Annotated in this window: 107 protein-coding genes and 1 tRNA gene (2 of these 108 cut by a window edge); 55 read left to right on the forward strand and 53 right to left on the reverse strand. The window is 58.5% G+C overall.

Annotated features, from left to right (window positions below):
• The 3 genes in view from FDP08_RS15260 to FDP08_RS15270 are tightly spaced (each overlapping or abutting the next) and all read left to right on the forward strand, a layout consistent with a single transcriptional unit that may run on beyond the window.
• Window positions 1–402 carry the 3' end of an Mrp/NBP35 family ATP-binding protein gene (locus tag FDP08_RS15260; protein WP_137436978.1) on the forward strand. 444 nt of this gene lie to the left of the window's left edge, so only the last 402 of its 846 coding nucleotides appear in the window; its start codon lies off the left edge, out of view; its stop codon occupies window positions 400–402.
• Window positions 399–1103: a biotin/lipoate--protein ligase family protein gene (locus FDP08_RS15265; RefSeq protein WP_137436979.1), complete on the forward strand. Its 705-nt coding sequence runs from the start codon at window positions 399–401 to the stop codon at window positions 1101–1103. Before FDP08_RS15260 ends, FDP08_RS15265 begins: the two co-directional genes overlap by 4 nt.
• Window positions 1100–1576 carry a DUF6505 family protein gene (locus FDP08_RS15270; RefSeq protein WP_137436980.1) on the forward strand — a complete coding sequence of 159 codons (477 nt, stop codon included), beginning with the start codon at window positions 1100–1102 and terminating at the stop codon, window positions 1574–1576. Before FDP08_RS15265 ends, FDP08_RS15270 begins: the two co-directional genes overlap by 4 nt.
• On the opposite strand, the gene FDP08_RS15275 is transcribed toward FDP08_RS15270, so the two are convergent.
• The 7 genes from FDP08_RS15275 to FDP08_RS15305 form a co-directional block, all read right to left on the reverse strand.
• Window positions 1577–2854, reverse strand: coding sequence for a molybdopterin-binding protein (locus FDP08_RS15275; protein WP_228263324.1), 1278 nt, complete (start codon window positions 2852–2854; stop codon window positions 1577–1579). It abuts the gene before it with no gap.
• Window positions 2851–3342, reverse strand: a complete 492-nt coding sequence (gene mobB / locus FDP08_RS15280; protein ID WP_137436981.1) for a molybdopterin-guanine dinucleotide biosynthesis protein B — start codon at window positions 3340–3342, stop codon at window positions 2851–2853. The genes FDP08_RS15275 and mobB overlap by 4 nt, the downstream gene beginning before the upstream one ends.
• Window positions 3339–3926 carry a molybdenum cofactor guanylyltransferase MobA gene (gene mobA / locus FDP08_RS15285; protein ID WP_137436982.1) on the reverse strand — a complete coding sequence of 196 codons (588 nt, stop codon included), beginning with the start codon at window positions 3924–3926 and terminating at the stop codon, window positions 3339–3341. Before mobA ends, mobB begins: the two co-directional genes overlap by 4 nt.
• Window positions 3919–4788 (reverse strand): formate dehydrogenase accessory sulfurtransferase FdhD, encoded by an 870-nt coding sequence (locus FDP08_RS15290; RefSeq protein WP_137436983.1) that lies wholly within the window; start codon window positions 4786–4788, stop codon window positions 3919–3921. The genes mobA and FDP08_RS15290 overlap by 8 nt, the downstream gene beginning before the upstream one ends.
• A 65-nt stretch (window positions 4789–4853) precedes the next feature.
• The gene (locus FDP08_RS15295; RefSeq protein WP_137436984.1) at window positions 4854–5660 is read right to left on the reverse strand and encodes an ABC transporter substrate-binding protein; all 807 of its coding nucleotides are present in this window, start codon (window positions 5658–5660) and stop codon (window positions 4854–4856) included.
• A gap of 43 nt (window positions 5661–5703) precedes the next feature.
• Window positions 5704–6411 (reverse strand): ATP-binding cassette domain-containing protein, encoded by a 708-nt coding sequence (locus FDP08_RS15300; protein ID WP_228263325.1) that lies wholly within the window; start codon window positions 6409–6411, stop codon window positions 5704–5706.
• A 32-nt stretch (window positions 6412–6443) separates the two neighbouring features.
• Window positions 6444–7145 (reverse strand): ABC transporter permease, encoded by a 702-nt coding sequence (locus FDP08_RS15305; RefSeq protein ID WP_137436986.1) that lies wholly within the window; start codon window positions 7143–7145, stop codon window positions 6444–6446.
• A 116-nt stretch (window positions 7146–7261) separates the two neighbouring features.
• On the opposite strand from FDP08_RS15305, the gene FDP08_RS15310 reads away from it, so the two are divergent.
• Both FDP08_RS15310 and FDP08_RS15315 read left to right on the forward strand, forming a co-directional pair.
• Window positions 7262–8146: a helix-turn-helix transcriptional regulator gene (locus FDP08_RS15310; RefSeq protein WP_137436987.1), complete on the forward strand. Its 885-nt coding sequence runs from the start codon at window positions 7262–7264 to the stop codon at window positions 8144–8146.
• A gap of 34 nt (window positions 8147–8180) precedes the next feature.
• On the forward strand, window positions 8181–9326 hold the full coding sequence (locus FDP08_RS15315) for a putative sulfate/molybdate transporter (protein WP_137436988.1): 1146 nt from the start codon (window positions 8181–8183) through the stop codon (window positions 9324–9326).
• Window positions 9327–9346: 20 nt separating this feature from the next.
• Here the strand turns inward: FDP08_RS15315 and FDP08_RS15320 are convergent, their stop codons facing one another.
• From FDP08_RS15320 to budC, 10 genes are all read right to left on the reverse strand, one after another.
• A complete protein-coding gene (locus FDP08_RS15320; RefSeq protein ID WP_137436989.1) occupies window positions 9347–10102 on the reverse strand; it encodes an SDR family NAD(P)-dependent oxidoreductase in 756 nt (251 codons plus the stop codon).
• 89 nt (window positions 10103–10191) lie between these two features.
• A complete protein-coding gene (locus tag FDP08_RS15325; RefSeq protein ID WP_137436990.1) occupies window positions 10192–10953 on the reverse strand; it encodes a DeoR/GlpR family DNA-binding transcription regulator in 762 nt (253 codons plus the stop codon).
• Between the two features lie 10 nt (window positions 10954–10963).
• Window positions 10964–11758 (reverse strand): HAD-IIB family hydrolase, encoded by a 795-nt coding sequence (locus FDP08_RS15330; RefSeq protein WP_137436991.1) that lies wholly within the window; start codon window positions 11756–11758, stop codon window positions 10964–10966.
• Window positions 11759–11783: 25 nt separating this feature from the next.
• Complete coding sequence (gene phnE, locus FDP08_RS15335; RefSeq protein ID WP_137436992.1) at window positions 11784–12593, reverse strand: phosphonate ABC transporter, permease protein PhnE; 810 nt, start codon at window positions 12591–12593, stop codon at window positions 11784–11786.
• On the reverse strand, window positions 12587–13405 hold the full coding sequence (gene phnE / locus FDP08_RS15340) for a phosphonate ABC transporter, permease protein PhnE (protein WP_137436993.1): 819 nt from the start codon (window positions 13403–13405) through the stop codon (window positions 12587–12589). Before phnE (FDP08_RS15340) ends, phnE (FDP08_RS15335) begins: the two co-directional genes overlap by 7 nt.
• Window positions 13402–14196 carry a phosphonate ABC transporter ATP-binding protein gene (phnC, locus tag FDP08_RS15345; protein ID WP_137436994.1) on the reverse strand — a complete coding sequence of 265 codons (795 nt, stop codon included), beginning with the start codon at window positions 14194–14196 and terminating at the stop codon, window positions 13402–13404. Before phnC ends, phnE (FDP08_RS15340) begins: the two co-directional genes overlap by 4 nt.
• 78 nt (window positions 14197–14274) lie before the next feature.
• The gene (gene phnD / locus FDP08_RS15350) at window positions 14275–15192 is read right to left on the reverse strand and encodes a phosphate/phosphite/phosphonate ABC transporter substrate-binding protein (RefSeq protein ID WP_228263326.1); all 918 of its coding nucleotides are present in this window, start codon (window positions 15190–15192) and stop codon (window positions 14275–14277) included.
• 317 nt (window positions 15193–15509) lie between these two features.
• Window positions 15510–15944 (reverse strand): OsmC family protein, encoded by a 435-nt coding sequence (locus FDP08_RS15355; protein WP_137436996.1) that lies wholly within the window; start codon window positions 15942–15944, stop codon window positions 15510–15512.
• Between the two features lie 390 nt (window positions 15945–16334).
• Window positions 16335–17324 (reverse strand): NADP-dependent oxidoreductase, encoded by a 990-nt coding sequence (locus FDP08_RS15360; RefSeq protein ID WP_137436997.1) that lies wholly within the window; start codon window positions 17322–17324, stop codon window positions 16335–16337.
• A gap of 34 nt (window positions 17325–17358) precedes the next feature.
• The gene (gene budC / locus FDP08_RS15365) at window positions 17359–18141 is read right to left on the reverse strand and encodes a meso-2,3-butanediol dehydrogenase (protein WP_137436998.1); all 783 of its coding nucleotides are present in this window, start codon (window positions 18139–18141) and stop codon (window positions 17359–17361) included.
• Between the two features lie 283 nt (window positions 18142–18424).
• Between budC and FDP08_RS15370 the strand changes: the two genes are divergently transcribed.
• A complete protein-coding gene (locus FDP08_RS15370; protein ID WP_170979044.1) occupies window positions 18425–20125 on the forward strand; it encodes a carboxypeptidase regulatory-like domain-containing protein in 1701 nt (566 codons plus the stop codon).
• Between the two features lie 269 nt (window positions 20126–20394).
• On the opposite strand, the gene FDP08_RS15375 is transcribed toward FDP08_RS15370, so the two are convergent.
• Window positions 20395–21456: an AraC family transcriptional regulator gene (locus FDP08_RS15375; RefSeq protein WP_137437000.1), complete on the reverse strand. Its 1062-nt coding sequence runs from the start codon at window positions 21454–21456 to the stop codon at window positions 20395–20397.
• Between the two features lie 167 nt (window positions 21457–21623).
• Here FDP08_RS15375 and FDP08_RS15380 point away from each other — a divergent pair, with 167 nt between their 5' ends.
• From FDP08_RS15380 to FDP08_RS15390, 3 genes are all read left to right on the forward strand, one after another.
• Window positions 21624–22154 (forward strand): 2,4'-dihydroxyacetophenone dioxygenase family protein, encoded by a 531-nt coding sequence (locus tag FDP08_RS15380; RefSeq protein ID WP_137437001.1) that lies wholly within the window; start codon window positions 21624–21626, stop codon window positions 22152–22154.
• 95 nt (window positions 22155–22249) lie between these two features.
• Window positions 22250–23875 carry an AMP-binding protein gene (locus FDP08_RS15385; RefSeq protein WP_137437002.1) on the forward strand — a complete coding sequence of 542 codons (1626 nt, stop codon included), beginning with the start codon at window positions 22250–22252 and terminating at the stop codon, window positions 23873–23875.
• Window positions 23876–23887: 12 nt separating this feature from the next.
• Window positions 23888–24859 carry a VOC family protein gene (locus FDP08_RS15390; protein ID WP_137437003.1) on the forward strand — a complete coding sequence of 324 codons (972 nt, stop codon included), beginning with the start codon at window positions 23888–23890 and terminating at the stop codon, window positions 24857–24859.
• 47 nt (window positions 24860–24906) lie between these two features.
• Here the strand turns inward: FDP08_RS15390 and FDP08_RS15395 are convergent, their stop codons facing one another.
• A complete protein-coding gene (locus FDP08_RS15395) occupies window positions 24907–25986 on the reverse strand; it encodes a zinc-binding dehydrogenase (protein WP_137437004.1) in 1080 nt (359 codons plus the stop codon).
• Window positions 25987–26032: 46 nt separating this feature from the next.
• Window positions 26033–27085: an NAD-dependent epimerase/dehydratase family protein gene (locus FDP08_RS15400; RefSeq protein ID WP_137437005.1), complete on the reverse strand. Its 1053-nt coding sequence runs from the start codon at window positions 27083–27085 to the stop codon at window positions 26033–26035.
• A gap of 206 nt (window positions 27086–27291) precedes the next feature.
• Here FDP08_RS15400 and FDP08_RS15405 point away from each other — a divergent pair, with 206 nt between their 5' ends.
• From FDP08_RS15405 to FDP08_RS15435, 7 genes are all read left to right on the forward strand, one after another.
• Window positions 27292–28299, forward strand: coding sequence for an alpha/beta hydrolase (locus FDP08_RS15405; RefSeq protein WP_137437006.1), 1008 nt, complete (start codon window positions 27292–27294; stop codon window positions 28297–28299).
• A complete protein-coding gene (locus FDP08_RS15410; RefSeq protein ID WP_137437007.1) occupies window positions 28296–29687 on the forward strand; it encodes a WS/DGAT/MGAT family O-acyltransferase in 1392 nt (463 codons plus the stop codon). The genes FDP08_RS15405 and FDP08_RS15410 overlap by 4 nt, the downstream gene beginning before the upstream one ends.
• On the forward strand, window positions 29684–31048 hold the full coding sequence (locus FDP08_RS15415) for a WS/DGAT/MGAT family O-acyltransferase (protein WP_137437008.1): 1365 nt from the start codon (window positions 29684–29686) through the stop codon (window positions 31046–31048). The genes FDP08_RS15410 and FDP08_RS15415 overlap by 4 nt, the downstream gene beginning before the upstream one ends.
• A 151-nt stretch (window positions 31049–31199) precedes the next feature.
• The gene (locus FDP08_RS15420) at window positions 31200–33050 is read left to right on the forward strand and encodes a DUF1302 domain-containing protein (RefSeq protein ID WP_137437009.1); all 1851 of its coding nucleotides are present in this window, start codon (window positions 31200–31202) and stop codon (window positions 33048–33050) included.
• A gap of 23 nt (window positions 33051–33073) precedes the next feature.
• A complete protein-coding gene (locus tag FDP08_RS15425; RefSeq protein ID WP_137437010.1) occupies window positions 33074–34429 on the forward strand; it encodes a DUF1329 domain-containing protein in 1356 nt (451 codons plus the stop codon).
• 61 nt (window positions 34430–34490) lie between these two features.
• Window positions 34491–35447: a YCF48-related protein gene (locus tag FDP08_RS15430; RefSeq protein WP_137437011.1), complete on the forward strand. Its 957-nt coding sequence runs from the start codon at window positions 34491–34493 to the stop codon at window positions 35445–35447.
• A gap of 3 nt (window positions 35448–35450) precedes the next feature.
• A complete protein-coding gene (locus tag FDP08_RS15435; protein WP_137437012.1) occupies window positions 35451–37892 on the forward strand; it encodes an efflux RND transporter permease subunit in 2442 nt (813 codons plus the stop codon).
• Window positions 37893–38904: 1012 nt separating this feature from the next.
• On the opposite strand, the gene FDP08_RS15440 is transcribed toward FDP08_RS15435, so the two are convergent.
• Both FDP08_RS15440 and FDP08_RS15445 read right to left on the reverse strand, forming a co-directional pair.
• Window positions 38905–39450, reverse strand: coding sequence for an SDR family NAD(P)-dependent oxidoreductase (locus tag FDP08_RS15440; RefSeq protein ID WP_137437013.1), 546 nt, complete (start codon window positions 39448–39450; stop codon window positions 38905–38907).
• Between the two features lie 34 nt (window positions 39451–39484).
• Complete coding sequence (locus tag FDP08_RS15445; protein ID WP_137437014.1) at window positions 39485–40393, reverse strand: LysR family transcriptional regulator; 909 nt, start codon at window positions 40391–40393, stop codon at window positions 39485–39487.
• A 161-nt stretch (window positions 40394–40554) separates the two neighbouring features.
• On the opposite strand from FDP08_RS15445, the gene FDP08_RS15450 reads away from it, so the two are divergent.
• The 5 genes from FDP08_RS15450 (at window position 40555) to FDP08_RS15470 (ending at window position 44729) form a co-directional block, all read left to right on the forward strand.
• Window positions 40555–40998, forward strand: a complete 444-nt coding sequence (locus FDP08_RS15450; RefSeq protein ID WP_137437015.1) for a DoxX family protein — start codon at window positions 40555–40557, stop codon at window positions 40996–40998.
• A 3-nt stretch (window positions 40999–41001) separates the two neighbouring features.
• The gene (locus tag FDP08_RS15455) at window positions 41002–41949 is read left to right on the forward strand and encodes a glutathione S-transferase family protein (protein ID WP_137437016.1); all 948 of its coding nucleotides are present in this window, start codon (window positions 41002–41004) and stop codon (window positions 41947–41949) included.
• A gap of 17 nt (window positions 41950–41966) precedes the next feature.
• Window positions 41967–42770, forward strand: a complete 804-nt coding sequence (locus tag FDP08_RS15460; protein WP_137437017.1) for a DODA-type extradiol aromatic ring-opening family dioxygenase — start codon at window positions 41967–41969, stop codon at window positions 42768–42770.
• Window positions 42771–42818: 48 nt separating this feature from the next.
• Window positions 42819–44048, forward strand: coding sequence for a cytosine deaminase (gene codA, locus FDP08_RS15465; protein ID WP_137437018.1), 1230 nt, complete (start codon window positions 42819–42821; stop codon window positions 44046–44048).
• A gap of 153 nt (window positions 44049–44201) precedes the next feature.
• Window positions 44202–44729, forward strand: coding sequence for a Crp/Fnr family transcriptional regulator (locus FDP08_RS15470; RefSeq protein WP_137437019.1), 528 nt, complete (start codon window positions 44202–44204; stop codon window positions 44727–44729).
• 366 nt (window positions 44730–45095) lie between these two features.
• On the opposite strand, the gene FDP08_RS15480 is transcribed toward FDP08_RS15470, so the two are convergent.
• Window positions 45096–46064: an integron integrase gene (locus tag FDP08_RS15480; protein ID WP_137437020.1), complete on the reverse strand. Its 969-nt coding sequence runs from the start codon at window positions 46062–46064 to the stop codon at window positions 45096–45098.
• 393 nt (window positions 46065–46457) lie between these two features.
• Here FDP08_RS15480 and FDP08_RS15485 point away from each other — a divergent pair, with 393 nt between their 5' ends.
• The 5 genes from FDP08_RS15485 to FDP08_RS15505 all read left to right on the forward strand — a co-directional run bounded on the left by FDP08_RS15485 (window position 46458) and on the right by FDP08_RS15505 (window position 48704).
• On the forward strand, window positions 46458–46907 hold the full coding sequence (locus FDP08_RS15485; RefSeq protein ID WP_206077299.1) for a DUF695 domain-containing protein: 450 nt from the start codon (window positions 46458–46460) through the stop codon (window positions 46905–46907).
• Window positions 46908–47037: 130 nt separating this feature from the next.
• Entirely contained in the window at window positions 47038–47280 is a 243-nt protein-coding gene (locus FDP08_RS15490; protein ID WP_069184580.1) for a type II toxin-antitoxin system Phd/YefM family antitoxin, read from the forward strand.
• Window positions 47277–47540 (forward strand): Txe/YoeB family addiction module toxin, encoded by a 264-nt coding sequence (locus tag FDP08_RS15495; RefSeq protein ID WP_068440496.1) that lies wholly within the window; start codon window positions 47277–47279, stop codon window positions 47538–47540. The genes FDP08_RS15490 and FDP08_RS15495 overlap by 4 nt, the downstream gene beginning before the upstream one ends.
• An 84-nt stretch (window positions 47541–47624) precedes the next feature.
• Window positions 47625–48014, forward strand: a complete 390-nt coding sequence (locus FDP08_RS15500) for a hypothetical protein (RefSeq protein WP_137437022.1) — start codon at window positions 47625–47627, stop codon at window positions 48012–48014.
• Between the two features lie 78 nt (window positions 48015–48092).
• Entirely contained in the window at window positions 48093–48704 is a 612-nt protein-coding gene (locus FDP08_RS15505) for a DUF1780 domain-containing protein (protein WP_137437023.1), read from the forward strand.
• A gap of 299 nt (window positions 48705–49003) precedes the next feature.
• On the opposite strand, the gene FDP08_RS15510 is transcribed toward FDP08_RS15505, so the two are convergent.
• From FDP08_RS15510 to FDP08_RS15535, 6 genes are all read right to left on the reverse strand, one after another.
• Window positions 49004–49080: transfer RNA gene (locus FDP08_RS15510), tRNA-Arg, on the reverse strand.
• Between the two features lie 103 nt (window positions 49081–49183).
• Window positions 49184–51028, reverse strand: coding sequence for a protein kinase domain-containing protein (locus tag FDP08_RS15515; RefSeq protein WP_137437024.1), 1845 nt, complete (start codon window positions 51026–51028; stop codon window positions 49184–49186).
• 9 nt (window positions 51029–51037) lie between these two features.
• Window positions 51038–52642, reverse strand: coding sequence for a dihydrolipoyllysine-residue acetyltransferase (locus FDP08_RS15520; RefSeq protein ID WP_137437025.1), 1605 nt, complete (start codon window positions 52640–52642; stop codon window positions 51038–51040).
• A gap of 26 nt (window positions 52643–52668) precedes the next feature.
• On the reverse strand, window positions 52669–53646 hold the full coding sequence (locus tag FDP08_RS15525) for an alpha-ketoacid dehydrogenase subunit beta (protein ID WP_137437026.1): 978 nt from the start codon (window positions 53644–53646) through the stop codon (window positions 52669–52671).
• Entirely contained in the window at window positions 53643–54845 is a 1203-nt protein-coding gene (locus FDP08_RS15530; protein ID WP_137437027.1) for a thiamine pyrophosphate-dependent dehydrogenase E1 component subunit alpha, read from the reverse strand. Before FDP08_RS15530 ends, FDP08_RS15525 begins: the two co-directional genes overlap by 4 nt.
• A gap of 172 nt (window positions 54846–55017) precedes the next feature.
• A complete protein-coding gene (locus FDP08_RS15535) occupies window positions 55018–55560 on the reverse strand; it encodes a YaeQ family protein (protein ID WP_137437028.1) in 543 nt (180 codons plus the stop codon).
• 68 nt (window positions 55561–55628) lie between these two features.
• Between FDP08_RS15535 and FDP08_RS15540 the strand changes: the two genes are divergently transcribed.
• From FDP08_RS15540 to FDP08_RS15560, 5 genes are all read left to right on the forward strand, one after another.
• Window positions 55629–55988: a CidA/LrgA family protein gene (locus FDP08_RS15540; protein WP_137437029.1), complete on the forward strand. Its 360-nt coding sequence runs from the start codon at window positions 55629–55631 to the stop codon at window positions 55986–55988.
• Entirely contained in the window at window positions 55981–56712 is a 732-nt protein-coding gene (locus FDP08_RS15545) for an LrgB family protein (protein WP_137437030.1), read from the forward strand. Before FDP08_RS15540 ends, FDP08_RS15545 begins: the two co-directional genes overlap by 8 nt.
• A gap of 108 nt (window positions 56713–56820) precedes the next feature.
• The gene (locus FDP08_RS15550; RefSeq protein ID WP_137437031.1) at window positions 56821–57027 is read left to right on the forward strand and encodes a bacterioferritin-associated ferredoxin; all 207 of its coding nucleotides are present in this window, start codon (window positions 56821–56823) and stop codon (window positions 57025–57027) included.
• 98 nt (window positions 57028–57125) lie between these two features.
• The gene (gene bfr, locus FDP08_RS15555) at window positions 57126–57602 is read left to right on the forward strand and encodes a bacterioferritin (protein WP_137437032.1); all 477 of its coding nucleotides are present in this window, start codon (window positions 57126–57128) and stop codon (window positions 57600–57602) included.
• A 12-nt stretch (window positions 57603–57614) separates the two neighbouring features.
• The gene (locus FDP08_RS15560) at window positions 57615–58973 is read left to right on the forward strand and encodes a phosphohexomutase domain-containing protein (RefSeq protein ID WP_137437356.1); all 1359 of its coding nucleotides are present in this window, start codon (window positions 57615–57617) and stop codon (window positions 58971–58973) included.
• 144 nt (window positions 58974–59117) lie between these two features.
• On the opposite strand, the gene FDP08_RS15565 is transcribed toward FDP08_RS15560, so the two are convergent.
• On the reverse strand, window positions 59118–60290 hold the full coding sequence (locus FDP08_RS15565) for a phospholipase A (RefSeq protein WP_137437033.1): 1173 nt from the start codon (window positions 60288–60290) through the stop codon (window positions 59118–59120).
• Window positions 60291–60300: 10 nt separating this feature from the next.
• Window positions 60301–60639 carry a hypothetical protein gene (locus tag FDP08_RS15570; protein ID WP_137437034.1) on the reverse strand — a complete coding sequence of 113 codons (339 nt, stop codon included), beginning with the start codon at window positions 60637–60639 and terminating at the stop codon, window positions 60301–60303.
• Between the two features lie 194 nt (window positions 60640–60833).
• Between FDP08_RS15570 and FDP08_RS15575 the strand changes: the two genes are divergently transcribed.
• Window positions 60834–61247, forward strand: a complete 414-nt coding sequence (locus FDP08_RS15575; RefSeq protein WP_137437035.1) for a c-type cytochrome — start codon at window positions 60834–60836, stop codon at window positions 61245–61247.
• Window positions 61248–61427: 180 nt separating this feature from the next.
• On the opposite strand, the gene rep is transcribed toward FDP08_RS15575, so the two are convergent.
• Window positions 61428–63446, reverse strand: a complete 2019-nt coding sequence (gene rep / locus FDP08_RS15580; RefSeq protein ID WP_137437036.1) for a DNA helicase Rep — start codon at window positions 63444–63446, stop codon at window positions 61428–61430.
• Window positions 63447–63589: 143 nt separating this feature from the next.
• Between rep and FDP08_RS15585 the strand changes: the two genes are divergently transcribed.
• The 4 genes from FDP08_RS15585 (at window position 63590) to rmf (ending at window position 69678) form a co-directional block, all read left to right on the forward strand.
• Complete coding sequence (locus FDP08_RS15585) at window positions 63590–65326, forward strand: putative bifunctional diguanylate cyclase/phosphodiesterase (protein WP_137437037.1); 1737 nt, start codon at window positions 63590–63592, stop codon at window positions 65324–65326.
• A gap of 47 nt (window positions 65327–65373) precedes the next feature.
• Window positions 65374–67716, forward strand: a complete 2343-nt coding sequence (locus FDP08_RS15590; protein WP_137437038.1) for a Tex family protein — start codon at window positions 65374–65376, stop codon at window positions 67714–67716.
• A gap of 68 nt (window positions 67717–67784) precedes the next feature.
• Window positions 67785–69338 carry a glutamate--cysteine ligase gene (gshA, locus tag FDP08_RS15595; protein ID WP_137437039.1) on the forward strand — a complete coding sequence of 518 codons (1554 nt, stop codon included), beginning with the start codon at window positions 67785–67787 and terminating at the stop codon, window positions 69336–69338.
• 127 nt (window positions 69339–69465) lie between these two features.
• Entirely contained in the window at window positions 69466–69678 is a 213-nt protein-coding gene (gene rmf, locus FDP08_RS15600; protein ID WP_137437040.1) for a ribosome modulation factor, read from the forward strand.
• A gap of 22 nt (window positions 69679–69700) precedes the next feature.
• Here the strand turns inward: rmf and FDP08_RS15605 are convergent, their stop codons facing one another.
• Window positions 69701–70150, reverse strand: coding sequence for a flagellar basal body-associated FliL family protein (locus FDP08_RS15605; RefSeq protein ID WP_137437041.1), 450 nt, complete (start codon window positions 70148–70150; stop codon window positions 69701–69703).
• A gap of 162 nt (window positions 70151–70312) precedes the next feature.
• Here FDP08_RS15605 and FDP08_RS15610 point away from each other — a divergent pair, with 162 nt between their 5' ends.
• Together FDP08_RS15610 and rsd are read left to right on the forward strand one after the other, a co-directional pair.
• On the forward strand, window positions 70313–70819 hold the full coding sequence (locus tag FDP08_RS15610; protein ID WP_228263327.1) for a disulfide bond formation protein B: 507 nt from the start codon (window positions 70313–70315) through the stop codon (window positions 70817–70819).
• A gap of 92 nt (window positions 70820–70911) precedes the next feature.
• Complete coding sequence (gene rsd / locus FDP08_RS15615; protein WP_137437043.1) at window positions 70912–71394, forward strand: sigma D regulator; 483 nt, start codon at window positions 70912–70914, stop codon at window positions 71392–71394.
• A gap of 66 nt (window positions 71395–71460) precedes the next feature.
• Here the strand turns inward: rsd and bamJ are convergent, their stop codons facing one another.
• The 3 genes from bamJ to FDP08_RS15630 form a co-directional block, all read right to left on the reverse strand.
• On the reverse strand, window positions 71461–72171 hold the full coding sequence (gene bamJ / locus FDP08_RS15620) for a BamJ family beta-barrel-assembly machinery protein (protein ID WP_137437044.1): 711 nt from the start codon (window positions 72169–72171) through the stop codon (window positions 71461–71463).
• A gap of 111 nt (window positions 72172–72282) precedes the next feature.
• On the reverse strand, window positions 72283–72669 hold the full coding sequence (locus FDP08_RS15625; protein WP_137437045.1) for a DUF4124 domain-containing protein: 387 nt from the start codon (window positions 72667–72669) through the stop codon (window positions 72283–72285).
• On the reverse strand, window positions 72663–73196 hold the full coding sequence (locus FDP08_RS15630; protein WP_137437046.1) for a TIGR02444 family protein: 534 nt from the start codon (window positions 73194–73196) through the stop codon (window positions 72663–72665). The genes FDP08_RS15625 and FDP08_RS15630 overlap by 7 nt, the downstream gene beginning before the upstream one ends.
• 48 nt (window positions 73197–73244) lie before the next feature.
• Between FDP08_RS15630 and FDP08_RS15635 the strand changes: the two genes are divergently transcribed.
• On the forward strand, window positions 73245–75191 hold the full coding sequence (locus FDP08_RS15635; RefSeq protein WP_137437047.1) for an ATP-binding cassette domain-containing protein: 1947 nt from the start codon (window positions 73245–73247) through the stop codon (window positions 75189–75191).
• On the opposite strand, the gene ppx is transcribed toward FDP08_RS15635, so the two are convergent.
• Window positions 75188–76699: an exopolyphosphatase gene (gene ppx / locus FDP08_RS15640; protein ID WP_137437048.1), complete on the reverse strand. Its 1512-nt coding sequence runs from the start codon at window positions 76697–76699 to the stop codon at window positions 75188–75190. The two genes, FDP08_RS15635 and ppx, sit on opposite strands and share 4 nt — an antisense overlap.
• Window positions 76700–77067: 368 nt before the next feature.
• On the opposite strand from ppx, the gene trxA reads away from it, so the two are divergent.
• Window positions 77068–77394: a thioredoxin TrxA gene (gene trxA, locus FDP08_RS15645; RefSeq protein WP_007153552.1), complete on the forward strand. Its 327-nt coding sequence runs from the start codon at window positions 77068–77070 to the stop codon at window positions 77392–77394.
• Between the two features lie 76 nt (window positions 77395–77470).
• Here trxA and FDP08_RS15650 read toward each other — a convergent pair whose 3' ends face one another.
• From FDP08_RS15650 to moaB, 4 genes are read right to left on the reverse strand one after another with little or no spacing between them, the layout of a single operon-like run.
• Window positions 77471–77917, reverse strand: a complete 447-nt coding sequence (locus FDP08_RS15650; protein ID WP_137437049.1) for a molybdenum cofactor biosynthesis protein MoaE — start codon at window positions 77915–77917, stop codon at window positions 77471–77473.
• A gap of 1 nt (window position 77918) precedes the next feature.
• Window positions 77919–78182 carry a molybdopterin converting factor subunit 1 gene (moaD, locus tag FDP08_RS15655; protein WP_137437050.1) on the reverse strand — a complete coding sequence of 88 codons (264 nt, stop codon included), beginning with the start codon at window positions 78180–78182 and terminating at the stop codon, window positions 77919–77921.
• Window positions 78183–78184: 2 nt separating this feature from the next.
• A complete protein-coding gene (locus tag FDP08_RS15660; RefSeq protein ID WP_137437051.1) occupies window positions 78185–79399 on the reverse strand; it encodes a molybdopterin molybdotransferase MoeA in 1215 nt (404 codons plus the stop codon).
• A 3-nt stretch (window positions 79400–79402) separates the two neighbouring features.
• The gene (gene moaB / locus FDP08_RS15665; protein ID WP_137437052.1) at window positions 79403–79975 is read right to left on the reverse strand and encodes a molybdenum cofactor biosynthesis protein B; all 573 of its coding nucleotides are present in this window, start codon (window positions 79973–79975) and stop codon (window positions 79403–79405) included.
• 350 nt (window positions 79976–80325) lie between these two features.
• On the opposite strand from moaB, the gene rho reads away from it, so the two are divergent.
• From rho to FDP08_RS15680, 3 genes are all read left to right on the forward strand, one after another.
• On the forward strand, window positions 80326–81588 hold the full coding sequence (gene rho, locus FDP08_RS15670; protein WP_137437053.1) for a transcription termination factor Rho: 1263 nt from the start codon (window positions 80326–80328) through the stop codon (window positions 81586–81588).
• A 258-nt stretch (window positions 81589–81846) separates the two neighbouring features.
• Window positions 81847–83334 (forward strand): 4-hydroxy-3-polyprenylbenzoate decarboxylase, encoded by a 1488-nt coding sequence (gene ubiD, locus FDP08_RS15675; RefSeq protein WP_137437054.1) that lies wholly within the window; start codon window positions 81847–81849, stop codon window positions 83332–83334.
• A 1-nt stretch (window position 83335) separates the two neighbouring features.
• Window positions 83336–84340 carry a 2Fe-2S iron-sulfur cluster-binding protein gene (locus FDP08_RS15680; protein ID WP_170979080.1) on the forward strand — a complete coding sequence of 335 codons (1005 nt, stop codon included), beginning with the start codon at window positions 83336–83338 and terminating at the stop codon, window positions 84338–84340.
• 196 nt (window positions 84341–84536) lie between these two features.
• On the opposite strand, the gene FDP08_RS15685 is transcribed toward FDP08_RS15680, so the two are convergent.
• The 6 genes from FDP08_RS15685 to FDP08_RS15710 all read right to left on the reverse strand — a co-directional run bounded on the left by FDP08_RS15685 (window position 84537) and on the right by FDP08_RS15710 (window position 90592).
• Window positions 84537–85775 carry a heme biosynthesis HemY N-terminal domain-containing protein gene (locus FDP08_RS15685; protein WP_137437055.1) on the reverse strand — a complete coding sequence of 413 codons (1239 nt, stop codon included), beginning with the start codon at window positions 85773–85775 and terminating at the stop codon, window positions 84537–84539.
• Window positions 85772–86902 carry a uroporphyrinogen-III C-methyltransferase gene (locus FDP08_RS15690; RefSeq protein ID WP_137437056.1) on the reverse strand — a complete coding sequence of 377 codons (1131 nt, stop codon included), beginning with the start codon at window positions 86900–86902 and terminating at the stop codon, window positions 85772–85774. The genes FDP08_RS15685 and FDP08_RS15690 overlap by 4 nt, the downstream gene beginning before the upstream one ends.
• Before the next feature lie 2 nt (window positions 86903–86904).
• Window positions 86905–87717, reverse strand: a complete 813-nt coding sequence (locus tag FDP08_RS15695) for a uroporphyrinogen-III synthase (protein WP_137437057.1) — start codon at window positions 87715–87717, stop codon at window positions 86905–86907.
• Window positions 87698–88639 carry a hydroxymethylbilane synthase gene (hemC, locus tag FDP08_RS15700; protein ID WP_137437058.1) on the reverse strand — a complete coding sequence of 314 codons (942 nt, stop codon included), beginning with the start codon at window positions 88637–88639 and terminating at the stop codon, window positions 87698–87700. Before hemC ends, FDP08_RS15695 begins: the two co-directional genes overlap by 20 nt.
• A gap of 97 nt (window positions 88640–88736) precedes the next feature.
• Window positions 88737–89492: a LytR/AlgR family response regulator transcription factor gene (locus FDP08_RS15705; RefSeq protein ID WP_137437059.1), complete on the reverse strand. Its 756-nt coding sequence runs from the start codon at window positions 89490–89492 to the stop codon at window positions 88737–88739.
• Window positions 89493–89509: 17 nt separating this feature from the next.
• Window positions 89510–90592 (reverse strand): sensor histidine kinase, encoded by a 1083-nt coding sequence (locus tag FDP08_RS15710; protein ID WP_137437060.1) that lies wholly within the window; start codon window positions 90590–90592, stop codon window positions 89510–89512.
• A 131-nt stretch (window positions 90593–90723) separates the two neighbouring features.
• Here FDP08_RS15710 and argH point away from each other — a divergent pair, with 131 nt between their 5' ends.
• Window positions 90724–92115 carry an argininosuccinate lyase gene (gene argH, locus FDP08_RS15715; RefSeq protein ID WP_137437061.1) on the forward strand — a complete coding sequence of 464 codons (1392 nt, stop codon included), beginning with the start codon at window positions 90724–90726 and terminating at the stop codon, window positions 92113–92115.
• Window positions 92116–92125: 10 nt separating this feature from the next.
• On the opposite strand, the gene FDP08_RS15720 is transcribed toward argH, so the two are convergent.
• Window positions 92126–94570, reverse strand: a complete 2445-nt coding sequence (locus FDP08_RS15720) for an EAL domain-containing protein (protein ID WP_137437062.1) — start codon at window positions 94568–94570, stop codon at window positions 92126–92128.
• A 146-nt stretch (window positions 94571–94716) separates the two neighbouring features.
• Here FDP08_RS15720 and FDP08_RS15725 point away from each other — a divergent pair, with 146 nt between their 5' ends.
• The 7 genes from FDP08_RS15725 (at window position 94717) to FDP08_RS15755 (ending at window position 103511) form a co-directional block, all read left to right on the forward strand.
• Window positions 94717–97569, forward strand: coding sequence for a class I adenylate cyclase (locus FDP08_RS15725; protein ID WP_137437063.1), 2853 nt, complete (start codon window positions 94717–94719; stop codon window positions 97567–97569).
• An 88-nt stretch (window positions 97570–97657) separates the two neighbouring features.
• A complete protein-coding gene (lptM, locus tag FDP08_RS15730; protein ID WP_137437064.1) occupies window positions 97658–97825 on the forward strand; it encodes an LPS translocon maturation chaperone LptM in 168 nt (55 codons plus the stop codon).
• A 38-nt stretch (window positions 97826–97863) separates the two neighbouring features.
• Window positions 97864–99114 (forward strand): diaminopimelate decarboxylase, encoded by a 1251-nt coding sequence (gene lysA, locus FDP08_RS15735; RefSeq protein WP_137437065.1) that lies wholly within the window; start codon window positions 97864–97866, stop codon window positions 99112–99114.
• A gap of 14 nt (window positions 99115–99128) precedes the next feature.
• Complete coding sequence (dapF, locus tag FDP08_RS15740) at window positions 99129–100094, forward strand: diaminopimelate epimerase (protein ID WP_137437066.1); 966 nt, start codon at window positions 99129–99131, stop codon at window positions 100092–100094.
• A gap of 16 nt (window positions 100095–100110) precedes the next feature.
• Complete coding sequence (locus FDP08_RS15745; RefSeq protein ID WP_137437067.1) at window positions 100111–100857, forward strand: DUF484 family protein; 747 nt, start codon at window positions 100111–100113, stop codon at window positions 100855–100857.
• 2 nt (window positions 100858–100859) lie between these two features.
• Window positions 100860–101807 carry a tyrosine recombinase XerC gene (xerC, locus tag FDP08_RS15750; protein WP_137437068.1) on the forward strand — a complete coding sequence of 316 codons (948 nt, stop codon included), beginning with the start codon at window positions 100860–100862 and terminating at the stop codon, window positions 101805–101807.
• Complete coding sequence (locus FDP08_RS15755) at window positions 101808–103511, forward strand: GGDEF domain-containing protein (RefSeq protein ID WP_137437069.1); 1704 nt, start codon at window positions 101808–101810, stop codon at window positions 103509–103511.
• Here the strand turns inward: FDP08_RS15755 and FDP08_RS15760 are convergent.
• Complete coding sequence (locus FDP08_RS15760; RefSeq protein WP_137437070.1) at window positions 103477–103710, reverse strand: DUF2789 domain-containing protein; 234 nt, start codon at window positions 103708–103710, stop codon at window positions 103477–103479. The genes FDP08_RS15755 and FDP08_RS15760 overlap by 35 nt on opposite strands.
• Window positions 103711–103907: 197 nt before the next feature.
• Between FDP08_RS15760 and FDP08_RS15765 the strand changes: the two genes are divergently transcribed.
• Window positions 103908–106652: a transporter substrate-binding domain-containing protein gene (locus FDP08_RS15765; protein WP_137437071.1), complete on the forward strand. Its 2745-nt coding sequence runs from the start codon at window positions 103908–103910 to the stop codon at window positions 106650–106652.
• Between the two features lie 7 nt (window positions 106653–106659).
• Here the strand turns inward: FDP08_RS15765 and FDP08_RS15770 are convergent, their stop codons facing one another.
• Entirely contained in the window at window positions 106660–107022 is a 363-nt protein-coding gene (locus FDP08_RS15770; RefSeq protein ID WP_137437072.1) for a hypothetical protein, read from the reverse strand.
• Window positions 107023–107241: 219 nt separating this feature from the next.
• On the opposite strand from FDP08_RS15770, the gene FDP08_RS15775 reads away from it, so the two are divergent.
• Both FDP08_RS15775 and FDP08_RS15780 read left to right on the forward strand, forming a co-directional pair.
• Entirely contained in the window at window positions 107242–107868 is a 627-nt protein-coding gene (locus tag FDP08_RS15775; protein ID WP_137437073.1) for a hypothetical protein, read from the forward strand.
• 15 nt (window positions 107869–107883) lie between these two features.
• Complete coding sequence (locus tag FDP08_RS15780) at window positions 107884–110085, forward strand: patatin-like phospholipase family protein (protein ID WP_228263328.1); 2202 nt, start codon at window positions 107884–107886, stop codon at window positions 110083–110085.
• Window positions 110086–110106: 21 nt separating this feature from the next.
• Here the strand turns inward: FDP08_RS15780 and FDP08_RS15785 are convergent, their stop codons facing one another.
• The 3 genes from FDP08_RS15785 to FDP08_RS15795 form a co-directional block, all read right to left on the reverse strand.
• A complete protein-coding gene (locus FDP08_RS15785; RefSeq protein ID WP_137437075.1) occupies window positions 110107–110781 on the reverse strand; it encodes a GntR family transcriptional regulator in 675 nt (224 codons plus the stop codon).
• Between the two features lie 108 nt (window positions 110782–110889).
• Window positions 110890–112326, reverse strand: coding sequence for a cardiolipin synthase (gene cls / locus FDP08_RS15790; protein WP_427901845.1), 1437 nt, complete (start codon window positions 112324–112326; stop codon window positions 110890–110892).
• Entirely contained in the window at window positions 112323–113387 is a 1065-nt protein-coding gene (locus FDP08_RS15795) for an AraC family transcriptional regulator (protein ID WP_427901846.1), read from the reverse strand. Before FDP08_RS15795 ends, cls begins: the two co-directional genes overlap by 4 nt.
• 420 nt (window positions 113388–113807) lie before the next feature.
• On the opposite strand from FDP08_RS15795, the gene FDP08_RS15800 reads away from it, so the two are divergent.
• Window positions 113808–114535, forward strand: the 5' portion of a protein-coding gene (locus FDP08_RS15800; protein WP_137437077.1) for an alpha/beta fold hydrolase. Its footprint extends 64 nt past the window's final position; the window shows 728 of its 792 coding nt (coding positions 1–728); the start codon lies at window positions 113808–113810; its stop codon lies off the right edge, out of view.

The following is a 114535-nucleotide window of genomic DNA, read 5'->3' on the forward strand; positions in this document are numbered from 1 at the left end:
GGTGACGTGCAAATGACCTTGAGCCAGAAATTTTTCGTGGCGGGCGCCGTTGTGGTCTCGACCCCCCAGGACATTGCCCTGATGGACGCGCGCAAAGGCATCGACATGTTCAACCGGATGGACGTACCGCTGTTTGGTCTGATCGAAAACATGGCCTCTTTTGTCTGTGACGGTTGCGGTAAAGAGCACCACCCCTTTGGTTCCGGCGGTGCCCGGGCCGAAGCGGAAAAGCTCGGGGCGCCCTTCCTGGGTGAAATTCCGCTCGATCTGGATATCCGGATTGGTTCGGACGGCGGCGTTCCGATTGTGGTGTCCAAGCCGGACAGTCCTCAATCCAGATCTTTTCAGCGCATCGCCGATGAAATCATTGCCTCTGAAGTCTACGCACAGGCCATTCGATGATCGAGTCACCTCAATTCCCGCCGCTACTGTCGGGCCAAACCGTGCCCAGGCACACGGATCCTTTTGACAAGGCCGTTAGCCAGGCCATTGCAGGGGTCGATTCCGGCACGATTTTTTACTCTGAAGCGGGCGATATGTTGCGTGCGGCCCTGGTGCTGGCACCGGAAACACCTCTGGAGCAAGCCATCCAGGCCGTTTATGTGGCCCAGATAGGCCTGGCCGAGAGTCTGGGAGCACTGGCGCCGCCCGAAGTGCCTGTGCACTTTCAATGGCCCGACCGCATCAAGGTCAATGGTGCGGTTTGCGGTCGCGTTCGTTTTGCAGCAGATGGAGCAGATCCCCAGGAGCAGCCCAGATGGCTGGTTATCGGTATCGAAGTGCCCTTTATACCGGCGAACGACGAGCCAGGTCAGAATCCGAACGAAACCTGTCTGCTGGAAGAGGGGTGCAGCGATGTCCAGCCCATGGCACTGCTGGAAAGCTGGTCCAAACACACGCTTTTGTGGCTGACCTACTTCATGGATAGCGGGTTCGATCGCGTACACAATGAATGGCGGCCACGCTGCGACACCCTGGGCAAAATGATCGAGCAACCGAGGCCCGGCATTTTTGTCGGGCTGGATGAGAAAGGCCGGATGCTGTTGCGCCAGGATGTCATGACTGAAACAGTGAGCTTGATTGAATTCGCGGAGCAAACATGAAACTGGCCCGAACCCTGCGACTGGATATTTCCGATGAGAATGTGTACGAACAGCCTGCCCCCAGCGGGGAATGGGCCATTTCGGGCGGATTCGAGTTCTCCAACTGGACCGAAGCGGACCTGAAGGGCAAGGCGCGTCAGGCCTTTACCAACGGCTGGTACAGCATAGAGTCGGGTGGCCGCGCCAGTTTCGTTGGTGTCTGTAACATCACCGAAGCCGAACTGGAGCAGCTGCGGCAGACGCTGGCGCAAACCTTTGTCGAGTTCTACGGCGCACCGGATATCGACGCAGCCTATCCGGTTGCCTGCGAAGAAATCGACCAGATGCGCAACATGTGCGAGGATTTTGAGGAGAACACCCTGATGATGGTCAGCCGTACGCTGACCGAGCTGGGTGTAGAGGAAACCTACCGCTCCCGCGCCCCGCAAGACGCGTCATTGGAGGCCTTTGCCGTACATGGCGGCTATGAATGACTACAGCCCGAAGCTGGCGTAGGGGATAAAGCGCACCGGGGTTCCTGGCTCGATCAGCTGAGCACTCTCATCCAGTTCCACCATACCCTCGGACCAGGCCAGGCCGGTCACCCGGCCCGAGCCTTCAGAGCCGAATACTTCAACCTGCCCGTTACGGACCCTGGCGCGCAACATCTCGCTGCGCCCCGGTTTCTTGTTTTTGGAAAAGTTGGCGGGCAAGGCATAGCCCTGGGGTTCGAACCATTCCCCGCCTGCCAGCAGTGCCATCGCCGGAGCGCCAAAACGCAGCGCGCAGACCCAGGCGGCCACCGGGTTTCCTGGCAAACCCACCACGGGCGTCCCCTGGAACATGGCCAGAGCGAGAGGTCGGCCAGGCTTTATTGCGATGCGCCAGTTGCTGATCTCGCCATGGGCTTTCAGCGTTTTCGACACATGATCCTCGTCCCCTGCGGAAACACCACCACTGGTCAGGATCAGGTCGCACTGCTCAGCACCGCGCTGCAGTGCTTCCCTGACGTCCTCGGCACGGTCGAGCACATGCCCCAGGTCCACCAACTCGTAGCCCAGCTGCGTGACCAGTGCGCTCAGCATCGGGCGGTTGGCATCGTATATCTGCCAGTCGGTGACCGCTGAACCGACAGGTTTCACTTCGTCACCGGTGGACAGGACGCCGACGCGAAGCCGCTGCCAGGCATCGACCGACTCGACGCCGACACTGGCGAGGACGGAAATCTGGGTAGGCGTCAGGCGGGTTGCTGCCGTGAGGATACGTTCATCTTTGTTGATGTCCTCACCGGCCTTGCGTGCGTTGGCGCCTGCTTTCAACGTGCCGTTCAGATGTAGTTGTCCGTCTTTAATCTCACAGTCCTCTTCCAGCACCACTGTATCGGTGCCGGCCGGTATGACCGCGCCAGTCAGAATCCGGATAGCATGGCCTTCGGGGACCTGGCCGGTGTACGGCCCGCCGGCGGCACTCCGCCCATCAACCAGGGCCAGGGTGCAGGGCACCTCCGTAATTGGTCCTGCAAGCGCATAACCATCGACCGCGGAATTGTTGCTGGGGGGGTGGGCGCGAGGTGCATAAACGTCGCTTGCCAATATCCGTCCATTTACCTGTGACAACGGGACAGCACGCTCTACGCCCACCACCGGGTGCAAACGCGAACGTAACCGCTCCAGGGCCTCGTCCACCGGTGTCCAGTTTACCCCGGGGGGCAGGGCAAAACAGTCGTTACGAAGCGGTTTCATGGCTGTCCCGTTGCTGGTTGAATCGTTCATGGTTTTTCAGCGCTCAGAATAAAGTCGGCGATTCCGGGAACATCATTCACATCGAAAACGGGCCCCGAAAAATCCGCAGCATAGTCTGCCGCTACCGCGATAATATTGTCGTCCTCCGGGTAAAGGGGGGTACGTGAACTCTCCCTTCGGTGCACTTCTATCTTGGGGTGTGAATGGGTTTTGAAGCCCTCAACCACAACCCAGTCGCAGGGGCCCAGGCGGGCCAGCAATTCATCCAGGGTCGGCTCTTCGGCGCCTCGCAGTTCATGCATAATGGCAAAACGCTGCCCCCCCGCGAGAAGAACTTCCCGGGCGCCCGCATCACGGTGTTTGTAACTGTCGGTGCCGGGCTGGTCCACATCCACCATGTGGTGGGCATGCTTGATCGAGTTAACCGTTAATCCCCTGGCGGACAGCTCGCGAATCAGAGCGGCGGCCAGCGTGGTTTTTCCGGAGTTCTTCCAGCCCACAATGCCTATGACATTCACTTCAGGTGCTTCTCCGCCCAGGCCAGGTCTTCCGGTGTATTGATGTTGAAAAAGTCGTCCTCACCAAAAACCACCAGCGTCTCACCCTGAGCCTGTGTCCACTGGCGTATCTTGCGCACGCCGTCGTTCAGGGCGGCGCGCAGCTCATGCCGCAACGCAACCTGCCAGCGGCCAAAGGTTGGTTGGGGCAGCCTTCCGCGCTCTGGATCCGGCGTGGCGGCCAGCACCACCGGGGTATCATGCCCGGCGAGCCGTTCAGCAAGATCCCGGGGGAACGAGGGGGTATCCGCAGCCACGCTGATCAGCCATTCATGGCCGTGTTCGGCGGCCCAATCCATACCGGCGAGTACACCCGCCAACGGGCCCGGAAAATCGCTGATCGAGTCGGCCACCACGGGCAAACCCAGGTCATCAAAACGACTCAGGTCCCCATTGGCATTCAGCACCACGGCATCCACTTGCGGCGTGATCCGCTCAATGACTCGTTGGATCAGCGATCGGTCGCCCAGCATCAGTCGCCCTTTATCACCACCGCCCATGCGGTTGGCCTGGCCGCCCGCCAGAATGACGGCACACTCAGTCATGCTCTGCCCCTTTACGACGCATTTTTTTCTCTTCATCAGGAACCTGCGACAGGTCCTGGTCGAAGACCAGCCGGTGCTGGCCACTGAGACAGGTGAATTTCTTGCCTCGCATCCGTCCGATCAGCGTTAGCCCCACCTGCCGGGCAATATCGACGCCCCAGGCGGTAAAGCCTGACCGGCTGATCAGGGTCGGAATGCCCATCAGGGAGGTTTTGATGACCATTTCGGAGGTCAGGCGGCCCGTGGTGTAGAGGACTTTATCGGCTGCGGTGATGTTATTCAGGTGCATCCAGCCGGCAATCTTGTCGACCGCGTTATGGCGTCCGACATCCTCCATGTAGGCCAGAACCTGAAGCCCCTGGCACAGAGCGGTGCCATGAATCGCACCGGTTTCCATGTACAGACTGGGGGTGTGGTTAATCTGATAGGAAAGGTCGTAAAAGGTACTGGTGTGCACCGGTGTATCCGGTAACTGGAGCCCGTCAAGTCCCGCCATCATGTCACCAAACACCGTGCCTACGGCACAGCCCGAGGTACGGGTTTTCTTTTCCAGCTTGTCCTCGACATCCGTGACACCTTCAGTGCGGACCACGGCGACTTCCAGTTCCTCGTCGAAATCAATCCCGGTGACCCGGTCGGTGTCACGTAGCATGCCCTGGTTCAGGAGGAAGCCGAGCGCCAGGTACTCCGGGTGATCGCCGATGGTCATTGCAGTGACGATCTCCTGGCTGTTCAGATAGATGGTCAGAGGGCGCTCTTCGATCACGCTGATCGACTTCGCCTGACCGTGTTCATCAACGCCCTCAACAGCGCGGGACAGCCGGGGATCTTTTGGGTCAGGTAGTAGGGGGTTTATCGTCATTTTTGTTATAGACCTTTCTGGGACGCCATGGAATTGAATATCGATGCACGTCATCAGAGATTAGCCTATTTGGCATTCGGGAAAAACAGCTGTTGTCCGTCCACCCTGAAGTTTGCAATCGCTTGTTGGCCCTCCTCGGAAATCAGCCATCCATGCCACTGTCTGGCCAGATCGTGCTTGAGGTGCGGATGCTTCTCCTCGGAAAGCAGCAGGCTACCATACTGGTTGAACAGCACTTCGTCGCCTTCAAAAAGCAGCGTCAGGTTCTGACGGTTTCCAAAGGCCACCCAGGTGGCGCGATCCGACATTACATAGGCATCCATAGCGGCCGCAGTGTTGAGTGTCGGCCCCATGCCGCTGCCCAGTTCGCGGTACCAGTCGCCGTCGGGTTCGACGCCGGCGTTTTCCCAGAAGCGTAACTCGGCGCGATGGGTGCCACTGTCGTCGCCTCGTGACGTGAAGGGTGCCTCGGCGTTGGCGATAGCCGCTAATGCTTCGGCGGCACTCTGCGCTTCACTGATGTTGGCCGGATCATTGGCAGGGCCGATCAACACGAAATCGTTGTACATGACATCGGCACGATCGCTGGCGAAGCCGTTTTCGACAAAGCGTTTTTCTCCCACGGTATCGTGTACCAGAAGACTGTCGGCGTCACCACGGCGGGCGATTTCAAACGCCTGCCCGGTGCCCACGGCCACCACCCGTACGTCGATGCCAGTGGCGTCCTCGAACTTAGGTAAAATGGCGTCGAACAGCCCCGAGTTCTCCGTCGAGGTCGTTGAGGCCAGGGTAATATAGTCATCGGCGTAAGCGTTTAATGCCAGGCCCATGCAGGTTACACCGGCGAGTGCGAGAGTCATCAGTTTATTCATTTTGTTATTCTCTTGCGGTGTGTTGGGAGTGTTCAGTGGGCGACTACACGACCAGTTCTCCGGCAATATATGCTTGCGCCTCTCGCGAGACGGGGGCGTTAAAAAAGGCTTCAGCGAGGGTGTGTTCGCGTACCTTCCCTGCAGAGAGAAACAGCACATCCCCGGCGAGGCGCCTGGCCTGATGCAGGTCGTGAGTGGTCATCACGATGCGGGTTCCCCGCTGATGAAACTCGCGCACCGCAGCCTCCACGGCTTTGATCGCTGCCGGATCGAGGGCGGAGGTGGGTTCGTCCAGAAACAGCACCTGCGGAGAAAGCACCCAGGCGCGCGCCAGTGCCAGGCGCTGCTGTTCGCCACCGGAGAGTACCCGCGCCGGCGTGTTGCTACAGGCGGTGAGACCAAAGCGCTCAAGCGCTTCGTGCGCGAGCTTCACGCGTGTCCTGCGTGGCACGTTATTCACTGCTAGAGCGTGAGTGAGGTTTGCCACCGCCGAGCGACGCAAAAGCACCGGTTGCTGGAACACCATCGCCTGGCGGGGGTGAATGTCACTTGACCAGATTACCTGCCCCTGCGTGGGTACCAACAAGCCGTGAGCCAGCCGCAGCAGAAGACTTTTGCCTGCACCGTTCGGCCCCATCACCAGGGTGGGGCCGGTGCCCTGCAGGGTGAAAGAACACGGCCCCAGCAGTACCTTGTCCTCGTGACTGAAACTGACCTCATCAAAGCACAGCGCCGGGGGCGGGATAAGCACGGATGAGGTGAGGAGAGAGCGGTTGAACGAGGTCATCCTGTCCGTCTCCTGGTCACTTCGCCCATCAGGTAGACGCCTGCGTTAATCAGCATGACCAGCATCAGCAGCACAATTCCCAGCCCAAGCGCCAGGGGCAGGTTGCCCTTGCCGGTTTCCAGCACAATGGCGGTCGTCATTACCCGCGTGACCCCGTCAATATTGCCACCCACCATCATCACCGCCCCCACCTCGGCGCTGGCGCGGCCAAACCCGGCAAGCAGGATGGTTAATAGCGCAAAGCGGGCATCCCATAACAGGGTGGGCATCATGCGTGCGCGTGACATGCCCAGCGAAACAAACTGCTCCCGGTACTCGCCCAGAAGCTCTTCCACTTTCTGGCGCGAGAGCGCGGCCAGAATGGGCAGTACCAGTACCACTTGTGCAGTGATCATGGCGCCCGGTGTAAACAGCAGCCCCCACTCACCCAGTGGCCCGGCACGTGAAAGCAGTAAATACACCATGAGCCCTGCCACCACTGGAGGTAGTCCCATCAGGGCATTGAGCAAGACAATCATCACGCCGCGCCCGGGGAAGCGCCACAGTGCCACCGCCGCACCGAGGGGAAAACCCAGCACTGCCGCGATCAGTACCGCGAGAATCGAAACCTGCAGCGACAGCGCCACAATCTGAACTAGCGAGGTGTCGAAATTTAACAATAGCGACAGCGCTACATAAAACGCATTATTATTTTCCACGGCTGCGCCTCCTTCCTATTGAGCATCGTGGCGTTTATGACTACGCTTTGCACAGCATGCTGAAAAATATGCAGCTAAAAACAGTCTTATGCTTTTTCCGGCCAGCAGGATAGACAATGCCCCTTCCTACTTACCTCACTACGGCCGAAGCCGCTGAGTATCTGCGCCTGAAAGAGCGCAAAGTCTACGATCTGGTCAGCCAGGGCGTTATTCCCTGTGTGCGGGTGACGGGCAAGCTGTTGTTTCCCCGCCAGCGTATAGACCTGTGGCTGATGAACCATCTGGAGGGTGACGACGCCGTCAGTTCTCCGATCCCGCCGGTGCTGGCAGGCAGCCAGGATCCGTTGCTGGAGTGGGCGGTGAAAGAGAGCGGCGCGGAACTGGCTTCGCTGTGCCAGGGAAGCGGCGATGGCGTACAAAGATTAATCAACGGGCGCGCTATGCTGGCCGGGATGCATATCTGGCACGCTGAAACCCAGCGTTATAATGACCCTGTCACATTAGGGTTGAGTGGAATGCGCGATCTGGTGCTGATCCGATGGGCAAAACGCCAGCAAGGGCTTCTTCTGGCGGCCGATAACCCTCATCAACTGACTGGACTTGAGGATATCGCCCGCCCGGGCATACGTATTGCGCATCGCCAGCCCGATGCCGGCGTCAGCCACTTGCTGCAGAGTTTGCTCGCTCGCCACCGTATCGATGCCAGGCAACTTGCATGGGCCGCTCACCCGTCACTCAGCGAGGACGATCTCGCTTTGGCCATTCGCCAGGGCGAAGCAGATATCGGCGTGGGAATCGAGGCGGCGGCGCGGCGCCAGGGGCTGGCGTTTATTCCGCTGCAACAGGAGCATTTTGACTTGGCCATGCGCCGGCGTCATTACTTTGAGCCGGCCCTGCAGCGCCTGCTGGGGTTTGCCGGTAGCGAGCGCTTCGTCCAGCGTGCCGAGGCGTTGGGTGGTTACGACATCAGTGAGCTGGGGAAAGTTGTCTACAACGCTTGAACAGCACCAATAACAACAAACAGGCGAGTTAATCATGCCTTCATTACAAAAAAACCTGGTGAAGGATGCCAGCGGGGCGTTGGGTGACATTGGCACCCTGATTCCGCTGGGTCTGGGGGCTATCGGGTTGGCGGGGCTGGCTCCGATACCCGTGCTGCTGGGGTTTGCCGCCTTCTACATCGCAACGGGGCTGTATTATCGCCTGCCGATACCAGTGCAGCCCATGAAAGCGGTTGCCGCGTTGTTGCTGACCAGCCAGGTGAGTTCTCAGAGCCTGGTCGCCAGTGGCGTGCTGATCGGGGCGATACTGTTGGTACTGGGCCTGACCGGCTGGATTAACGGCGCAGCCCGTCTTATTCCAAGATCCGTGTTAAGCGGCCTGCAGTTGGGGCTGGGATTGATGCTAGCCAGCATGAGTATGGGGTTGATGGCCACGTCCGTGCCCTTGGGCGTGATCACACTGGCGGTGCTGGGCATCACCCTGAAGATGTTGCCAAGCTGGCCAGCGGCGCTGATCGGACTTGGTGGGTCTGTCGCAATCGGTACATTGCTGGCGGCACCCGGGCTCACGCTTCCTGTGGAGGGTTTGGTTGTACTCTCATGGCCTGAATTGCCGGGCATTGATGATTGGCAACAAGCGGTTTCCACGCTCGTGTTACCCCAGCTGGCCCTGACCTTGACCAACGCCATCGTACTGACTGCATTGGTGGTTGGGGATTACTTCGGCGAGCAGTCTCATCGTGTCACGCCTGCCCGGTTGTCGGTGTCCACCGGCCTGGCCAATCTCTTTTTGGTGCCGTTCGGTGCATTGCCGATGTGCCACGGAGCGGGTGGTGTGGCGGCGCACTATCGCTTCGGTGCCCGGACCGGCATGGCGCCCGTTTTACTGGGGACAGCTCTGCTCATGGTCGCCTTTATACCGGGAGGTCTGTCAGTCATTGCGGCAATTCCCATGGCGGGTCTCGGCGCCCTGTTGTTTGTGGCGGCCGTCGAGCTTGCCCTGTCCAGGCGTCTCTGGAACGCCAAACCGTCCTGCTGGCCTGTCATTGCAATAACCGCACTGGTAACCATCTGGGCCGACCCGTTTTTCGGGCTTCTGGCCGGGGTGGCTTCGGAAACCTTCCGGGCGGCCTGGGTGCGTGGAGCCAGGGTAGAATCCGAAGATCCTGCGGACGGTTAGGTGTTCTTCCGTGGCGCACCTTACATATTGGACTTGTGCTGGGCGCCGTCTACAGGAATGCAGGCCCCGGTGACCCAGCTGGCGGCGTCAGAGGCCAGGAAGACTGCTACATTGGCCACTTCCTCCGGGCGGCCGAAGCGACCCCAGGGGATTTTTTTCAGGGTGTTGTGGTAGCGGTCGGAGCCGGCCTTCTCCGCCTTGTCCCAGATGCCGCCGGGGAATTTTATGGAGCCCGGGGCAATGCTGTTGACGCGGATGCCATCGGGGCCATGGTCGACCGCCAGCGATTTGGCATAGCTGATCAGAGCCGCCTTGGTGGCTGCATAGGGTTGGGTGGTTCCCACCTCGATTCCGGAGATGGACGACAGGATAATGATGTTGCCGCTGCCGGCTTCCTTCATCCACGGCAATACCTTGTCCACCGCACGGACCGTCGACAGCAGATCCAGGGTGATATTGGCATCCCAGGCCTTCAGATCGTTGCCCGCACCCAGTGCGGACACGTTGCACACCAGGATATCCACGCTGCCAAGAGTGCCTTTCACGTTATCCAGAAACGCGTCCAGGCGGTTCTTGTCGCCAACATCGCAGGCCTCCCGGTAGCCCTTTACGCCCAGCGCCTCAATCTCCTTCAGGGTGTAATCCAGTGGCCCCTCACTGCGGGCGCAAATTGCCACGTTAACACCCTCGGCCGCCAGCGCCAGCGCGATGGAACGACCGATACCCTTGCTGCCGCCGGTGACGACGGCGTTCTTGCCTTTCAGACCCATTTCCATCTATATACCCTCGCTCTATTTGCGGCGATCAAATAACTGCGTTCCCAGCTCTTCCTCCAGCTGCTTGATCTGGTCCGGGCAATCCGGGCTTAACCTTCCTGGGTCCGAATTACCTTCAGCGAGGCAGGAAGCACGTGACGCTTGTCATCCGGGATGGAATCGGTAATGAAAAGATCAATTCCGGAAAAAGGCGCCACTTTCACCGACGCCGTGCGCTCCCATTTGCTGTGATCTGCAACCAGAACCCGTTGTCTTGAATTTGCCAGAATCGCCTGACTTATTTCTGCCTCCCTCGGGTCGAAATCCATCAGTCCGTCTGCAGAATCCAGGCTTCCTGTTCCAATTACCCCGAAATCGGCGCGGAAGTCGTTGAAAAACGCCACGGTCTGGTGGCCGACCAGATCGAGATCGTAATGCCGCAGGCTGCCGCGGGAAACAATCACTTCGATGCCCGGGTTGCCGCTCAGGGCAGAAACAACGCTCAGATTGTTGGTAAGCACCTGCAGGCTGCCGTGGGCTGAAAGCTCCCGCGCCACGAATTCCATGGTGCTGCCTACGCCCAGAAAAACCGAAGAGTTTTCGGGAATGTGGCCTGCGACCGTCGCCGCCAAGGCCTGTTTGGCAAACTGGTTCAGCACCCGGCGGGACATGACTGACACATTGGACATGGAAGAGGGCAGGCTTACACCCCCGTAGCGCCTTCGCAGAAGCCCCAGTTCACAGAGCCGGTTGATGTCCTTGCGGATGGTCTGTGACGTTACACGGAACTGGCGGGCGATGTCCTCTACCTCGACATGGTTGTCACGTCGCACCTGCTCGAGGATCTGGGTCTGCCGTTTGGTGAGTTTCATTCTCTGGAACTCATTTCCGGGTGACCGATCCCGGTAAAGCGATGCTGGCGAGCCACTGATCAGCAAGCTCGACAAACCCCGCTCCGCACCGGCGACTGGTCACGTAGGCCGGCCGGCATTTCAGTTGATCGAGGTGGGGCACAATGTTGGCAACCCCCACGCTCTGGGGGAAAAAGGCAAACATGCTTTCATCGTTGGGCGCGTCCCCTATGAAAACCGACTGGGCCTTCAGTTCCTCGGTCGAGAGGTTAAAAAGCTCGGCAGCCAGGCGTCGGGTCATGGCGCACTTGTCGAAGGTTCCCTGGGCGACATTGATGTGAATGGAACTTTTTTTCACCCGGAAACCACGGTTGAGCAGTTCCTGCATGACCTCGCGCACCTGAGCATCGGAAAGCCGTCGGTCCTGGTTGTAGTCGATGGCAACATCCACCAGACGGAAGTGGTGATCCTTTGACAGGGCGATGTCCAGCGCAGGATTCAGGGCGCTAATGGCCTCGATGATGGCGAGCCGGTCGGCCTTGTGGCTTTCACGCTCCGCCCAGTATCGACAGTCTACCGAGCCGTTGGCGGCGCGTGAAAAATAGAAGCTGCCACCTTCGCCAATAACCGCCTGCACCGGCCAGGTCCTTATGATCTGGTCGCACCAGCCGGCACAGCCGCCGGTTACCGGGATTATGATAATGCCGGCATCTGCCAGGCGCCACAGGGCACTGTAAGTTTCGGGACGCAAGCGGCCGTCGGTGGTCAGAGTGTCATCCACATCCGTGAAGAGATATCTGGCATTCTGAAAATCAAAATCATGCATGGGCTTTGCTCATTGGCATCACGGGTTACAGTGCCTTCTTGCGCAGCAGGCTCGTCAGGGCTTCGCCCACCAGCACCAGAACAATGATTGCCAGCAGTATGGTGGCCACTGTCTGCCAGGCGAAGGTGTCAATGGACCCCTGGAGAAGAACGCCAATACCACCGGCCCCAACCAGCCCCAACACAGTGGACTCACGGATATTGATGTCCCAGCGCAGGATGACGATGGCAAAGAACGCCGGCATGACCTGGGGGACGATCCCGAACAGGACGACTTTCATCCGTGAGGCTCCGGTCGCTTCCATGGCTTCCACGGGGCGCCGGTCGATTTCCTCTATGGCTTCACCCATGAGTTTTCCGATAAATCCCACCGACCTGAACATCACTGCCAGGATGCCCGCCAGTACGCCCGGGCCGAAGATGGCCACGAACAGTAATGCCCAGATAATGGTGTTCACGGAGCGGCTGGACACCAGAATAAAACGGCCGATCCAGAGGGTCAGCCGGTTTGGCGTGGTGTTCTGGGCCGCAATGTAGGACACAGGGAGCGCGATGAAGATGGTGAGCAGGGTGGATAACGTGGCTATGTGCACGGTTTCCAGCATGGCATTCAGGATCGCCGACCAGGCTTCAAACTCAGGGGGCCACATGCGGCCGCCCAGGTTCTGGATCTGGGTAGGTGCGTCCCATACCCAGGGCCAGAAGATATCAATGTCCCTTATGGCCCAGACCACCGCAAAGAGAGTGATAAAATAGATCGCGAACCGGATCCAGCGCTCCTTTCTGCTGTACCGGGTCCATGGGCGGGTGGTAAATTCTGCTGTCTGCTCTACCATATTTTCTTCCTCACCCATCCGCTGATCCCTTCACTCACAAGAATCACACCGACTATGAGAATCAGGATTGCAAAGGCGAAGTCGTAATCGTAGCGTCCGAAGGCGTTCATCAGGGTTGAGCCAATACCGCCTGCGCCGACAATACCTACGACAGCCGAGGCCCGCAGGTTGCTGTCCAGCTGATACATTGAAAGACCGATCTGGCGTGGCAGGATTTGTGGAAAGACACCATAAATCAGGGTCTTGAAGAATCCGGCTCCAGCCGCCCGCATGGCTTCCATCTGACCCCAGTCGATTTCCTCCACCTTTTCGGCAAGCAGTTTGGCAACGAAACCGATGGAGTAGAGCGTCAGTGTCAGAATGCCGGCAAGAGGGCCAAACCCGACCGCCGCCACGAACAGTATGGCGACAATTACCGGGTGGAAGCTGCGGGACAGAATGATGATGCCGCGTCCCAGAAGGTATATCGGCATGGGCGCAAGGTTTTTTGCCGCCATCAGCGCTATGGGTATGGATAGAAAAACGCCAAGAAGAGTTGCCAGAAAGGCTATCTGGAAACTCTCCTTGAAGCCGGTCCACATTAATTCGCCCCGTTCAAAGCTCGGAGGAAAGGCCCCGCCGAATATACGGGCGGCCCTCGGCAGGCCCTCGGCAATTCGGTCCCAATTGAATGGCAGTGTGTTGAATGTCCAGTAGAGATAGATAACCACCGCGATCAGCAGGCCGTATCTGAGCCAGGGGCTGGCGATGAAGGGCGGTTTTTTCCATTTCTGCCCGGTAAGCGGGCCGGCTTCCTGTCTTGCCTCGCTCATGTATCACTGGTCTCCACGGCCTGTTGCTCCTCGCCTCCGGTTTCATCGGGAGCCTCTATGCCTCCGTAGATGGCATCGAGCGCCTCCTGGTTGAACTCGCCAGGAGTGCCGTCAAAAATCATCTGGCCGTTGCGCAGACCCACAATTCGATCGGTGTAGGTTCTGGCCTGGGAGACGTTATGAATGTTGATCAGAACGGGCAGGGAGAGTTCGCTGGCGAGGCTCTGTAACAGCACCATGATCTGTTCGGATGTTTTTGGGTCAAGAGACGCGGTTGGCTCATCGGCAAGCAGAATTTCCGGCTCCTGCATCAGAGCCCGGACAACACCGACACGTTGGCGTTCGCCGCCGGAGAGTTCGTCCGCTCGCTTGTTTGCGTAATGGGCAATGCCGACACGGTCCATCAGATGGAAGGCGCGATCTATGTCGGTCTGGGGAAATTTTCTGGTCAGGGCCTGGTAAAGGGACACATAGCCAAGGCGGCCAGCCAGCACATTTTCCATCACCGTCAGCCGGTCTATCAGGTTGAACCCCTGGAACACCATGCCGATTGTTCGACGGGCACGCCGCAGGTTGGCGCCCCGGAGGTTGACCAGTTCCCGGCCGTTCAGCTTGATGGAGCCGGACGTGGGTTCGACCAGACGATTGATGCACCGCAGCATCGTGCTCTTGCCAGCGCCGGATGCCCCGACGACCGAAACCACGGTATTGCCTTCCACGACCAGGTCCAGGCCTTTCAATACCGGCTCGTCGCTACCGTAACGTTTAACCAGGTTGGAAATCTCAAGCATAGGGATCTTGCACCTGCGGAAATGAACGGAATGCTTGCCGGCGCAGCCATGGCTGACCGCACCGGCAAGAGGCCGGCGTTACTGCAGATTGTCCGGGGTGTACTGCACGCCGTTGGAAGCCTGAATGGCCCGGATAACTTTCCAGTGCTGTTTGTAATTGATGGGAATAAAGGTTTCTACGCCATCGAATTCCTTGCCGAGTTCCGTCCCTGCGAATTTGAAGGAATAAAAGGCTTCCTTGATTTTATCGACCAGGTCGGGGTGCAGGTTGTAGGCGTAGTTGTAGGAAGTGGTGGGGAAGCGATCGGATTCCCAGACAATTCGCACATCCTCTTCGTCGTAGAGGCCCCGGTCCGCCATACGTTCAACGACCTCAGAGGCGACGGGCGCGGCGTCGTAGTCGCCGGCGACAACCCCGAGCATGGACTGGTCATGGCTGCCGGAATAAATGACCTCGTAATCCTCATCCGGCACCACGCCCATTTCCGGGAAAAGTGCTCTGGGCGCCTGATTGCCTGAGTTGGATGTCGGCGAGGTGTGAGCCACGCGTTTGCCTTTCAGGTCTGGTATTTCCTTGATGTCTGAATCTTGCTGGGTATAGACCTGCAGCGTGTAGCCGAACTGCCCCTCATCCGAGCCCATCAAGGCGAAGGGAACGGCTCCGGCGAGATTTACTGCAAACGGCGTGGGGCCGGTGGAAAATCCCGCGACGTGGAGGCGGCCGCTACGCATGGCTTCTACCTGGGCCGCATTGGACTGAACGGCGAAAAAGCGAACATCCCGGCCGGTGACTTCTTCGAGGTGCTCGATAAAGGGCTGCCAGATATCCGAATAGATCGCGGGATCTTCTACCGGGGTGTAGGCAAAAATCAGAGTGTCTGGATTGACCCACTCCGACTTGTCGTCCGGGCGATCGGCAACGAGGTCGCCATCTTCATCACAGTACATGGCGTCCAGCGCGCCCCTCTCGCAGTCAGCCAGGGCGTTGCTGGCCATACCGAGGGTCATAACCGGGAGTAGCGAAGCTGCTATCCACAGCCGCGCAGGGCTTACAGGAAATCTTCTGACAGGTTTCATTGGCGTCCTTCCTTTTCTTGTAGGTTGTCAGGGTAGCGGTTTCCGTACTGAGCCCTTTCTTTATAGTTCAATTGAACTGTTATTACACTCTCGAATGAATTTTTCAGGGTTAATGTAAGCGAGGTATTAGTGTGCGCTAGCAAAAGTTCGTTGAATAGCCTGGTTGGCAACGAGGGCCTGGCCGACGTCCGGAGAAGTGGCCCGCCCCGCAGTATTGACGTCGTGCCAGTCGCGAATCAACTCTCCAAGGTGGCATCCAGGGTAATTTCGGCATTGTAAAGCTTCGAGACCGGACAGCCGGCCTTGGCCTTCTCGGCACACTCATCAAAGGCTGCCTGATCGGCTCCCGGTATCTTCACCCGGGTCACCAGATGAATGCTCGGGATTTTAAAACCACCTTCCGGATCTTCGGTTAGGGTCACGGTAGCCTGGGTATCGATGCTCTCGGCCTCCATGCCGGCGTCGCCGAGAATCAGCGACAGCGCCATGGAGAAACAGCTGGCATGGGCGGCACCGACCAGCTCTTCCGGGTTCGAGCCCGGCTGGCCCTCGAAGCGCTCGCGAAAACCATAGGGCGTCTCCTTGAGCGCGCCGCTCTCGGTGGAGATCGTACCCTTGCCTTCCTTGATGCTGCCTTCCCAGTGAGCTGAGGCTGTCTTGGTAATGTTCATGATTCACTCCATTTTATCATTGCATGTACAGACAACATTATGGCGGACCAGCCCAATTTCAACCCAGGGCGGTCGAGAGGCGCCCTTGTGGAGCGGCATTTATTCCGTGAGTTGTCCCCGGGTTCTGCTCGAATCTGTCAAAAAGGCCTGCGTTCGCACGCAAGCCTTTTAAAATAATGGCCCGCCTGGCCTGAAGGAATTAACAATAATGGGCTAATAGCCCCTTGGGCGGCTGAAGGCGTCTAGCTATCCGGTGACGACACAGTTTTTGATTAAAGGTGTGATTGTGGGGGAGTGGCTCGCTTACAAAGTACGAGCCCCTCCTACTTTCATCACAGGTTGTTTTTACTGAGGCCGATAAATGGCCGGAAGCGCAGGCGGGAAGTCGGGTCAGAGTTCGACAAACAGCTTTCCTTGATTCTGGCCGGAGAACAGCAGTTGCACGCCTTCCACCGCGCTGTCCAGCCCCTTCAGCACGTGGCTGCGGAACTTGATCTGACCGTTCTGCAGGTAGCCCACCATCGCGGTCATGGACTCGTCTACCTTGTCGTAATGATCGGTAATCACGAAACCTTCCACTCGCAGGGCTTTCAGATTGATATCCACCCAGCTTGGCCCCGGGTTCGGCACTTCGTTGGTGTATTCGGCGATGTTGCCGCACACCACGATCTTGCCTAGGCGGTTCATCCGGTTGAATACCAGGTGCTGGATCGGGCCACCGGTGTTCTCGAAGTACAGGTCGACACCATTCGGCGTGGCGGCGGCCAGCTGTTCCTCAAGGTCGGCATCCTTGTAATTAATGGCCTTGTCGAAACCGAGCTCCTCTTCCAGCCAGCGGCATTTCTCGTCGCTGCCGGCCACGCCGATGACCGTCAGGCCCTCGGCCTTACCCATCTGACCGACGAGGGAACCGACGGAGCCGGCGGCGCCACTGACCACCATGGTCTCGCCCTTGACCGGTCGGCCAATCTTCATCAGACCGACGTAGGCGGTGAAACCCGGGACGTAAAGTACCGAGAGGAGCGCCTGCACATCGACGGACTTGTCGACCACCTGCATGTCCTCACCGCCCAGGGTGTACTCCGCCCAGCCGGTGATGCCGACGACGCGGGCACCCACCGGATAGTCCGGATTCTCAGATTCAACCACCTCACCCACGCCGTAGGAACGCATGATGTCACCCGGGCGAACCGGCTCGATGTAGCTGTCCTCGTTGTCCTGAACCCAGGTCCGCATGGCCGGGTCGAGGGACATGTGGGTCTGTTTGACCAGGAAGTCACCGTCTTTGAGTGTTGGTTTCTCAAGCTCAATCGCCTGGAAACAGTCGTCGGTGAACTCGCCGGCCGGGCGCTTCGCCAGTTTGTACGCTTTGAATGTCATGTCTGAAGAGCTCCTGAACTCATTGATGTCGGCGTTAGGGAATGGTGACGTCACCGAAAATCTCGGTGAAACGCGGTTGGCCGTTCCAGGCTGAAGCACCGCCGTCGACGCAGATGTTTTGACCGGTGACAAAACTGGCCAGGTCCGAGGCCAGGAACAGCATCACCTTGGCAATTTCCTGCGGCTCGCCTGCGCGGCTCATCGGAATGTTGTGCATGTATTCCCGGTAGGCCTCCGGCTGGCCCGTCAGTGGGCCGGTCAGTGGGGTTTTGATCAGCCCCGGGCTGATGCTGTTAACGCGGATGTTGTCGGTCGCATAGTCCAGAGCCAGGTTGCGGGTGTAGTTGATAACGCCGCCTTTGGCCGCGGCATAAGCGTTAAATCCGTAATCGGCGCGGGTGCCGGAGACAGACGCGGTGTTAATGATACTGCCGCCGTTTTTCATAAGGTGGGGAATGGCGTGCCGGCAGGTGTGGAACAGGGCGTTCAGGTTGACCTCCATCACCTTGTACCAGGTTTCCGGTGCAATGATGTGGGTGCGGCCGTAGGTGCCAAAACCGGCGTTGTTGATCAGGATGTCCAGGGCGCCCAGGGTCTCGACAGCCGAGGCGATCATCTGCTCGATCTCTTCCGGAATACTCAGGTCGACTTTGATGAAGGACACGCCTTCGCCCAGTTCGTTGGCCAGGGCGGTGCCATTGGCCTCATTCATGTCAGCGATGACAACCTGTGCGCCGTTTTCGTGGAACAGGCGAACCGCCTGTTCTCCGATTCCGGAGGCGCCACCGGTAATAACGGTTTTCTTGTTTTGAAGCATGTCTGTTTACCCATCTGTTGTTTGACTATTCGTTATCCGGGACTCCCCGAATCAAAGCGGGGGACGGATAGGGGTAGTGGTAGTTGTATAGCGGGAAACACACAGAGAATTGATAAAGGGCGCCTAAAGTTTAATAAAAAATGCCACGGTACAGTTTGGCGTGAAAAAACAAGAATTGTTCGCGATGGGTTAAATGATCGATTGCGCTTCGACCTAGGATAAGGCGATCTGGGCTGCGATGGTTTCGTTATGCCCGGCTCGAGATCCATTGACGGAGAGCGTTATGACTACAAGAAACAATAAGGCCGTCGCGAACGCGGTCGTAATCTCGGCCATGCTGTTTGCCGCTTCCCCGGCGTCCGCGGGAACCGTGTCCGGCAAACTGACCAGTGCCGACGGCGACGCGATCGCCGGTGCCATCATTCGACTGACGGACGTGCAAGCGGGAATCTCCGAGTCTGTTTACAGTGATGCCAGGGGCGAATATGTATTGGAAACGGACCTGCAAGGCGAGCTCCGCCTGAGGTTTCGCGCCCATTACTTCGCCGATCACGAGGAACAGATCGTTCTGCCTGATGCGGCAGCAAGCCTTGGTAAAGATGTCCGTATGACCGCGCTCGACGCGGATCGTGAAGTCTCGGAGAGTCTGGCGGCGTCGTATCATTTCAACGAGTTGCCGTTCGATATCGGCGAAGACGAGCCATTTACCCGGGATAAGTTCCAGCTCGAGTGCCTGTCCTGTCACCAGCTGGGCAATCCCTTTACCCGTACCGTTCGCCCGGCGGAGTCCTGGCAGCAATCGGTGCAGCGTATGCACGCCTACATGGGCGCCATGGACATTACCGAGAAAGATCGCCGCCGGGCTGAGATCTTTGCGGAAGGGTTTGATGGCAAGCCCACGGAAATGCGACCGGACTTCCCGTTCGATGACGCGTTAGCCCACACCAAGGTCTACGAGTACCAGTTGCCCAGTTCCGGTGTGCCGCACGATGCCTATGTGCACTCGGAAAACGGCCTGGTCTACACCGTGGATCAGTTTGCCGATGGCATGTACGTTACCAACCTGGAGAAGGGCGAGACGGAGTTTGTACCGCATCCGGAGCAAGGTATGCCGCTGGGTGGCATCTTCACGGTGCTGGGTGTTCCGCCGGCGATGAACAAGGTCAACGTGCGCCACGGCCCGCATTCACTGGCCGAAGGCCACGATGGCAAGCTGTACGTGACCAATTCCTACTCCGCCTCCATCGGTGTTTTCAATCCAGAGACCAACGAGTGGGAGCAGAAGATCCCGCTGCCGGGCAACGCGCCCTACCCGCACACCATTCGCGTGGATAGCGAAGGCATCCTCTGGTTCAGTGTGGTTGGTACCGAGCAGATTGGGCGACTGGATCCAAAAAGCCAGGAAGTCACCCTGATCGACTTGCCGGAGCCGCGCCCGGTGGCCATCACGCCGGCGGTTCTGACCTATGGGGTGGCGGTCAGTACGCTCGATGGTTCGATCTGGTACAGCCGGCTCTGGGGTAACCGCATCGGACGCATCGACCCGGACACACTGGAAGTGACCGAGATTGAATCCCCGGTGTTCGGCCCGCGCCGTTTGCGTTTTGCCGAGGATGGTATCCTCTGGCAGACCGGTTACGGTCACGGTGAGATCGCGCGTATCGATACCAAAACCATGGATATGAAGGTCTACGAAATGCCGGAATTCGCGCCGGACGCCCGTCCAGGTCCCTATTCCCTGAATATCGCGCCGAAAACCGGCGATGTCTGGGTCAATGAGACCATGACAGACCATATTTACCGGTTTGATCCTGAGCAGGAGAGATTCATCGCCTACCCGGCACCCCTGCGTGGTACCTACACCCGGGACGTCACTTTCACGGCAGGAGGTTGGGCCTGCATGACGAATAACCCGATTCCGGTCCAGGCTCTGGAAGAATTCACCGGTGTGCTGATGTGTCTGGATCCGAATTACCGGAAATAGGGTAAAGAGCCCTCTTGTTGTTGTGCTCCCTTTATTGCCCGGGTCTCGAGCCCGGGCTTTTTTTTTGGTCGCGGAGGAACGTTCCCTGACCTTTTGGGCGAATTCTGAAAGGTCAAATGTGTGGCGGCTTAAGTTAAGTCGGCAGGCGAATGGAGCTTGTATCCTACGGGGGGTGGGGAGATCCTCGACCTTGCGGTTTCCCCATGGGGTCGTCGGACCCACTATTTGTGTCCCTTACAGCCCCTTCTCCCCGGAGGGGTCTTTTTCGATCAACGCAGCCAGCCTGGCGCCTTTTTTCGCATGGATAGCAGTCGGGGTGAGGGCTGGATTCCCTGATCTTTTCGCCATTGCCGCGGGCTAACGCCATACCAGCGCTGGAAGGCGCGGGAGAAAGCCGCCAGGTCGGAGTAGCCGAGAATGCCGGAAAGCTGGGTCAGGCTGATGCCGGATTCCTGGAGGTAGCGTTCGGCCATACTCTTGCGGGTCTCGTCCAGGAGCTTTTGGAAGGAGGTGCCTTCCTCGGTCAGGTAGCGCTGCAGAGAGCGGGAGCTGAGCAGCATGTAATCCGCTACAAGATCAATGGTCACCCGGCCGTTGGGCAGAAAATTCTTCATGAGATGCTGAACGTAGGCGGGCAACTCCTGGACTGACAGTTCATCCATTTTTTCCAGATGCTCGCGCATCAGGGCATGCAGCTTCGGATCGGAATCGCTCAGGGGCAGGTTGAGCAGGCGGGCTTCAAACACCCAGCCATTGATGGTGCTGTCGAACTGGGGAGGCAGGCCAAGCAGCCGGCTGTAGGCCTGCGGCGAACTGCTGGGCCCGTGTCGGAAATGCACGCCACTGGGTCGCCACTGGGTCCCAAGCAGCATTTTCAGCAAGGCCTTGCCCACCCCGATGGCCAGTTCAACGGCCTGCTTGCTGGCGACCCCCTCACTCAACAAGGGTTCGTAGCTGAGAATGGCCATCTTGTCCTCGATGGTGGCCGTGACCAGCCCGCCGGCGGAATGCAGGTGGAAATACTGCATCAGCTCGTTCAGCGAGTCGCCGACGGTCTGAGCGTTTTTGAACAGATACAGCAAACGTCCAAAGATGGTTGTGCCCTGAAAGATGCCGTATTCCAGACCGAACAATGGATGCTCTGACCGGTTGGCGCAGTTTTCGAGCAGTGTCGCCAGCCGGGCATAGGAAATGAGGCTCTCGGGATGATCGAGCACGTCCTCGGGCAGCCTGGCTTCACGCAGCATCGCCCGGTAGTCGAGGTCATATTTGGCGCAGAACTCGTCGAATCGTGCCAGGGACGAGGCTCTGGTGAGATCAGTCGTAACCATAATGACGTGTAATTGTTGTTCATGATTGTAACGGGTAACGCTAGCTGCATTGGCGGGAAATAACAAGAAAACGGCATTCTCTATCATGTGCCACCATCGGAATCGGGCGACCATGAAATCTGGCAGGTATCCGCCAACGGCACAACAATCTACAAGAGAGGTCGACCATGACGACGCCAAACCAGGTTTTTGAACACCACGAACTGCTTTATGTGAACTCCAAAAATCAGCCTGTTTATGAAGACGCCATGCCTGGCGTGCCAGGCATTGATGTACAGCCGCTTTTCCTTGATCCGCATAACGGTGTCTGGGTGCTGAAAGTCTGGTTCCATCCGGGCGTGACGCTGCCCCGCCACTACCACACCGGTACGGTCCACCTGTTCACGATTTCGGGCCATTGGGAATACAAGGAATACCCCAACGATCCCCAGACGGACGGCTGCTACCTGTACGAGCCGGGCGGCTCCATTCACCAGTTCACCACGCCAGCGACCAACACCGGGCCCACAGAGACCCTGATGGTAGTACACGGCGCCAACGTCAATTTCGACGACGATGGCAACTACCTGGGCATCATGGATGCCAGCGACATCATGATCATGTTGGACAACCTGATCCGGGAACGGGGCCTCGAGCCGGCAAACTACATCACGCCTCCCCAGCCGGACCACAACGCCCGGGTCCGTAACGTCAAGTAAGACAGCCAATGCAGAAGCGCCCTCCCGGCCAAAACAGGTTTTCCCGGGTAGGGCGTTTTTTTGTATCCGAACAGTCAATTAAGGTAGAGAAAACCATGAAACCCTGGCTTGATTCATACCCCGCGGATGTTCCCCCCACAATTGACCCTGACACCCATGCCTCCGTTGCCAGTTTGTTTAATGACGCTAGCAAGCGTTTCCCGGAGCACGCCGCGCTGGAGTGCTTTGGTGACACCATGACGTATGGCCAGCTTGATGAAGCCTCGGATGCGCTGGCCAGCGCCCTGCAGCAGCAATACGGGGTGAAGAAGGGCGACCGGGTCGCGGTCATGTTGCCGAATATCTTTGCCTATCCGGTGGCCATGTTGGCGATTCTGAAGGTGGGCGCCATCCAGGTGAACGTGAACCCTCTGTACACGCCGAGGGAACTGGAACACCAACTGAATGATTCCGGTGCCGAAACACTGTTTATCTATTCGGGCTCCGTGGCGTCGCTGACCCCGATCCGTGACGCTACGTCCGTTTCGCACGTGATTGTGGTCAATCCCGGTGATGGGGTCGGCCTCCCGATTCCGGGTGGTGACATTCCCGCCGAACTGGGCGAGTTCATCGGCATGGCGGACCTGTTGGAGCATAATGCGGGTAATAAACCCACCGCAGTACCGGTTTCCGGCGATGATGTCCTGTTTCTGCAATACACCGGCGGAACGACAGGCCCCTCCAAGGGCGCGACACTGACCCACCGTAACCTGATTGCCAACAGCATTCAGTTCCGGAGCTTCATGCCCGAGGCGAACGAGCCGGGGGAGGAGGTGCTGGTGCTGGCACTGCCGATGTATCACATCTTTGGGTTGATGATTTTCGTGGCCTACGCGGCAATTGGCGCCAAAGCCATCCTGATTCCCAATCCCCGTGACATGGACGCCTACCTGAAGGCCATCAAGGATTCCAGGTTCACCGTTATTGGTGGCGTCAATACCCTGTATGCGGGCATGACCCACCACCCCTTGTTCAAGGACGTGGACCTGTCCCGTTACAAAGTGGCATTTGGGGGTGGCTCCAAGATCTTCCCGAGCACCTCCAAGGCCTGGAAGTCTTTCACCGGTGCTCACATCCTGGAAGGCTTCGGTTTGTCCGAAACCTCGCCGATCCTCACCCTGAACCTGATGGGGCAGGAAGCATTCAGCGGCACGGTGGGCTATCCGGTACCGTCCACTGAGGTCAAGATCATCGATGAGCAAGGCAACGCCCTGCCTGCCGGAACGCCGGGCGAACTCTGTGCCCGCGGACCCCAGGTCATGAAGGGGTACTGGAACCGGGAGCAGGCAACGGCTGATACCTTCACCGAAGATGGCTTTTTCAAAACCGGTGATGTGGCGGTCATGCACCCGGACGGTCAGTTCGAGATTGTTGATCGCAAGAAAGACATGATCATTGTCTCGGGTTTCAACGTTTACCCCAACGAGGTGGAAGCCGTTGCCAGTGAGTTGCCCGAGGTTGCTGAGTCGGCCTGTATCGGTGTGCCGGACGAGAAAACCGGTGAGCGCATCCGCCTTTTCGTGGCGCCGACCGAGGGATCAGGAATCGACAAAGACGCGGTGATGGCCCATTGCCGGCAGAGTCTCGCCGCCTACAAGGTTCCGAAGGAAATCGAGGTGCTGCAGGAGCTGCCCAAGTCAAACGTTGGCAAGATCCTGAGGAAGGATCTGCGCGTTGTCTGAGGTGGGATTCCGATGAGCACATACTGCAGTCAGATTGCCTTCGTGTGTCAGGATGCCAGGGCCCTCCGGTCCTGGTACGGCACCCTGTTCGGTTTTGTGTCGTCGGGGCGGACCATCTATGCGGGCAAGCTATCTACCCGGGTGATGGGAATCGACGGCGTAAATACGCGCTGCTATTGGTCTCTCGACGGCAATGCCGACATGTTCCAGTTGGAGTTCTTCGACTTCCGGTCGCCGGAAATGCTGCCCCGCCCGGAACACTGGAGCCCGGTGATGCCGGGTTATGCCTGTATCGGAATCTATAGCCAACAGTTCCAGTGTTGCGTTGATGCCCTGTCGGCCCAGCAGCGTCTAGAGGCCGTGGAGGGAGAAACCGGTGGCAGGGTGGCGTACGCCAGTGACCCCGAGGGTAACGCACTGGAAATCTATGAGCGCGATCCCCTGCCGGACGCTGGCTGGAATGGCCGGAACCAACCGTCCGCAGTGCGGCTGATCCGGCTCAATTCCCACGATGCCGAAGGCGTGGCGCGTGCCTGGTCTGGCTCACTTGGCGTCACGCCGGTGCAGATGCCAGAGGGGTGGGCTCAGCGTCTTTCCGTGGTTAAGCCGGGTCTGTCAGAACCGAGGTACCTGCGTGGCGGCGGCGTTGTGGTGGAAATCTGTCGCACCGCTGAGCCGTTTCCAGGGGGGCAGCGTCCGGCGTTGTACCAGCACGGTTTCATGAACTTTGCCCTTAACACCCAGTCCCGGATTGAATGGGACGAGGTGTATGCCCAAGCCCTCTGGTCGGGGTTTCGGGCCAATGGAAAGGCGCTGGAGGCGGGCATATTCAAAGTCATGTACGTCAATGACCCGGAAGGCAATAGCATAGAGCTTCTGTACCCCCGAAAATTTGCCTACCGGGCGACCGGCTTTCGCCCCAGCCTTCGCCTGAACGCGCCCCTCCGGTTGCTGCGCAGATGGCTGGCCCGGCGCGGGCAATAAACAAAAAAGCCGCTGGAAACAGCGGCTTTTTAGTCGTATTTGACGTCTTATTCTGACGGTTTTACCAGAATCTTGACGTCGTTTTCAGGCTTGCCCAATCGGTCGAAGGCGGATTCGATATCACTCAGGCCCACCGTGTCGGAAATCAGCCCGCCGGCATCGAGCTCGCCGTTGGCAAGGTGGTTCAGGGTCGCTCCGAATTCCTCACCGCTGTAGAAACTGACAAAGCGGAGATCGATTTCTTTCATGACCGGGTAGGACGGCATTATCGCGTCCTTTTCCATGCACAGACCCACAACCACGACCCGAGACCCGTAGGGTGCGCCGGTACAGACATTCTGGATCAGGCCAGGTACACCCACACATTCAAAAATCAGCGAGGGTCTCAGGTCGGCGCCTCCGAACAGGGGTGAGATCGGGCCGGCCTCTTCCGGACTCGCAGTCTGGGCTGCTTCTTTCCAGCTTTCATAGGGTGAATGCGCTGCCGGGTTGACCACGACATCCGCGCCCATTTTTCTGGCAAGGTCACGACGCGCTCTCGAGAAATCCGACGCCACGATGGGGCCAATCTTCATCATCTTCAGCACGGCAATAACGGCAAGACCGATCGGGCCGCAGCCGATGACCAGTGGTACGTGATTCCGGGTTGGCTCGCCACGGTTAACCGCGTGCAGGGCAACGGCCATGGGCTCAGTCAGAGCCGCCATTTCCGGGCTCAGGCCATTGGGGACTTTCATGGTGAGTCGGCTGTCGACCAGCATCTGTTCGGAAAAGCCCCCGGGAACGTCGGCGGAACTGAAGCCAATCATGGCAAGACCCTCTTCCCGCATCAGGAAGGGCAGGGAGACGACCTGGTCGCCAGCCTTGAACGTCGAGCCTTGCCGGGTTTCCAGGACTTCCCCGACAAACTCGTGTCCCATCAGTATGGGTTTGTCGGCGTCGATGATGGAGCTACCCACGACCTCGCGGGAGCTCTCGGCTATCTCATGGGTGTGGTGCCGGCAATGCAGGTCGGACCCGCAGATGCCGCAAACCAGAGATTTGATGAGGAGCTCGTTCTGACGTGGTTTGGGTTCCGGCAAATCCACGATCTTCAGGTTGTTGTCTTCAACGATGGCACTTCGCATCGGGTGTCTCCTTGGTGTGTGTTGTTGGCAAAGTCAGAGGCCCGCGTCAGGCGCTGGCTTCCTGGTCAAAGGACGGGCTATCGGTTCGGCTCAGTTCTCCGATCTCTCTGAGCCACGCTTCGGAACGTGTCATGCCCTCTTCTAGGTTGACCTTGGGTTCGAAGCCGAGGTGTTTCCGTGCGTTCTCAATGGAAAAGCCGCCCTTGCGTGCGAACATCAGCATCGCGTCCGGCGTGACCTCATTGGGGCGCTTGAGCTTGCGATTCAGCCACCAGATGCCCTGGGTGAGTTTCAGGGCAGCAGCCAGAGGCATGCTCGGTGGGAAACCCTTGTTGCCGGCCCAGCGCCAGTGATTCATGAAGAATTCCCTGCAGGTCACGGGCTCGTCGCCCCAGAGGATGAAAATGCGGCCGCTGCCTGAAGGCAGGCCGGCGGCGAGAAGGGTGCCGTCGATCAGGTCATCGATGTACACCGGGGTAAAGATGCCCTTGCCCCGGTTGGGCAGGATCAGTTGGCCGGCCCGGGCCATCTTCAAGGGTTCCAGCAACCAGGGGCGGGAGCCCGGACCGTAGACGTCCCCCGGGCGGATGATGGTGCAGTCGATTTCACCGGCGGCGTGGGCGGCGAGCACCGTGTGTTCGGAGGCGCCCTTGGCCACGCCGTAGCGGTAGTGTTCACCAATCACCACGGGAGCCGTCTCGTCCGCTCCGGGTTCGTAGTCGTAGCCCATGGCGGCGATCGAGGAATAGTGCACGAAGCGCTGTGCACCGACGGCAATGGCGACGTCCAGAGCGTTGCGAACGCCGACCAGCGAGGTGGTGGTATAGGTCTCCCAGTCAGCGGCCAGCGACACCACCGCTGCGGTGTTGATAAAGAGGTCGCAGCCTTTGGCATGATCGCGCCAGCCTGACGGATCGGTCAGGTTTCCGGCTATGACGTTGCGCTCTTCATCCGCCTGTAGATCCATACCGCAGGCCTCGCAGCCCAGCTCGCGATAGCGATGGAAGAGGGTGCGACCAATGAAACCATTGGCGCCGGTTATGAAGACTTTGGAGGGCAGGGAGGGCTTTTGCCCGTCCCGACCAGTTGGGAGAGACATGGGGTGGCTCCTGTTCTGTTTATTGTGTTGGTCCTATCGTGGGTAGTTTTTGACACCGTTATTTTTCAATTCACGACAAATTACAGGTAAAACACGCCAGATTTTTCATGGCGTGAAATAACAAGCTGTTGACGTTGTAAGCCAAGGAGCGACTACGACCAATTGGTCATAGTGTGGGCAGAAATTACCCAAGGGATTGGCTTTCCATGAATTCACGCTCTGACCCCACCAACTATTCAACGCGCTCGCTCCCACTTTCATTCCCGACTCGGTGCAAGCTCCTTGTGCTGCGCTGGCTACTGCGGCCGTTTATGGCCTACCTGTTGCGCGGGCATCCCCGACGCGTAGCCCGTGCGCAGATCGGCATCGCCGGTCGCTGGGCAAGCGCTCGTCAGAGGGAACGGTTTCGCTATGACTACCACTGGGGCGAGGACGGGGCGGTTGCAGGACACTCGCTGGGTACACCGTTTACCAGCACTGGCAGTCCCGTGCTTCTGTGGTTGCATGGCGGCGCGTTTGTTTTGCCGGCGATGCCCAGGGGACACCTGTCCTTTGCCGAGCGCCTTTGTGACCCTCTGGCTGCCAGCGCTTTTATTCCGGACTACCGGCTGGCGCCTGCCAACCCTTTTCCCGCCGCTCTCGATGACTGCGAGGCGGCATACCGTCTGCTGCTCGATTCCGGGGTCCCCGCTGAGCGGGTTGTGCTGGGCGGCGAGTCGGCCGGCGGCAACTTGCTGGTGTCGCTGCTGTACCGGATCCGGGATCGGGGAATGCCGATGCCCGCTTGCGCCATCGCGGTCTCGCCGGCGCTCGACCTTGGCCGTCTGCATGGTTCGCCCTCCCGGTTCGTCAATGCCGGTCGTGACGCCATGCTTCCGGTTGCCTCGCTGGCGCAAGCCCTGGACTGGTACCTGGACGGCGCGGACAGCGCCAATCCGGAAATATCGCCCCTCCTGGGCGAGTGCCGTGGGCTGCCACCGACCCTGATCGTCGCCAGTGAGGCGGAACTGCTGCGCGATGACAGTGTGCTGTTTGCCCGCCGCCTTGCCGCGGCCGGCGTCCCTAGCGAGCTGGCCTTGTGGCCCCACCTTCCGCACGCCTTTCCGCTGCTGGAGGATTGGTTCCCGGAAGCCTCCGGTGCCAGACAACAAATAACAACGTTTATGAAAGAGCAGCTCCAGAAAGGAGCCGGACGCTCGGGAGAGAGAAGATGACAAACTATAAGAAATTGACGCCATTGGACGCGGCCTTTGTCCAGCTGGAAAACCCCAATGCGCCCATGCACGTGGCCGGATTAATGATCTTCGAGCTGCCGGCAAAAGCCGGGGCCGATTTCGTGACCCGGCTGGTCGAGGACTGGCGTAACGAAACCCGGATCAAGGCCCCCTGGAACCAGAAACTGGTGTCTCCGTCCCGGTGGCAGCTGGCGCCCAGGCTGAAGACCTGTCATGACCCGGACCTCGAATATCACGTCCGCCACCTTTTCCTGCCCAAGCCGGGGGGGCAGAAGGAATTGGGTCAGTTGGTTGCCCGCCTGCACAGCCAGCCCATGGACCTGCGCAGGCTGTTGTGGGAATGCTTCATCATCGAGGGTCTGGCCGACAACCGCTTCGCCATCTACATGAAGTTCCATCATTCCATGGTCGATGGCATCAGCGCGAATATCCTGCTGATGAAGGGGCTTTCCGAGAGCCTCGCCGACAAGAAAACGGCGCCGTTCTGGGTTCACTCGGCACCGGAAAAACCGTTCCAGCCAGGACCACTCCAGATTCCCTCCGCCCAGGCGTTGATGAGTACCGCGGCGAACGTCCTCAAGTTGTTCGGCAGAGATGATGAGCTCACTACCTTTCGCTCGGCGCCCTACACGCCCTTGAATGGCCCGATTGCAGCCCAGCGGCGTTTCGCCACTCAGAGCTTTTCGATGGATCGGATCAAGGCCGTGGCCCGACAGGCGGGGGTCAGCCTCAACGATGTGCTGCTCTGTCTCGTCGGCGGTACGCTCCGCCGATATCTGCAGCGCGTTACCGCGCTTCCGGGGGATAGCCTGACCGCGGCCATCCCCATCTCCCTGCGTGCCGAGGGCGATCAGAGTTGCGGCAATGCCGTGGGCATGATCTTCAGCATTCTCGGAACCAACATTGCGGACCCGGTGGTGCGTCTGCAGAAGATTCATCAGTCCACCGACCTGGCCAAAGAGCAGGTGCTGGGTCTGCCCCAGGAAATGCGGGTGCCTTATTCCCTGGTAAGCATGATGCCTTCGGTGCTCCGGATGCTCATTGGTGTCACCGGAAAAACCCGTCCGCTATTCAACACGGTGGTGTCCAACGTGCCTGGCGGCAGCGAGGAAAAGTTCCTCAGGGGCGCGCGCCTGGTGAATTTGTATCCGGCGAACATCGTGTTCCCGGGGATGGCGGTGAGCTTCACCTGCTACAGCCATGCCGGAACGCTCAACGTGGGTATCACCGCCTGTCGGGATACCGTTCCGCACATGCAGAAACTGGCGCTCGGTATGGAGGAGGCATGCAGGGAACTCGAGGAAAAGCTCGGCGTTGGTGAGCCTGCGAAGGCAGCGGTAGCAAACGCGGTCGAGGAGGCGGTATGACCCTGAGAAAAATGCCGTTGCTGGATGCCGCGTCCCTGCAACTGGAAGGCAAGAACATGCCCATGCACGTGGCGGCATTGATGACGTTTTCCTATCCCACCTCGCTGACCGATCAGGAACGCAAAACCTTCGTCAGTAGCCTGACCGCACGCTGGCGGGAGGAAACCCGGGTCGTCTATCCCTGGAATCAGGTGCTTACGCGTCCCACTCGCTGGCAGCTCCGGCCTGCGACCCGGGAAGTCTACGACCTGGACCTGGAATATCACCTGAGGCAGTGGTCCTTGCCGGCGCCCGGTGGTGAAAAGGAGCTAGGCCACATGATCGCCTGGATTCACGAATTACCGATGGATCTGGAGAAGCCGCTCTGGGAGTGCCACTTCATCGAGGGGCTCTCCGACAATCGGTTTGCTCTCTACGTAAAGATCCATCACGCGCTTGTCGACGGCATCAGCGGCACTCGTCTGGTGGTTGGCAGCCTGTCGACGGACGCGGATTCACTGAGTACTCCCATGTGGGCCAAGGCGCAGGCGGAGATAGGCTCGGGCGGGGCAAAAGAGCCGGACAGGGGCACGTTGCCAAGCCTCTCAGACCTGAAGGCAGGTTTCGCAGCGTCCCTGAAGCTGCGCACCAAAAACGAGACCCTGACGACGTTCAGGTCAACACCCGAGACCATCCTGAATGGCCCGATTGGCCCCCATCGCCGGGTTGCCACCCAGCACTTCGAACTGGCGCGGCTTAAGACGCTGGCGAAGACAACAGGAGCCACGGTCAATGATGTGGTGCTGGCGATCGTGGGTGGCGCCCTGCGCGAGTACCTGATTGAGGCAAATGCCTTGCCCGAGGACTCGCTCACCGCGGCGCTGCCGGTGTCCACGAGAAAATCCGGCGACATCAGCATTGGCAACCAGGTGAGCCTGTTGTTCGGCAGCCTGGGAACCAACATTGCTGATCCGGCCCTGCGTCTGGAACACGTTAAACGGTCCACACATGCCGGAAAAGCCATGCTGAACGAGCTTCCTGCCCATGCGGTCAATGTCTATTCACTGCTTTCGACAGGTCCCTTTCTGTCGTCGGTGGTACTGGGCATCGGCAGGACCGGTCGCCAGCTGTTCAATACCACGGTCTCCAACGTTCCCGGGCAGCGCGAAGCCCGCTACCTGAATGGCGCCGAACTGCTTCACGTCTATCCCGTCAGCCTGATCATGCCGGGCATTCCGCTGAACTTCACCTGCGTCAGTCACGGCGATTTCCTGAATTTCGGCATGGTGGCCTGTAGGGAACGAGTGCCCCACATGCAGCGGCTGGCTGTGGGTATGGTTGACGCCCTGGACGAACTCGAAAGGAACATCCACCAACGCTGAAAGCCGTCGGCGTGATTGGCGTCAAAAGCCAAATTTGTGGCATTGAAGAGCAAACGCGCATAGGTATTTCTACGGAATACTGGCGCTCCCATGACAACACAAAAACAACATTCCATGCACCCCATCGGGTGTGTGGCGGAGTGATCAAAATATGACTAATGCGAAGTCCTTTCGGACCAGCCGACTCAGTGCAGGTATTGTGATGGCGCTGACCCTCGGTAATGCCAATACAGCGTCCGCCTTCAATTTTGATGCGGGCGAATGGGATGGTGCTCTGAATACAACCGTTTCCTTCGGTTCGAGCTGGCGTATGCAGGACCCGGATCCGGCGCTCTACAATCCGCAGAATGCAGGCCTTGTCGGTGAGGAGCCGGGCACCGGAGGCAAAGCCGGTGACGGTAACCTCAATTATGACAAGGGCGAACGGTTCTCTACTGTTGCCAAATTTCTCACTGAACTCTCCTTCGAAAAAGACTACATGGGCGCCCTGGTCCGCGTGAAGGGCTGGTATGACCAGGCTCTGGAAGACGAGCGCGTGCGGCTGGGAAACCAGGCGAACGGCTACCAGCAGGGCGAACCCCTGTCTGACCGGGGCTACGAGAATCTGCAGAAGTTCTCCGGCGTCCAGTTGATGGACGCCTTTGTCTATAACACCTGGGATATTAACTACAAGCCGCTGCAGATCCGGTTGGGCCGTCAGGTGGTTAACTGGGGTGAAAGCCTGTTTATCCAGGGTGTGAACCAGGGCATCAACCCCCTTGACGTACCCGCCTTCCGTCGCCCCGGTACCGAGCTGCGTGAAGTATTGCTGCCCACCAATATGCTGTACGCCAACATGGGGCTCGGGGGCGGTGTATCGGTCGAAGCCTTCTACCAGTTTGAGTGGCAGAACTCGCCGGTCGAGGGGTGCGGTCACTATTGGTCGGTCACCGAGAACCTCATTTCACCGGACGCCAGCGGATGCACGGCCGCGGTGTTTGTGGGCAACGGCACCAGTCCTGAGGACTTCCAGAACGGCGCTTACTACCCCCAGGCAACCCGCAACGATACCAGCGACCAGGGCCAGTTCGGGGTTGCTCTGCGTTTTCCGGTAGACGCCATTGATACCGAAATCGGTCTGTACGCCATCAACTACCATTCCAAGTTTCCCTATCTGGAGATCAACACTGGCAGCGGTCCGGGGACCGGCTCGGCCTCGTTGATTCCGGTTCAGGCAGATGCGGCGTTGGGGTCGACCCCGGGCGACGTTTCCTGGGTGTATCCGGAGGACATTCAGCTTTACGGAATCAGTGCCGCCGCCAACATCGCCAGTTGGTCCGTGGGTGCCGAACTGACCCACTCACCGAACTTCCCGGTTCTGCTCAACGGCGGTGATCTGGTGGTCGCGGCTTTGGCCGGACAGGGGCCTCTGGGTGAAGAGTTCGCTACCGCCGGGGCCGACCAGACCATCGACGGCTTCGATCGCTACAAAAAGACCCAGTTCCAGATTAACGGCCTGAACCTGTGGTCCAACATTCTCGGGGCACAGACGGCGCTGCTCATCGCCGAAGTCGGTTTCCAGTACGGCGATGTGCCGGATTCCGCCACGGACCGTCGCTATGGGCGGGGCTTCACCTTTGGTTTCGGTCAGCACGAGGACGCCTTTGGCGGGGCAAATCCCTGTAACATCGGCGTAAACGCCTCCCCGGCGGGCTGCCAGAACGACGGCTATGTCACGGACTTCTCGTGGGGCTACCGGGTGCGCGGCTCTCTGGATTACCAGAACCCGTTTGGTCTGGGTCTCTTGGTGCAGCCCTCCCTGTTCGTCGGTCACGACGTCAAGGGTAACTCTCTTGATGGTCAGTTCCAGGAAGGCCGGATCTCAACCACCCTGGCGACCGACTTCACCTATCTGAAACGACACAAGTTCGGCGCAAGCTACGTGCACTTCGCGGACTCTGCCGATTACAACGATCTGCGGGACCGTGACTACGCGTCCGTCAATTACAGCTACACGTTCTAAAACAAAAATCCGAGGATACTGACATGCAATTTTCCAGAAACAGACTGTATCGGGCGCTGGCGGTTTCTGCCGCCTTCGCCTTCACTGCTCCGGCCATGGCCGAGCTGTCCCCTGAGGAAGTGGCAAAGCTGGGAACGGAACTGACACCGGTAGGTGCCAACCCGAACGCCAACGACGACGGCACCATCCCGGCGTGGACCGGAGGGCTGACGTCGCCCCCGGAAGGCTGGGATCCCAAACAGGGCTATATCGACCCGTTCCCGCAGGACGACGTGAAGTTCACCATCACCGGGGACAACCTGGACCAGTACCGTGACAAGCTGAGCGCCGGTCAGATTGCCCTGCTCGAGAAGTACGACAACTTCCGGATGCCGGTGTACGAAACCCGCCGTACTGCGGCCTTGCCCCAGAGGGTGTACGACACCATCAAGGCCGAGTCGCCGGACGTGAAGCTTGAGGGTTTTGGTATCAAGAACCTGGATGGCGCCAACGTGCCGTTCCCGATTCCGGAAAACGGACTGGAAGCGATCTGGAACCACAACGTCCGCTACCTGGGGGGCGGCGTTGAGCGTCAATACCACTGGTTCCCGGTGCAGGGCGACGGTGATTTCTACAAGGTGGGCTTCCTTGAGAAGCGGATTTTTGATGAGAACATGGACCGCCAGTCCGAGAACCGCCTGTTGAACTACACCGCCAAGTACACCTCGCCACCGACGCTGGAAGGCACGGTCCAGCTGGTTCACGAACCGATTGACCAGGTCGAGGAAGTACGGTCTGCCTGGATTTACAACGTCGGACAGCGCCGGGTGCGACGCGCTCCGGATCTGGCCTACGACAACGCCAACGACGGCACCGAGGGGATTCGTATCACCGACCAGTTCGATGCCTACAACGGTGCGCCCGATCGCTACAACTGGAAGCTGGTGGGCAAAAAGGAAATCTACGTTCCCTACAACGCCTATAAGCTGAGCGATAAGTCTCTGAACTACGAGAAGGATATTCTTCGCACCAACACCATCAATTCGGATCTGATGCGCTATGAACTGCACCGGGTGTGGGTGGTTGAGGCGACGCTGCGCGAGGACAGCAGCCACATTTATGGCAAGCGCACTTTCTATCTCGATGAGGACTCCTGGAACGTCCTGATGGAAGACGCCTACGACACCCGCGGTGACCTGTGGCGCGTCGCGATCCATCCGGTTATCCAGTTTTACGATGTGTTGGTTCCCTGGTACCGCGCCAATATCTATCACGATCTGAACAACGGTTCTTACCTGGTATCGAATCTCGCCAATGAAATCGATGAGCCGTGGGAGTTTGGTGCGAAAGGGCGTTACATCGAATTCCAGCCGGACGCGCTTCGTCGCAGCGGGCGCTAATTGACCACAGCGGGGGCCCTGGCTCCCACTGTCCAATCCTTTCCGATCAGGTATACCTCTCATGGTTATTTCAAACTTTCGGGCCGGGGCCATCGCTCTGGCACTCGGGGCCTGTGCGCCTGCCGTTTGGGCTGAAACGCCGCCCCTGTCCTACGACATCTCCGCCGATCGGGTGGCCATCTTCGACCTCGCGCGCAATGAACAGGTCTATTACGCCGTCGGTGAGCGGGGCGTTCTGCTGACCAGCACCGGGCCTGTTCCGAATGCGTGGCAGAGCCAACGTCTGCCCGCCACCGACTCGGTGATGGGTATCGCCTTCGGGGAGAATGGTCGAGGCGTCGTGGTCGGCCACGGCAGCATGATTCTGCACACCACTGACCATGGCAACTCCTGGACGCCGGTGGATGTGTCCGAGCATGGGCGGGGGGATCCGTTCATGGATGTCGCCTACCTGGGAAGCGGTCGGTTCCTGGCGGTGGGTGCGTTCGGGCTGGTCATGGAGTCGGTGGATGGTGGGGAAACCTGGCAGCCCGCGAGCATTTCCGAGGACTACTTCGACCGGCACCTGTATAGCATCGCCCAGGCGGGTGACGACTGGCTGCTGATCGGCGAGAGCGGTTCCCTGTTTGTCAGCGCCGATGGTGGTGAGCAGTGGGAGAAACTCTCGTCGCCGTACGAGGGCTCCTTCTTTGGCGGTCTGCAGACGCCCGATGGTGCGTGGCTGCTCTATGGCATGCGTGGGCAGATCTGGCGCACGGAAGACCGTGGTGCGACCTGGCAGAAGGCGAAAGTGGACCTCGCCACCGCCATCAATGCCCATGAAACCGGGCCCGAAGGCCAGGTCTTCCTGTTCGGCAATGGCGGACAGGTGCTGGTGAGCGAGGATGACGGCCGTCATTTCTCGCCTGCTTCACGCAGTGGGTTGCCGGGTGATATTACCGCTGCGACCAGGATCAACGGCGAATGGCTGGTGGCCGGCACCGCGGGTGTTCGCCTCTGGAATGGTCAGGGAGAATAAGTCATGAGTTCAGAGCAGAAGAAAATGGGCTTGACCCGAGTGCTGGCCCGCGGGGTGTTCCGATTCCGTATTACCTTGCTGGTGGTCATGGCCGCCATCACGCTGGCCCTCGGCTTCTCCGCCAGTCAGTTGCGCGTGGACGCGGGCTTCATGAAGATGATCCCGCTCAGTCATGAGTACATGGGCACCTTCCTGGACTACCAGGGTGAGTTTGTGGGCGCGAACCGGATCATGGTGTCCCTGCGCAACGAAGATGGCACGGTGTTCGACAAGGAATTCCTGGCCTCGTTAAAGCAGGCGACCGAATCCGTGTTTTATCTGGATGGCGTTGAACGAAGCTCTGTGACGTCGATGTTCACGCCGAATGTTCGCTACTCCGAGGTGGTCGAGGAAGGCTTTGTCGGGGGTAACCTGATTGAGGCGGACTATTCCGGTACCGAGGCAGAACTGAGAGAAATCCGGGAGCGGACCCTGAAATCCAGCTGGGTCGGCCAGATTGTCGCCAACGACCTGCGATCGGCGATGGTGGTCGCAACCCTTCAGGAAGTGAATCCGGACACGGGCGAGAAGATTGACCTGCAAGCCGTTGCGAACAAGCTGGAGGACATCCGTTCCGAGCTTGAGAGCGAGTCCCTTGAAGTCAACATCATTGGTTTCTCCAAGGCCATGGGTGACATCGCCAACGGCGCCCGTGGTGTGCTCGTGTTCTTTGCCGTTGCGGTCGTTATTATCGCGGTGCTGCTGTACTGGTACACCCGCTCGAAGCGTCTGACCCTGCTCACGCTGGTCACTGCATCGCTGCCGGTTGTCTGGCTGTTGGGCCTGTTGCCGCTGCTGGGGCTCAGCCTCGATCCCATGTCGATTCTGGTGCCTTTCCTCATCTTCGCCATTGCGGTCTCGCACGCGGTGCAGATGTGTAATTCCTGGAAGCTCGACGTGCTCGCGGGGGCCGACATTCGCACGGCGGCTGAAGACAGTCTGACGGACCTGGTGGTTCCCAGTGTCGTGGCGCTGGCGGCCAACGTACTGGGTTTCCTGGTCATTGCGTTTGTCGATATCCAGATGGTGCATGAACTGGCGATCACCGCGACCCTGGGCGTCGGCGTGATGATCCTGACCAACTCGCTGGTACTGCCGCCTTTGCTGTCTTTTACCAGGATGGATCAGCACGCACTGGACCGACTGACGGGTAAAGGCTCTCACTACTGGTTTTGGGAAAAGCTCAGCATACTGGCCACCACACCGAAAGCCTGGGTGCCCATTGTCTGCGCTCTGGCTCTGACCGGCTATGGCATCTACCAGGCAGACCAGATGCACGTGGGGGATCTCGGGGACGGCGTGCCGGAGCTGCGTGATGACGCCCGTTACAATCAGGACGTCAGGGCGGTCACCTCGCAGTATTCCGTCGGTGTTGACGTTCTGCAGGTCGTAGTTGAAGCCGACGGCGACAACATGCCCTGTGTTCAGCCTGAGCTGATGCAGCAGTTGGAAGAATTTGAACTGTTCCTCCGTCAGCAACCGGGTGTGGCTTCTGTCGGTGCGCTGCCGGGATTTGTGAAGGGCGTTACCCAGAACTACGCGGAAACCAACCCCAAGTGGCACGTGGTGCCGGGCAACCGGGCCCAGGTAGCCCAGGGTGTCGCATTTGCGACCCGCGATGGCAGTACGCTGATGAACACTGCCTGTGACGCGATGGCCATTTCGGTGTTCCTGAGCGATCACAAGGCCGAGACCATATCCGGCATTGTCACGGCCATCAAGGCGTTCAAGTCCGTCTATGACAACGACACCCTGACCTATCGTTTGGCATCCGGAAACGTCGGGGTGATGGCCGCCACCAACGAGGCGGTGACCGCGGCGAACCCTTGGGTCAACGGCGCGCTGTTTGCCTCGGTGACCCTGCTGTGTCTGGCCATGTTCCGTAGCCTCCGGATCAGCCTGTGCATCATTCTGCCACTGGCCCTGGTGACGCTGCTGTGCAATGCGTTCATGTCGTTGCTGGGTATTGGCCTGAAGGTGAACACCCTGCCGGTCATCGCCCTGGGCGTGGGCAGCGGGATCGATTACGGCATCTACCTGTTTGAGCGCATGAAGCATGAACTCGATGCCCGCGACTGCAGCATTCAGGAGGCCTTTTTCGAAGCGCTTAAACAGCGTGGCACGGCGTCGGCGTTTACGGCGCTGACCATGACCGTCTCGGTGGCAACCTGGTACTTCTCGGACCTGAAGTTCCAGGCCGATATGGGCATCCTGCTGGCGTTCATGTTCCTGGTGAACCTGTTTGGCGCGATTTTGCTGTTGCCAGCGATTGCGGCCGTGCTGTTCCGTGACCGGTCGTTCGCAAAGCAACCGGAAGAGCCGGGTTTTGTGGCCGAAAGTGAATCGAAGAGAACATCAATAGCTCAGGAAGGCTTCCCGCGTTCCGGCGTATATTCCGGAAACTGACCGAGGGGGCGTTTTCGCGCTTCGCCACTCCATCCGGAGTGGCGTTTCATGCTTTGCAACCCCTGCTGGATTTGAACATGGTTCCGGCTTCTGGCTGCTCCGAAGCCATTTGGGAGGCGTCAGTCCAGCGGCCTTTGAAATGGCCTCCGTTTGAGGTTGGGGCTTGCCGCGCCTATCGGGGAAAGTCAAAAAATTTGCCACCGAGGCCTGTATGAATTGCAAACATTATTCTGAGAAGTTGAAGATTAAACCAAGTTAATTATTTATAAAAATTGCGCCATTACTTCGACTTTCCGGGTGAACTCCGTCATAAACAGGGCTTAAATTATGCCTCTTTGGACACAGGAAATTAAAAAGGACCTGCGCTTTCACGCAGGTCCTTGAAAATAATGGCCCGCCCGAGAGGATTCGAACCTCTGACCTCTGACCTCTGACCTCTGACCTCTGACCTCTGACCTCTGACCTCTGCCTCCGGAGGGCACCTCTGACCCCTGATGTAATACGGTTTCGTTCGGTGTTATTACAATCCTTTCAACGGATTGTGTAGCTCTGCCTTTAGTTTGAAAAGTCCTTTTAAACCGAATTCTTAGCCGATTTAAACCGATCGTGGGCACAACGTTGTCTGGTTTCAGGTGTCTTGATTTGACCAAGTTGATCGCTGCTCTGACCGCGACTTTTTTCTAGCTTAAGTCTGTGAAAGACGGTTTGCAAAGCTTGAAAATTTGTCCGGTTTTAGATGTCTCGAATTGGAAAGGATGATCGGCTTAAGGTTGCGAAGGCAACAGACGATTGATGACATAACAGTTCAAACTGGTGCACCGAAACTCTGTGGACGGCACTGGCCGCATGGGCCGAGTCCGTGATTAGGCAGGCGTGCGACAAATCCTCACCAGGGTCAGAGGCGGCGAAGCCGCCTCGTCAACAGGCCTGATATATGGCAGCACCCCGTCCTTCATCAAAGTCTGAAGCCTTGCAAAGGGGAAGGGGCCATATATGTCGTCCGTGGCTAACGTTACATGTTGGACCGGTGCTGGGCACCGTCTACAGGAATGCAGGCTCCGGTGACCCAGCTGGCGGCGTCAGACGCCAGGAAGACTGCTACATTGGCCACTTCCTCCGGGCGGCCAAAGCGACCCCAGGGGATTTTTTTCAGGGTGTTGTGGTAGCGATCGGAGCCGGCCTTCTCCGCTTTGTCCCAGGTGCCGCCGGGGAATTTTATGGAGCCCGGGGCAATGCTGTTGGCGCGGATGCCATCGGGGCCATGGTCGACCGCCAGCGATTTGGCATAGCTGATCAGAGCCGCCTTGGTGGCTGCATAGGGTTGGGTGGTTCCCACCTCAATCCCGGGGATGGACGACAGGATAATGATGTTGCCGCTGCCGGCTTCCTTCATCCAGGGGAGTACCTTGGCCACCGCACGGACCGTCGACAGCAGATCCAGGGTGATATTGGCATCCCAGGCCTTCAGATCGTTGCCCGCACCCAATGCGGAAACGTTGCACACCAGGATATCCACACTGCCAAGAGTGGCTTTAACGTTATCCAGAAGCGCGTCCAAGCGGTCCTTTTACCGCACTTGGCACTCCTCACTATTATTCAAACCGATCCCAGTAGGGAGGTTCGCCGAAAAAGCCGTCGACAAAGTCGATAAAGCTGCGAACCTTACTCGCCAGCAGTTGCCGGTGTGCATATACCGCATAAAGCCCCATGTGCTCTGGTTCCTGTTCAGGCAGGATGACTTTCAGTTTTCCTTCCCTGATCGCCGCGCCGGCAATGAAGGTGGGCTGTAAGACGATGCCGGCTCCGGCAATTGCCGCTTTTATCAGCACGTCACCGTTGTTGCTGATCATCTCCCTGGTGTTGTTGCGATCATTCCCTTGCAGCCATTTATGCACCGAGGGGCCGGCGTCCATGTCCATGTAACTGTAGCGAAGGTAGCGATGGTCACGGAGATCCTCCGGGCGTTCCGGCGTGCCGTATTGCTCAAGGTAGGCCGGCGATGCGCAAAGAACCAGCCTTACCGGGGCGAGCCGTTTGGCGATCAGTGAGGAGCTTTTCAGGCGGCCGATGCGCAGCGCAATATCGAAGCCTTCTTCCACGATATCGACTTTTCGGTCATTCAGTTGCAGGTCGATGCCGACGGCCGGGTGCGCTTTCTGGAATTCGCTCAGCAGGGGCGCCATGTGGCGAATGGCAAACGAAACCGGGGCGCTTATTCGTAACAGGCCCTGGGCCTCGGTCTGCAAGTCGCCGAGCTGGTTTTCCATGTCATCAATGTCGCTGAGTACCTGCTGGGCACGCTGGAAATACTGGCTGCCTGCTTCGGTGAGGTGGATCCGGCGAGTGGTTCGGTTCAGCAACCGCACGCCCAGGTGGGTCTCCAGTTGGGATATGTATTTGCTGACCAGCTGAGGCGATGTGTCCAGCCGGTCCGCGGCGCGGGTAAAGGTGCCTTCATTGACCACCGTCACGAAGGCGCGCATGGCCTCGATGCGATCCATGGGTATGTCCTTTGATGTGTGCTCCGATTATCAATGAATCGATGATAATAAAGCAATGCTGGCCATCTTAGTCTTTCCATTTGGTGATAGTACAGTGAGTCCATCTTCTGAAGCAGGGGCTTCGGAATAAACCAACCAGAGAAAGATGAAAGGTGATGATTATGAACACTCAATTCGCAAAGGCATTGTTCCACTCTAACGCCGGCTTTTCTGCACTGATACTGCGGGTGCCGGTTGGCCTGGTACTGGCTGCCCATGGCGCACAGAAGCTCTTTGGCTGGTTCGGCGGCTACGGACTGGAAGGCACGGCGAATTGGCTGGCGAGTATTGGCCTGGAGCCGGGCTACCTGATGGCGCTGCTGGCCGGCGGTGCCGAGTTCTTTGGCGGTCTGGCACTGGTGCTTGGCCTGCTGACACGACCCGCGGCGGTGGTTGCAGCTTTCACCATGCTGGTCGCCATCTTCTCGGTGCACATCGGCAACGGGCTGTTCATGTCCAATAATGGCTACGAGTATGCCCTCACGCTGTTTGTGGTCACCGTCGCTTTGGCGATTCAGGGCGCAGGCCGGTTTGCCGTGGATAACCTGTTCCATAAAGAGGGCTGAGCCATGCTGGTAAACGGGATCTGGAAGGAAAACTGGCAACCGGTGCAGGCGAAAGACGAGGAAGGACGGTTTATTCGTCAGACCTCGCCCTTTCGCAACTGGATCACGCCGGATGGGCAGCCGGGCCCCACCGGGGAGGGAGGTTTCAAGGCCGAACAAGGACGTTATCACCTGTACGTCGCCTACATCTGCCCCTGGGCATCGCGAGCCTTGATGGCTCGCGAGCTCAAAGGGCTCAAGGACGTGATCGGGGTGACCGTCGTCAACCCCCGGCTCACCGATCAGGGATGGCAGTTCGGTGGCTACCCCGGCGCGCAGGAGGATACCCTCAACGGTGCGCGCTACATGCATGAGCTGTACACCCGGGCGGATCCGGATATTTCGGGTCGCGCTACGGTGCCGGTACTGTGGGACAAACACACCGGCACCATCGTCAATAACGAGTCTGCGGATATTCTGCGAATGCTGAACACGGCTTTCGCAGAGATTGTGGATCAGGGGCCGAACCTTTACCCGGCGGCGTTGGCGGACGAAATCGACAGACTTAACGGCTATCTTTATACCAATCTGAACAACGGCGTGTACCAGGCCGGCTTTGCCTCGAGTCAGGCCGCCTACGATGAGGCCTACACCAGGGTGTTTGCTGCCCAGGACGAAATGGAGTCACAGCTGGCGGATGGACGTTGCTACCTGTTTGGTGATCAACTGACGGAGACCGATATACGTCTGTTCGTGACCCTGGTGCGTTTTGACGTCGCCTACCACGGCCTGTTCAAGTGTAACCGCAATACCCTTCGAGCCATGCCCCGGCTACACGCCTACATGCACCGGATACTGGCGCTTGAGGGCATTGCCAATACGGTCAACCTGGAACACATCAAGGCGGGGTATTACTCCATCAAGGCGCTGAACCCGACAGGTATTGTGCCGGCAGGGCCGGGTGAACTCTGAACAAAGGATCAACCGCCATGAAAAATGAAACCGATGTTCTGTTTATTTCCCATGGTGGCGGGCCAATGCCGCTGCTGGGAGATCCGGGCCACCGGGAGATGGTGGACCGGCTAACGGAGCTTGCCGCTACCCTGCGCAAGCCCTCAGCGATACTGCTGATCAGCGCTCACTGGGAGGAGGCGGTGCCGACAATCACCTCTGGCGCCAACCCTTCGCTTATCTACGATTACTATGGCTTTCCGCCGGAAGCCTACACTATAGATTATCCCTGCCCCGGCGAGCCGGGGTTGGCGCAGCAGGTATGCCGGGCGTTGAAACAGGCCGGATTCCGGGCGCGGCTTGATGATCAAAGGGGCTTCGATCACGGCCTGTTTGTGCCGCTCAAGCTGATGTATCCAGAGGCGGACATTCCGTGCGTTCAGCTGTCCCTGGTGGACAGTCTGGATGCCGGCACACACCTGGCGATTGGTCGTGCTTTGCAGGCGCTGGATTACGACAACCTTCTGGTGATCGGCTCCGGCTTCTCGTTCCATAACATGCGGGCCTTCTTTTCGGAACAGACGCCGGACATACAGGCCCGCAATCAGGCTTTCGAGGACTGGCTGGAACAGACCTGTGGCGATAACTCCCTGCAGGAGCCGGAGCGGGCCGAGCGCCTGGCTCATTGGGAGCGAGCGCCCCACGCCCGGTTCTGTCACCCGAGGGAAGAGCACCTTTTGCCATTACACGTATGCTATGGGCTGGCCAACAAGCCCAGTGATGAGCATATCTCAGCAAAGATCCTTGGCAAACAGTCGGGGATGTTTTATTGGCGGTGTTAACCTGCACAGTCAAGGATCAGAGCCAGTTTAGAACCCTAAGGAGAGGTTATGAGTGAATGTCTTAATGCCATTGTAAACGCCCGATTGCAGGGCCGCGAGGGTTTGTACCGGCTGGCTATCGCCGACGGCCGGTTCAGCGCGATTACCGCCCAGCATGCACCGGAAGAAGCCTCAGAAAATCAGTTGGACGCCGGCGGAAATCTGGTTGCTCCTCCTTTTGTGGAGCCGCACATCCACCTGGATGCGGCCATGACCGCCGGCGAGCCTCGCTGGAACCAGAGCGGTACTTTGTTTGAAGGGATTGAGTGCTGGTCTGAACGCAAAGCCAGCCTGACGCGCGACGACGTGATCGGCCGGGCCGAACAGACGTTGAAGCTGTTTGCCGATAACGGCATTCAGCATGTCCGCACCCACGTTGATGTGACAGACCCCAAGCTGACAGGGCTGAAGGCCATGTTGGAAGTGCGTGAGCGCATGGCTGAAACCGTTGATCTCCAGATTGTGGCATTTCCTCAGGAGGGCCTTTGGTCATTTCCGCAGGGCAAGGAGCTTATGGAGGAAGCGGTTCGTCTGGGGGCTGATGTCGTCGGTGGCATTCCCCATTTCGAATTCACCCGGGATTACGGTGTTGAGTCTGTCCAGTGGCTGGTGGCGTTGGCCCACAAGCACGACCTTCTGGTAGATGTGCATTGCGACGAAATTGATGATCCTGAATCCCGTTTCCTGGAAGTGCTCGCTGCCGAAGCGCTCAAGCTGGATTATGGCTCCCGGGTAACCGCCAGTCATACCTGTGCCATGGGCTCGTACAACGACCATTACTGCAGCCGGCTGTTCCGGTTGTTGAAGCAATCCGGTGTGCACTTTCTGTCGATGCCCACCGAAAGCCTGCACCTGCAGGGCCGATTCGACGGTTATCCGAAGCGTCGTGGCCTGACCCGGGTTCCGGAACTGCTGGAGGCAGGGCTGAAGGTAGCCTTCGGCCAGGATTCCATCCGCGATCCCTGGTACCCGCTGGGCAACGGCAACATGCTCCGTACCCTGGACGTTGGTCTGCACGCCTGCCACATGCTGGGTATGGGCTGGATTGACCGGTCTCTGGAGCTTATTACCGACAACGGTGCTGCGGCACTGGATCTGGAAGAATATGGTATTGAGGAAGGGCTGCCCGCACGCTGTGTGATACTTCAGGGGCGGTCGCCGTACGAGGTGCTGCTGGGGCAGTTGCCTGTTCTGGCGTCGGTACGTGATGGTCGGATTTTAGTGCAGCGGCAAGGTTGATGCCGTTTTCAATAGAAAACATCGAAATCCCAGTTTACCGATCGGGGTTTCTTTCCACGACATTCGAGTCTTGGTAACGGTCGCCAAGTCAGACTTGAGTCATGAAGATCGCGCTATACTAATAGCACACTCCTATAGCCCGGTGATGATTCCATGCGCGACATGGATCCCTTAGCGTATTGGCAGAAGCAAGGCCCAGAGTTTTTCCGGGAGCTTTCCAGCTTTGGTGCCATGCCCGACGCGGTTATAAAAAAGCTCTTGGAAGAGGGGCGTGTGCTTAGCCTGAGTCCCGGGGACTCGCTTTACTCTGTTGGCGATCGTAGCGAGGCGTTCTACATCGTGCTCAGCGGCAAAGTCGGTACCTGGATGCCCAGGAAAGATGGCGGCATGACTCTTGCGCGCTGTCACGAGCCGGGTGATGACATGGGGTTTGTCCCCATGATTGCGCTGGCAGACCGACCTGCCAGTACCAAGGCCGATGAAGTATCGGTTGTTCTGGAAATCAGTTTTGGTCTGTTCCTGGATTTACACCAGCAAGAACCGGATGCCTTTGGCCTGATGCTCCTGAACCTCGTTCGTGGTATGGCCAGATCCATCATTACTATGGCGACCGTGTTGGCGGAACAGGATGAGCAATTGCACCTGGTTTATTCGGAATCACAGAAGTCGGAATCTGAGTGAAGCTCAATTTGTTTGCCCAAGTTGAGGGCATACGTCAGCACATGTCGACCTTTCGATCAGTTAATATGCTCCCAAACAAAATTCACATAATGGAATTTCTGTAGATGTTGTCGATTCTCGACCCAAAATGGCATGTATTTATCAAAGTCTCTCAATTGGGAAGCCTAACCCGAGCCGCTCATGTGTTGGACGTCCCCCAGTCTATGGTAAGTCCACCGCGGGCGTGTCTATATTTTTGAGGAATACCGTTCCGTCCTGGGGTCTTCCACCGGACGCTCCGATCGGGGCGCTGCTAAACAAAAGCGAACATTCGCAACACTTCATATCCTTGGCGTTATCTACACCAGTTGAGCGCTTGGTCGCTTCTCAAGAACCCGGCAAACGATCAAATGGGCTAACTGTTCCAGCTCTTCGATCGCCAATAATGTGGGTGTAGATTTCAGTCGTCCGAATCTCGCTGTGGCCGAGGATTTCCTGAACCGTTCGGATATCACTTCCCGATCTCAGCAGCTCAGTGGCAAAAGCATGGCGAAAAGTATGCGCCGTCACCCGTTTGGTAATTCCGCTCGCTTGCACGGCCTGCCTTAATTGCCGCGCGTATGTTGAATGATGAAGGTGATGTCGGCAAACATAGCCTGCAATGGGGTGAACGCATCTTGTGGAGGATGGGAATAGATACTGCCAACCAAAGTCTTTCATGACCGGTCCGTACTTTTTGTGCAGAGAGGCTGGGACTGATGTTAGCCCGAATCCCTCAGCCAGGTCCGACTCATGTAGCGCTCGTGAATGGGCGATTTGCCGCTCCACGTTCTCTCTTACGTTGCCGGGGATGAGGGTATATCGATCTTTTCGGCCCTTACCGTTGAACACCAGCAGGTTCCGGCTTTTCAGGTCGATGTCTTTTATGCGAAGCGAGAGAGCTTCGCTGATCCTCAAACCACAGCCATAAAGAAGGGCAGTAATTAGCCAATACTCCGCATCCATATTCCCTAGAATAGAAGCGACTTCCTCTGGATTGAGAACCGTGGGCATGCGCCGGGGTGTTTTCGACATCTTGTAGTGCAGGTTTTCGATCTCCCTTTTCAGCACATTCTTGTAAAGGAAGATTATGGCGCAGAGTGCTTGGTTTTGGGTGGCGGGGCTGACCCCTCGATTTACGGCGAGATGATTCAGGAAACGCTCAATTTCGTGATTGCCCATCACCTCGGGGTGCTTCTTGTCATTGAACAGAATGAACTGGCGGACCCAGTAGAGATAGGTTTTCTCGGTTCGATAGCTGTACTGCCTCGTCCTGATTTCTGTACGAACCGATTGCAGAAACGGTGATTTTGACACAGTCGCCCCTCCTTGGCTGAAAGCTGTATATTTGTACAGTTATAATGGAAAAGCCTCGAAAATGCCAAAAATTCTGCGGCTTAATTTGCATGGCGCTGCGCTCTTTTCACAGAGCACCCTAGTAGCTTATTGATTTAGAAACGGAAATTTTTAGCCTTTTGGATTTAACTAGCAGAAACGTGCAACAATAACCCGCGTGCAAACTTTCCACAGAATCAGGAGAGGAAAAGCGCCTGAGAGCCGGATGGTAAGGGTTTGAAAAGGCGAGATTGTCCGGGCCGTGACTCAGTTTTGGACGGGGTGGTGGCATTGCGGTTTAATAAGAATTCAAACTAATAAGCTGTTAGCCGTATGAATAGAGTAATCGCCACACTTCTAGGAATAATATTTGCCATGACCGCGAATGCTGAAGAAGAAAAAGGAATAATTGGTCGCGTATACGAAGACGGATTGCCCGTAATCTACAAATTCGTCAATGAGCTTCCACAGGATAGCGTCAGATCTAACTTGTCATGGCTAACGGTCATATCCTGGAAATACGATGGCGAATCGAATAACGGGATGCCGTTAAACGATGAAAACCAAAGCATGATCGTACTAGAGGATGCCATCGAAGATCATATTGAAAAAGATCAGGTTCTTCGTCATGTATATAGCCGAACCGGCAACAATCTAAAAGAACTTGTTTACTACATACACGACCAAGATAAGTTCTTAGAGGCTTTTAACAAGGCGCTGAGTGGCCACCCACGATATCCCATCGAAATTAACTTCTATCAGGATGCTGAGTGGGAAGATTTTAAAAGGCTATTAAATGACTTCGAGACAGCGGCTAACAAGTAGCTACACCGGACAAAATACTCGCTGCGCTCCTATTTTCCCGGTGAGCTAGGCGTTATGCATTGCGTTCGTCTTGACGTACGTACCTATAGGCGTACACTTGATTAAAAGTTAAACACGCAAGAGGTGCGTCATGACCGGAATCACAGCAACTGAGGCGCGCAGCAACCTTTATCGGTTGATTGACGAGACCGCCGAGTCCCACCAACCAATCGTCATCATGGGTAAGCGGAACAAAGCTGTTCTGGTATCCGAAGAAGACTGGTCTGCTATTCAGGAAACACTTTACCTGCTCTCCGTACCCGGTATGCGGGAGTCTATTCGGGAAGGGATGGATACTCCCGTGGATGCATGCGATGAGGAGCTGGACTGGTGACATGGAAGTTGGTTTACACCAAGCAGGCCCAGAAAGATGCAAAAAAGTTGGCCTCCAGCGGCCTCAAACCTAAAGCCCAGGAACTGTTAGCGCTAATAGCGGAAGATCCGTACCGCAAGCCGCCTCCGTTTGAGAAGCTAATTGGTGATCTTGCGGGGGCCTATTCGCGCCGCATTAATATTCAGCATCGCCTGGTCTACCAAGTACTGGAGGACGAGCAAGTCGTGAAAGTCCTCAGACTCTGGAGCCACTACGAATAATGCATAACCAGCCGCTGTTGCCGGACAATTTTTCCACCGCTTCGCGGTTCCAAAATAGCCGCAAAGCTCCGCGTTAGGTGAAACATGAAATTCCCTCACATCAAGGGGCTAGAAGCGAGACAAGAAGGCAATGTGCCGGAGCTTCTCATGGTCAACTATGACCTTTGGACGCTACGACTCACGCTTTCGTTTCGGTCTAATGAGATAGTCTATGTCGATTTTGAGGCAGTGGAAGGCTTTCGCGTACTCGACGAAGGTCAATTACTGGAATTCTGGGGAGATGATTCTAGGGATCACTGGATATTCGAGGTCTTGGGCAATGGTTGGCTGGCAGCGGAGTCAGACCGCGAGACGGCACCACTTATCGATGAAGGCCACGAACTCAAAGAATATTTGGTAGCGGGTATCAATGATTGCGTCAGTATCCTAGATTACGGGTATCCGAAGGTGACCTATAAGACGCGAAACACCTAACCAGTGCAGGTTGTCGGACAGGTACTATGCTCCGCTCCGTACCTGCCGCAACTGCAAGCGTTATAAGGGAAGAGGCTAATGGAGGAGGATGACTGGAAGTCGGAAAGAGTCGAGGCCATTCAAGAGTCGCTAGAATTTCTCTCCACGAATGAGCAAAAATTCGAGAGGGAAAAATGGGTGGTTGCGCGGCTTCTTGAATATGCAGTAGATGAGTTTTCAGAATCATTCTTGTCCGAAGCGGACGAGCCTGCAGATGTCGCTTTTCTTGAGGCAAATTTCCAGGTTAAAGAGATTCTGGAACACGGGCGTCGCCGAAGTGACGAATATCGTAAGGCATTGTTAGTGGCCAAAAACGCAGAAGATTTTTCAGACTTGGTCAGCGACTATAATCCGAAGTTCATTTCGTTTTGCGACATAGTTGCGCGTAGCCACAGGTATGCGGAGAGCTTGGTAAGGAAATATGGTCCTCGGGAGCGCGAAAAACTAGATCTTGTGTGTTATTTCAACTTCAACCACCACCACGAAACTCCTCCTGAAAAGTCTCTTGAAGTTACGCACTTGTTCAGATCATTTGCGATTGTAAGTAATAGATACAGAGCCGTGATTTACGCAACAGAGGATGCCCCTGCTTTCTTGCGGGAGAGCGTGGGAAAGGTCTGGGATATTGCTGGCGAGCAAGTTCCCTTATAACAAGTCGTTCAAGTTCGTTCCGGGCCTACGGCCCTCCACCGGACCGCCTTGCCTACGCGGTTGCTCCGGCAAGTCGGCCGCTTAACATCAGCGTTATCCCCAAATCTGAACGTTCGCTTTGCGACCGTAGTGCCCTCAATGAATCTTCTTATCTAGAGGTGTTTTGGTTTCTTTCAGTGCAAAGGTCAGATTGCGATCGCCCCAATATCCTTTCGAATTTGTGCGGACACACCGTGGACACAATTCGGACACAGGCAAATAAAAAAGGCCTGCGTTCTCACGCAAGCCTTTTAAAATAATGGCCCGCCCGAGAGGATTCGAACCTCTGACCTCTGCCTCCGGAGGGCAGCGCTCTATCCAGCTGAGCTACGGGCGGTTGTCGGAATCAATGCCTTGGCATCAATTTCGAGTGCGCAATCTTACGTGTGATGGGGGGTTCTGTCCAGTCCTCTTGGCGCTGGTTTGGCATGATTCAGGAGTCAGACGGAATCGGCTTCAACTCTGGGGTTCCGGGGATAATAACGTTCCGGCAGGCGCTCAATGTGCGGGAAAAAGCGGGTGTCTTTGTAGGGCATTTTCATGAAGCCGGAAACGCCCAGTCCAGTGATCTGGTCCACCGCTGACAGGATTTCGTCGAGAAGCCGGGAAAATTCTCCCTCCCGGTCCGGGTCCAGCAGCCGGTAGTGGCTGTGGATCTTGAGGTGGCGGGGCAGGGCTTCGAAGATGATCATGCCGGTATGGTGGATGTCGTTGAGGGATTCCAGCGCGGTAATGATGGTTTGCGGCAGTACCAGGAACTCTTCCGGGTCGGGGCCGTCCTCGAAGTAGGAATGCACTCGCGATTCGTCTTCCACCTCTGGCGCCGCGCTAACCTCATAACGCAATTGCATGCCGGGTTCCGGCACGAAGGGCTGGTCTGGTTCATCGCGGTCGATGTGGAGGGTGTTGCGGGCGTTGAACAGGCAGCTCTTGAAGATGCCCTGGCGGTAGATGGCCTGGGCCAGATACACCATGTTGTTGACCGCCCTGATGAAAGCGGTCTTCAGGCTGGGGTCATGCAGATTCAGCGAGGTGTCGATGTAGACGCCATCACTCTCCCAGCGCACGGCAAGGCCACCTTCGACGGGGTATCGCCCAAGCCGGCTGACGGCAGCGAGAAACGCCTTTTCCGTCTCACCCATCCCTTGCATGAAGTTTTTATAGTAGCGGTCCAGCTGCACGTCATTGACGTCGTTGAGGGTTTCCGGAGCGCCTTCCTGTCGCAGGAAGGATTTTCGGGAGCTGTACACCACAGTGTCGATTTCATGGTCTGACGGTCGCGTCCACACCGGCACCAACGGGTTCAACGCCGGCTCTGGCAGATCAATCATCACCGTGCGGGCCATTCTCGGCATTTCTCTGAGGTAGTAGTCGCCGGCCTGGCGCCTCGTTTCCGGATCCGGGGCCAGCATGCCATCCAGCATGCGGGCGAATTCCATGGGCAGGCCCAGGGAGTTGGCCGGTATTGCCTGGTGCCCGAAGCGGCACGACTGTCCAGATGCCAGCGCGTAGAGAGTCCCGGCAGCGCCCTGTTCATCAAAACGGGGAGATGACAGGCCACCATTCAATTGTTCCTCGCCGATGAAGTAGACGTCCCCGAGCCGTGCGTTAGTCTGCTGCAGGTTGTCGGACATCAGCTCCATGACATTGCTGGTGATGAACTGCAGATTGGCGTCGAGTTGTGCGAACACCGACGAACCCCAATCGATCAGGGCGATATTCTCGGTGCTGGCGTCGAACACCAGGTTGGAGGGCTTGATATCGCCATGAACGATAGGGCGCCCGGCAGGGCCATTCTCCCGGCGCAGGTTGCGCAGGATATCCGCAAGCTGGTCGGCAATTCGCATCACCACCCGTGGCTTGAGGCGGCCTTCACGCAGGGAGACTTCTTCCAGGTTAAGACCGGCCGCCCGCTCCATCACCAGGATGGGCTGGTTGTGTGCCCGCTGGTAGGCAATCAGCCGGGGCACTCTTGGGTGCCGGACCTGCTCGAGGATGTAGGCTTCGTCCTCCAGGCGGTCCTGCAGGTGTTGGGGCAAGTTGATGCGGGTAAATTTGAAGACGTGTTCGGGGCCGGTGTTGTCCGGACTTGGCAGACGGCCTGCGAACACGAAGCCGTAGGCGCCCTTGCCAATCAGCTCGATGTCCAGGTAACCCAGTTGGCGGAGTTGGGTGGCACACAGTGCCACCCAGTCCTTGAGCTTCTTGGCATCGTCATGGCTGAGCAGGTAGATCGACTGCTCTTCAGGTATGTAGAACTGCTGCAGTTGCGTCTTCTGCGCCATGATGTCCTGTCAGCCCAGATGCAACAGCATCGATTGCGGCGATTCCATGTAGCCTTTCCAGCGATTGCAGAAACGCGCAATGGTGCCACCATCAATGATGCGATGGTCGCCCGCCCAGCTCACGGTCATGATGGCGCGTTCCACCACCTGGCCGTTGGCGTCGAAGCGCGGCAGTTTCTGGGTCCGGCCCAGGGCCACAATCGCCACTTCCGGTGCATTGATGATGGGCGAGGCATAGGTGCCGCCCAGCGCACCAATGTTGGAGATGGTGATGGTGCCGCCCTTGAGATCCTCCTGGCTGACACGGCCAGAGCGGGCCGCCTCGGTCAGACGGGCCACTTCATCGGCAATGCCCAGCAGGGTCAGGCTCTCAACACCTTTGACATTGGGAACCATCAGCCCGGCCTTGCCGTCCACCGCCATGCCGATATTGCAACTGGGCAGGTAGTGAATCTCGGTAACGTCGTCGTTAACACGGCTGTTGAGCACCGGGAATTCCTGAACCGCCAGCGCCATGGCTTTCATGACGAATGGCATCAGTGTCAGCCGTGAGCCCCTGGCTTCGGCTTCCGGTTTGAGCTGCTCCCGCAGTTTCAGCAGGTCAGTAACGTCGATGTCTTCGCTGTAGATGAAGTGGGGGATGGTGGTTGCCGACTTGACCATGCTGCGGGCCATTGCCGCTTTCATGCCCTTGATCGGTTCGATCCGTACTTCCTGCTCGCGCTTTGGCATCCTGCGTCCGCTGCCCTGACTTGCTTGCCGCGATTCACCAGTGTCTTCCTGGTGTTGTGCAGGCGCGGTTGGCTTGTCGAGGTGCGCGAGCACATCGGCCTTCAGTACCCTGCCATCCTTGCCGGAACCGTCGATATCCGCCAGGTGCAGGTCATGCTCCCGCACCAGGCGGCGCACGGCGGGGCTGGCGGGAATCCGCTGGCGGTTTCCTGTTGAAACCGGTTTTGCAGTAGCCGGGGCGGATTCCGGTGCTGGTTTTGGTGTAGCTTTTGCCTCGGTGGGCTCGTCACGGTCGCGGGGAATAAACGCAAACAGCGGAGAGTGTACCCGGGCCATCTCCTGTTGCTTATGGTAAAGCTTGGTGACGCGGCCAGCCTTGGGCGCGGTAATCTCCACCATGGCCTTGTCGGTCATGACATCCACTACCGGCTGGTCTTCCTCGATCTCGTCACCTTCAGCCACGCGCCATTCCACTACCTCACACTCGACGATGCCTTCGCCGATATCGGGGAGGATAAAGTCTTCGGTTTCATCGTCATTGGCTGTGGTGGTGCCAGAGGTTTCCTGCACAGGCTCTGCTTCCCTGGCGTCAGGTTCGGCTTCTGTCGTTGGTGTTTGAGGTGCTGTGTCCCGTTCGCTGTCGCCGCCTTCTTCCACCAATTCGAAAAGCGGGGCGTGAACCTTCGCGATGTCGCCTTCCTTATGGTAGAGGCGCGTTACCCGGCCTTTATAGGGAGCAGGAATTTCCACCAGGGCCTTGTCGGTCATCACCTCGGCCACCGGCTGGTCCTCTTCGATCACGTCCCCTTCGCTGACCAGCCATTTGACCAGTTCGCACTCCACGATACCTTCGCCGATATCGGGCAGTATAAAATCACTCATGATTGCTCTCCTGTCCTGATATCAACCTAGAATTCCACGCTCGACCTGATGGCCTCATAGACCTTCAGGTGATTGGGCAGATGCTCTTTTTCCAGCACCAGCGGGAAAGGTGTGTCCATCCCGGTCACCCGAGCGATCGGGGATTCCAGGTACAGGAAGCAACGCTCCTGTATCGTCGCCGCGATTTCGCCGGCGAAACCGCCGGTCAACGGGGCTTCGTGGGTAACCACCAAGCGTCCGGTCTTGAACACCGAGTTGGCGACGGTTTCCACATCCCACGGCAGGATGGTTCTCAGGTCGATGACTTCACAGGAAATGCCTTCTTTCTCCGCCATTTCGACGGCGTGTTCAATCACTTCCATCTGGGCGCCCCAGCCCAGTACGGTGACATCCGTGCCTTCTTTGAGCACTTCGGCTTCACCCAGAGGCAGCTGATAGTCTTCATCCGGTACGTCGCCGACGGAGGCGCGGTAGAGCCGTTTGGGCTCGAAGAACAGGGTAGGGTTCTTGTCATGGATAGCCGCCAACAGCAGACCCTTGGCCTGATGCGGGTTCCGGGGAACCACGATCTTGAGGCCCGGGGTATGGGCAAAATAGGCTTCCGGAGACTGCGAATGGTAGAGCCCGCCGGCAATACCACCGCCGTATGGAGCGCGAATGGTGAGCCCGCCCACATTGAACAGGTTGCCGGAGCGATAACGGAACTTGGCCGATTCGTTCACGATCTGGTCAAAGGCCGGGAAGATGTAGTCGGCAAATTGTATCTCGGCGACCGGCACGGAGCCCTGGGCCGCCAGGCCATTGGCGAAACCGATAATACCTTGCTCCACCAGCGGCGTATTGAAGCAGCGGGCCTTGCCGTATTTCTGTTGCAGGTTGCTGGTGGCACGGAAAACGCCGCCGAAGATGCCCACGTCCTCACCGAAACAAAGCACCCGCTCGTCGGCAGCCATGGCAGTATCAAGGGCGTTGTTGATGGCCTGAAGCATATTCATCTGTGTCATTTCAGGCCTCCCTCTTTGGCTGTTCCCTTAGCGTGTTCAGCACTCTTCGGGTACGCGTCCGGGTGACGGCGGATATGCGCCTTGAGTTTATCGAACTGTTCAGCCAGAGCCGGTGGCACCTCGTCGTAGACATCGCTCACCAGGGTGTCCAGCGCTGGTGGTGGCCGTTTCTGCGCCCGTTTCATGGTCTCGAGAACCTCGCGGCGCATGTTTTCCTGAAGTTTTTTCTCATCGTCTTCGGTCCACCACTTCTTGCTCTCGAGCCAGAGGCGCATTCGCAGGATCGGGTCTTTCTCGCGCCATACGGCTTCCTCGTCCTTGCTGCGGTAACCGGACGGGTCATCAGAGGAGGAGTGTGCGGCCAGTCGATAACTCATGGCTTCAATGAGGACCGGGCGATTGTGCTCCACGGCCAGGCTTCGGGCCGCCTTGGTGGCCTCGTGCATGGCGAGAATATCGTTACCATCGACGCGGATCACGTCCATCTTATAGCCATAGGCCCGGGGTGCGACACCATCAGCGGCAAACTGCTCGGCGGCTGGCGTGGAAATGGCGTAGCCGTTGTTGCGGCACAGGAAGATCACTGGCACCCGGTGGACAGCGGCCATGTTAAGGGCGGCGTGGAAGTCACCCTCCGAGGCGGCGCCTTCCCCGAAATAGGTAATGGTGCAGTGGCCTTCGCCCCTGAGCTTCTGACCGTAGGCGTAACCGGTGGCCTGGGGGATCTGCGTAGCCAGGGGCGATGAGATGGTCATGTAGTTCAGCTCGGCCGAACCATAGTGAACCGGCATCTGGCGGCCCTTGCCGTAATCCAGTTCGTTGCCGAACAGCTGGTTCATGAACTCATCGATGGTGAAACCGCGATAGACCAGGGAACCCTGTTCCCGGTATTGCGCCATGATCATGTCGGCGTCGTCCAGGGCGGCGGTACTGCCGATCACGGCGGCTTCCTCGCCGGTGCACTGCATGTAGAAACTCAGGCGGCCCTGACGCTGGGCTGCAAGCATGCGTTCATCGAGAATACGGGTGGTAACCATCGCGCGGTAAATGCGAAGGGCTTTTTCTTTACTGATATCAGGGGCCTTGGCGCCCTTGTAGAGCGAGCCGTCCTGCTTGAGTAATTTGAAGGTGGGAATCCGGAATTCCGCACCGTCGGTAAAAACCGGGGAATAAGCAACTTTGGCTTTTGTTGTTGTCATAATCCTCTTCCTGGGGTGGTGGCCTGAGGAACAAAACACCCCTTGTGAGGGTGTCGATGTTTTTTTGAGTATAGCCAACCTGAAAGAACCTGGTGCGGCTCCGGTCAAAATCGGCTAAAGTTTACCTTAACGTAAACTGCTCTGTTCTGGTAGACCCGGAAGGCCGATTTTTTCAGGCGGGGTAGAGAGACTCGGGAGTCAGGCTGACGAGGGTTTCCTCATTGCCGATATTCACGGTGCCGTCCTGGATGGTGCACTGCAGGTTCATGCCGCGCTCAGACAGGGCGGCGAGTGGCTCGGTGGCTTCCGGCGGCAGATTGATGATGGTGAGGTTGTTGAAGCGAGTCAGTTTGCCCTGGTGTTTTTCCCACCACAGGGGCACGGCGCGGCCGCCGTAGGTGTACAGAATCACCTGATCGGAGCGGTTGCAGGCTTTGCGAAGGCGGCTTTCATCCGGCAGGCCAAGCTCGATCCAGAGCTCGATCTCGTCGCTCAGGCTTTTCTGCCACAGGTCCGGTTCGTCGTCCGTGCTGATACCCTTGGTAAATTCCAGGCTGTCACTGGCGTTCAGTATGAAGGCCAGCAGGCGTATCATCATGCGCTCGTCGGTCTCCGATGGATGGCGGGCGATGGTGAGGTGGTGGTCAGCGTAGTAGTGCCTGTCCATGTCGGCGATGTTCAGTGTCGCCTTGAAGATGGTTGCCTTGAGCGCCATTGAGCTTCCTGCATTGGTGTGGCCAGGGTGCTAGTGTAAATCAAATATACAGTAGAGAAGCAACAGCCATGTCGATGTTGTACGGTTTTCTGGTTTTGACGGTGTTCTTTATTGCCGGTGAGGTCCTCAGGGTGCTGCTGGCTTTACCGGTCAGTGGTGGCGTTATCGGAATGATCCTGCTCACCCTGTTGCTGATGATCAAGGGTTCCATCAGTGACAGTCTTGCCGGGGCCAGTCAGGCACTGATTTCGGTGCTGGTGTTGCTGATTATGCCCGGGGTAGTGGGTGTGTTTTTTGTGGCCGACGAGTTTGCGGGGCAATGGTTGGCCATTGGGGTCGCGCTGGCCGCGGGCACCCTGCTGAGCGTACTCACGACGCTATGGCTGATGCAGCGTTTCAGTGGCCCAGAGGCTGGCGGCCATGAGTGAATTGTCCGCCCGCTTTCAGGAATTGCTGGCCCTGTTGTCTACCAGTCCGGCGCTGGCGATCGTGCTGACGCTAGGGGCATTTTTTGCCGGTAACCGCATTTTCAGGCTATTCAACCAACCGGTGTGGCTGCCGCCAATCCTGATCTCAGCCATGCTGGTCAGCGGGATGATCGCGATTCTGACGATGGATTACGCAGAATATCGCGAAGGCTCGCAATGGTTAACGGTCCTGCTGGGACCGGCCACGGTGGCGCTGGGTGTGCCACTGTACCAGCAGATGCATCATATCCGGGCGTTGTGGCGCCCCATCCTGTTCACCCTGCCAGTGGCGGCCACGATGGCCGCGGTGTATGCCGTGGTGATCGCCGCCTCGCTGGGCGCTTCGGAGGAAGTGCTGGCGTCGCTGGCGCCGAAGTCGGTGACGGCACCCATTGCCATTGGCATCACCGAGCAGTTGGGTGGCTCTGTGTCCCTGATGATGGGCGGGCTGCTGATTACCGGTATGCTGGCTACGCTGTTTGTGGACCTGGTCGCCCGCTGGCTCTCCATTACTGACCACCGCATCCTCGGTTTTGCATTGGGACTGAACGGTCATGCCCTCGGTACGGCAAGGGCGTTCGAAATAGGCCCCACCGCAGGGGCCTTTGCTTCACTGGGGATGGGTCTGACGGGCATCTTTACCGCCCTGATCCTGCCGCTGACATTCCGGCTTACGGGCATTTGAGGCGTACTGATACATTTAATTGCACAAAAAACGCACGCAGAGCTTGCAAAGCCGCATGCAAATGACAATAATTATCAGTACCTTTCATCGGCCCCGTGAGTAACCCCTATGTACGTTTGCCTTTGCCATGGTGTAACAGACCGAGAAATCCGTGAAGCTGCCGACAACGGCATCAGTTCCATGCGTCAGCTTGGCCGGGAACTGGGCGTCGGAACCCAGTGTGGCCGCTGCGCCTGCACCGCCCGGGAAATTCTCCGTGAGAGTCGCGCACCGGATTATCTGGCCATGGCAAACATGCTCGCCCAGCCAGCCTGATCGGGCGTTTGCTGCAATCATTTCCTATTTGTGATTTTTTCTCCCCGGCTGAGGGGCTATCCTTGTAGGGATTGCACACTCACGCACGGAGATCTGTAATGAAGGGCGACAAGAAAGTCATCCAGTTTCTGAATAAAGTACTCGCCAACGAGCTCACCGCCATCAACCAGTATTTCCTCCACTCCCGCATGTACAAGGACTGGGGTATCACCAAGCTGGCGGACAAGGAATACGAAGAGTCCATCGACGAAATGAAGCATGCGGATCAACTGATCGAACGCATCCTGTTTCTGGAAGGGCTGCCGAACCTGCAGGATCTGAACAAGCTGATGATCGGCGAGAACGTCGAGGAGATGATCTCCTGTGACCTCAAGCTGGAAATGATCGCCCACAAGGATCTCAAGGAAGCCGTCATTTATTGCGAGCAGGTTCAGGATTTCACCAGCCGCGAACTCTTCCGCAGTATTCTGGACAGCGAGGAAGAGCACATCGACTGGCTCGAAACCCAGCTCGACATGATCGGCAAGATGGGCATTCAGAACTATATTCAACTTCAGTCTTCCGCAGCGGAGTAAGCCACCGTGACAATGGACCTGTCCTGCTTTAAAGCCTACGACCTGCGCGGCCGCGTGCCGGACCAGCTCAACCCGCAACTGGCCGAGCGCATCGGCCGCGCCTACGTGGAAGTGACGGGAGCGAAGCGAGTGATCGTCGGGTACGACATCCGCCTTTCCAGCCCCGAGATCGCCGACGCCCTGAGTTCCGGCCTGATGGCCGCCGGTGCCGATGTTTTCGATATCGGCCTGTGCGGCACCGAGATGGTCTACTTCGCCACCAGTCATTACAAAATGGACGGCGGCATCATGGTCACCGCGAGCCACAACCCGCGGGACCACAACGGCATGAAAATGGTGGGTCCGGACTCACGCCCGATCAGCTCCGACAACGGCCTGAACAACATCCGCGACCGCGTGCCGGAGCCCTTTGCCGACGCGCCGGAGCAGGGCCGCTACGAACCCTGGGAAGTCACCACCGCCTACATAGACCACCTGCTGGGCTACGTGGATGCCGGATCACTCAAGCCGAAGACCATCGTGGTCAACGCCGGCAATGGGGGAGCGGGTCTGATTATCGACGAGCTGGAACAGCACCTGCCGTTTGATTTCGTCAAAGTGCATCACGAGGCCGATGGCCACTTCCCCAACGGCGTACCCAATCCCATCCTGGAAGAAAACCGCGCCGTTACCTCTGAAGCCGTCATCGAGTACGGCGCCGCCATGGGCATCGCCTGGGATGGCGACTACGACCGCTGCTTCTTCTTCGACGAAAACGGCCGCTTCATCGAGGGCTACTACATTGTCGGCCTGCTGGCAGACCAGTTCCTCCGCAAAACCGGCGGCGGCAAGGTCATCCACGACCCAAGGCTGACCTGGAACACCATCGACCTGGTCAAAGCCGCAGGCGGCGAAGCCATCGAAAGCAAAACCGGCCATGCCTTCATCAAACAACGCATGCGCGACGAAGACGCAGTGTACGGCGGCGAAATGAGCGCTCACCACTACTTCCGCGACTTCGCCTACTGCGACAGCGGCATGATCCCCTGGCTTCTTGTGGCTGAACGCCTGTGCCAGTCCGGAGAGACCTTGTCATCCCTCATCGACGCCCGCATCGAAGCCTACCCGGCCAGCGGCGAAATCAACCGCACCATCGCCGACCCGCCAAAGGTTATCGCGGCCATCGAAGCGAAATACAGTGCGGGTGCCAAAAACGTCTCCCACGTCGACGGCGCCAGCATCGAATTCGACAACTGGCGCTTCAACCTACGGATGTCCAATACCGAACCGGTGGTTCGCCTGAATGTGGAGTCGAGGGGGGATATTCCGTTGATGAAGGAAAAAACGGCAGAGTTGCTGGCAGAAATGCAAAGGCTAGACGAGGAAGGCTAACCCAGTATTCTGGGGCCGGTCGGGACGGATACCCATGTCAGAAATTGTGCGGAGCCATGGATGGCGGAGCTCAAGCGCCACATGGATGTGCTTGAGCGTGTTTCTGACATGGGTATCCGTCCCGACCGGTCTTGCACCAAAAGTTCAAAGCCAGTCATTCAGCATAATCCCGATACCAATCCGCTGAATCCGCTGATTATAATCAATCAGGCTCTCTCCATAGCCATTGTAGTAATGAACAAACCCCTTGATTGTATCCCCCATGGGAAAGCTATAACCCAACTCAACAGACGTCTTGTTATCCTCTGACCGAAGATTGTTCATCAACTTCAGCGACAGCGTACGGTCCTCCGTCCACTTATAGATGGCCAAATAATTGGCATGTCCCAGATAGCGCTCAATATCCGGGTTATCGTCCTCGCTGCCATCCTCCGGTAACCGATACCAGGGCTGCAGAATAAACAGCCATCGGTCATAACTGTAAGCCGCTGAGCCGACAATCCGGTTCCAGCTGCGGGAACGGGGCTCGGACTGCCCATTGGACTCGTGGTTAAGCCCCAGAGTGACACCGTTAAGAGTGCCCGGACCAATATCGAAATCCGCCGCATACCGCAGAAAAATTTCCGGTTCGTGGTTCGTTTCCCGGAACGGAGCGGACTCATCCTGGTTATAGACCTGCCAGAACGACTTCTGAGTGTAGCCAAACCAGAGGGTCGTGCGGCCATCAAGCCAGCCGGTCATTAGTGGCACCTTGAAGCTGATCTGATATTTGGCTTCCTTGTTGTCAATACCATAGTCATAGCCGGTACTGCCGAGTCTCGGACTGGTGGGCTCCCGGTTGGCATTCTTCATATAGCTGAAGGGCAGGATATACATTGGCCGATGGCCGATAAAACTTCCTGAGAACGAGAAAAGAGCCCTTTCTGCCGCCATATAGCGATTCAGTGTGGCCGACATTACGCCGGTATCTTCATCCGTCGATTCCTGCTCTGCGTTTGCCGCAACTCCCAGTGATGAATCGTCGGTCTCCAGGCTGTCAGCTTCTTGGTACTCCAGGGTCTGGGTGGACTTTTCGATAGTGTCGAGATCCTGATCGGAAGCGTCATTGCGGGCTGCGGCAGGGTCATTGATGGCGTCATAGCAGGCAAGCCGCTGTATTCCGTTCTTGATAAGGGCGCACTCCTTCGGGCTGACACCCTCGAAATCGCTGTTGCTATCCCGCTCATCCTGCGCAGAGACGACCCCAGGCACAAACAGCCCCACACAAAGCAGAATGAGCGTTCGTCGAATGGTTCCGGTGCGGGAAATGATTGGCATTATGCTGTCCTTATGCATTAGAAAGACTGACCCATGTGTTGGCAATGCCGTAGGCCCAGACACCCAGCAACGTTAACACGAGCAGTGAAAAAACAATCTTGTGCCGGGTTCTGCGCTCCGCAGCTGCAGCCACCACCCAGCGTAAATACATCAGGCCGATAAAGCAGATAAACACGACCAGACTTGCAGCGGCAGGGATCAACAGCCAGCCGGGGCTGAGCTCGGCCCCGCTCTCGGTGCGGCTGGAAAACCAGCCCATGGACGCCAGCAATACGGCAAGCGCTGTGAACTCTGTGATCAGCAGCGGTTTGCGCCAGGAATGGGGGTGCGATTGGTTCGCATCAGGCATAAATTCCGACCTTCGGACTCTGTTTTGTGTATGGTACCCGGAATAAGCGGGCAGGGCCTTGTGACTTACGAAATGGCAACGAATCCGGTGGAAAAGGTACGTTCATTTTGCACTTTGGTTTTTTTGCCCCGCCGCAATCGCTATAATGCGACAACTGATTATTATAACGCCCAATTGCGAGGTGCATTGTGAAGATGAAGAGAGTCCTGGCTGCCGTACTGCTTGGCTTCGGCCTGACAACAGGTGCCGTAATGGCCAACGTCGAAGATGAAATCCGCGCCCGTATCGCTCCGGTCGGTGACGTATGTGTACAGGGAGAAGATTGCGGACAGGAGTCAGCGCCTGCTGCGTCGGCCAGCTCTGAACCTCGCGCCGGTAATGAAGTCTATGACGCGGCTTGTGCCGCATGTCACGCGTCCGGCGCAGCCGGTGCGCCGATAGTGGGCGATTCGGGCGCTTGGGGTGGTCGTATCGACAAGGGACTGGAGACCCTGGTCAATCACGCCATCAACGGCTTCAACGCTATGCCTGCCAAGGGCGGATGTTCCAGCTGTTCCGACGAGGAAATTCAGGTGGCGGTCGAATATATGGTTGAACAGAGCGAGTAATCTGTCGCTGCGCCACCTCTGAACCGAAAAGCCCCGCCTTGCGGGGCTTTTTTGTGCGGCTCGAGACATGTTGATCTCCCGTATTATGTTGTTGTTTTTAAAGCGGAGAGGCAGAGCCTCCTGAATCAGTAACGGGAGAGAAACAGTTGAGAGATGCGATCGCAGGGTATTAGATTATGCTCATACTCCAAGGTCACCCAGAAGGGCGCTCAGCGTGGCCTTGCCCTTCTTCTGGTTGGCTTCCACATCAAGATCACCGGTACCCTCCCAGCGCAGGTCGTCTTCCGGCAGCTCATCCAGGAAGCGGCTAGGGATGGTTTCCAGTTTTTCGCCGTATTGTTTGCGCTGGGCGGCGTAGGTGAGGGTGAGGGTTTCCCGGGCCCGGGTGATGCCTACGTACATCAGCCGCCGCTCTTCCTCGATATTGCCTTCCTCGATGCTGGAGCGGTGGGGCAGGATTTCTTCTTCCAGGCCCAGGATGAACACATGGGGAAATTCCAGGCCTTTGGAGGCATGCAGGGTCAGCAACTGAACCTTGTCGCTGTCATCTTCCTCTTCCTGCTGTTCCATCATGTCCCGCAGGATCAGCCGGCTGATGGCATCCTCGATGCCCATCTCGTCGGCTGTGCCCTTGCCATCGTCCAGCATGCGCTGGATGGATTCCACCAGGTACCAGATGTTCTCCATCCGCCGCTCTGCCTGTTTCGGTGAGCCGGAATGCAGGTGCAGCCATTCCTCGTATTCAATGTCGGTAAACAGCTGCTTGATCACCGGAATCGGGTCCTCGCCAAGCAGGCGCGCGCAGGTGTGGTCTACCCAGTGGGCAAAGCGGCGCAGGCGGTCCAGCCCCTTTTCCGTGACATGGGTTTCGGCACCCATATCGCCCAGGGCGCGGAACAGGCTGACATCGCGGGAGCGGGCGTAATGGCTGAGCTGCTCGAGGGTGCGGGGGCCGATCTCCCGGCGTGGTACGTTGACCACCCGCAGGAAGGCGGCATTGTCATCCGGGTTCACCAGCAGGCGCAGGTAAGACATGGCGTCCTTGATCTCGTTCTTGGAGAAAAACGACTGGCCGCCAGAGATGCGGTAGGGAATCTGGTAGGCCTGCAGCTTCACCTCCAGCAGGCGTGCCTGATGATTGCCCCGGTAAAGCACGGCGAAATCCCGGAAGGCCTGGCCTTTCTTGAGCTTCTGATCGAGGATTTCCGTGGCCACCCGCTCGGCTTCCGCATCTTCGTTGCGGCAACGGACGATGCGCAATTCATCCCCGATGGTGTGATCGCTCCACAGGGCTTTCTCGAACACGTGGGGATTGTTGGCGATGACCGTGTTGGCGCAACGCAGGATGCGGGCGGTGGAGCGGTAGTTCTGCTCCAGCTTGACGATCTTCAGGCTCGGGAAGTCTTCCTTCAGTTGCGCCAGGTTTTCCGGCCTGGCGCCGCGCCAGGCGTAGATGGACTGGTCGTCATCGCCTACCACGGTGAAGGCAGCGCGCTCTGCTACCAACAGCTTCACCATTTCATACTGGCACAGGTTGGTATCCTGGTATTCATCCACCAGCATGTAGCGGATCTTCCGCCGCCATTTCTGCAACACCTCCGGATTGTCGCGAAACAGCTGCACCGGCAGCAGGATAAGGTCATCGAAATCAACGGCGTTGTAGGCCTTCAGGTATTCGTTGTAATACCGGTAGATAATGGCAATGCGTTGCTCCCGCTCATCCGCGGCCCGGCTCCAGGCGTCCTGGGGGCTGCGCATGGCGTTCTTCCATGAAGAGATGGTCATCTGCACGTCGGACAGTTCATCGCCGGCATCCGCACTGGCCTCCCGCATCATCAGATCCTGCAGCAGTGCCTTGGCGTCTTCCGCGTCAAAAATGGAAAATCCGGGATGATAGCCCAGGTGCTCGTGCTCCTCCCGGATCATGTTGAGCCCCAGGTTGTGAAAGGTGGACACAATCAGCCCCCGGGTCAGCTTGCGATCCACCAGTCGCCCGACCCGCTCTTTCATTTCCCGGGCGGCCTTGTTGGTAAAGGTGACTGCGGCAATGTGTCGCCCGGGAATACCCAGGTGCTCGATCAGGTACGCAACCTTGCGGGTAATCACGCTGGTTTTGCCGCTGCCGGCACCGGCCAGTACCAACATGGGGCCATCCGCGTACCGGACGGCTTCACTCTGTCGGGGGTTGAGCATGTTCACAATATGGGCGCCAAATCGGAATTTGAGGGGTTAACTCGGGAAGCGGTTATTCTACACCAGCCGGACTTCCTGTACCTTGAGGATCTATCAGCTATTCTTGAGGAAACGGAGATGTTTGCTCACCAGCAACGGGACGCTTGTTGATGACCCTGGCAGTAAAATCGTTTAATTCCGGCCATGTGCGCCTGTTGGTACTGACACCCGAGTACTCGGATTTTTTGTGGCTGGGTGACATGCTGGCAGAGGACAGGGAATTGGAGCCTGATCTGACCTGGTGTCCGGATCTGATTGACTGCGACGACCTGATTCACAACACCCACTTTGATGTCATCCTCTGGGACTGCGTGTTTCATGGTGGTTCCGAAGATGCTTTCCTGCAATACCTGTCTGCGTCCAGTAATGAAAAGCCGGTGCTGGCCATGAGTGCGGAGCCGGCCGCAGAGCGGGCGCCAGGCCTGTATTCCAATGGTGCAGCGGATTACCTGTGTCGCCAGGGGCTCGATCGGTGGGGCCTTTGCCGGGCAGTTCGGTGCCTGTGGTACCGGGAACAGTTGGCCGAGTACTCCCATGGCCAGTTGGGCAGAGAAGTCGCCAGCGGATTTATCAATCGCGATCTGTTTTTCGACCGCCTGCAGCAGGCCTTGTTGCGGGCAGAGCGCGCCAGTCAGCGGCTCGCCCTGCTGCACATCAACCTCGACGATTTTCGCAGTTTCAATGAATCCTTCGGCTACCAGAAAAGCGACCAGATCATGCTCAAGCTGGCGGAACGCCTGCGGCTGAACCTGCGGCGCATGGATTCGTTGATGCGTATTGGTGGCGATGAGTTCGCGATCATTGTCGAGAAAGTGGAAGACTCACTGGATATCACCCAGATTATCCGCAAGATCGTGAACGCGATCGGTGAGCCACTGAGCATCGATGGCCAGAACGTGGTGGTCAGCGCCAGCCTTGGGGTTGCCACCTATCCCGAGGCCGGCGAAAGCCCGGAGAACCTGATGCGCCGGGCCAACCGCGCCATGTTCGAGGCCAAACGCGATCCCGGCACCAGCTACCGTTTTTACGATCGCCAGTTGCACATTACGGCAGGCTACCAGTTACGCCTGGAGGCGGACCTCCGCAATGCCCTGCGGGGCAACGAACTGGAAGTGTACTATCAGCCGCGGATTGACCTGGCTTCAGAGGAAGTTCGCGGTGTGGAATGCCTGTTGCGGTGGAATCACCCGGAGCGGGGGCTGGTGGGCCCGGATGAGTTTATTCCGGTGGCGGAGCGTAGCGGGTTGATCGTACCCATTGGCTACTGGGTAATCGAGCAGGCCTGCAAGCGCCTGCAGGAATCTTCCGAGCTGGGGCATCCCGGGCTGGTATTTGCCGTCAATCTCTCGTTCCGCCAGTTTCATGACCGCAAGATGACGGAAACCATTTTCCGCATTATCTTCAATGCCAATGTGGATACCAGCCTGCTGGAACTGGAACTCACTGAAAGCGCCATGATGCACGACCCGGAATACGCCCAGCGTTGCCTTCGGGAGCTCAACCAGCTGGGTATCAGCTTTGCCCTTGATGACTTCGGTACCGGTTTCTCCTCCCTCAGCAATCTCCAGCACCTGCCCATCTCTCTGGTCAAAATCGACAAGTCCTTCGTCCAGGAGCTGGGACATTCGGCGGATGCCGAACACATTATTCGCGCTATCATCAGCCTGGCCCACAGCCTGCAGATCAGTGTGGTCGCAGAGGGCGTGGAAACCGAAGGACAACTGGAATTCCTGCGTCAGCACCACTGTGATGAAATCCAGGGTTACTACTACGCCCGCCCCATGCCCTGGAATGATCTTGTTCAATTCCTGGACAACCGGAGCCGCTCTGCTTGCCTGCAGCAATAAGCCGCTGTACCTTTGCGCTTTGACTCGTAAGCATCAGATGAGGTTGCATGAACAGTATCATCAGGCGCATTGCTGACGAACTGGGTGTTCGTGAACAGCAGGTTAATGCCACCGTGGAAATGCTGGACGGTGGCGCCACCGTCCCTTTTATTGCCCGCTACCGCAAGGAAGTCACCGGTTCGCTGGACGACAGCCAGTTGCGTAATCTGGAAGAACGCCTGCGCTATCTGCGGGAACTGGATGACCGTCGCTCCACCATCCTCAACAGCATCGAGGAGCAGGGCAAGCTGACCGATGAGCTGCGTGCCAGCATCGATGCGGCGGATACCAAGAATCGCCTGGAAGACCTGTATCTACCTTACAAACCGAAGCGTCGTACCAAGGCCCAGATTGCCCGTGAGGCAGGGTTGGAGCCTCTGGCGGATGCGCTTTATGACGATCCTACCCTGGAGCCGGAGCAGACAGCGGAAGGCTACCTGAACGAAGAAGCCGGTATCACCGACGCCAAGGCCGCTCTCGATGGCGCCCGTTATATCCTCATGGAACGGTTTGCCGAGGACGCGGAGCTGCTGGGTGAGCTGCGTGATTTCATCTGGCAGCAGGGCCAGCTCAAGGTTGCCGTGGTGGCCGGCAAGGAGAACGAAGGCGCCAAGTTCCGAGACTACTTCGACCATGTCGAGCCACTGAAAAAAGTGCCTTCCCATCGTGCCCTGGCCATTCTTCGCGGCCGCAACGAAGGGGTGCTGACCTATTCCATTGTGGTGGGCGATGCCGAAGACGACCGCCGACAGCCGCATCCCGCTGAGCAGCGCATTGCCGCTCGATGGCGCGTTCGGGACAGCGGCCGCGCTGCCGACCGCTGGCTGTCGGAAGTGGTGCGCTGGACCTGGCGGGTAAAGCTGTCTACCCAGATTGAAACCGACCTGATGGCCCAGGTGCGGGAAGCGGCGGAAACCGAAGCCATCAACGTGTTTGCGGCCAATCTCAAGGACCTGTTGTTATTGGCGCCCGCCGGCCAGCGCCCGACCCTGGGGTTGGACCCTGGCCTGCGTACCGGCGTGAAAGTTGCCATCATCGACGGCACCGGCCAGGTGGTGGGGCATGGTGGCATTTTCCCCCATGCGCCCCGCAACCAGTGGGACCAGTCCATTGAGCAACTGGCCAAATGGTGTCGCGAATACCGCATTGAACTTGTTGCCATCGGCAACGGCACCGCTTCCCGTGAGACCGAAAAGCTGGTGGCGGACCTGTGTAAGCGTTACCCGGAACTGAAACTGGCGCGCATTGTGGTCAGTGAGTCCGGCGCCTCCATCTATTCCGCCTCCGAGTTTGCCTCCCGCGAGCTGCCCGATCTGGATGTGACCATCCGTGGCGCGGTGTCGATTGCCCGCCGCTTGCAGGACCCGCTGGCGGAAATGGTCAAGATCGAACCCAAGTCCATCGGTGTCGGGCAGTACCAGCACGATGTCTCACAGGTGCAGCTGGCCCGCAGCCTGGATGCCGTGGTGGAAGACTGTGTTAACGGTGTTGGCGTGGACCTGAATACGGCCTCCATTCCGCTGCTGGCACGAGTGTCGGGTCTGAATCAGAGCATTGCCCAGAACATCGTCGACTTCCGTAACCAGAATGGCGTATTCCGTGACCGCAAGCAGTTGCTTAAAGTGTCGCGGCTGGGGGACCGTACATTCGAGCAGGCGGCCGGCTTCCTGCGCATTGCCAGTGGCGACAACCCGCTGGACCGTTCGTCGGTTCACCCGGAGGCCTATGGTGTGGTTGAGGCCATTGCCCGCAAGAACAACCGCAAGGTCGAGGGCATTATTGGCGACGCTGCGTTCCTGCGTTCACTGAACCCGCAGGACTACGTCACCGAGCAGTTTGGTCTGCCCACCATAAAGGATATTATTACGGAACTGGAAAAGCCGGGTCGGGACCCGCGCCCGGAATTCCGCTTTGCCAGCTTTGAGGAAGGAGTGGAAACGCTGAACGACCTGAAACCGGGCATGGTGCTGGAAGGGTCGGTCACCAACGTTACCAATTTCGGGGCGTTCGTGGATATTGGCGTTCACCAGGACGGGTTGGTGCATATTTCCGCCCTGTCCAATACCTTTGTCAAAGACCCGAGGGAAGTGGTCAAGGCGGGGGATATCGTCAAGGTCAAAGTGATGGAAGTGGACATCCCGAGAAAGCGGATTGCGCTTTCCATGCGTATGGATGACCAGCCTGGTGAGAAAGCCGACCATCGTGCCGGCTCCGGTGGTAAGCGCAGGGATAGCAGTGGCAAGCCTTCCGCCGGGAACGAACGCCAGAAGGGCGCGGAAAGCCCGCAGAAGGGTGCCATGGCCGGAGCACTGGCACAGGCGCTGGCATCTGCCCGTAAAGACGGCCGTTAACCCGCGCCGTTACACATTATTCTGATGACGGCCGGAGATCCCGGCCGTCATCCCAGCAGGAGTCATTCATGGGTGAATCCCGCCATCAGCTTTTTCAGCAGTTCGCTGCCAGTCAGTGGACAGGGTTCCGGAAGGGCGTGGAAAAAGAGGGCCTGCGGGTCGATCGCAACGGCTTTATTGCCCAGACTCCGCACCCGCACTCCCTCGGCTCCGCGCTGACCCATCCACGGGTCACTACGGACTACTCCGAGGCCTTGCTGGAACTGATTACGCCAGTGTTCGACACCACTCGGGGCATGCTTGACTCCCTGCGGGACATACACCGGTTCGTTCAGCACAATCTGGGTGACGAGGTGTTCTGGTCCACCAGTATGCCTTGTGAGCTGGATGGCGACGCAAGTATTCCCATTGCCGAATACGGTACCTCCAACATCGGGCGCCTCAAGCACGTTTACCGTCAGGGGCTGGCGGTGCGTTATGGGCGCATGATGCAGAGCATTGCCGGCGCCCATTACAACCTGTCCCTGCCCGACAGCTTCTGGAACCTGTGGCAGCAGGCGGTTGGCAACCAGCAAAGCCTTCAGGATTTCAAATCGGACCAGTACTTCTGGCTGATTCGCAACTTCCGCCGCCGCAGCTGGCTGCTGATGTTGCTGTTCGGGGCGTCGCCGGCACTGGATGCCAGCTTTGTGAAGGGGGTGCGTCACGACCTCGCCCGTTTCCGAGACGACACCTGGTACCGCCGGAACGCCACATCCCTGCGCATGGGAGACCTGGGCTATCACAATAATGCCCAGGCCTCGCTCAATATCTGTTTCAACGAACTGAAGACCTACACGGACACCCTTTACCGGGCGATTCACACGCCGTGGCCGCCCTATGAAGAGATCGGCATCCAGCGTGATGGCGAGTTTATCCAGATCAACACCAGCGTGCTGCAGATCGAGAACGAGTACTACAGTGCCGTACGCCCCAAACGTACCACCGAGCGGGAGGAGAAGCCGATTCAGGCCCTGGAATCCCGTGGTGTTGAATACATCGAGGTGCGTTGCCTGGATCTCGACCCGTTCTCCCCGGTCGGGGTCAACGAAAGCCAGGTCGATTTCCTGGATCTGTTCCTTCTGGATTGCCTGCTGTCCGACAGCCCGCGCATTGACGATGATGAGTGTGACCGGCTGGACGACAACTATCAGGATGTGGTGGCCAGGGGCAGGGACCCGAAGCTTACCCTGTGTCGTGCCGGTGAGCCGGTCGCTGTAGGTGATGCGGCCAGGGCTTTGCTGGACCGACTGGCGCCGCTGGCGGAACAGTTGGACGTCTGGAATGGTGACGAAACCTACCGACGCGCCCTGGATGACCAGAGAGCCAAGCTGGAGGATCCGCTTCAGGTTCCCTCGGCCAGGGTGCTGGAAGCCATGGAAAGTTCCGGTATGGGTCACCGCGAGTGGGGGCTGGAGGTGTCCAGGAGCCACCAGCAAACATTGCGGGACGAAGGCCTGCCGGATGAAGTGATGGCGGCGTTCGAGAAAATGAGCGAGGAGTCTCTTTCGGAGCAGGCTGCCATGGAACAGCGTGATAACCAGCCATTTGGCGAGTTCCTGGAGCAGTACCTGCGTTCCTGAAGTGGAAGTTCCGGACCTGTCGCACAGAAATGTAACTAAAGTTTGTCAGGCTCTGCCGGCGCTGTTAATTTCTGTAAACAGAAAGCCACCGTCTGAAGGTGGCTCGGCAGGTAGACGGAGTACCGACATGGCCAGAGATATCAAGCTGGGATGGGATGTAGAGTCCCTGAACAAGGCCTATCGCCAAGGCTACATGGCGGCCTCCATGGGAATGGATCGCAACCGTTGTCCGTACCGCGGTGACGTGGTGATTGCTGCCTGGGAAGCCGGCTGGGAAGACGCCGAACAGGTGGCCAGAGAGGCGCCGCTCGCGGATGACCTGTTCTTCCGCATTGCCTGACCCTTGCCGCATTTCCCGGTAGTTACTTCTGCACCACAAACTCGGTAAATAACACGCCGGTGATGCTCTCGCCGGTTTGCTGCTCTTCCAGTACCGCATTAATTCGACTTGCAGCTTCCTCTCGAAGCGCCTGCTGTCCTTCATTTCCAGACAGCCGGTCAGTATCCGCCTGCTCTCCGAACAGCATCACCAGCTCGTGACGCAGCCTGGGCATGTGGGCTTCTACCGCCGGGCGCGTGGTTTCCCTGGAAGCCCGTATGGTGACGGCCGCCTTGAGGTAGGTCAGCTTGGTGCCCGGTTCACCCACATGGGTCACGAAGGGAGGATCCATTGCAATGTAGTCCGTTATCCCCGGCTCTTCCTCCTGCAGCTCTTCCTTTTCGGCTTCCTCGTCTTCCTGGGCATAGGTGATGGAGGCCAGGGGCAGGGTCATCAGCAGAGCCAGCAAAAGGTGCTTTGGCTTAAGTGTCATAGGCTTGAAGTTCGTATTGGTTTAAGGTTAAGTGGCTGGGCGCCTGCAGGCACCACCGATGCTGGGAGAATAGCAGGGTCGATGCAGGGTTGCAGCATCTGCTGGTCCCGCCACATCGGCGGGACGAACTGTCCGACATGAATGTTGATCAGAGGTAATCATTTGACTTCCCGAGCCGTTTTTTTCCTGATATTCCTGCTTTGTGCTGGCCTGCTTGGCGTGGCCTTCTACATGGAACATGTCATGGGGCTGGAGCCTTGTCCGTTGTGCTGGTTGCAGCGGTTCGGATTTATGGCCGCGGGCCTGGTCAGCCTGCTGGCGGCGCTGCATGGCCCCCGGGGATTCGCGATCAGAGTCTATGGTTTTTTTCTGGCGGTGAGTGCCGGGGCCGGTCTTGGGGTAGCGGGGCGTCAGCTCTGGTTGCAGAGCCTGCCTGCTGACCAGGTTCCAGCCTGCGGCCCGTCGGTGGAGTATATGCTGGACGTTCTGCCCTGGATGGAGGTGCTGACCACTGCGCTCAGGGGGACTGGCGATTGCGCCGAAGTGACCTGGCGTTTCCTCGGGCTCAGTATTCCCGGGTGGACCGCCATCTTTTTTACTCTACTGGTGATCATTGGTCTGATCATGCTGTTCCGGCCCGGGAAAAAGTCTGGCTGGATACAGGGCTGAAACGGTTGCGACGGACCGTCGGCATGGGGTAACTTGAGACTCGACACAACAAGAAGAATCAAACCAGAACCCGGTAACCGGAGATAGACCTCATGTTGGATAATTGCCGTAATGCCAGGGAGCGTTGGGGTGGCGTCAGCGAACTGATCGACCGTTGGCTGAAAGAAAGGCAGGAGTTGCTGGTGCACTATTGCGATTTATCCGGCACCGCGGATTACTCCCAGACAGACGTATTGCATGCGAAGTTCGTCAGGCTCTGCGAAGTGCTGGTGGATTACGTATCGGCAGGGCACTTCGAGATATACGATCAGTTGGTACAGGAAGCCAGGGAATTCAATGATGGCGGTCTGGAGCTGGCGGCAAGGCTGTATCCGAAGATTGAACAAACGACGGAAACGGCATTGAACTTTAATGATCGACTCAATGGCCAGTCGCTGACGGAAGCTGAGGTCCGCGAATTGTTCGAGCAGCTTTCAGAGCTGGGGGAAACCCTGGAAAGTCGCTTTGAAATGGAAGATTACCTCATTGAACACCTTCACAATGCCCACGCAGAGAAGGTCATGTCGTCTGCCTGAATGGCACGTTTGATGGCTTCCCCCGGCATCACATGGTGAAGCGGGGGAAGCGCAGGGCAGACGTGATTATTCTGGATTGATTTCCAGCAGTTCCACGTCAAACACCAGGGTCTCGTTTGGCCCGATCCTCTGGTTGCCACCGGGGCCATAGGCCAGATCCGCCGGAATATAGAGCTTGGCCCTGCTACCCTCGGACATCAGTTGCAGGCCTTCAGTCCAACCCGGAATAACCTGGTTCAGGCCGAAGGTAACCGGTTCGCCGCGCTCGCGGGAGCTGTCGAACACCTCACCTGAAATCAGTTCGCCGGTGTAGTGAACCTTGACCCGGTCATCTGCGCCTGGCTTTTCGCCGTTGCCTTCTTCCAGTATTTCGTACTGCAGGCCAGAATCGGTGGTTTCAACACCATCACGCTCTGCGTTCTCGGCCAGGAATTCTTCCCCTGCCTCACGGTTCTTTTGGGCCAGCTCTTCTGTCTTGGCTGACTCCTGCTCCTGCAGCTGGGCCTGGTAGGCCATCAGGGCCTCCTGGATTTCTTCCCGGCTCATGCGGGTCTGTTCTTCATCGCCGTCGTGGCCATGTTGAATGCCTTGCAGGAACTGATCCATCTTCAGATCTGGCAGATCGTTGCCCATCCGCTCACCCATCACCAGGCCCATGCCATAGCTGACCTTTTCATCGGTGGATTCCAGTGCGGGATTTTCCGGGGCAGCGTCCTGTTGAGAAGAGCAGCCGACCAAGGCGCCGGCAACGGCCAGCGCGATCAGGGTTTTGTTCATTGCCTGTTCCTTCATTGTGGTTACTATTGAATGATTACGAACGCAGAAAAGGTAACGGGTTCTGTCGCCAGATGCCACTGAACATGTGTTAAGGGTGGGGTAACGGCAGCGTTAACTGCCGTTGTTGGCGGTGTTCGGAGACAGTGAGAACGGCGCCCGGTAGGGCGACTGCCAGTCGGTTTCCGGGTCGGAGGCTGGTGGTCCCAGGGTTTTGTTGTCTGTCCGTTCTATGGCCAGCGCATTCCATGGGCCCTGGGCTGGCGGTTTGTCGGCGTAATGCCAGCTACCGTCGCTGTCCTGCCACTTGAAAACGATATCCGGTCCCTCAGTGGGCACGGGAGAAGGGACCAGCCCCTCGAACGAGGGAATGTCCACATTTGCTTGTGTTTCTGCAGCCTTGGATGACGTTTCCGCGGGGTCGTTAAGGCCAAAGAACATTAACGCAACAAGAACGCCCAGTGCGGGAAACGCCAGCCGGATCAGCCATTTCATCAACATGGCCCGTTATCTCCCTTTGCGAGTATCGACAGTTCTCTGGCGAGTGTGTCCAGCAGTCTGCCGGTCCCGTTATCCATGTTACCCTCCGGTGCTGCAGCAAGAAGGTTATTCCGGGCCAGACTGGCCGTGGGTTCCTCGCTGGAGCCTGTATTTGTGTCTGAAACCAGGGACTGATAAGCCAGCGCCAGCTCGACCCGCTCTGCTTCAAGTTCGCTGCGGGCTATGCATTCCCTCACCATAGCAGTGTGAGGGTTGGTTTTCGTTATGTATTTTCTCGCAGACCTGAGTGGCCCGGTAACCTGGCTTCGCCAGTCTGTTACCGAGCGACTCTCCCGGCCGGTAAATCTGTAGCCAGAGGACGCAAGCCAGATCGCGCATAGAATCCGGGTAACACTCCAGCCCCGGCTCTGCAGCTCCAGACACATTTCCTGTGCCCGGGGCGATTCCCAGAATCGGCAGGCAAAATGCCATAACGGGTTTTCCGGATCAGCATCCTCAGGTATCTTGCTCCCGCTACTACACGACATGGGGCATCTGCCGGTTCCTTATTAAACGTTCCCTGATACCATTACGTTATGCTAACGATAACCGATCTCAGTTTACAACGGGGTGGCGTCTGGTTGCTAGAAGCCGTCAACCTGACCGTTCAGCCTGGCCAACGGGTGGCGATAGTCGGTGCCAATGGTGCCGGAAAATCCAGTTTATTCCAGTTATTGCTGGGGCAGCTGTCACCGGAGCAGGGGAGTGTGTCATTGCCCGGTGGTTGCCGGATTGCCCACATGGCCCAGGAAGTGGCTGCCACGTCCCGGAGTGCCCGGGATTTCGTGCTGGATGGCGACCACGACCTTCGGCGGATGGAGGCAGAACTGGCTGCCGCGGAAGAGCGCGGGGATGATCACGCCATTGCACGTATTCATGGCGAGCTGGACGTTCACGAGGCCTGGTCCGCGCCGCGCCGGGCGGAATCCCTGCTGCGGGGGCTCGGGTTTTCCGATGCCGACGCCGACCGGCCGGTATCGTCGTTTTCCGGTGGCTGGCGGATACGTCTGAACCTGGCTCAGGCACTGATGCGCCCGTCGGATCTGTTGCTGCTGGATGAGCCCACCAACCACCTGGATCTGGATGCATGCCTGTGGCTGGAAAACTGGCTGCGGCGTTACGAGGGCACGCTGCTGTTCATCTCACACGATCGGGACTTTATGGATCGAGTGGCGACACACCTTGTGCACTTTGATCAACGGCAGCTGGAGTTATATACGGGTAATTACTCAGCCTTCGAAACCCAGCGCAGCGAACGTCTTGCCCAACAACAGGCCGGTTATGAACGCCAGCAAGCGAAGATAGCCGAGATTCAGCGCTTCATTGACCGGTTCAGAGCCCAAGCCACGAAAGCACGCCAGGCCCAGAGCCGTGTCAAAGCGCTGGAGCGTATGGAGAGAATTGCTCCCGCCCACGTGGATTCGCCATTCAGTTTCGAGTTCCCGATGGCGGACAAGGTCTCTAATCCGCTGCTGTCTATCCGCAACGGTGCCGCCGGCTACGGCGATACGGTCATTCTGGAGGGGATCAATCTCTCCCTGATGCCCGGCAGCCGAGTTGGTCTGCTGGGCCCCAACGGCGCTGGCAAGTCCACGCTGATGGATGCCCTTCGCGGTGAGAGCACGTTGCTACGGGGCGAGCGGACCACCGGGGAGCATCTGGCCATCGGCTATTTTGCCCAGCATCAGTTGGAGTCCCTTGATCTGGATGCCAGCCCCTTTCTGCACCTGCAACGGCTGTCTCCCAGAGCCTCGGAGCAAAGCATCCGCAATTTTCTGGGCGGCTTCGACTTCCACGGAGACGGTGCCCTGAGTGCCATCCGCTCGTTTTCCGGTGGGGAAAAGGCGCGGGTAGCCCTGGCCGTCATTGCCTGGCAAAAACCCAACCTGCTGTTGCTGGACGAGCCCACCAACCACCTGGACCTGGAAATGCGCCAGGCCCTGACCATGGCCCTGCAGAACTTCGACGGAGCGATTGTCGTGGTCTCCCACGATCGTCACCTGTTACGTAACACGGTGGATGATTTCTGGCTGGTGAACGATGGCCGGGTGACGGAATACGATGGCGACCTGGAAGATTACGAGCGCTGGCTGGCAGACCGGCGTAAAGATGAAGCAGAAGCGCCCAGGCGCGAGAGCGGAAGTGTTAATGCTGGTTCGGCGACAGCTGCAGACGGTCCCGGTGAGAATGCGGACGACCGCAAGGCCCGCAAACGGGCAGAAGCGGCTATTCGCCAGAAGCTCAGCCCCTATCGCAAGCAGCAGACTGCGCTGGAGAAGGAAATGGACAAGCTGCAGTCGACACTGATGACACTGGAGCGGGACCTTTCGGAGCCTGATCTCTATGCCGACCAGGGCAAACAGAAGCTGAAAGAATTGCTGGGTCAGCAGGCCGCCGCCAAGAGCCGTCTTGTCCAGGTAGAGGCAGAGTGGCTTGATATCAGCGAGACGGTGGAAAACCTGGAGGCAGAGCTGACGCCCTAGAAATTCACCTTCAGGCTGAAATCCTGTTTGGCGAGGTAGTCCCGTTCATTCTCGAGGTCGGCGAGGGTAAGAGGGCGGTCATCCAGCCAGCCGGACGGGAATTCCACCGCGAGACCGTTGTTGGAAGGATACAGGCTCAGTTCCGGTGGCTGCTCGTGATTGCGCGGATGTTGCAGCAGTACGGCCAGCCGAACCAATACACACAGGTAACGCAAGCGGGGAATGTCCTCAGGGTCCAGGCCCTCAAAAATGGCGGAAGAGAACTTGCGCCGATGGCCACGAACCAGGGTTGCCAGGTCACGCTGGAATTGCTGGCTGAAACCGGGAAGATCCGAGTAGCGCAGCAGATAGGCGCCATGCTTATGGTACTGGCTGTGCGATATGGTCAGGCCGATTTCATGCAGTCGGCAGGCCCAGCGCAATACCTCCTCGTCTGCCGGGGTATTCAGCCCCCAGGTATCTGCCACCTGCCGCCAGGCCGCGATAGCGGTCTCCTCGACGGCGCCACCGTGCTCCTGATCCACGTGGTAACGCTCCTGCAGAGCCTGTATGGTCCGCACCCGCACGTCTTCATGCTGAATCCTGCCGGCAATATCGTAGAGCAGACCCTCGCGCAGCGCGCCATCGGCGAAAGTCAGTTCCTTGATCTGCAACGACTGGAAGGCCCCCATCAGAATCGCGAACCCCGCCGGAAAAATGCTCTGGCGGTCAGTGCGTACACCCAGGTCGCCAAGTTTCTCCACCTTGCCCATGTCCACCAGGCGTTTTCTGAGCTCGGTCATGGCTTCGAGGGTGATGGTGCCGTCGGTAATCTTGAGGCTGGCCAGCACGCTGGCAATGGCCTTGATCGAACCGGATGACCCTACGGCACTCTGCCATCCCTTGTTGCGGAAGTGCTGGCGGATATTCAGCAACTCCTGCTCTGCGTGGGTGACAGCTTTGTCCATCTGCTTGCGGGTCACCTTGCCATCGGGGAAGTACCGGTTGCGGAACGACACGCAGCCCATGTGCAGGCTTTCCAGATCCTGGGGCTCGAAGCGCTCACCAATGATGAACTCGGTGCTGCCGCCACCAATATCAATCACCAGGCGCCGGCCACTGTCATCCGACAGGGTGTGGGACACCCCCAGATAGATCAGGCGAGCCTCTTCGCGGCCGGCGATGATTTCCACCGGATAGCCCAGTACCTCCTCCGCCCGGGCCATGAACTCCTGGGTATTACGGGCAACCCGCAGGGCATTGGTGCCCACTACCTGAACCGCTTCCGGTGGCATGCCCTGCAGCCGTTGAGCAAACCGGCTAAGGCAGGCCAGGGCCCGTTGTTGGGCGTCTTCGGTAAGGCGGTTGTACCTGTCCAGGCCGGCTCCAAGCTGAACCTTCTCTCCCATCTTCTCAAGGGTGCGGATTTCACCGTGAACAAGACGGGCAACCACCATGTGGAAACTGTTGGAGCCCATATCAATTGCCGCGAGCAGTTCTGGCGGGGTGGCGGAGGAGTTGGCCGTCACGTGTATTGGATTCCTTCTGCCAGGCCCTGAAATAGAGGGAAGGGAACTTGATAAGCCGTACGCGGGAAAGCCCGAAAACGGTTGTGTAATGACCGGTTCAAATGCGATAGCAGGCGGAAACCGCCGAGTCTGGTGATTACTATAAGCGATATACCGTGTAACGCAATGGTGCGCTGGTGGTCAGTGTAATCCGAAGTACCCGGACAGAAGGAAGCGCTTCACATAAGCGGGACCAATCGCGTAAAGTATTGCATACCATGATCACGGTGAGCGGTTATCAATAGCCAATGGCAGGACCGCCAGCCACAGTCAATAGCATCTCTCAGTCGGCTAGCGCCGTTGAAAGATGCACGAATCAGGAAACTGAAATGAGCGGAAATATTGTAAACGTAACAGACGCCTCCTTTGAGCAGGACGTACTGCAGTCAGACGTACCGGTACTGGTCGACTACTGGGCAGAATGGTGCGGCCCGTGCAAGATGATTGCACCGGTGCTGGAAGAAATGGCCGAAGAGTACGAAGGCAAGCTGAAAGTCTGCAAACTGAACATCGACGAAAACGAGCAGACACCGCCCAAGTTCAACATCCGCGGTATTCCCACACTGATGCTGTTCAAGAACGGCAATGTGGACGCCACCAAAGTGGGCGCCCTCTCCAAGTCACAACTGGCCGCGTTCCTGGACAGCAATCTCTGATAGCTGCCAACGGCCAAAACCGCCCCTGAGCAAACGTTCACGGGCGGTTTTTTTTTGCTATAAACCAGCCCGAAGACTATTCCCAACTCTGAGTACGGTCCAGGTCAGCAGTCTTCTGCTCAACCCAGTGCTCGCTATCGCCGGTAATCTCCTTCTTCCAGAACGGCGCCGACGTTTTCAAAGCGTCCATAATAAACTCACAGGCCGCAAACGCATCCCCGCGGTGGGCACTGCACACCCCCACAAACACAATCTGCTCACCCAGCGCCAGATACCCCACCCGGTGAATAACCCGGGCCTCACGCACATCCCAGCGCTCCGAAGCCTCACGAATCAGTCCCTCGATAACCTGCTCTGTCATCCCCGGATAATGCTCCAGAAACAGCCCCGTCACACCCTTCAGGTCGCCACTGTCACGAACCAGCCCGGTAAACGTCGCAATGGCTCCGGTCCCGGAACCGCTGTCCCGGAGTGCACGATATTCTTCCGCAGGATCAAAATCCTGTTGCTGGACCCGAATCACATCAGCCTCCTGTCACCGGCGGGAAAAACGCCACCTCATCGCCAGGCTGCAACACCTTGTCCGGCTTTGTCATCACCTGATTGACCGCAATCATCACCGGTTGCGCGCCATCCAGCTGAGTCCAGTTCCCACCCCTTGCGGCAAGGCTGTGCAACAATCTGCCTGCTGTCAGCCCGGATTCTGCCTCTACCGAAAGCGACGCGGTCTCCAGCTCTTCGCGCAGGCGGGCAAAAAACTTCACAGTAATGGTATTGTCCGCAGTCATGATTATTCCAGCAGCTCCGCAAACGAGTAGTAGCTGATAATATCTCCCTGGCCGATGGTCTGGTTCTCCGGCACCACGGCCAGCCCGTCAGCCCAGCACGCCGAACTCAGCACACCAGAACTCTGATTAGGGTAGGCCATTATCACCGGGCCGTCATCGCCGAGGCTTTTGCGGGCGCGGACATACTCCCGGCGAATAGAAGGCTTCTCGATCGAAAACCCGGCCGGCATCCGTTCGCCATGAATGGTAACGCCTTCCCGGCCCTGACAGGCGCGAATAAACGGCATGCCCACCACCATAAAGGTGACCAGCACCGCCGCAGGATTGCCGGGCAGGCCCAGAACCGGGGTACCGTCCATTGCGCCGAACGCCAGCGGCTTACCGGGTTTGCTGGCCATGCGCCACAGGGACAGATCGCCGGACTCCTCCAGCACTGCCCGTACATGGTCTTCTTCGCCCACCGAAACGCCGCCGGTGGTGATGATCAGGTCGGACTCTGCGGCCGCTCTTTTAAGCGTGCTGCCGGTCGCCTCCCGGGTGTCTGCCAGGGTTTCACACAGCGATACATCGCAGCCAGCCTTCGCCAGCAGCCCCAGCAGGGTAAACTGGTTGGAATTATAGATCTGACCGGGCGCCAGAGGTTGCCCGGGGGCTACCAGCTCATCACCGGTGTTAAGGATGGCGACTTTCAGTTTCGCGTACACGGTAACTTCGGCCACGCCCATGGATCCCAGCAGACCCATCTCCTGGGGGCGGATCCTGGTGCCTTTGGCCAGTGCCAGCTCACCCCGGGACAGGTCCTGCCCCTGGCGGCGGATATTCTGGCCTTCGCTTACCGTTGCGTTGATGGTGATGCCACCATCGGTCACGGTGACCCGCTCCTGCATGACCACCGAGTCTGCGCCTTCAGGGATCTCCGAGCCGGTAAAAATCCGCACCGCGGTGCCGGGCTGAAGCGATCCGGGTGCCTGGCCGGCGGCTACTCGCCCGGAAACCTGCAACACGGCTTCGCTGGAAAGGTCCCCGGCTCGTACGGCGTAACCATCCACCGCGCTGTTGTCAGCAGGCGGTACATCCGCCGGAACCGTGTAATCCCGGGCCAGAACCCGGTCCAGGCTCTCTGCCAGGGCTACGGTTTGCGTCTGTGCGACCGGGTGGGCGCGGGCGAGGAGATGGTCAATGGCATCGTCAACGGGAATCAGGTCAGAACTTGCCATGGATTATCGCTCCGAGCGCTCGCCAATGACCTGGTTGATGCGGTCGAAAGGCTTGTCCGGCTTACCGAGGGCGAGGGCCGAGAAATTACAGGGGCCATGGCGGCTGTCCAGTTGTGTGTTCAGAATGCCGTTCCAGCCGGTACGGCAGGCGCCGGTAGAGCCGGGCAGGCAGAAAATCACGGTGTGATTGGCCAGTCCGCCAAAAGCGCGGGACTGAATGGTGGACGTGCCGATCTCGCTGGCGGACAGGCGGCGGAATTCCTCGCCAAACCCTTCAATGGTCTTGTCCAGCAATGGCATGACGGCTTCGGGAGTGCTGTCGCGCTCGTGGAATCCGGTGCCGCCGGTGATGATCGCCACATTGATTTCCGGGTCTGCAATCCAGCCTGACATCAGTGCCCGCACCAGGTACACATCGTCTGGCAGGATGCGTCGGGCAACCAGCCTGTGGCCTGCTTCAATGATGCTGTTTTCCAGGAACTGCCCCGAAGAGTCTTCTGCGATGCCACGGCTGTCAGACACGGTCAGCAAGGCGATGTTCAGAGGTTTCAGGTCGCTGGTGGTATCACTGCTCATGGAGTTTCTCCGAAAAATGTGAAGTCATTCTGACAGTATCCTCATCGGGGGTAATGAATGGAAGGGGAGTAACTCTTCAGGGGGAGGGGTGCCGGTGCCTGGAAAACCGGAAATCGGTTCAAAAGTGTGCAACATCACTTGACATTGGTACGCAAGGTGGCTGATGATCCTTCTTGCCCGGCGAACGGTTGTTCTTCCTGTCTCTGGCTTCAGTACTACTCCGGACTCCATCTACACCGGTTGCTCCATCTGGCCAGCACCTAGACCAACGTATACCTGACCAATCTGTTCACGGGCGTCCCTGTCATTCCAATGTTCGTTTACTTCCATTCCTGACAATCTAATAACCTATGAATCTTACTGAACTCAAGCAGAATTCCATGCCCGAATTGCTCGATATTGCGCAAGAGATGGGCCTCGATAACCTGGCTCGTTCGCGCAAGCAGGATGTCATCTTCACAATCCTGAAGAAGCACGCAAAAAGCGGCGAAGACATTTACGGCGATGGCGTACTGGAAATACTGCAGGACGGTTTCGGCTTTCTGCGATCCGCCGACGCTTCCTACCTTGCCGGCCCGGACGATATCTACGTTTCACCCAGCCAGATCCGCCGCTTCAACCTGCGGACAGGCGATACCGTTGCCGGCAAGATCCGCCCGCCGAAAGACGGCGAGCGCTACTTTGCCCTGTTGAAGGTCAGCGAGATTAACTTTGACAAGCCGGACAACGCCCGTAACAAGATCCTGTTCGAGAACCTGACACCGCTGTTCCCGGACGAGCGCCTGATGCTCGAAGCCGGTAATGGCAGCACGGAGGATCTCTCCTCCCGCGTGCTGGATCTGGTGGCGCCCATCGGCAAGGGCCAGCGTGGCCTGATCGTTTCGCCGCCCAAGGCCGGTAAAACGTTGCTGATGCAGAGCATTGCCCAGTCCATCACCCGCAACAGTCCCGAGTGCCATGTGATGGTGCTGCTGATTGACGAGCGGCCGGAGGAAGTGACCGAGATGCAGCGCACCGTGCGCGGCGAAGTCATCGCCTCCACCTTTGATGAGCCCCCGGCCCGTCACGTTCAGGTTGCCGAGATGGTGATCGAGAAGGCCAAGCGCCTGGTCGAGCACAAGAAAGATGTGGTTATCCTGCTGGACTCCATCACCCGTTTGGCTCGCGCCTACAACACGGTGATTCCGTCCTCCGGCAAGGTACTGACCGGTGGTGTCGACGCCCACGCCCTGGAAAAGCCCAAGCGTTTCTTCGGTGCTGCCCGGAACGTGGAAGAGGGCGGAAGCCTGACCATCCTGGCGACGGCGCTGGTAAACACCGGGTCCAAAATGGACGAGGTGATTTACGAGGAGTTCAAGGGAACTGGCAACATGGAAATCCATCTGGATCGCAAGATTGCCGAGAAGCGCACGTATCCGGCCATCAACATCCGCAGTTCCGGTACCCGCCGCGAAGATCTGCTGATGAGTGAAGCGGATATCCAGCGAGTCTGGATTCTGCGCAAGCTGTTGCACTCCATGGACGACGACACTGCGGCCATCGAGTTCCTGCTGGACAAGCTCAAGGAAACCAAGACCAACGCTGAGTTCTTTGACTCGATGAAGCGTCGGTAAGTGCTGGTTCTGGCCCCTCTGCGCACTGACCTGGGGGGCTTGCAACGCCGGGGATCTTCTCCCCGGACACGCCGTGAACCCATCCATGGGGGCTCGGCATTGCCATCCCTGGCAATGCACGGTCCGGGGAGAAGATCCCCGGCGTTGCCGATCCGGCTCTTTGCGCGCCCGTACTGATTACCCCGCCCTGTTCCTGCACCCAAGCCGAACCAAAACCACAGAATTCGCGTACAATGCCGGAATCAACCGGAGCAGCCGATGAAATACAACGACCTGAGAGACTTCATAGGCCAGCTTGAGAAGCTGGGTGAGCTGAAACGAATTTCAGTGGAAGTTGATCCCCACCTGGAAATGACAGAAATCTGCGACCGCACGCTGCGGGCAGGTGGCCCTGCGTTGTTGTTCGAGAATCCCAAAGGTTATGACATGCCCGTGCTCGCCAATCTGTTTGGCACGCCTAAGCGCGTGGCCATGGGTATGGGGCAGGATGACGTCACTGCGCTGCGGGAGATCGGCAAGCTGTTGGCTTTTCTGAAAGAACCCGATCCCCCCAAAGGCTTCAAAGACGCCATCGAAAAGCTGCCGCTGTTCCGGCAGGTGATGCGGATGAGCCCCAAGGTGCTTCGCTCCGCGCCCTGTCAGGACGTGGTGATCGAAAAAGATCAGGTGGACCTGTATCAGATACCGGTTCAGCACTGCTGGCCGGGCGACGCCGGGCCGTTGGTGACCTGGCCGCTGGTGATTACCCGCGGGCCGAACAAGGAGCGCCAGAACCTGGGCATCTACCGGCAGCAGGTAATCGGTCGTAACCGGCTGATCATGCGCTGGCTCAGCCACCGCGGGGGCGCGCTTGATTTCCAGGAGTTCCAGAAGGCCAATCCGGGCAAACCCTATCCGGTGGCAGTTGCCCTGGGGGCAGACCCGGCGACCATTCTGGGGGCTGTAACACCGGTGCCTGATAGCCTCTCCGAATACGCCTTTGCCGGCCTGCTGCGAGGCGGTCGTACCGAACTGGTGCAGTGTGGTCTCAGCGATCTGCAGGTGCCGGCCAGTGCCGAGATTGTGTTGGAAGGTTTTATCTACCCGGACGATATGGCGCCTGAAGGGCCGTTCGGGGACCACACCGGCTACTACAACGAAGTGGATCAGTTCCCGGTATTCACGGTCGAGCGGATGACTCACCGCAAAGACCCGATTTACCACAGTACCTACACGGGTCGGCCGCCCGATGAGCCGGCGATTCTCGGGGTGGCGCTGAACGAGGTGTTTATCCCCATCCTGCAGAAGCAGTTCCCCGAGATCGTGGATTTCTATCTGCCGCCTGAGGGCTGCTCCTACCGTCTTGCAGTAGTGACCATGAAGAAGCAGTACCCCGGCCATGCCAAGCGGGTGATGATGGGTGTATGGTCTTTCCTGCGGCAGTTCATGTACACCAAGTTCGTGATTGTTACCGACGATGACGTGAACGCGAGGGACTGGAAGGATGTGATCTGGGCGATGACGACCCGGATGGATCCGGCCCGGGATACGATGCTGGTGGAGAATACTCCCATCGACTACCTGGATTTCGCCTCGCCGGTGTCCGGGCTGGGGTCGAAAATGGGGATGGACGCCACCAGCAAGTGGCCGGGAGAAACCGACCGGGAGTGGGGCACGCCCATTACCATGTCCGATGACGTGAAAAAGCGTGTCGATGACATCTGGGACAGCCTGGGGATTGAAGTTTCATCCGACCGCCCCGACTGATATGGCCAGCGAAGTGTTTCGTATTCACCTCTCGCCAGCGCAATTATCGTTTACAGCAGTGGCTGACGAGACGCTGCTTGCCGCCGCTGGCCGGGCAGGCATCGCGGTTCCCGCTGCCTGTCGCAACGGGGTGTGTGAACTCTGCGAGGCTCGCCTGATCGGCGGCGAGGCCCTGAACACCCGTAATCAACATACAATTCCGGTCGCCGGGCGCCTGATGATGTGCCGTACCCTCGCGCTCAGTGACCTAGAACTGGAGATAGACGCCGTTATGGCAGCCGGAGACAACCAGCCCCGCAAGTTCCAGGCAAAGGTGATGGACGTCCGTTCCATCAATCACGATGTATACCGTGTGGAACTGCAACTGCCCCGTCGCCGGGAATTGTCGTTCCATGCCGGCCAGTACCTCTCGGTAAACCTGCCCGACACTGACCCCTGCTACTTCTCCATTGCCAGTAGCCCATCGGCAGAGTTGGTTGAGCTCCATATCCAGGCCACCCCGGAATGGGTCTCTGCGCAGAAAGTGATTGATGCGCTTACCTCCGGAGGAGAGGTTACCGTTGAGCTGCCACATGGCCGCGCCTGCATTGCGTCAGCTCCGGAAAAGCCACTGCTGCTGGTCGCAGCCGGAACCGGCTTCGCCCAGATTAAGAGCCTGGTGGATTACCTGCGGGAAACGTCGTACGACAAGCCGGTAAGGTTCTACTGGGGCGTTCGCCGCCACGAAGATATGTATCTTCGATCCCTCGCCCAGCGATGGCAGGAAGAATGGCCACCGTTTACCTTCCTGCCGGTGGTCGGGGATGACGAAGATAACGAGTGGGGCGGACACCATGATCAACTGGTGCGCACGGTATTGGCTTCAGGCCTGGACTGGAACAACGTGGAAGTCCACGCCAGCGGCTCACCGACGATGGTTTATACATTGATGGATGCACTGGTAGAGGCGGGGCTGCCGCAGAAGGCGTTTTTCTCTGATGTGCTGGAGTACGCGCCTCGAGATTAGCTGGGTGCGTGCCTGATACCACAGGTAGCCTGCGGGTTAGGGTGGCTGGTCCCGAGGTGACACCGCCGTTATCGGGTTTTGCAACGAACCCACGTAGGTCGGATTAGCGAAGCGTAATCCGACAAATGGCGGCAATATCCGAATATGGTGTCGGATTACGCTTCGCTAATCCGACCTACGGATGTTCCCGGTGACTTCAGGCCTTGGGCATCGGCAAATCCGGCAACCCACTGTCTTTCACCAACCCCTGCATCAACAGCTTCACACTGTTCTCACCCTCGCCCATATGGGCATTCAGGCGACTCAGTTCGGCCATGGTTTCGCGACTGCGGCGCAAACGAAGGCTGGTTTCGAAGTACTCCCGGGCCTTACCCCAGAGTTCATTGCGCAGGCTCAGACGACCAAGTGCCAGCAACAGTTCCGCATTATTGGGGCGGTCTTTCAGCCATTGTTCGGCAATCAACAACTGCTCGTCCGGCTTCAGACCCTTCACCCGTCCATACAGATTGATCAGATCGTCACCCCAGTGATTGCGCAACACTTTCCGCAACAGAGTTTCGGCCTGGGCTTCGTCCCCCAGTTGCGCCAGAAGGCGGGCGTACTCACGGATGGTGTGTTCGTCACGGCGCAGGAAGCCAGGCAGTTCATCCCACAGCCGGGTCAGCGGCTCCAGGGATGCGGAAGGCTCGCCTGACTGGCGCCGGCATTCCTCGGCGGCACGTTGCAGCAGGTTGTGCCAGACCATTCGCTCCAGGTCGCCCAGTTCTTCGCTCTCCATCAGGTTGCGCTTGCGGATTTCCGGCAGCAGGCGGGAGAGTTCGCGCCAGTCTTCCAGGCGTAGATAGGTGTTCTTGAGCAGTTTGAGCACGAAGGGGTGATGGGGAGCCTGCTTGCGCAGCCTTAACAGTGTTGCCAGGGCCTGCTCCAGGCGGTTCCCAGCCAGTTGCAGCTGGGCCTGGGTGATGCCCACGGCCATGTCAGACCCGGGGGTGCTTTCAAAGGCTTTACGCAGCAGTTCGTCAACGGCTTCGTGATCGCCGGACTCAAACGCGGCCTGGGCGGCGGCCAGATAATTGATGAGCGGCGTATCGGCGTGCTCCGCCGATGAGGTGAGCAGCTTGCGCGCACGGGGCCAGTTGCCTTCCGCCAGGGCCAGCAGGCCCTGGGTGGTGCGGCGACGTGCGCGGCGTTCGTTGCTGCGCGCCAGCCAGCCCGCAACCATGCCGGTGCCATGGCGCAGGCGGCGAAACAGGTTGATGGTCATCACCGAGCCTACAACCAGCACTACCAGTAACGCCAGACCGATCCAGAAGTTGGTTTCAACCAGGTAGTTGCCCAGACTGATGCGAATATAGCCGAGGTCGTACTGCAGCCCCATGGCAAGGGCGGTGCCGAGCAACAGGGCTATCAGGATGATCAGCAGAATGCGGATCATGAGGCATCTCCCTGTTCACCGTCGTTGCTGTCTTCCGGGTTGTCGCCATTGCCATTGTCCAGTCGCCCGGCCAGGCGTGCCTTGAGCAATTCCAGGGAATTGCTGATGTCGGGCAGTTCCGGATCTACATTCTTTTCAGACAGTTCCTCCAGGGTACGGGAGAGGGCAATAATGCGGTTATTGCTGCTGTCGTACCAGTCGTTGATGGCCCTGCTGGCCTTGGTAAGGGAGCGGGAGTAAAGCTCCTGGTTGCCACGAAGCACCGCCAACTCTGCTTCTTCCAGCATCAACTGGAGGTTGAGCCGGGCGTAGGCGCTCTGTTCAGGAGAAAGCAGGGGCTTCACCGGCTCGTCGAGCCTGCGCACAACCACCACCTGTGACAGGGTGTCCTTCACTTTGTCCCAGCCTTCAAGTATAAGGCCCTGAAATGAGTCCGGGGTGGCAGTGGAGTCGCCATTGGCTTCTGTCACGAAACCGGGGGCCCGGTCATTGACCAGGGCACTGTCCGTGAGTCCATGAATGCTGTCGATTGCGGCCTCCAGCCTCAGGTAGAGACCGGTGCGGTCTACGTCGGCCAGGCCCTTGAGAGAAAGAATTTCTTTTGCCAGCTGCTGGCGCACCGTATAGACACCGATGTCATCGGATTCCGCCAGTACTTCATCTGCGGACTCCAGCGCCGCCAGTGCGCCACGGATATCCTTTTCAATCATCAGGCGCTGGTTGCCGACCCGCAGCAGGTATTCGGCTTCCGCCAGCAGCCAGTCGGTGCGGGTGCGGTTACCGGCTTCCAGCAGTTCGCGGGCATTATGGTCGATCTGGCGTTGCTGGGTGGCGATGAGTTCGCGCTGTTCTGCCAGTTTTTCTTCCAGCGCCTGCAGGCGCTGGCTCTGTTCACTACCGGTCTGGCCGTACATGCGGTCCAGTTGCTCGGTGTCGCTTTCCAGGCTGGCAATGGATTGCTGCAGTGCCTGGTAATTATTCCACTGCTGCCAGCTCCACAGCGCCAGCGCTATCGCCAGGGCAAGCGCCAGCAGGGTGATGATCCAGAGAGGCCACAGCCGTTGCCGGGTTTGCTGGGGCTTTGCAATCGGGGCGGGCAGTTGTGCTTTTGATTCTGTCACGGGCATCCTTACTTGGTGTTTCCGGAGCCACCGTCCAGGCTGGCAAGTTGCTCGGCAACTGCAGCCACAATTGTGCTATCGGCAAGGCTTCCTGGTATGCACGTTCGCCGCAGGCCGGCCTGACGTGCTTGTTCGGCAATCCGCTCGACGGGGACAACCAGCAAAGTATCTTCAAGATTATGGCCGGTATTTTCACTTAGTGCGATGAGATTGTTCAATGTTTCTCCCGACAGTGTGACGATGGCCTCGGGGGAAAAGTCATTCAGCATCGCTCTCAGCGTGGCTTCATCATAGTCGGGACAATACCGGTGATAAAGTGGCAGCATGGTGACCCGCGCGCCCCGTTGTTCCAGGGTTTGCGGAATCAGTTCGCGGCCTTCCTGGCCCCGCACCACCAGAACTTTCTCATGGTCCAGCGTGGCCAGCTCTGGCAACTGTAGCAAATCTTCGCTGGTATGGCCGGTTTGCGGCTGTCGGGTATCCAGGCCATGGCTGGCCAGCACCGCAGCGGTTCCTGCCCCGACGCCGTACCAGTGTATGCCTTCAGGCGTTTGCGGCCACCAGGTATCCAGCCATTCCAGCAGCAGGCTGGCGGCATAGGGGCTGACGGCAATCACATGGGAGAATTCATCCAGGTTGAGGATGAGCGTGCGGGTAGCAGGGTCTTCCGGAAGAGGTTCCCGGGTAATCAGCGGCAATACCTGCGCATCGGCGCCGGCATCGCGGAAGCTGGCGGCGAGACGGTCTGCCTCGGGTTGCGGCCGGCAGATAAGGATCCGCCGGCCCTCAAGCAGCATGGAATCAGGTCGGGGTGTGGCCATAGATGTCAGCCAGTACCTTGTCTGCGCCCAGGGCGAGCAGGTCTTCTGCCAGCTCGCGACCCAGGCGTTCGCCTTCGCTTCGGGGGGCGCGGCCTTCCACCCGGAACACCTTGGTGCCGTCAACGGCGCCCACCAGGCCTCGCAGCCACAGGGTGTCATCGTCTTCCAGCAGGGCGTACGCGGCGATAGGCACCTGGCAGCCACCCTGCAGGCGACGGTTCAATGCCCGCTCCGCCTTGACGCGATCCGAGGTGTCTCGGTGATCCAGGGGTTCCAGCATGCTGATCAGCTCGGCATCGTCCAGCCGGCACTCAATACCCAGTGCGCCCTGGCCCACGGCGGGCAGAGAGACGCTGTCCGGCAGGCAGTAGCGGATACGCTCATGGAAGCCCAGGCGTTTGAGCCCGGAGCTGGCCAGTACGATGGCGTTGTAGTCGCCGGCATCCAGCTTCGCCAGACGGGTATTGACGTTGCCGCGCAGGGTGCGGATTTCCAGGTCCGGCCGATAGGCACGAAGCTGGGCCTCCCGGCGCAGGCTGGCGGTACCCACGACAGCGCCGTGGGGCAGTGCATCCACGTTCTCAAAGTCGTTGCTGACGAAGGCGTCGGTGGGATCTTCGCGTTCGCAGATAGCCACCAGGCCGAGACCTTCAGGGAACTCCATGGGTACATCCTTCATGGAGTGCACGGCCAGATCCGCCTGACCTGCCAGCATGGCCTCTTCGAGTTCCTTGACGAACAGGCCCTTGCCACCGATCTTGGCCAGCGGTACGTCCAGGATTTTGTCGCCCTGGGTTTTGATCTTGACCAGTTCAACCTCAATGTTGTCATTGAGCCGTTCCAGTTCGGACTTGATGAATTCCGCCTGCCACAGTGCCAGTGCACTGCTGCGGGTTGCGATGCGAAGGGTTCGTTTTGACATGTTGCTCGTTGCCGGATCTGAAAAATGGTACGCCAAGGGTACCCTTTGTGGGGCCAATTGTGGAGCCGAATGTCGCACTCCTGCGTTGACGGAAGGGCTACCCGGGGCGGTGCTCGTTTAACCACTGCCGGACCGAGGCCGTGTGCCTCCGGCTTACGGGCAGTTGGCCGTGATTGTCCGTCAGGTCGATAAAATTCTGACCGTCACCGCGTCTCAGCAGGGCCTGGATAAACCGCACGCCAACCAGGGTGTGGCGGTGAATTCTCAGCAAGTGTTGTGGATAAGTGCTTTCCAGTTCTTTCAGGGTGTAATCGGTCACCGTCTCGCCACGGACATGGTGGATGGTGACGTATTTCTGGTCGGCCTCGCAGTAGAGGATTGCCCGGATATCGACCAGTTCGGTGCCGCGGTGGGTGCGAACCGCAATCTGTTCATCCGTGCCTGACTCCTTTGCTGCCAGCGCCTGCAGTTGCACCCGGTTGACCCGGCCGGCACGCTTCAATGCCTCTGCCAGGGCCTCGCGACGAACCGGCTTGAGCAGGTAGGCCACTGCAGGCACATCGAATGCCTGGATGGCGTAATGGTCATACGCGGTGCAGAAGATAATGGCCGGTGGTGCTTCCAGTGTCGCAATTCGCTCCGCGGCTTCCATACCGTCCATGCCCGGCATGCGGATGTCCAGTAGCAGGATATCGGGTGCCTGCTGCGCGATTTTTGCCAGCACCCCTTCACCGTCACCAGCCTCGCCACACACGTCATAGCCTGGCATGGCTTCCACCAGCCTGCGGATGCGTTCCCGGGCCAGGGGCTCGTCATCGGCAATCAATATACTGCGGCTGTTTGCATCGGCCATAGGCGGCTGTTCACTCCTTATCCCGGGTTGGCATTGCCACTCGCCTTCTGCCAGGGCAGACGGAGAGTGACGGTATATATATCATTCTGGTGGCTGTGTTTCAGTACCGCGGGCTCGCCGAACAGGGCGTGGAGGCGGGACTGGATGTTGGCCAGCGCCATGCGGTTGCCGTCGTGGCCGCCCTGGTCGGGGGCGGGGCGAGGGTTTTGCACCATCAGATAGACAAATGGCCCCTTGCGGTAGCCCTCAACCTTCACGGTACCCCCGTTCGGCCGGGGCTGGATACCGTGATAGATGGCATTCTCCACCAGAGGCTGCAGGGTCAGGGGAGGAATGGCCTGCTGGTCCAGACCGTCCTCAATATGCCAGTCCAGTGTCAGCCGGTCTTCCAGGCGTAGCTTTTCGATGGCCAGGTAGCGCCGGCACAGGTCCAGTTCATCAGCCAGGGCGATCAGGCGGTCACCGTTACGGAGGCTGGCGCGGAACAGTTCGGACAGATCGAGCACAGCGTCTTCGGCCCTTTCCGGGTTTACCGATATCAGGCTGGCAATGGTGTTCATGCTGTTGAACAGGAAGTGGGGGTGAATCCTCGCCTGCAGGGCCGTCAGCCGCGCCTGCATTTCCGATTCCCGCTGCTGCTGCCACTGGAACTGCAGGTAGAAGTAGCGCAGTACCATCAGGGTGATCAGCAGCGCCAGTAACAGTTTCTTGGCCACGCCCTGCCAGGCTTCCATACCGGGCCGGGGATTCAGCACGCTGTCGGCGAAGAGGCTGAAAGCCAGCACGTCCAGCAACACGATGGCAACAATCACGGCAGTGGCGCGGGGAACGTTCAGCCCTGAGAGCCAGCGCCGCAGCAGGCAGATCAGGGCGGCACTGGTGAGGACGGTCCATTGCACGAACAGCGACAGCAGGCCGAAATAGTTCCAGTCAATCCAGTGACTCTGGGCCTGAACGATGGACAACACCAGCACCAGCAGTTCGCTGGTCACCACCAGCATGAAAACGGCCCGCACCCGGCACAGGTCCGGCACATAGAAATCGGAGTCGCTGACTGGAGCTTCCCTTGCCGAGGTCTCCCTGTTTTGTCGTGCTGCCATTGAACCTGTTCCTGAATCCCTGTTCGTGAATCGGGAGGGCAACTGTCGGCTGCAGAATGCTATAATCCCGCGACACTCCATTTACCCATTCCCGCAGAATGATGCCGGGCTGTCAGCAGGAAAGATAGACCATGACGGATCAGAACAAGAGCGCCGAGAAACCCTGGGGCGGTCGTTTTACCGAACCCACCGATGCCTTCGTGGAACGTTTTACCGCGTCCGTGGGCTTTGACCAGCGCCTGTATCACCACGATATTACCGGTTCCATTGCCCACGCCACCATGCTGGCGGAAGTGGGCGTGCTGACCATCGAAGAGCGTGACACCATCATCGAGGGCCTGAAAGCCGTCAAGGCCGACATCGAGGCAGGCACGTTCGAATGGTCGGTGAGCCTGGAAGACGTGCACATGAACATCGAAGCGCGGCTGACGGACCGCATCGGAATTACCGGCAAGAAGCTGCATACCGGTCGCAGCCGTAATGACCAGGTGGCCACGGACATCCGCCTGTACCTGCGTGATGAAATCGATGTCATTGCCGAAGAACTCAGGCGCCTGCAGGCCGGTTTGCTGGACCTGGCCGAGCGTGAGGCGGAGACGATCATGCCCGGGTTCACCCACCTGCAGACCGCCCAGCCGGTTACTTTCGGCCACCATCTTCTGGCCTGGTATGAAATGCTGGTCAGGGACGCCGAGCGCCTGCAGGACTGCCGCAAGCGGGTGAATGTGATGCCCCTGGGTGCCGCTGCACTGGCCGGGACCACTTACCCGATTGACCGCAGCATTACCGCAAAACTGTTGGGCTTTGACCGGCCCAGCGAGAACTCCCTGGACTCCGTCAGCGACCGGGACTTTGCCATCGAATTCTGCAGCTTCGCGGCCCTGCTGATGACGCACTTGTCGAGATTCAGCGAAGAACTGGTGCTGTGGACCTCCGCACAGTTTGATTTCATCGATCTGCCGGACCGTTTCTGCACCGGATCCTCGATCATGCCCCAGAAGAAGAATCCGGACGTGCCAGAGCTGGTGCGCGGCAAGACCGGCCGGGTGAACGGGCATCTGATCAGCCTGCTGACCCTGATGAAGAGCCAGCCGCTGGCCTACAACAAGGACAACCAGGAGGACAAGGAGCCGCTGTTTGACACGGTGGATACCGTGAAGGGTTGTCTCAAAGCCTACGCCGACATGATTCCGGCCATCGAAGCCCGGGCAGACAACATGCGCGTGGCGGCCAAGCGGGGCTTCTCAACCGCCACCGATCTGGCGGACTACCTGGTCAAGAAGGGCGTGGCCTTCCGCGATGCTCACGAGATTGTGGGCAAGGCAGTGGCCTTTGGTGTGGCCGAAGGTCGTGATCTGTCAGAAATGACCACTGACGAGCTGAAGCGATTCTCCGATGTTATCGGTGAGGACGTGTTCGATGTACTGACCCTGGAAGGTTCGGTGCAGGCACGTGATCACCTCGGCGGTACCGCGCCCAACCAGGTGCGTGCCGCTGTGGCCCGCGCGCGGAAGGCACTCTAGTCAGCGAATCTCAGCCGCCGATTTTCCCCGTGGTCAGGGTGACTTCTGCCGGTGTCAGCTCCTCCAGGGGGCGGGGGCGGTAGAGGCGGAAGCCCTGGCCATAATGGATGCCCAGGGTGCGTACCTTGCGCAGGGTGTCGTCGTTCTCGATAAAGGTCGCCACGGTCATCTTGCCCGAGGCTGCCGCGATCTTGTGCAGTGCTTCCACCATCACCTGTTGCACCGGGTCATCGCTCAGGTGCTGCATGATCTTGTGGTCCAGCTTGATGATGTCCACCGGCAGCTTCGCCGCCAGGCTGTAGCTCTCTACCGAGGCGCCAGCGCCATCCAGTGCCACCCGGCAACCAATGCGGTGCAGGGTGTCGCAGAGCACGGCGACATCGTCCGGATACTGGGTGGCGTGGGCTTCGCGGATTTCCAGGCAGAAGCACTCGGGGGCATAGGGTGAGTCTTTGAGTGCCGCTTCCATAAAGTCCGCAAAGGTGTCGTCGAGCACACTGGCAAGGGACAGGTTGAAACCGCAGTACTTCAGACGTGGTTCCATCAGCCGGTGTTGCTCCAGCCAGGCCAGGGTCTGGCGGATGACCTGGCGGTCGAGGCGTTTGGCGAGATCGAACCGCTCTGCGACCGGCAGGAAGGCATCCGGGGTCAGCGGTGGGCTTTCGGGAGTCTCGCCGGGTATCCGGGTGAGGATTTCAATGTGGTCACCCCAGGTGACGCTGGCCACTGGTCGCAGTGACTGGAACTCAAGCTGAACGTGCCCGTTATCGAGCGCTTGCCGGAGCCTGTCCAGGACCACATTAGTGGCGCCTTCGTCCATGGACTGTGACATGGCCTGGGCGGCATGAATACGGTTGCGCCCGGAGGTTTTTGCGGTGTGGCACAGGTCCGCGGCCTGGGTCAGTAATTGTTCCGGGTCGCCTGGCGAATCGTCGTCCATGAACAGCAGGCCACCACTGGCCGTGGTCTGCAGCTGTTTGTCCTGCCAGTGGAAGACAAAGCCGCCAATCAGCTCAAGGATGCTGTCGGCAATCTTGCGGGCACGCGCCTCGGGGCAGTTTTCGATCAGCAGTGCGAAGGTGTCGCCCGCCAGTCTTGCCAGTGCATCCCGCTGCCGTACCTTGACGCCCAGGTTGCCGGCCAGCTCGCGCAGATAGCGGTCACAGGTGCCGCTGCCGGCAATCTCATTGAAGTGATCAAAGCCATCCAGATCGAGGTATAGCAGGCTGTTGCTACCCTCGCGCCTTGATTTCTGCTCCAGAGTACGCTGCAGGCGGGCCAGAAAGGCTTTACGATTCATCAGGCCCGTCACAGGGTCATGCTGGATCCGGTACTCGCTGCTGGAGGAGCTCTGCAGCCGGTCGCTGATATCGCGGGCCACGTGCACCGCGCCGAGGACTTCGCCCTGCTCGCTGGTCAGCCGCTGGTAATGAATCTCGTAAAGGGGCAGCTCCCGGTGTTGCTGGGCCATGGGCATTTCCACGACAAAACTGTCGCGCTCAAAGGCCCTGGCCCATAGCCGTTCGATCAGTCGCCGTTCGTTGGGGTAGTCCTGCAACAGGCTGTTGAGGTTGTTGCCCCGTTCCGGAATCTGGCCAAAGGTCAGTTCGAACTGGCGACTGAAGGCCCGATTAAAGTGCAGCAGGTTCAGTGCACGGTCCACCGCCACCACCAGATCGCTGGTGGCATCGATGGTGGCCCCCAGCAACTGTTCCGCCTGTTTGCGCGCCAGGTGCTGGCGTCGTTCGCGGGTCTGGTCAACGAGGGTGCCCCCCAGGCGCTGAATCCGTTCGCCGGTTTTCAGTGCGCGACCGGTCAGCTTGACCTGGCGTATGTTCTGCCTGGCGGTCAGCAGGTCCAGGGTCAGGGAGAAGGGCTGCCCGCTGCGGATGCATCGCCGGATGCGGGCGCGGATACGGCCCTGGCTGGACTGGCAATAGAACAGCGCCTGTTCCGGCGTGATCTCGCTGCCGGACCGTAACTCCAGCAACTGGTACATGCCATCTGTCCAGGTCATTTCATTGCTGTTGATGTTCAGTTCCCACAGGCCAAGATCGCCCGAGGTTTCCATCAGCCGTATCAGGCGATGGTCAATGGGGGAGTGGTCACGCTGGCTGATACAGGCGCTCGCAGCCTGGTCCGCATCACGGATATCCATGCGCAGGCTGAGGCCGGCGGTGAAGAAGAAACCTTCTTTGTGGCGGAAGGTGATCAGTATCGATTCGCCGTTTTCGATGCGATGGCGGTGAGCCGGGGCGAACGGATCGTCCTGGCGGGCGGCCAGAATGCATTGCACTTTGTGCCCTTCCAGCTCGCTGGCGTCGTAACCCAGCACCGACTCAGCATGATGGTCGGCAGAGACAATCACGCCCTCATCGTCAATGCGGATCAGGGTTCGGCGCTCGATGCCCGGAGGCGCGTCGGAGCGGTCTCGACGGATAAAGAATTCTTTCACGACACAATAACCTCAGCCAGTCTTGCCGCGGGGTGTTACAAGAAGTGTTATAAAGTAGTCCCGCTTTTATTTTTTTGCCGGTTTTGCCACGATGCGTTCATCATACTGATAATGACATCGGAAAGAACCTCTCCCGCGGAGTCGCCGTGACCGTCCATACCGCTCCTATTGCCCTGGATTTTGACGAGGGTATCGACCGAAAAACGCTGCGCCGGCTGCGGGACCGGTTCATGGCCGTTAATCAGCATCGCTGGGAGCGCGCCCGCTCAGCACTGACCTATCGTCAGCAAGTGGCTCTGGAAGTACTGCCGCTGGTGTTTCATCTCAACCATCCTGCGCTTCCCGGTTACCTCGACAGCGACTGCCCCTATGGACTGAGCCACTACCGGCCCACAGAGCCCACGTTGAACGCTGCCAGACGACTTGCGCGGACCTTCTCGCTCAAGGACGAAGGGCGACGCAAGCCGGACCTGGAGGCCCTGTTCCTGATGGGCAGCCCCGGTACACTGGGGCACTCGGTGGCAAGCGACCTGGATATCTGGTTGTGTCATCGCGCGGACCTGCCCGAACGCGGGGTGCGTTGTCTCGAGCGTAAGGCAGAGAGCCTTGCGGCCTGGGCGTCAACGCTGGGTGTGGAGCTTCATGTGTTTGTTTTCTCCGCCGCAGACTGGCGGACCGGGCGCCAGCGCGCCGAGGTCACTGGCGAAAACTGCGGCAGTGCACAGCATTATCTTCTGCTGGACGAGTTCTATCGCACCAGCATCCACCTGGGTGGCTGCTACCCGTTGTGGTGGCTGGTTCCGGTTGAAGACGAAGGCCGTTATGACGAATGTGCCCGGCAGTTGATTGACTGCCGCTTTATCCGTGGCGATGAGTACATTGATTTCGGACCGGCGCTGTCGATACCGCAGGAAGAATTTCTCGGTGCCGGTGTCTGGCAGTTGTACAAGGGCATTGATGCGCCCTGGAAGTCCATTCTCAAGTTGCTGCTGATCGAGTGTTATGCCCGGGGGGAGCACCAGCCGCTGTTGTCCCGGGTGTTCAAGGCGGCGATCTATGCCGGACAAACCGATCCTGACCGGCTCGATCCCTATATATTGCTTTACGAGCGCCTGGAGCTGTGGCTGCTGGAAGAAGATGCCCCTGAGCGCTTGGCGCTGGTGCGGCAGAGCCTCTACCTGAAAGCCGGGCTGCCGCTGACCCGCTCTGCCCAATTGGTCTCCGGTTGGCGAACCGGCCTGCTTCAGTCGCTGGTTGATAACTGGGGCTGGTCCGCCGCGGAAATCGAGAATCTGGATAACCGGGTCCGCTGGCGCGCTGAGGACGTTGTGACCTTGCGCAGGGCCGTGGTGGCGGAACTCACCCACAGCTACCGCCTGCTGTCCCGACTGGCCCGGGATCACGGCACTCGTGCCGCCATCAGCAGCAACGATATGAATCTGTTGGGGCGAAAGCTCTATGCCGCGTTCCAGCGCAAGGCCGGCAAGATTGAGCAGATCAATCCCGGGCTGGCGCCCTCCCTGGCGGAAGAGAATCTGGCTTTCCATCATCAGTCAGAGCAGGGTGGGGCAGCCGGTTATGACGGCTGGCTGTTATACCGGGATCTGGAAGATCCTTCCGATGCGTTCTGGCAGCCGGTGATTCGCCGTTCCGGAAACCTGACAGAACTGATGGTCTGGTGCTACTGCAATGGCCTGTTGAGTCGATCTACCCGTCTCAATGTGCGTGGCGGCACCAGTACGGCGTCGGTGGCGGAGATGCGGGAAATGCTGGACGCCCTGGGTTCGTTTCTGCCGTTTCCTGTCGAACCGGCTGGCCGGGAGGCCCTGTCCCGGGGCGTGCATCCGTTGCGGAATTTACTGTTCGTCAATGTGGGGCTGGATCCGCAGGCCCACCTGACCGAACGGGGACTGCACAAACTCAGCGCCCGGCACGATTCGCTGGGCTTCAGCGGCGGCCGGGAAAATCTGGTGAACACCATTGACCAGGTTACCTTCAACAGCTGGCACGAGGTCAGTCTGCAACATTATGCGGCCGGCGACACCCTGATCCAGTGCCTGAAAAATGTACTGGCTTCGGTGGCGGGCGCACCGGACCGGCTGCCGGAAATCATGGTTCACAGCCACAACAAAGGGCACGGTGCCACCATCGCCCGCCGGGTGAAGGAGCTCTTCACCGACGTCATGCGCCACTTTTTTGCCGGTGGCTTGGGGCCTCACCCGCTGCGCTATGTCATCGAGATGGACCGGCGGTTTTTTGTGCTGCGGTTCAATGGGACCGAGCCCGGGTTTGTGGCGCTGGACAGCACCGGAGCCCTGATGGACTACCTGGCCAAGCCCCAGCAATCCTATGTTCCGGTGGTGTTTGACCGCCATGCCCTGCTGACAGACCTGCCGTTGCGAACGGTCTGCCATGCCAGCGAGTCAGGCAATATTCAGGTGTTTTACCGCTTGAGTGGTGACAAGGCCCGTGTCTGGGTGGTGGATGAACTGGGGTCTGTTTTTTCCTGGCAGCAGGGGTATGTCAATCGCCGCTATCTGTTGGTGCCGTTGCTGCGATTCCTGGAGAACCTGACTGAGCGGCGGCAGTTAAGGCAGCTCGAGACAGTGGCGGATATTGGCGGCACCCAATGCTATGAAATGGTACTTCGGGACGGCCAGTGGCATGCCGAGCGGCGTCCCGATGCAGACAGCAACGTACCGCTGCCCGGGCTTGAAGTGCAGGCGATCGGTATTCAGGAAGGGGATTCCCGGGTTCGTTTTGACATTTTCTGTGGCGACCAGGAGTTCACCGTGCAGGAATATGGCAATCAGCTGATTCCGGCGGTGGCCCACTATATTCGCTCCCTCCGTCACAGCCCGGAGCGGTATCCGGTGTATCTGACCGATATTCACCTGCCCCATGACCTCGACCCCCAGGTCTATCAGCAGGACATTCAGACCATTCAGTACCTGTATTACCGGTCAGAGCTGGAAAATGCCCTGAATCAGCACCTTTAACGCCACTCATTCAGTACCTCTGGCATCTCGCCGGGCACGGTCCCACTCAGGTATACTTCGCCCATACAGAAAACAGGGGCAGTTAGCCATGAAACCAGGACAGACAATCATCTTCCTGCTGGTTATGGCCGGGTTTGTTGCGGGCTGTGGTCAGAAAGGGCCGTTGTACCGAGAAGTACCTTCCGATAACAACACGGCTTCCGAGCAGGCAAGCGACAGCGAACAGAGCCGTAGCGATGACACCGGTGACCGCTAGGGTCGGCCGGCTGCCCCATCAACAGACTCAGGATATCCATGGATCACTTTAACTACCGTAATGGCGAGCTGTACGCCGAAGATGTACCGGTGGCTACCATTGCCGATCGCTTCGGGACGCCCGCTTATGTGTATTCCCGTGCGACTCTGGAGCGTCATTATCACGCTTATGATGATGCCCTGGCAGGCCGCCCCCACCTGGTCTGTTATGCCGTCAAGGCCAATAGCAACCTGGCTGTGCTGAATGTGCTGGCGCGGCTTGGTGCGGGCTTCGATATCGTCTCCGCCGGAGAGCTGGAGCGGGTGATTCGCGCCGGTGGCGATCCTGCAAAAACCGTTTTCTCAGGGGTGGGCAAGCAGCGCTGGGAAATGCGGCAGGCGCTTGAGGCCGGAGTTCGCTGTTTCAATGTGGAATCCGACACCGAGCTGGACCGGCTCAACGAAGTGGCGGGTGAGCTTGGCGTCAGGGCTCCGGTGTCCCTGCGGGTGAATCCCGATGTGGACGCAGGGACTCACCCCTACATTTCCACGGGCCTGAAAGAAAACAAGTTCGGGATCGATATCGCTGAAGCACCTGCGGTCTATGAGCGCGCCGCCGCCATGCCCAACCTCGACATACAGGGCGTGGATTGCCATATCGGTTCTCAGCTGACGTCGGTAACACCGTTCCTGGATGCTCTGGACCGGGTGTTGGTGCTGATAGACACCCTGGCGCAAAAGAACATCGTTATCCGCCATCTGGACATGGGCGGCGGCCTGGGTGTTACCTACGACCGGGAGCAGCCACCACAGCCGTCGGACTATGTCACGGCGCTGTCGGAACGTCTCGGCACGCGGAAACTGGAACTGATCATGGAGCCGGGCCGCTCCATCGCGGCCAACGCCGGTATCCTGTTGACGCGGGTGGAATTCCTCAAGTGCACCGAGCATCGCAATTTTGCCATCATTGATGCGGCGATGAACGACCTGATCCGGCCTGCCCTCTATAGCGCCTGGCAGTCGATCATACCGGTGACACCCCGCACAGACGGCGAGGAGAAAGCCTGGGACCTGGTGGGGCCGGTGTGTGAAACCGGGGATTTTCTGGGCAAGGATCGCAAACTGCGACTTCAGGCCGGGGATCTGCTGGCGGTCCGCTCCGCTGGCGCCTATGGTTTTGTCATGAGCTCCAACTACAACACTCGCAATCGCCCTCCGGAACTGATGGTGGATGGCGACCAGGTGCACGTGGTGCGCCGCCGGGAAACCCTGGAAGAGCAGCTTGGTCCTGAAAGCTGTTTGCCGGAATGAATGAGGATGATGCTATGAATCAGCCTCGACGCGGGCAGGGCTCCATGCTCAATTTTACCAAGATGCACGGTCTGGGAAACGACTTCATGGTGGTGGATGCCATCAGCCAGCCGTTCCGCCTGCGCCCGGAAACGATTCGCGAGCTTGCCGACCGGCACTTTGGCATCGGCTTCGACCAGCTGTTGGTGGTTGAACCCCCGGGTCTGCCGGATGTGGACTTTCGTTACCGGATCTTCAACAGCGACGGTTCAGAAGTGGAACAATGTGGCAATGGCGCCCGCTGTTTTGCCCGTTTTGTCCGCGATCAGCGCCTGACCAACAAGAAGGTGATCCGGGTACAGACCGCCAAGGGCGTGATTGAACTCAGGGTCGGCCGTGGCGGTATGGTGACAGTGGACATGGGCGTGCCGGAGCTGAATCCCCCGGCCATTCCTTTTGCCGCCGACCGTCGCAAGGATGTCTATACGGTGGAAGTGGGTGGTGAAATCGTGGAGCTCAGCGCCGTATCCATGGGCAATCCCCATGGGGTGCTGGTGGTGGATGATGTGGACACTGCGCCGGTGGGTGAACTCGGCCCCCGGCTGGAGAACCATCCCCGGTTTCCCGCGCGGGCCAATATCGGTTTTCTGCAGATTGTGGATCGCACTCACGCCCGGCTGCGGGTATTCGAGCGCGGTTCCGGTGAAACCATGGCTTGTGGCAGCGGTGCCTGTGCGGCTGTTGTTGCGGGTTGTTTGCGCGGCCTGCTGGACAACCGGGTGGATGTAGAGCTGAAAGGCGGCCACCTCGTCATTGAATGGCAGGGTGAAGGGTCCCCTGTTATGATGGAGGGCCCCACGTCCAGCGTGTTCGAAGGTCAGCTTCGCCTGCCGGGAGACCAGCCCCCTCGACGTCGCAGAAGTACGCGGCAGGGCGATACAAGGCCGGGGCATCAACGGCAGCAGAATCGCCATCGCCAGCCGGTTACATCAAAGCCCTGACTATCAGGAGAGCAGCATGACAGACCAAACGGCCCACAAGAAGGCCGGAGAGCTCAGCCCGGAAGCCGTCGCAGACTATCTGCGGGACAACCCCGACTTCTTTGTTGAACAGGACGAACTCCTGCGGAGCCTGACACTGCCCCATGACAGCGGCCGCGCGATATCGCTGGTGGAGCGTCAGGTGCACCTGTTCCGTGAGCAGCGAGATACCCTCCGCCGCGAGCTGGTCGAGTTGGTCTCCATTGCCCGTCATAACGACCGGCTGTTCGAGAAAAGCAAACGGCTGTTGATGCAGGTGATCGAGGCCCGCAACCTGAATGACATGGCGGCGGCGATTGATGACAGTATTCGTGGCGACTTCGGCCTGGATGCGGCGTCAGTCATTCTGTTCACCGATTCCGAGCTACCAACCGCAGCACAGGGTGCCCTGCATGTGGTCGCGCCGGAAGTGGCAAAAGCCCGCCTGGGTGGCCTTTTGGAGGGCGATCGCGCGGTGTGTGGCCAGTTCCGTGAAAGTGAGCGCAGTTTCCTGTTTCCTGACCGGGAAGAGCCGATTGCTTCAGTAGCGCTGGTGCCTCTAAGAACTGACGAACTGGTTGGGGTGTTCGCGGTTGGCAGCTGTGAAACCGGGTATTTCGACCAGAGCATGGGTTCACTGTTCCTGACCTATATCAGCGATACTCTCAGCCGGCTGCTGCCACCCATCCTGCAGCGACATACCGCTGCGGTGCCGGTGACTGACGTGGTGGCGGAGTCTCGCTGAGTATGACGCTCGCTGTTGGTGAGAGGGCTCCGGTTGCGGCGCTCTCGGAGCCGTTGGAAGGTTTTTTGCGTTACCTGGCATCGGAAAAACGGCACTCACCGCGCACCTGCAGCAGTTATTGTGACGACCTCAAACGTTTCCTCGCGTGGGTAGAACAACAGCCATCCCCCGCCTGGCGGGCTGTGACAAGCCATGAGCTGCGGCGCTACGTCGCCCAGTTGAGCCGGGAAGGGCTCGGGGGGCGCAGTATCGCCCGTCACCTGTCCGCGATACGGCGCTTTTACGAATACCTGTTGCGGGAACACCTGGCCACTGATAATCCGGCCCTGGATATCCGCGCCCCGAAGGCGGGGCGTCGTCTGCCCAAGGTGGCGGACGTCGACCAGCTTAACCATCTGCTCGATGCCACCCCTGACGATCCGCTGGAAATTCGTGACCTGAGCATGTTTGAATTGATGTATTCATCCGGCCTGCGGTTGTCCGAGCTGGCCGGTCTGAACCTGCACTCGCTGGACCCTCGTGGCGGAGAAGTCCGGGTGCTGGGCAAAGGCAGCAAGGAACGTATCCTCCCCGTGGGGCGTAAGGCGCTTGAGGCGCTTGGCCGCTGGCTCGAAGTGCGGCAGGCCATAGCACCTGACGGTGAGAGCGCCCTGTATGTAAGCCGGCGTGGAGACAGGCTGAGCACCCGCAGCATCCAGTCCCGGCTGAGCCGGTGGGGCCTGGCGAAAGGAGCGGACCAGCGTTTGCACCCTCATCTTTTACGGCACTCCTTTGCCAGTCACATGCTGGAATCCAGTGGTGACTTGCGGGCGGTGCAGGAATTGCTGGGCCATGCCGACATAGCGACGACACAGATCTATACTCATCTCGATTTCCAGCACCTGGCAAAGGTTTACGACCAGAGCCATCCCCGGGCCCGCCGTGACCGGAAGAAAGGCAGGGAGAGCTAAATGTCATCGGATTCGCCCTGGAAGGAAAAGTACCTGAAGGCGCTTGAACAATCGGAAGAGCGCGAGTCGCAGTGGGAGAGTGAAAGAAATCAGCTGCAGCGAATGCTGGTTCGTACCAGCCTGGCCTCCGAGGGACAGAATCCGGAGCTGGACCGGTTGCTTGCAGGTTTGCGCAGCGAATTGCGCAAGGCCTCTCCCGATTCCGGGAGCTGGCACAAGCTGCAGGACCGGATCGATCGCCAGGTATCTGAACTCGACGACCAAAAGGCCGAATCTGCACGCCGGACCAGGGCGACCCTTGAACAGTTGCTGACCGGGCTTCGCTCCAGCTCCCTGTTTGCCGGCAGCAAGGATCGACTGAAGGATCTGGAAAAACGACTCCATAAACCGGAAACGCTGCAAGTGTATTATACCGACTGGTTGTCGGACTTTGCTGTCGTTCTGGAGAGAGCGCTGGCGGGCGGGCTGGCGGAAACCGGAGAGCAGGCGGCCAGGCCAGGCGTATTGGGCCGACTGTTCGGTTCCCGAGATTTCCGGCCGACGACAACGGAAGGGGGCGCCGATAGTGAGTCTGACAAACCATGCCGGGACGAATCTGAGCTGGACCAGGGTGGCGTGGAAGAGGCCAATCAGCGCCTGAGAATTGCCCGGCGGGTTGGCGAGTTGCTCGGGCACATGCTGGGTCAGGTAGCCCTGGAGCCGGCCTCCGAAGCCAGGGCCAGGCGGCTTCAGGAGTCACTGCTTAACAGTGACAACTGGGATGAATTACGTGAGGGCCTCAACGGTGTCGCGGAGCTGGTGATTGCTGCCGTTACCCGCAGCCAGAGGGAATTTGAAGCCTTTCTTCGCCGGCTGGATGAGCGGCTGGAGTCATTGCGGCAGTGTTTTTCCGACCAGGCCGCTGCACAGACCGGGCGCCTCAATGCCTCCGAAGCGCTGGATCGTGAAATCCGTGATGAGCTGGAGACACTTGGTGAACAGGTCGAGTCCAGTGCCGATTTCGACCAGTTGAAGGCTTCAGTAGGGCAGCATCTGGAGTCGATCAGTGGCGCTGTTGAACGCTTCCGCACTCATGAGACCGAACGTGAGAAGAACCTGTCACAACAGCTGGAATTGATGCACGAAAAACTGGCGGCGGTTGAAACACACTCGGAACAGGTGCGGGAAGAGCTGGCAGAAGAACGTCAGAAGGCGTTGAGGGACGTCCTCACCCAGTTGCCCAACCGGGAGGCGTGGCAGGAGCGCCTTGCCTTTGAGTACCAACGCTGGCAACGATACCGTCACCCCCTGACAGTCGGTGTGCTCGATATTGATTACTTCAAGCGGGTCAACGATTCCTACGGCCACAAGGCTGGTGACCGGGTCCTTCAACTGGTGGCCAAGGCCCTGAGTGACCGGCTGAGAACAACGGATTTCATTGCCCGGTTTGGTGGCGAGGAATTTGTGGTTCTGATGCCAGAGACGCCACCGGATATCGCCAGCTCGGTCCTCGACGGCATGCGCAAGCACATCGCGGCATTGCCGTTCCATTTCCGGGGTGACCCTGTGTCTGTCACCTTTTCCGCCGGGCTTGCGGAATTTGTTGAAGGAGATGACGAGGATGACGTTTTTGATCGCGCAGACAAAGCACTATATCTGGCCAAGGACTCGGGACGCGACAAGGTGGTCATCAGTGACGCATCAGCGCATCCAGCTCATCAATAATTTCTGCCCAGTCGGAGTCGTCTTCCAGGCCTTCTTCAAGGAATTGGGACTGGCTTTCGGACCAGAAGGGCGCATCCTGCAGCGCAATCTCGGAAGGAAGAGGTGAGTGTTTCGCAATGAAATCCTCGATGCTCTGTTTGTCAGCGGGCATACCAAGCTGCTCAAACAGGGCCCTGAACGTGTGGTTGCTGGTGTCCATCGTAATGGTTCTCCCCGGGGCGGTCCCCGTTTGGTCGATGACTGCGGGTCTGCTTACGATAAAGCGGGTAAGCCGCTGAATGCAATCAGAAGAATTTACGGGTATGGTTCCCTGAACTGTAGCCAAACCGGTGAGGATATCCAGTGAGGGGCGCCTTTTATTTTCTGTTGCTAGTCAGCTGCCTTCTGGTTTCCGGTATGTCTGCCGCAGAGCCACCCCAGCCCTCGCCGGCGCCGGTTCTGGGCAATGAAGACCTGCAGTGGCTGCAGCAACGTGACGCCTTCCGCATTGGCGTCCGTGCCTCCCAGGTGCCTTTGGCGTTCGATACCGGGGAGGGGGAGCTGGCCGGCATATTCATCGACTACCTCAACCGGATATCGGACAAATTGAAGGTGCCCGTTGAACCGGTTGCAGGCGACGAGGCGCAGCTGGAGGAATGGCTCAGGGACGGCACGCTGGATGCCAGGCTGACCACCCGCCTGGCCCGACAACCGGCGCCGTCTGATGTTGCCGTATCGTCGCCACTGATGAGTCTGACCTATGGTATTTTTGTCCATTCCGGGGATGCCGGCATCCGCAAACTGGCTGACCTTGAAGGCGCACGCATTGCACTGATTACCAACGATCCCAATCAGTTTGCGTTGCTGGATCCGGTCGACCGTCTCTCTCCGGTACCCGTAGCCAGTGTCAGTGAAGCGGTCAGTATGCTTCTGTCCGGCCAGGCCGATGCCTTCCTCGGGCCGGTACCGGTGGTTTCCGATTACCTCCAGTCCGCCATGGTGAACGGAGTGGGGATGGCCACATTGCTGAACCATCAGTCCGTGGACGCGGTACTTGAAGTCAACGCGGGCGAAGACCAGATTTACCGGGTTCTCAACCAGGCCGTTCTCGCCATTGACCACAATGAGCATCGGACCATTCGCCAGTCCTGGCTGCAAACGGAGATACCCGAGCAGGATCCAACCGCCATCTCACTGTCTGCCAGCGAAACTGAATTCCTCAAGCGTCATTCCGATCTGACATTGGCCTTCCGGCCAGACTGGCCGCCGTTCGAGTTCACCCAGGATGGTCAGCCCACCGGGCTGGTGCCGGATCTGGTTACCCGTCTGGAAGAAAAGCTCAATATCCGTTTCAGTCGCGAAGTGATGTCCGACAGTGCCAATGCCGAAGCGGCTCTGCATTCCGGGGATGTGGACATCCTGCCGGCATTGTCGCGAACGCCCAGGGTGGAGGAGGAATTCCTTTTCAGCCGTGCCTATCTGACGGTGCCCATTGCCCTGGCGATCCGCGATGACGGGCGTTTTATTGGTGAGCTGCAGCAGCTCAGGGATGAAAAAGTAGGTGTGGTCAGTCGTCAGGCCGGGCATGATTACCTGCTGATCAACCATCCCAACCTCGACCTCTACCCGGTAAAGTCCATTGAGCAAGGGCTGCTGGCATTGTCCAATGGTGATCTTGATGTGATGGTGACGCACATCCCGGCGGTGAGCTACACGGTGGCCAGGCTGGGGCTTTCAAATCTGCGGATCACCAGCATTACACCTTACCAATACGAGCTGCGGTTCGCCGTCGACAAGGACCGGCCGGAACTGCAGCGCATCCTGAACAAGGCCCTGGGCAGCCTGGATGCTGCTGAAACCGAGTCTATCTACAACCGCTGGATTCACCTGGATATCGAGCAGGAAACGGATTACACCGTGGTACGCCGGATTGTGCTGATTGCTATCGTGGTAGTGCTGATTTTCCTGTACTGGAACCGCAAGCTGTCGCGGGAGGTGGACGAAAGAATCCGGTCGGAAAATGCCTTGCGCAGAAGTGAAGACGAGTTGCGGGCAGCGAAACTGGAAGCAGAGCGCCTTGCGCGGGAGGCAGAGGCAGCCAGCCTGACCAAGAGCGAATTCCTCGCCAATATGTCCCATGAAATCCGCACCCCGATGAATGCGGTCATCGGCTACAGCGATCTGCTCAGCAACACGGTGAAGGACCCCCAGCAAAGAAATTATCTGGATGCCATTCGTGCCGGCAGTCGCAGCCTGCTGATGCTGATCAACGATATCCTTGATCTTTCCCGCATCGAGGCGGGGAAAATGCGGCTGGACTATTCGGCGGTGTCCGTGCGCCGCCTGCTGAGTGACGTACGGCATATATTTGATCTGAGGGCGACCGAGCAGGGGATATCACTCGAGGTCAGTGTTGATTCCAGAATGCCGGCAGCGATGATGCTGGATGAAACCCGGCTGCGTCAGGTGCTGTTCAATCTTGTGGGTAACGCTATCAAATTTACCCATGAGGGCGGTGTGACCGTACGTGCCACCGCCACAGCCCACAAATCCGCGGGTGATGAACCTGCCGGGGATGGCGACACCGACAAGCGCAAATGGTATCGCCTGGTAGTTACGGTTGCGGATACCGGTATTGGTATTCCCCCGGATCAACAGGACCAGATTTTCGAAGCCTTTGAACAACAGGAAGGACAGAACAGCCGGCGTTACGGGGGCACCGGCCTGGGCCTGGCTATCAGCCGCAAGCTGGTACGAATGATGGGGGGCGAGCTGAAGGTTGAAAGTGAGCCGGGGGCAGGCTCCACCTTTACCGTCAGCCTGCCCCGGGTCGCAGTGACAGAGGAGCAGGCCGAGGAGGAGGGCACGCCGGAAGAGTCAGAGCGTTTGCTGGCGCAGACCCTGAGCATGCAGGAGCGTGGCTGGCTGCGGGAGCAGCTGGCCAGGGATTTCGGGAACGAATGGGAAACCGTACGGGAAAGCGGCGACCCGGAACAGATGCGAGACTTTGCCATGCGCTTGCTGGAATGGGGCAAGCGCTTCCGGTCGCCCTCTGTTACCCGTTACGGCGAGAAGCTGCTGGCAGATGTTGAGGCTTTCAATCTGGATTCGGTGAACAGTGCGCTGGATGCATTTCCACGCCTGCTGGGCCGGGATCAGTAAGGCCGCTTCAGAGACAGTCGTACTGGGACTGTCGGTCAAAGGCGACGGCGACCATGTCGTAACCGGAATCGGACAGGGACCGGATCAGTTCCCGGTCTTTCAGAAGCGCCATGCAGACCTTGTGGACACTGGCCTGTAACTGGTCGCTGGCCGGGTCGGACTTGAAGCGGAAGTCCACCACCAGGTACTTGCGTTCAATATGGGATGTCATGGGTATATCCTCCCGCTCGATACTCTCATAGCCGATGTAGGTGGCCTGTTGGTCCGGAAAAATCCCGCTCAGCAGAAGGTCCAGATTGCTGGCTGCTGCGGGCTGCAGGATCATGGCGAGCAACAGGGCAAAAGCGCCGGTAAAGCTTCTGATGGGCATGGAGTCACTCCTGTGATGTGAGTCCGTGGAGGTTTGTAAGCATGTGTAACATTTAGTTACTGATCATTATTACAGAGTCCCGGCGATTTTGCGTGATTTATGCACACATTTTTCAATTGTTTGCAGTTTGCCGAAACACTGGACAGATAGCTGCAAGTTTCCGCAGCCCGCCAGGATCAACTATTATGATTAAAAACAGATGCAGTAAGAGGCAGGATCATGTTCCAGCTCGTTTTCAGAGGTGAGTGTACGCCGGGGACGGACCCGGCGACAGCCCGTAGTAATGCAAAAAACCTGTTCAAGGCCACGGTAGAACAGGTTGACCGCATGTTCAGCGGTCAACCGGTGGTTATCCGCAACAAGCTGGAAGAGGTACAGGCGGAAAAATACCGGGCTGTATTGCAAAAACACGGTATGGTGGCCTACGTGCAGCCAATGGAAGGTGCAGCGCCACCTCCGCCCTCCCGTCCGGCGCCAGGCACCGAGCCCCGGGCACAGGTGCAGCCCGAACAGGCACCTGTGCAAGCCGCACCAGAACAGGCTGAGCCTGCGTCTGCTGCGGGCAAACCGGCGTCATCCGTGGCCGTGGAGCCGGGTGATCGCTTGCGGGTGGCGGGTGAGAAAGTTGACTCGATTCTGTCCGGATCGGCGCTGACACTTGATCCGGTCGGCGTAACCCTTGAGGAACACCGGGAGGCTCCGGCCCCCATGTTCCAGCACCTGGACGACTGGACGCTGGCGCCCCCTGGCACCGAACTGGGCGTCAAGCGAGACCTGCCGCCACCGGTCGTACCCGATGTATCCCACCTGTCGCTGGCAGACGAAGACCGCACGGACGACCAATAAACTACAGGCGGGATGATGTCGGCATTGAGATTACTGGTTCTGATGGTTGTAGTGCTGGCCAGTATGCCGGCACTGGCCGATGCAGGGAGGCCAAAGGTAGGGCTGGTACTCAGCGGTGGTGGCGCCAAGGGCATGGCCCATGTCGGTGTGCTGCGAGTGCTGGAAGAACTGAAGATACCGGTGGATATCGTGGTGGGCACCAGCGCCGGCTCCGCGGTTGGTGCCCTTTATGCTTCCGGTATGGACGTTCATGAAATCGAAGAACGTTTCATCGATATGGACTGGGTGTCGAGCTTTCGCGATGACCCCGGCCGCGCCTACAAACCTGTCAGGCGCAAGAGCCAGGACTGGCGCTTTCCTGTGGCACCGGGCCTGGGTGTGCGCACGGATGGGCTTCATCTGGGTGGCGGCCTTATTGCCGGCCAGAACCTTGGCTTCATTCTCAACGAACTCACCCGCAGTGCCTCCCTGGTGGAAGATTTTGACAAGCTGGCGATTCCATTTCGTGCGGTTGCCACGGATCTGGAGACCGGGGAGCAGGTGGTCATCGGCAAGGGGAATCTGTCCGAGGCGATTCGTGCCAGCATGAGCGTTCCCGGTGTCTATGCCCCGGTTGCGCTGGACGGGCGGCTGCTGGTGGACGGCGGCGTAGCCAATAACCTGCCGGTCAGTGTGGCCAGGGATCTCGGCGCCGAGATCATCATCGCCGTGGACATTACCGATCCGTTGCTGGAACGGGACGAGATTCGGGAGGCCTTTTCGGTGGTTGGTCAGCTCACCACCATGATGACGCAGCAGAATACCGAACAGCAACTGAAGTTGCTGACTGACCGGGACATACTGATCCGGCCGGACCTGGAAGGCCTGTCATCGTCGGATTTCTACGAAGCGCTTGCGCTGTTCGAACTTGGTGCCAGCGGTGCCCGAAAACATGCCGGCGAGCTTCGCCATCTGAGTGTGAGTGACGCTCAATGGAACCGCTACCGCAGCCGGGTGTTGGGACACTCATTCAGTCCGGGCCTGATCACTGGCGTGCGCTTTGATGATCATTCCCGTCTGGGAGGTAGTTTCCTGCGCCAGCGTATACGCCAGGAAACCGGCGAGCCACTGGATATGGATGCGCTTGAGGAAGATCTCAAGCGTATCTATGGACTCGGTTACTACGAGACTGTCTCCTATTCCCTGGTGCCGTCGGAGACGGGCGGAACCGATCTTGTCATCCGGGTCCGGGAAAAAAGCTGGGGACCGAACTACCTCGCCTTCGGCCTGAACTACGAAGACAACTTCGAGAACGAAACCCGCTTCAATCTGGCGGCGTCGCTGCGTATGACCGGCCTCAATTCCCTGGGTGGCGAGTGGGCAACCGGACTTCAGCTGGGTACCCAGCCATGGGTCCGGACTGAATGGTTCCAGCCCCTGGATTACGGGTTCAGGCGGTTCCTGACGGTGGGAGGGGAATACTCCCGGGAGAGCCTGAGTGCGTTCGATGGCGACGGCGAGCGTATTACCGAGGTGGATATTACCAGCCGCCAGGTCGACCTTTCCCTGGGAACCGAGCTGGGGGTCAACGGTGAAATCCGCCTTGAGTACCAGCGGGGGGATGCCACTGTCGACGAGCAGGTCGGACAACCGGTGGCGCCGTCCGACTCAATCCAGAGTGGCAGCCTCAGCCTGCGGCTGGTCCACGATTCCCTGGACGACACCTTCCTTCCCGAATCTGGCGGTTTTGCCGGTATCCGCGGCCGGTTTGAGCGCCCGGGCCTGGGCTCTGACCGTAACTTTGATTCGGTCAGGGTCATGGCTCTGGGCACGGCAAGCTGGCACAAGACAAGCCTCACCGGTTTACTGTTCGCCAATACCGTGACCCGGGGTGTGGCCGGGATCGAGAACTCGGTGTTGCTGGGCGGGTTTCGTCGCTTGTCGGCTTACAGTCAGGGTGAGGTCGCCGGTGAGGATGCTGTCCTTGCCAGTGTCTTTGCCCGGCAGGAGTTTGGGGGGCCCTTCGTACCCTGGTTTGCCGGGGTGGGTTTTGAATCCGGGAATGCCTGGTCCTCGCTGGGGGATGCCCGCTGGAACAATCTGCTGCACTCAGCCAGCGTGTTTGCCGGGGTTGAATCCTTTCTGGGGCCCCTTCAGATTGCCACGGCCTACAACAATGAGGACGATTGGAGCGCCTACCTGAGCCTGGGGTTTTCGTTTACCCGCCTGTTTGACTGACCGGCCAGGCACAGGGAAGGGTCAGGCGGTGGCAGGGGTAGTGCCAATGGCTTCAAGAACCTGCTGGCATTGCTGTTCGGCGTACTTTGCCAGGATATCCGCCATACGTTCCTCATCGTGGTCGCGGATGGCATCGATGGATTCACGCACGTGTTGCAGGTTGTCCTCCAGCACACGATTACCCCCACGCTGAAAAGCGACAAAGGCACAGCGCTTGGCTGACGGCCAGAGATCCTCAATGGCCGACACAATGAAATAATTGTCCGCATAGGCCAGCGATGCCTGGGTATATTCGATGCCGAGCTCCAGGAACACCAGCAGATCATTGTTGTCGTGGCAGGCTTTCATTCGCTGATACAGGGATTCGAGCTTGTCCATGTCAGCGGGTTGCCACTGCCGAACCAGCTTGCGACCGGTATGGGTCAGGTACAGTTGCAGCACCTCGTAGAGACTCCGCACGAAAAACTCATCCAGCGGCGTGACGAAGGCCCCCTTGCGGGGAACGTTCTGCACCAGGTGGCGTTTTTCCAGCAACAGTAAACCCTCGCGGATCGAGCCGTGGCTGACGTCCATCTGTTTCGCCATGGCGCTTTCATATATTCGCTCGCCGGAGCGAAGCTGGCCAAAGGCGATGAGGTTTTCAATGTGGCGTGCGACCTGTTCGGTCAGGGTCTCGCGGGGCTTGAATGTGGTCATGGTCCTGCTTCGTTACAGCGTGCTGGCTCAATGGTTCTGGAATACTCTCACATTCTCTCCGTCCGGAAAATGGTCACACCGAAACCGGCACCGCTTGTGCGCCCCGTTTCAGAGCAAGGGCGCTGCCAGCCGGATGGTTCTGCAGGCCAGGCGGAAAGGGATCGAGCGCTCACGGTAGTCCCTTTCGCTCATCAGGCGGCAGCTCGCCAGGTCCTGTTCCAGCATGTGCTCGATACCTTCAACAAAGTCGCCAGCGGTACAGATCGCGGTGATCTCGAAGTTCAACCGCATGGACCGGTTGTCCAGATTGGCCGTACCCAGGGCAGCGTAGCGATTATCCACCAGCACCATCTTCTGGTGCATGAAACCAGGCTGGTACTGGTAGATGCCGATACCAGCCCGGCATGCCTGGACCAGGTATGAGTACGCCGCAAGCCCGATCAGCCAGCTGTCAGACTTTTCCGGAATGATGATGCGCACATCCACACCCCGGAGCGCTGCCAGTTGCAGGGCATTCATGATCTGGAAATCGGGCACGAAATAGGGTGAAGCAATCCAGAGGCGATCGCGGGCATTGTTGATGCAGTTCAGGAAAAACAGCGTGCAGGTTTCGTAGGTGTCGGCCGGCCCGGTGGGTAGGATCAGCACTTCCTGATCACCCCGTGCCGGCATGGAGGGTGTCCAGTTGAGCGTGGGAAACTCCCCGCTGGCCCAGTTCCAGTCTTCAAGCCAGGCCAGTTGCAGGCCGGTCACCGCCGGCCCGGTAATGCGGCAGTGGCTGTCGCGCCAGGGTTCCTCGTCCGAGGCGGTACCCAGGTACTCATCACCCAGGTTGATACCGCCGACAAAGCCCACCTCCCCGTCGCAGACCAGAAGTTTGCGGTGATTGCGGAAATTCACCTGTAACCGCATACGGCGAAAATTACCGTCCCCGAAGGAAGCAATGTTGGCGCCAGCGGTGGCCAGTTCCCTGAGATATTTCCGGGGTAACCAGACACTGCCGATATCGTCATAGAGAAACCACACTTCCACACCCTGGGCGAGTTTGCGCTTCAGAATCGACTTGATGCGCTGGCCGATCTTGTCGGAGCGAACGATATAGAACTCCAGGAGGATATAGCGGCAGGCACTTTCCATCGCGTCAAACAGGGCGTCGAAGGTGGCTTCCCCGTCCTTCAGCAAATCACATTGGTTGCCTTTGGTGAAGGGTTGCCGGCCCAGCTTGCAGAGCACCCGGAGTTCATCATCAAAATGCTCGTGGTCCCGCTGGCTGATGGACGCAGACTGTCGCTCATAGTGATTCAGCAGCTCGGTAAGGGCGGCATCGCCGGTGCGCCGGGCTTTCAGATAGCCCCCAAAGCGGTTGCGTCCGAGCAGCAGGAACAGGGGGACGGCGATATAGGGCAGGCCTATCAGTGCCAGAACCCAGGCAAGGGCGCCCTGGGCCGTTCGGTAGGTCATCAGAATCCGGTAAATGCAGACGGCTGCAGTCAGATAGAGCAGCCCGATGGCAGCAGCGAGCCAGGAGACGTCGGGCAGGCTCATTCCGATGTTTCCCCGCTTTCATTGGACTGGTGGCGTGCCCGATATTGGGCCGGTGCCATCCCGGTCCAGCGTTTGAAGGCGCGGCTGAAGGCACTGAGCTCGGAAAAGCCCAGCAGGAAGGCGATTTCGCCAAGCGCGTAATGGTCCGCCGCCACGTAGCGCAGGGCCTTGTCCATGCGCACCTCTTCCACCAGTTCGTGAAACCCCAGTCCTTCTTTTTTCAGACGCCGATACAGGGTCTGTCGGCTCATATGGCATTGTTTTGCCAGAGTGTCGGCATCGATGCGTTCGGTCGCCATCTGGCGGGATATCAGTCGCCGGATCTTGCGGCCAAAGGTGCGCCGGCCCTGAAGACGGGCCAGCAGCGAGTTGACCTGTTTGAGCACCGCTGAATAGACGTAGGGATTGCGGTGGGGAATCGGATGGCCCAGGTGCCGGCTGTCAAAGGCAAGGCGGGTGGTGCCGGAGCCGAAATAGATCCGTCCCCCCAGCAGGCGCCGGTATTCATTACCGTAGGACGGTTCCGGATGCGCAATCTCGGCCCACTCGGCAACGATGGAGGAGTGAATAAAGTGCCGGGTCCGGCACAGGGCGGCCGCCAGGGTCCGGTCCATGTCCTGACGGCAATAGTGCCCCGGCGAATCTGCTTGCCAGGTAAGAATGGCCTGGTCGCCGGCCTGCTCGAAACTCAGGGTAACCGATTCATTGATCAGCCGGTGCAGGCGAACATACTGGGTAACGGCCTCGCCCAGGGTATCGCAGTTGAAGAACACATGACCAACCAGCCCCATGCGGTCAGGATCGATCACCTGGCCGGCATGAAGTCCGACGGCCGGATCGCCGGTGGCCAGCTCTGCATGCTCCCAGAGGCGGTAGTGGTTTTCAGCGGGGATGCGAAGATCCGGATCGGTCAGCTCATTACGTCTGAACCCGGTGATTCTCTCCACGGTGGGGAGGTCGAGTACCCCTTGCAGGTCCAGATAGTGAACCAGTGCCAGCGTACTTGAAGCTGCAACCAGCGGCGATGTGGTGGCTTCTGCCTGGGGAGCGTTCACGGTCACCTTTGTTTAATGGTTAACAGGAATTCATCCGTGCTGATACAAAATGTCAAGCCTGTGGGACAGGGTGTCAATGGGTTGTCCCTGTAACAACGATAGCATTAAGTCACTAAGGATTCTTATCCAAGCGAATTGAGACAGGAGGTGTTTTCATGGATCTGGAAATTTTTGTACCCCATAACGAGCTCGAGCGTTCCAACATTGTCGCACTGGCTGAATACCTGAACAGCATGTACTACTGCTGATCAGCTCGCACTGAAGCTGATCGGAAGACACCAACGTTTATGACCTGATGCCGGGGGAGACTCCGGCTTTTTTCGTTTGCAGAATCTGTTCCGCCCGCCCCTTTGACCGCTTCCCCTTGTGCCTGTAGCCACCGATGGTAATGTAGTTCGTTTACCGGCATCACAGGAGACCCTGTCCATGAGTGTTGAACTCAACTACCGCATTACCGGCGATGGACCGCCGCTGATTCTGCTGCACGGCCTGTTCGGTTCGCAGGATAACCTGGGTGGCATCAGCCGCCGGTTGCAGGACCAGTGGCAGATCCATGCTCTGGACCAGCGCAATCACGGCAGCTCTCCTCATACGGATACCATGGATTATCCCTCGATGGCGGATGATGTGCTGGCCTACATGGATGCCCGGGGGCTGGACAAAGCCGCCATCCTCGGTCACTCCATGGGCGGCAAGACCGCGATGCAGGTGGCACTCCAGGCTCCGGAGCGCGTTGAGCGGATTATTGTGGCGGATATCGCGCCGGTGACTTACCACCCCCGCCATGATGCTGTTCTGGAGGGGCTGAATGCCGTGGATCTGGGCGCCATCCGCTCGCGGCAGGATGCTGACAAGGTGCTGGCTGACTACGTGGAAGAACCCGGTGTCCGGCAGTTTCTGCTGAAAAACCTGGTGCGGGTAGCGGACGATGAGCGTAACGACTATCCCGGGCCTTATCGCTGGCGCCTTAACCTGCCAGTGATCGAACAGAGCTATTCGAAGCTCGCCCAGGCACCCGAAGGTGATGGCCCGTTCGAAGGCCCGGTATTGTTTATCAAGGGCGCTGACTCTGCCTACATTCAGGAGAAGCACCGCGATGAGATTCGCCGGCTTTTCCCCAATGCCGATCTGCGCATTATCTCTGGTACCGGGCA

The organism is Marinobacter panjinensis, from assembly GCF_005298175.1.
Lineage (GTDB): Bacteria > Pseudomonadota > Gammaproteobacteria > Pseudomonadales > Oleiphilaceae > Marinobacter > Marinobacter panjinensis.

Bases quoted from the DNA above. Each gene is read 5' to 3' on its own strand.
- FDP08_RS15500 (WP_137437022.1), top strand. From the start codon at position 47,625: ATGAAATTCCCTCACATCAAGGGGCTAGAAGCGAGACAAGAAGGCAAT.
- FDP08_RS15485 (WP_206077299.1), top strand. From the start codon at position 46,458: ATGACCGCGAATGCTGAAGAAGAAAAAGGAATAATTGGTCGCGTATAC.
- FDP08_RS15425 (WP_137437010.1), top strand. From the start codon at position 33,074: ATGCAATTTTCCAGAAACAGACTGTATCGGGCGCTGGCGGTTTCTGCC.
- FDP08_RS15705 (WP_137437059.1), bottom strand. From the start codon at position 89,492: ATGGCCGATGCAAACAGCCGCAGTATATTGATTGCCGATGACGAGCCC.
- FDP08_RS15400 (WP_137437005.1), bottom strand. From the start codon at position 27,085: ATGTCTCTCCCAACTGGTCGGGACGGGCAAAAGCCCTCCCTGCCCTCC.
- FDP08_RS15515 (WP_137437024.1), bottom strand. From the start codon at position 51,028: ATGGCGCAGAAGACGCAACTGCAGCAGTTCTACATACCTGAAGAGCAG.
- FDP08_RS15695 (WP_137437057.1), bottom strand. From the start codon at position 87,717: ATGGCCACACCCCGACCTGATTCCATGCTGCTTGAGGGCCGGCGGATC.
- FDP08_RS15410 (WP_137437007.1), top strand. From the start codon at position 28,296: ATGACAAACTATAAGAAATTGACGCCATTGGACGCGGCCTTTGTCCAG.
- FDP08_RS15690 (WP_137437056.1), bottom strand. From the start codon at position 86,902: ATGCCCGTGACAGAATCAAAAGCACAACTGCCCGCCCCGATTGCAAAG.
- moaB (WP_137437052.1), bottom strand. From the start codon at position 79,975: ATGAGCAGTGATACCACCAGCGACCTGAAACCTCTGAACATCGCCTTG.
- FDP08_RS15315 (WP_137436988.1), top strand. From the start codon at position 8,181: ATGCCTTCATTACAAAAAAACCTGGTGAAGGATGCCAGCGGGGCGTTG.
- FDP08_RS15775 (WP_137437073.1), top strand. From the start codon at position 107,242: ATGTTCCAGCTCGTTTTCAGAGGTGAGTGTACGCCGGGGACGGACCCG.
- phnE (WP_137436993.1), bottom strand. From the start codon at position 13,405: ATGAGCGAGGCAAGACAGGAAGCCGGCCCGCTTACCGGGCAGAAATGG.
- mobA (WP_137436982.1), bottom strand. From the start codon at position 3,926: ATGACTGAGTGTGCCGTCATTCTGGCGGGCGGCCAGGCCAACCGCATG.
- FDP08_RS15785 (WP_137437075.1), bottom strand. From the start codon at position 110,781: ATGACCACATTCAAGCCCCGCGAGACCCTGACCGAACAGGTCGCACGC.
- budC (WP_137436998.1), bottom strand. From the start codon at position 18,141: ATGCTTCAAAACAAGAAAACCGTTATTACCGGTGGCGCCTCCGGAATC.
- bfr (WP_137437032.1), top strand. From the start codon at position 57,126: ATGAAGGGCGACAAGAAAGTCATCCAGTTTCTGAATAAAGTACTCGCC.
- gshA (WP_137437039.1), top strand. From the start codon at position 67,785: ATGGGTGAATCCCGCCATCAGCTTTTTCAGCAGTTCGCTGCCAGTCAG.
- rho (WP_137437053.1), top strand. From the start codon at position 80,326: ATGAATCTTACTGAACTCAAGCAGAATTCCATGCCCGAATTGCTCGAT.
- FDP08_RS15455 (WP_137437016.1), top strand. From the start codon at position 41,002: ATGCTGGTAAACGGGATCTGGAAGGAAAACTGGCAACCGGTGCAGGCG.
- FDP08_RS15385 (WP_137437002.1), top strand. From the start codon at position 22,250: ATGAAACCCTGGCTTGATTCATACCCCGCGGATGTTCCCCCCACAATT.
- FDP08_RS15625 (WP_137437045.1), bottom strand. From the start codon at position 72,669: ATGTTGATGAAATGGCTGATCCGGCTGGCGTTTCCCGCACTGGGCGTT.
- FDP08_RS15375 (WP_137437000.1), bottom strand. From the start codon at position 21,456: ATGGTTACGACTGATCTCACCAGAGCCTCGTCCCTGGCACGATTCGAC.
- moaD (WP_137437050.1), bottom strand. From the start codon at position 78,182: ATGACTGCGGACAATACCATTACTGTGAAGTTTTTTGCCCGCCTGCGC.
- FDP08_RS15520 (WP_137437025.1), bottom strand. From the start codon at position 52,642: ATGAGTGATTTTATACTGCCCGATATCGGCGAAGGTATCGTGGAGTGC.
- hemC (WP_137437058.1), bottom strand. From the start codon at position 88,639: ATGTCAAAACGAACCCTTCGCATCGCAACCCGCAGCAGTGCACTGGCA.
- FDP08_RS15530 (WP_137437027.1), bottom strand. From the start codon at position 54,845: ATGACAACAACAAAAGCCAAAGTTGCTTATTCCCCGGTTTTTACCGAC.
- FDP08_RS15780 (WP_228263328.1), top strand. From the start codon at position 107,884: ATGTCGGCATTGAGATTACTGGTTCTGATGGTTGTAGTGCTGGCCAGT.
- dapF (WP_137437066.1), top strand. From the start codon at position 99,129: ATGAATCAGCCTCGACGCGGGCAGGGCTCCATGCTCAATTTTACCAAG.
- FDP08_RS15660 (WP_137437051.1), bottom strand. From the start codon at position 79,399: ATGGCAAGTTCTGACCTGATTCCCGTTGACGATGCCATTGACCATCTC.
- rmf (WP_137437040.1), top strand. From the start codon at position 69,466: ATGGCCAGAGATATCAAGCTGGGATGGGATGTAGAGTCCCTGAACAAG.
- FDP08_RS15265 (WP_137436979.1), top strand. From the start codon at position 399: ATGATCGAGTCACCTCAATTCCCGCCGCTACTGTCGGGCCAAACCGTG.
- FDP08_RS15540 (WP_137437029.1), top strand. From the start codon at position 55,629: ATGTCGATGTTGTACGGTTTTCTGGTTTTGACGGTGTTCTTTATTGCC.
- phnD (WP_228263326.1), bottom strand. From the start codon at position 15,192: ATGGCCAGCAACGCCCTGGCTGACTGCGAGAGGGGCGCGCTGGACGCC.
- FDP08_RS15270 (WP_137436980.1), top strand. From the start codon at position 1,100: ATGAAACTGGCCCGAACCCTGCGACTGGATATTTCCGATGAGAATGTG.
- FDP08_RS15395 (WP_137437004.1), bottom strand. From the start codon at position 25,986: ATGCGAAGTGCCATCGTTGAAGACAACAACCTGAAGATCGTGGATTTG.
- FDP08_RS15435 (WP_137437012.1), top strand. From the start codon at position 35,451: ATGAGTTCAGAGCAGAAGAAAATGGGCTTGACCCGAGTGCTGGCCCGC.
- rsd (WP_137437043.1), top strand. From the start codon at position 70,912: ATGTTGGATAATTGCCGTAATGCCAGGGAGCGTTGGGGTGGCGTCAGC.
- FDP08_RS15755 (WP_137437069.1), top strand. From the start codon at position 101,808: ATGTCATCGGATTCGCCCTGGAAGGAAAAGTACCTGAAGGCGCTTGAA.
- FDP08_RS15685 (WP_137437055.1), bottom strand. From the start codon at position 85,775: ATGATCCGCATTCTGCTGATCATCCTGATAGCCCTGTTGCTCGGCACC.
- lptM (WP_137437064.1), top strand. From the start codon at position 97,658: ATGAAACCAGGACAGACAATCATCTTCCTGCTGGTTATGGCCGGGTTT.
- argH (WP_137437061.1), top strand. From the start codon at position 90,724: ATGACGGATCAGAACAAGAGCGCCGAGAAACCCTGGGGCGGTCGTTTT.
- FDP08_RS15310 (WP_137436987.1), top strand. From the start codon at position 7,262: ATGCCCCTTCCTACTTACCTCACTACGGCCGAAGCCGCTGAGTATCTG.
- FDP08_RS15635 (WP_137437047.1), top strand. From the start codon at position 73,245: ATGCTAACGATAACCGATCTCAGTTTACAACGGGGTGGCGTCTGGTTG.
- FDP08_RS15370 (WP_170979044.1), top strand. From the start codon at position 18,425: ATGACTACAAGAAACAATAAGGCCGTCGCGAACGCGGTCGTAATCTCG.
- FDP08_RS15275 (WP_228263324.1), bottom strand. From the start codon at position 2,854: ATGAACGATTCAACCAGCAACGGGACAGCCATGAAACCGCTTCGTAAC.
- FDP08_RS15535 (WP_137437028.1), bottom strand. From the start codon at position 55,560: ATGGCGCTCAAGGCAACCATCTTCAAGGCGACACTGAACATCGCCGAC.
- lysA (WP_137437065.1), top strand. From the start codon at position 97,864: ATGGATCACTTTAACTACCGTAATGGCGAGCTGTACGCCGAAGATGTA.
- FDP08_RS15550 (WP_137437031.1), top strand. From the start codon at position 56,821: ATGTACGTTTGCCTTTGCCATGGTGTAACAGACCGAGAAATCCGTGAA.
- FDP08_RS15325 (WP_137436990.1), bottom strand. From the start codon at position 10,953: ATGAAACTCACCAAACGGCAGACCCAGATCCTCGAGCAGGTGCGACGT.
- FDP08_RS15565 (WP_137437033.1), bottom strand. From the start codon at position 60,290: ATGCCAATCATTTCCCGCACCGGAACCATTCGACGAACGCTCATTCTG.
- FDP08_RS15470 (WP_137437019.1), top strand. From the start codon at position 44,202: ATGCGCGACATGGATCCCTTAGCGTATTGGCAGAAGCAAGGCCCAGAG.
- FDP08_RS15525 (WP_137437026.1), bottom strand. From the start codon at position 53,646: ATGACACAGATGAATATGCTTCAGGCCATCAACAACGCCCTTGATACT.
- FDP08_RS15430 (WP_137437011.1), top strand. From the start codon at position 34,491: ATGGTTATTTCAAACTTTCGGGCCGGGGCCATCGCTCTGGCACTCGGG.
- FDP08_RS15680 (WP_170979080.1), top strand. From the start codon at position 83,336: ATGGCCAGCGAAGTGTTTCGTATTCACCTCTCGCCAGCGCAATTATCG.
- FDP08_RS15770 (WP_137437072.1), bottom strand. From the start codon at position 107,022: ATGCCCATCAGAAGCTTTACCGGCGCTTTTGCCCTGTTGCTCGCCATG.
- trxA (WP_007153552.1), top strand. From the start codon at position 77,068: ATGAGCGGAAATATTGTAAACGTAACAGACGCCTCCTTTGAGCAGGAC.
- FDP08_RS15415 (WP_137437008.1), top strand. From the start codon at position 29,684: ATGACCCTGAGAAAAATGCCGTTGCTGGATGCCGCGTCCCTGCAACTG.
- FDP08_RS15570 (WP_137437034.1), bottom strand. From the start codon at position 60,639: ATGCCTGATGCGAACCAATCGCACCCCCATTCCTGGCGCAAACCGCTG.
- phnC (WP_137436994.1), bottom strand. From the start codon at position 14,196: ATGCTTGAGATTTCCAACCTGGTTAAACGTTACGGTAGCGACGAGCCG.
- FDP08_RS15545 (WP_137437030.1), top strand. From the start codon at position 55,981: ATGAGTGAATTGTCCGCCCGCTTTCAGGAATTGCTGGCCCTGTTGTCT.
- FDP08_RS15380 (WP_137437001.1), top strand. From the start codon at position 21,624: ATGACGACGCCAAACCAGGTTTTTGAACACCACGAACTGCTTTATGTG.
- FDP08_RS15355 (WP_137436996.1), bottom strand. From the start codon at position 15,944: ATGAACATTACCAAGACAGCCTCAGCTCACTGGGAAGGCAGCATCAAG.
- phnE (WP_137436992.1), bottom strand. From the start codon at position 12,593: ATGGTAGAGCAGACAGCAGAATTTACCACCCGCCCATGGACCCGGTAC.
- FDP08_RS15405 (WP_137437006.1), top strand. From the start codon at position 27,292: ATGAATTCACGCTCTGACCCCACCAACTATTCAACGCGCTCGCTCCCA.
- FDP08_RS15490 (WP_069184580.1), top strand. From the start codon at position 47,038: ATGACCGGAATCACAGCAACTGAGGCGCGCAGCAACCTTTATCGGTTG.
- FDP08_RS15760 (WP_137437070.1), bottom strand. From the start codon at position 103,710: ATGGACACCAGCAACCACACGTTCAGGGCCCTGTTTGAGCAGCTTGGT.
- FDP08_RS15745 (WP_137437067.1), top strand. From the start codon at position 100,111: ATGACAGACCAAACGGCCCACAAGAAGGCCGGAGAGCTCAGCCCGGAA.
- xerC (WP_137437068.1), top strand. From the start codon at position 100,860: ATGACGCTCGCTGTTGGTGAGAGGGCTCCGGTTGCGGCGCTCTCGGAG.
- FDP08_RS15330 (WP_137436991.1), bottom strand. From the start codon at position 11,758: ATGCATGATTTTGATTTTCAGAATGCCAGATATCTCTTCACGGATGTG.
- FDP08_RS15590 (WP_137437038.1), top strand. From the start codon at position 65,374: ATGAACAGTATCATCAGGCGCATTGCTGACGAACTGGGTGTTCGTGAA.
- FDP08_RS15710 (WP_137437060.1), bottom strand. From the start codon at position 90,592: ATGGCAGCACGACAAAACAGGGAGACCTCGGCAAGGGAAGCTCCAGTC.
- FDP08_RS15360 (WP_137436997.1), bottom strand. From the start codon at position 17,324: ATGACATTCAAAGCGTACAAACTGGCGAAGCGCCCGGCCGGCGAGTTC.
- FDP08_RS15320 (WP_137436989.1), bottom strand. From the start codon at position 10,102: ATGGAAATGGGTCTGAAAGGCAAGAACGCCGTCGTCACCGGCGGCAGC.
- FDP08_RS15605 (WP_137437041.1), bottom strand. From the start codon at position 70,150: ATGACACTTAAGCCAAAGCACCTTTTGCTGGCTCTGCTGATGACCCTG.
- ubiD (WP_137437054.1), top strand. From the start codon at position 81,847: ATGAAATACAACGACCTGAGAGACTTCATAGGCCAGCTTGAGAAGCTG.
- FDP08_RS15295 (WP_137436984.1), bottom strand. From the start codon at position 5,660: ATGAATAAACTGATGACTCTCGCACTCGCCGGTGTAACCTGCATGGGC.
- FDP08_RS15450 (WP_137437015.1), top strand. From the start codon at position 40,555: ATGAACACTCAATTCGCAAAGGCATTGTTCCACTCTAACGCCGGCTTT.
- FDP08_RS15575 (WP_137437035.1), top strand. From the start codon at position 60,834: ATGAAGAGAGTCCTGGCTGCCGTACTGCTTGGCTTCGGCCTGACAACA.
- FDP08_RS15585 (WP_137437037.1), top strand. From the start codon at position 63,590: ATGACCCTGGCAGTAAAATCGTTTAATTCCGGCCATGTGCGCCTGTTG.
- cls (WP_427901845.1), bottom strand. From the start codon at position 112,326: ATGAGCCTGCCCGACGTCTCCTGGCTCGCTGCTGCCATCGGGCTGCTC.
- FDP08_RS15460 (WP_137437017.1), top strand. From the start codon at position 41,967: ATGAAAAATGAAACCGATGTTCTGTTTATTTCCCATGGTGGCGGGCCA.
- FDP08_RS15420 (WP_137437009.1), top strand. From the start codon at position 31,200: ATGACTAATGCGAAGTCCTTTCGGACCAGCCGACTCAGTGCAGGTATT.
- FDP08_RS15390 (WP_137437003.1), top strand. From the start codon at position 23,888: ATGAGCACATACTGCAGTCAGATTGCCTTCGTGTGTCAGGATGCCAGG.
- FDP08_RS15630 (WP_137437046.1), bottom strand. From the start codon at position 73,196: ATGTCGTGTAGTAGCGGGAGCAAGATACCTGAGGATGCTGATCCGGAA.
- codA (WP_137437018.1), top strand. From the start codon at position 42,819: ATGAGTGAATGTCTTAATGCCATTGTAAACGCCCGATTGCAGGGCCGC.
- FDP08_RS15290 (WP_137436983.1), bottom strand. From the start codon at position 4,788: ATGACGATAAACCCCCTACTACCTGACCCAAAAGATCCCCGGCTGTCC.
- FDP08_RS15560 (WP_137437356.1), top strand. From the start codon at position 57,615: ATGGACCTGTCCTGCTTTAAAGCCTACGACCTGCGCGGCCGCGTGCCG.
- FDP08_RS15445 (WP_137437014.1), bottom strand. From the start codon at position 40,393: ATGGATCGCATCGAGGCCATGCGCGCCTTCGTGACGGTGGTCAATGAA.
- bamJ (WP_137437044.1), bottom strand. From the start codon at position 72,171: ATGAACAAAACCCTGATCGCGCTGGCCGTTGCCGGCGCCTTGGTCGGC.
- FDP08_RS15505 (WP_137437023.1), top strand. From the start codon at position 48,093: ATGGAGGAGGATGACTGGAAGTCGGAAAGAGTCGAGGCCATTCAAGAG.
- FDP08_RS15765 (WP_137437071.1), top strand. From the start codon at position 103,908: ATGTCTGCCGCAGAGCCACCCCAGCCCTCGCCGGCGCCGGTTCTGGGC.